We start from the raw sequence: 115,343 nt of genomic DNA on the forward strand, positions 1-115,343 counted from the left end.
ACAGAAGTGTTCAGCCTCGAGAAATAAGGCGCCATCCACGAAAATTGTTTTTCAAATTTTTGTGGATGGCGCCTTATTTCCGAAGAGGTTACTTTTGTTCCCGCCGTTTATTCGGTTATAGGTGGGTGAGGTGAACGAATGTTCCACTCCCTTTTTTTTTACATTTTTCTTTCTTTTGAAACTAAGCTACAATAGTAGAAAGTAAATAATTGGAGAATGCACATGTGGACGAGAATAACTAAACACAAAGGTTCTGCTTACCAACAGATCATGGACCAAATATTGGAAAAAATCGAAAATGGTCAATTACAACCAGGAGACAAATTACCTTCGGAAAGAATGTTTGCTGATTTTTTTGGTGTGAATCGTACGACTGTTGTTCATGCGTTAGATGAATTGCGTGGATTAGGGATATTAGAAAGTCGTCAAGGTAGCGGTCGATTTATTTCTTCGGTGACTTGGGGTGATTTTTCAGAGCCGCGGATCGATTGGCGTCAATTGATCTCTGCAAGATACGATAAAATAGTTGATAGCTATGGAGAAAAAGTCAAGGAAGCAAGTCGGAGATCCGATTTTTTAGATTTATATTCAAGTGAAATGCCGCTTGACGTGTTACCTAATGTGAAGATGCCCAATTATACATTAGAAGGTATATTAAAAGAAGAACAAGCCGTTTCCGTGTTTGGGTATCAGCCGCTGATGGAGCAGATCAGAGAACGTTTGATCAAAAATAACGGATTTTCGTTTAAAAAAAGTCAATTGCTAATCACTGGTGGGGGACAACAAGCGATTTTTCTGATTTTACAAACCATTTTGTCGGTAGGAGATGCGATCGCCGTGGAGTCTCCAACCTTTTTCTACCGTTTGCCCTTGTTTAAAGCGCTAGGCACCCGCTTGTTCGGTATCCCGCTAGATGACCAAGGGATCGATCTAGTGGAACTGGAAGAAGCCATTCATAAGCATAAGATCAAAGCGGTCTTAGTTAATCCAAATTTTCAAAATCCGACAGGTACTGTAATGGCTGCTGAACGCCGCCAACGTTTAGTCGCGCTATGTCGCAAATACCAATTGCCGATCATAGAAGATGATGTGTTTGCAGATTTAGCTTTTTCTCCAGAGAAACAAGAGGCTATCCCCCCGATCCATGTAATTGATTCGGAAAATGTGCTATATGTCGGCTCGTTATCGCGCTTGTTAGGGGAAACGACTAAAATTGGTTGGATCGTCGGTCCAGCGATTTTGATCCAACGATTGTCTGAGGCACAAAAAATGATGGATGTCTCTTTGAGTATCTTTACACAAATGGCCGCAACTGCTGTTTTTGATTCTTCTTTCGAACAAAATATGACAAATCTGCGTCAACGACTAGAAAAGAATAGTCAGCTCCTACAAGATTGGGTCGATTCGCAAGACTTCTTTCATTTAACCCCTCTTACAGGGGGATACTACGCATGGTTGACTTGGGACGGTGAAAAGTTCACGAAGCTGTTAGCAGAAAGACTATTGCGAGAGGGATTAGGGGTAGCTCCAGGCTATCTCTTTGGGGAAGATATTGGTTTAAGAATCAACTATAGCCGTTTGCGGTCTGAAGAATTGCCACGTTTCGTTGCACAAATGGACAAATTACGTACATGGCTGGAAGAAAAATAATGCGAAAGAGTAACCATAAAAAGAAAAGAAAGAGTAACTTTTGTTATTTTTTCTTTTCTTTTTTATTTTTTAGAGAAATTTCTGTAATAGGCCTATCAATCAAAAGAAATATGCGATTGCACAGGCTTATTGTTTGTAAAAAAGCCCTTATTAAGGATAAAATTAAGATAAGTGGTTTGTGTAAAGACTCACTATTTATAAAAAAATTAATACAGTGACTGGGAAAAGGTTGTAACAACTGGAATACAGAAAAGAAACAATTGTTATAAATGGGGAGAAACATCTCTGTGTTTTTTTTAGAGAAATGTAAACCGCTTACTGCCTTGTGATTAACTTCACTATATCAACAGGCATAGGGATTGTTATAATTTTTTTAAATGGTGGAAATTTGTGCTAAAAGCTTGTATTTCGGAGGAATACGTGATAATTTATTAGTGAAGCCGGAGAAATAGTGATACAGATATCGTCGCTGTTTCAACCGCGGAATGAAGAGAGTTTCTTATAGATGAGAGAGGAATGTGTGATAAATGGCAAACAAGAAAACACCTATCGACTTCCAAGCATTGCTTGAAGAAGTCAATTCAGATTTTCCGGTATACCAAGCACTTGATCAAGATGGGAAAGTAGTAAATCCTGATCTTGTTCCAGATTTAACAGATGAAGAGTTAGTAGAATTGATGACTAGCATGGTTTGGTCTCGTGTATTGGATCAACGTTCAACAGCATTGAACCGTCAAGGACGTCTTGGATTTTTTGCTCCTACAGCTGGACAAGAAGCAAGTCAATTAGCTAGTGCATTCGCTTTTGATAAAGAAGATGTACTATTACCAGGTTACCGTGATGTTCCACAATTGATCAAACACGGCTTACCTTTATCTCAAGCATTTCTATGGTCTCGTGGACATGCAGCTGGAAACTTCTACCCAGAAGAATTGAAAGCTCTACCACCACAAATCATCATTGGTGCACAATACGTCCAAGCAGCAGGTGTTGCATTAGGACTTAAAAAACGTAATAAGAAAAACGTTGTTTTCACTTATACAGGTGATGGCGGTTCTTCTCAAGGTGACTTCTATGAAGCAATCAACTTTGCTGGAGCTTATCATGCGAACGCTGTCTTCTACATCCAAAATAATGGATTTGCGATTTCAACACCTCGTGAAAAACAAACAGCAGCGAAAACATTAGCACAAAAAGCAGTAGCAGCTGGTATCCCTGGTATCCAAGTGGATGGTATGGACCCATTAGCCGTTTATACTGTTTCAAAAATGGCACGTGACTGGGCAGTTTCTGGTAACGGACCTGTATTGATCGAAACACTGACTTACCGTTACGGTCCACATACACTATCTGGTGATGACCCAACACGTTACCGTGAAAAAGACGTTGACGATGAATGGCAATTAAAAGATCCATTGATCCGTTTCCGTAAATACCTAACTGAAAAAGGCTTATGGAGCGAAGAAAAAGAAGAAGCAGTCATCGAACAAACAAAAGAAGAAATCAAAGCAGCGATTGCTGAAGCAGACAAAGTTCCAAAACAAAAAGTTTCAGATTTCTTGAAAAATATGTTTGAAGAAACACCACAAACAATTAAAGAACAAATTGCAATCTATGAAGCGAAGGAGTCGAAATAACCATGGCACAAAAAACAATGATTCAAGCAATCACAGATGCCTTAGCACTTGAACTTGAAAACGACGAAAACGTACTCGTTTTTGGTGAAGATGTCGGCAAAAACGGAGGCGTATTCCGTGCAACAGAAGGATTGCAAGAAAAATTCGGTGAAGACCGCGTATTTGACACTCCTTTAGCAGAATCAGGTATTGCCGGATTAGGTTTCGGTTTAGCTCTTGAAGGCTTCCGTCCAGTTCCTGAAATCCAATTCTTTGGTTTTATCTTCGAAGCAATGGATGAAGTTGTAGCACAAATGGCTCGTACGAGATACCGTATGGGTGGCACAAGAAATATTCCAGTAACGATCCGTTCACCATTTGGTGGTGGTGTGCATACACCTGAATTACACTCAGATAACCTAGAAGGATTGATTGCTCAATCTCCTGGTATCCGTGTAGTGATTCCATCAAATCCATATGATGCAAAAGGATTGTTGATTGCTTCTATTAGAAGTAACGACCCTGTTGTCTTCTTGGAGCATATGAAACTTTATCGTTCATTCCGTGAGGAAGTGCCAGATGAAGCTTATGAAGTGCCTTTAGACAAAGCCGCAGTGACTCGTGAAGGAACAGATGTATCGATCATCACTTACGGTGCAATGGTACGTGAAGCCATCAAAGCAGCAGATAATCTTGAAAAAGAAGGTATCTCTGTTGAGATCGTTGACCTACGAACAGTTGCTCCATTAGATGTTGAAACAATCATCAAATCTGTTGAAAAAACAGGTCGTGTCGTTGTTGTTCAAGAAGCACAACGTCAAGCAGGCGTAAGCACTCAAGTGATCTCTGAAATCTCTGAACGTGCAATTCTTTCATTAGAAGCACCAATCGGACGCGTTTCTGCACCAGATACTGTTTTCCCATTCGGTCAAGCAGAAAACATCTGGTTGCCAAATGCTTCTGACATCGAAGCAAAAGTAAAAGAAATCGCAGAATTTTAAGGAAAGAAAGGACGTTAAAAACCCATGGCTTACCAATTTAAATTACCTGATATCGGTGAAGGTATCGCAGAAGGTGAAATCGTTAAATGGTTCGTTCAACCAGGCGATACGATCAATGAAGACGATACATTATTAGAAGTACAAAATGACAAATCAGTGGAAGAAATTCCATCTCCAGTAACAGGAACAGTGAAAAGTATCGTTGTTCCAGAAGGTACAGTCGCAAATGTTGGTGATGTATTGGTCGAGATCGATGCACCAGGACATGAAGGAAACGAAGAAAGCGGAAGCGAAGGTGTAGCAGCTACTGAGCAAACACCTGAAGCACCAGCTGCTGAACCAACAACGGAAAGTTCATCTGCATCAGCAGAAGCTTCTGACGGTGGCGTATTCCAATTCAAATTACCTGATATCGGTGAAGGTATCGCAGAAGGTGAGATCGTAAAATGGTTTGTTAAAGCCGGCGACACGATCAATGAAGACGATACATTATTAGAAGTACAAAATGACAAATCAGTGGAAGAAATTCCATCTCCAGTAACAGGAACAGTGAAAACAATCGTTGTTTCTGAAGGTACAGTTGCAAATGTTGGTGACGTATTGGTTGAGATCGACGCACCAGGACACAATAGTGCACCTGCAAGTAAACCAGCGGCAGCTGCAACAACTGATACAAAAGTGGAAACTTCAGGTTCTTCAAGTATTCCTGAAGCGGCAAACCCAGATAAACGCGTATTAGCAATGCCATCTGTTCGTCAATTCGCTCGCGAAAAAGACGTGGATATCAGCCAAGTTTCTGCAACTGGAAAAGGCGGACGTGTGACAAAAGAAGATATCGAAAACTTCTTGTCAGGTGGAGGCGCTCCAGTAGCTGCAAGCAAACCTGCTGAATCAGCTGCACCTAAAGAAGCATCTGCTGAAAAACCAGCTGAAACAAAAGCTGCTCCAGCAAAAGCATTCAAATCGAACTTAGGCGATCTAGAAGAACGTGTGGCATTGACACCAACACGTAAAGCAATTGCCAAAGCAATGGTCAACAGCAAACAAACAGCACCTCATGTCACTTTACATGATGAAGTAGAAGTAACAAATCTTTGGGATAACCGTAAGAAATTCAAAGAAGTGGCAGCTGCTAACGGCACGAAATTAACGTTCTTGCCTTACGTTGTCAAAGCGTTGACTGCAACAGTCAAAAAATTCCCAATCTTGAATGCGTCAATCGATGATGCAAAACAAGAAATCGTTTATAAAAACTATTACAATATCGGTATCGCAACAGATACAGATCATGGTTTGTATGTGCCAAACGTGAAAGATGCTGACCGTAAAGGAATGTTTGCGATCGCAGACGAAATCAACGAGAAAGCAAAACTTGCACATGATGGTAAACTAGCGGCAGACGATATGCGTAATGGAACAATCACGATCAGTAACATTGGTTCAGTTGGTGGCGGTTGGTTCACACCAGTAATCAACTACCCTGAAGTAGCGATCCTAGGTGTAGGTACAATTGCACAACAACCAATCGTCAATGCTGAAGGTGAAATCGTTGTGGGCCGTGTGATGAAATTATCATTGAGTTTCGATCACCGAATCGTCGATGGTGCGACAGCACAACAAGCAATGAATAACATCAAACGTTTATTAGCTGATCCAGAGCTATTAATGATGGAAGGATGAGAAACAAATGGTAGTTGGAGATTTTGCTGTTGAATTAGATACAGTTGTAATCGGTGCGGGACCTGGCGGCTATGTCGCTGCCATCCGCGCTGCTGAAATGGGCCAAAAAGTAGCGATCATCGAAAGAGAATATATCGGCGGCGTTTGTTTGAACGTTGGTTGTATTCCTTCTAAAGCGTTGATCGCAGCAGGTCATCATTATCAAGAATCACTTGATTCATCCATGTTTGGTGTAACAAGTGAAAATGTCTCACTTGATTTTACAAAAACACAAGAGTGGAAAGACAACAAAGTAGTAAAAACATTGACTTCAGGTGTCGGCTACTTGTTGAAAAAACACAAAGTTGAAACGATTGAAGGCGAAGCATTCTTCGTGGACGATCACACATTACGCGTGATCCATCCCGATTCTGCTCAAACTTATTCATTCAACCATGCTATCGTTGCGACAGGTTCTCGTCCAATTGAAATCCCTGGCTTTAAATTTGGTGGTCGTGTCTTAGATTCTACAGGTGGATTAAGCCTGACAGAAGTTCCTAAGAAATTCGTCATCATCGGCGGCGGGGTAATCGGTGCTGAACTTGGAGCTGCTTACGCAAACTTAGGTTCTGAAGTAACGATCCTTGAAGGTTCACCACAAATTTTACCTACGTACGAAAAAGACTTGGTGAAATTAGTGGAAGATGATTTCAAGAAAAAAGGCGTAACAGTTATTACAAATGCAATGGCTAAAGAATCAATCGACAATGGCGATAGCGTAACTGTAAAATATGCGGTAGACGGAAAAGAAGAATCAGTAACAGCTGACTACGTGATGGTCACAGTTGGTCGTCGTCCAAATACTGAAGACATGGGCTTAGAACAAGCTGGTGTTGAAATCGGTGAACGTGGCTTGATCCCAGTTGACAATCAAGGACGTACAAACGTACCTAACATCTTTGCAATCGGCGATATCGTTCCAGGAGCTGCTTTAGCACATAAAGCAAGCTACGAAGCAAAAATTGCAGCAGAAGCAATCTCTGGTAAAAAAGTAGCAGTTGACTACAAAGCGATGCCAGCTGTTGCCTTTACTGATCCTGAATTAGCATCAGTAGGAATGACGATCAAAGAAGCAAAAGAAGCAGGACTAGAAGCGACAGCTTATAAATTCCCATTCTCTGGGAACGGTCGTGCATTATCATTAGGTAAAACAGAAGGATTTATCCGCTTAGTAACAACCAATGAAGACAATGTCATCATTGGGGCACAAATCGGCGGAGTTGGAGCAAGTGATATGGTTTCTGAACTTGCTTTGGCAATTGAGTCAGGTATGAACGCTGAAGATATCGCGTTGACGATCCATCCACATCCATCTTTAGGTGAGATCACAATGGACGCAGCCGAATTAGCTTTAGGTTTACCGATCCATATTTAATCATTCAACTAAATGCAACTTTCTCTGAGAAGAGAGGGTTGCGTTTTTTTATATTCTGTATATCGACTATAAAATTATTATGTAAACTAAAATAGAGTAAAACCACTTGGAAGATGCCTTCTTTCTATGATAAACTGAAAGAGATGAATAGAATAGGAGATAGTATCTATGAATGAGTATCAATATCCATTAGACTTGGACTGGACCACTGAAGAAATGGTCATCGTGATGAACATGTGGGAAGCTCTCGAAAAAGCGAATGAGCAAGGGATCAATAATCAAGAATTTTTAAAAACCTATCAACAATTCAAAACAGTGATCAAATCGATCGGAGAAGAAAAACGCTTAGGACGCGAATTTGAAAAAGCTTCAGGCTATTCCCTATACCGTACTGTCCAAGAGGCAAAGAAGAACACGAACAAAATGCTGAAAATGAATGGGTGAGACAATGGAAAAAATGATTAAGGAAATCGTGACCTGGTTAGTAGCAGCAAAAGAAAAGATCGTCCATGCGCAAAATGATCAGCTAATGGTCACAGAAAAATCGAATCGTAAAGACCTAGTGACGAACATGGATCGGGAAATCCAAGCTTTTTTGATCAACAAAATCCATTCCGTCTATCCGCAAGCAAAAATCTTGGCAGAAGAAGAAGGATACAATGAATTATCTGATTTGAGTGGTCAAGTCTTTATCATTGATCCCATTGACGGTACGTTGAACTTCGTGGTTCAAGGAGAAAACTTTTGTATCATGCTTGCTTATTACGAAGATGGAGTGGGGCAGCTAGGATTCATCTATGATGTCATGCGTGAGGAATTATACTGGGGTGGTAAAACGATTGGTGTTTACAAAAACGATGTAAAACTACCTCAACCCCAAGATCTTCCTTTAGAGAAAGGATTAGTAGCAATCAATAGCTATCTCTTCGGTCATGATCGATTCAATATCCATGCCATCGGTGAACAAAGTATCGGCGTTCGGATGTGTGGCTGTGCAGGCTTAGAGTTGATTGCAATGTTAAAAGGAAACCACATAGGTTATATCTCCAATCTAAGCCCTTGGGATTATGCAGCTGGTAATGTCTTGTTGGAAGAGTTCGGTATGCGATATAGTGGGTTTTCCGGTGCGCCGTTGACTTTCAGTGGCAGAGAATATTATTTAGCCGCAACGCCAACAGCCTATGCGACCATACTTGACATGCTTCAATTGGATTGATTAATTTTCTAGCTTTGAGATACATCCATCAAAAAAGCTCTTATAAAATAAGTGGAGGATGATAAGATTGTTTTTTTTCGCAATGTAGTCCTTCGCTTATTTTTTTGAGCGAGTATAGTATCGGAGCATTCATTTATAGAATATGCTAATGGAAAATTTTTTGTAATGGCTGTTTTTTTACATAAATTCGGTTTTTTCGGGCTGTTTTGATTAGAAAAAGGGCGAATTATTAATTTTCTCGAAAAAATGAAAACATTTCACTATATTTCATGAAAAAAGTTTGGTATAATAAACAGTCGAGTAAAATTGCCCTGTGATAAAGAATCGATAAAAAAGGAGTTACTTAAATTGAATAAAAGAAATGACATCCGTAACGTAGCGATCATCGCCCACGTCGACCACGGAAAAACAACATTAGTTGATGAACTATTAAAACAATCTGACACATTAGACGCCCACACTCAATTACAAGAACGTGCGATGGACTCAAACGCACTTGAACAAGAACGTGGAATCACAATCTTAGCGAAAAATACAGCTGTTGATTATAAAGGGATTCGCGTCAATATCATGGATACACCTGGACACGCGGACTTCGGTGGTGAAGTAGAACGTATCATGAAAATGGTAGACGGCGTGGTTTTAGTTGTAGATGCCTATGAAGGAACAATGCCTCAAACACGTTTCGTATTGAAAAAGGCTTTAGAACAACATATCACACCGATCGTTGTTGTAAACAAAATCGACAAACCATCTGCTCGTCCAGAGTTCGTGGTAGATGAAGTCTTAGAATTATTTATCGAATTAGGCGCAGACGATGATCAATTGGATTTCCCAGTGATCTACGCATCTGCTTTGAACGGAACATCAAGCTTATCCGACGATCCAGCGGACCAAGAACCAACAATGGCACCGATCTTTGATACGATTGTCGAAGCTATCCCTGCACCAGTTGACAATAGCGATGAACCTTTACAATTCCAAGTATCATTACTTGATTACAATGATTATGTTGGACGTATCGGTATCGGCCGTGTCTTCAGAGGGAAAATCAAAGTTGGTGACCAAGTATCACTGATCAAACTTGATGGCACAGTGAAGAAATTCCGTGTGACAAAATTATTTGGTTTCTTTGGCTTGCAACGTTTAGAGATCCAAGAAGCAAAAGCTGGCGATTTGATCGCTGTCTCAGGAATGGAAGATATCTTCGTTGGGGAAACAGTTACACCAGTCGATCATCAAGAAGCATTACCGATCTTGCATATCGACGAACCAACATTACAAATGACTTTCTTAGTCAATAACTCTCCATTTGCTGGACGCGAAGGTAAATACGTGACATCACGTAAAATCGAAGAACGTTTGATGGCAGAATTACAAACAGACGTATCGCTTCGTGTTGAACCAACGAATTCACCAGATGCTTGGACAGTTTCAGGTCGTGGTGAACTTCATTTATCGATCTTGATCGAGAACATGCGTCGTGAAGGTTATGAATTACAAGTATCACGTCCAGAAGTCATCGAAAGAGAAATTGACGGCGTGAAATGTGAACCATTTGAACGTGTTCAAATCGACACACCAGAAGAATACATGGGTAGTGTCATCGAATCATTGAGCCAACGTAAAGGTGAAATGCAAGACATGGTCCATACAGGAAATGGTCAAATTCGTTTGACATTCTTGACACCTGCTCGTGGATTGATCGGTTACTCAACAGAATTCTTATCTATGACTCGTGGTTACGGAATCATGAACCATACATTTGATCAATATTTGCCAATGCTTCCTGGCCAAATCGGCGGACGTCACCAAGGTGCGTTAGTATCCATCGATACAGGTAAAGCAACAACGTATTCAATCATGAGTATCGAAGAACGTGGTACGGTGTTTGTGGAACCAGGAACAGAAGTATACGAAGGTATGATCATCGGTGAAAACAGCCGTGAGAATGACTTGACAGTCAATATCACAAAAGCAAAACAAATGACCAACGTTCGTTCTGCTAACAAAGACCAAACATCAGTCATCAAAAAACCAAAACAATTAACACTTGAAGAATCATTAGAATTCTTGAACGACGATGAATACTGTGAAGTAACACCAGAAAACATCCGTCTAAGAAAACAAATCTTAGAAAAAAATGCACGTGAAAAAGCATCTAAAAAGAAAAAATAATTATTTTGACCGAATCTTAGAGAAAAATCTCTGGGGTTCGGTTTTTTTTGTTATCTATGATCAATCATCATCCAAACATAGTTATCCAATAAAAAATTAGTTAAAAGTAGTTTGTGGATTGCTATTCTTCTATATGATGTTTTTTTTGTACATTCAAAAGCAATCACAAAAGTGTAACATTTCTTGATAGATAAAAGTAAATAACACTATTCTTTCAATTTATACCAATTAACATAAAAAAAATGGCGTTATCAAAAAGTGTATTTAGGTTTAGAGTTGAAGAGGGAAAGTTCTAACAAAATAGTATCGATGATGGGGGATGAAAAAAATGTAAAAAAGGAAAAGCAAATGACTTTATAACAAAATGAATACTTGCTTTTGAATGATCATTAAAAAAGGAGGAGTATAGAAGACTAAAGATGAGAATGATTGCTTATTCAACTGAATATTTTCTAAGACTTCTCCGAACATTTGTAGAATAAATGGAGGTAAATCTTAGAAAAATGAAAAAGACAAAAATTCTGAACGGCTTGATGATCGTTGGTTTAATGTTAGGGAATATGAATGGTGCTATTGTTCAAGCGGTCTCGCATTTAGAGTCAAAGACTGACAAGGCATCACTTGTGGAAAAAAAACAGGCCACAGCAGAATCAAGTCAAGAAGAGAGCAAAACAACAAACAAAAAAAGTTTAGCTACTAATGAGTCAGAAAAAAAAGAAAGTCTTGAACAATCAATTGAGAAAAATAAAAAGACGAGTACCAAGAACAATAATCCAAGTGACAATCTCAACAGTGCTCAAGGGAACGATGGAGATTACTTTAAACCAACTACTGATTCCACTTTACTAAAAATTGGTCAGGAGCAGATGGCTCGAGTACAATCAGATCTATCGAAAGTAACGTTTAATATTTCCAACTTGCAGCATGAGAAAGACGATAGCTTTGAAGTTTTAAAATTTTCGGACGGTATATTTCCAGAAAATAAAGGGATTGTTATGTCTCCAGTTGGTGCAGGACTTTCTGATGTCTATTGGACTCAGGTAGATTCCGATAGTGGGAATTGGCGAATGCGTTTTTACTCTACAATGCAGTCTTATTCCAAAATCGATTTAAACGTAAAATTTACTCGTCTAAAATATGGTTCCATTAGTGGGAATGAAGTATTTGCATTTCCAAGAGTAGGTTTTGTATATAGTCCTACCTCTAACATAGATAGCTTTAGATCATTTCTTATGGCAGCTAAGTTAGAAGTACGGTTACCGACTGCTGAAGAGGAAATCGGTAAAATTGAAGCAACTGCAAAAGAAGGCACACATAAACTCATGCAAAATACTCAATCGATCCCTAATCCAGAAACTTATCTAGATGTAAAAAATACACGTGGAAAAGTTGAGTATAGTTGGAAAACAGCTCCTGATACAACGAAAGTAGGGAAGCAAGATACGAAGATCTTGGTAAAAGACGAGTCGGGTAGAGAAATAGAAGCGATAGTCCCAATCACTGTGGAACCTTTAGCTGTAGAAATCAAAGGGAAACCAGGGCCATTTGACATTTATCAATATGATAAATTGCCAGATGTGACTAAATACTTTGAAGTGACCAATCATTATAGTACCTATACGCTAAAATGGCTCGATGATGTGAACACTGATTCACCAGGAGTACAAATGTGGCGAGCAAAGGTAACGACCTCTGATGGACGTGAAGCAACTGCTTCGATCCAGATGGATGTGAAGCCACATGAAGGCTTAAAGGTTAATTTAAAACCAATTGAGGATCGAAGACTCGGTTATACTTATCCAACATTTGCAACAAATTTCAGAGATTACATTGATTCAGTCACCATGCATGGTGAACCAGTTGAATTAAGAGATCTTGAATTTATTCCAGAAGAAAGTATTGAAGCGGATTATCGTTTAGGTGGCGCTCAAACGCTCAAATTAACAGTTCAAACCAAGCATCCAAATAGTGGTGTAATGATAAAAGGAACTGGTGAGGTAACACTCAATGTTCTTTGGGACCATTAGATTTTGATGAAATCAATCAGTGGTGGATCAGCAGGATCCTTTTCTCTAAGAACGGATAACTCAGGAAAAGAAACGGCAAAAATTGTATTTGGTATGGGATTACCGACTCAAATAAATACACCAGTTGGTCCTCAAAATTCCCCATTTTCATTGTATTATTCGTTTGAAGTTTTACGAGGTGAAACAGTTGTTTATAGCCAAGAAGTAACAAATCGAGCAACTTGGCAACAAATCTTAGATAAATTTGGAGATTCTACTGGAACGATCGATGTCCGTTACGATGATGTCATTAAAATCTATCATCCAGAACGAACCCCGAATAGTTCAGTCTTAATGATTGATGAAAAGGAACAGGATTATACATATGATACGGCGTACGCCTACTATAAGATTACTCCTTATGGATTTGATCCATTCCCCTTACTAGAAGCAGAAGCTTCACAAAAGAGTTTTGTTTTAGGAGAGAGCACAAAGACGATTGATCCAGCTTCCTTAATAAAAAATGTGACGATCAATGGTCGGGTAGTTGATAGTAGCTTATACGAAGTAGAATCATTGATCGACTTTGATACTAGTACCATCGGAACTAGAAAAATGAAATTGAAAGTGACAATGAATGATGGTCTTTCAGCAGAGGAATTCGAAGTCGATTATCAAGTCAAATGGGGCAGCACATTCGTATTGAAAGGCTTGGATGATGCAACAGTTGGCGCATTTAGTCTACTGAAAGAAAACGATCAATGGGCATTACATGCTAGTCAAGGTGTAAGTGGAACGGACTTGAGTCAACCGGTCAATAATCATTTTGGCCGAGACATTTACTATGGTATTGAAGTGATCGAAAATATTACTACTAAGTACCAATATAACGTGCTAGGAAATCAATCGATCAGAGAAGGGATCGAAGGGTTCAATCAAGGGAAACCATTAGACGTCAAACAAGGCGATGTCATCAAAGTGTATCATGCTGAACCAACAGGTAATAGTTTATTGATGCAAGATGAATTGGCAAAAGACTTTACGATGGGCTCAAATAATGCCTATTACGAAGTCACCGAGCATGGATTAGAACCGATCCTTGCGATTTCTACGGATACTAAACCACAAGAATTTAGCTTAGGTGATGATGCCGCGGGAATTGATGGAACGCAACTGATCAATCAGGTAACGATCAACGGTACCGAGCTAACACCGGATCTATATACAGTGAAACAATTAGGAAACTTCGATACAACCACAGTCGGTCAAAAAGAACTTGCTATCCAATTTGACACGAAAGATGGGGTAGTATCAAAAGTCATCACAGTGCCTTATGAAGTGAAATGGGGCAGAACGATCGTGATGAAATCAAGTACTGGCGGTTCAGCAGGGGTTTTCTCACTGCAAACTACTAACACGACCAGACAATTGAAAATCCATCATGGCTTTGACTCGCCATTAGATGAGCGCTTAGGAAACGATCAAGACCTCTATTATTCAATTGAAGTCTTACGTGGCGAAAGAGTCCAGTATAGTCAAGAAGTCCCAGGTCGTGTCACGCTACAAGACGTCATCAACAGTTTTGGAACTAATGGTACTCAAGCTGTCACTGTCCAGTTAGATGATGTGATCAAAATTTATCACCCGCAAAAATCTCCTGGTAGCTCGGTACTGATGGTCGATGAACTAGAAGAAGACTTCACTTATGGTTCAGATTATGCGTATTACAAAGTAACGACATATGGCTTTGAAGCAATGCCAGTCATGGAAGTCCATACAGCTAATAAAGCCTTTTATCTCGCACAAGATGTGACTACTGTAGCTGATGCTGAATTAATTGATCGTGTGACGATCAACGGCAAAACAGTCGATCCAGAGGAATACACGATCGAAAGACGTTCAGAAATCGATACGACAACGGTAGGAAATAAAAACGTCGCTATGCGTGTGAAAATGAACGATGGTTTATCTAGTGTACAACTTGAACTTCCTTATCAAGTCAAATGGGGAAGTACATTTGTTCTGAAAGGCGAAGAGAAAGAAGGGAAAAGAGGGATCGTCGGCTCTTTTAGCCTGCTTGATCAAAATGATGAGTTGGCTATCTATGCCACGAAAGGCGAAGATGAAACAGAACTTAATGCGCCAGTCAACTCTGCCTATGGTCGGAATGCCTATTATCGAATCGACATCTTAGCAGATCCTAAAAATAAAGCAAATAGTTTATTTCCCGATAACATCAAATATACTTATGAAGTGGCAGGTAATCAAACGGTTCGTCAAGCAATCGAAGGGTTCAATAATGGAGAATCACTACCTGTGGAAGAAGGAGACATTTTCCGTGTCTACCATGCAGAAACAGATAATCAGAACTTACTGATGTGGGATAATATCGTCAAAAACTATACAGCTGGGTTGAATTACGCTTATTACGAAGTCAAGAATGGAGAGTTTGAGCCAATTACGATGATCCACGCAGATGTTGCTAGTCAAGAACTCGTCTTAGGTGAAGATACCAGTGAAGTAGACGTGACAACGTTGGTTGAGAATGTTGCATTCAACGGACAGAGTTTGAACACAGAGCTTTATAAAGTAGAACAAACGGGAGCGTTTGATACACATACGACAGGAGAAAAAACAGTAACGGTAAAAGTATCAACCGCAGATGGTGTTTCTTCGACCGACATCGAAGTGCCTTATGAAGTGAAATGGGGTAGCACGATCCACTTGAAAAATCGTAAAGGTGAAACGGTGGGATCGTTTGGACTACTTAAAAACAGCAAACAAATCGAGATCCAATCTGTCCAAGGAACCGATCAAACAGTTTTAAAAAATAGAGTGAATGAATACGATGACACCGAAGTATATTACGGGATCGAGATCCTCAATGAACGCAAGCAAAGCAAATACCAATACGAAGTTCGTGGCACACAAACGATCGAACAAGCGATTTCACGCTTTAACACTGGTAAATCGCTGGCGGTGACCACAGGGGATATCGTAAAGGTTTATCATGTAGATACTAGTAACAATTTATTGATGGCAGAAGAGAACGAACGAAACTACACCTATGGCAGTAATTACGCTTATTATAAGGTAACAGATTATGGTTTTGAGCCTACAGGTGAGTTGACCGTTGAACCTGCTCAGCCTTCTTTTGCACAAGGGACAGAAAGAGTTGACCTGAAATCGTTAGTAAAAGAAGTTAAAGTGAATGGACGTGTAATACCTAAAAACGTCTATACTGTTTCTTTAGATGGGACATCTGAAATCGATACAGAAACTATGGGAAGTCGCTTTGTTTCCCTCGATGTCAAAGTGGATCGGAGTTACGGAAGTTTATCTACTCGTACAGAATCTTCATATGAAATCGTTGAACCTGGTCAAGAAACAACACCAGGAGAGGAGGATGCTACTGCAGGAGAAGGAGCAGAAGGTACTGACACATCAAACGACCCAGATGCAGAAGGGATTTCTGCAGAAACAGGTTTAGGAGAGGCTTCTGGTGCAGATGGCAATGGAAGTAACTTGCCACAAACAAATCAAACGATCAACCGGGTACTGCCATATATTGGTGTATGCTTGTTACTAGCGGTCGGCTTTGTTTTATGGAAGAGAAAAACAGCTAAAAACTAGTTTGATAGACAGTATTCAACAGTTAAAATGACAACGATGCAGTCGAAAGAGCGAAAGTGATATATACTTTGGCATTCTTTCGACTGTTTTTTTATGGTCACTAAAGAAGTCATGTGTAAGAAATGAAAAACTAAATCTGATGAGTAAAAAACAAAAATCTTAAAATTGATAGTCGCGTATTAGCTGTGGAGAACTTAAAGAAACTAAAAATGAAAGCAAGAATGGCAAGATGAATTTTTTAAAGGACTTTTAAAAAACTCAAAATACCTGATTTTTAGTTTCACAACAGCTATATTGTTTCACAGGGCGAGACTTGCTCTTATGAGCAGACAGAAGTAGAATAGATAGTACATGTTTGATGAATCATCCGGGAAAATGCGTAATTAATAGTTGGATGAGGTATTCAAAAGTTGAAAGAGTAAAAATAATCAGAGATTGAGGAGGGCGCATATGGAGCAGTTATTAAAAAAGTATTTTGGATATGAGCTTTTCCGCCCAGGTCAAAAAGAAATCATTGAAAAAATCATGGCTCAAGAAGATGTGTTGGGCATCATGCCGACTGGAAGCGGAAAGTCAATATGCTATCAGCTACCTGCGCTAGCCTTGGAAGGATTGACGATCGTTGTTTCTCCCTTGATCTCCTTGATGAAAGATCAAGTGGATGCTGCGAATCAATTGGGGATCGCAGCTACATTTATCAATAGTTCATTAGATGGATATGAAGTGGCACAACGTTTTCGTTCATTAGATGAGGGAAACTATCAATTGTTATATGTTGCACCAGAACGTTTTATCATGCCTGATTTTATCCAAGCGATGAATCGCTGGTCCGTTCGCTTGATCGCCATTGACGAAGCCCATTGTATCTCTCAATGGGGGCATGATTTCAGACCAAGTTATTTGCAGATGGCGAATATTTTGGAAGGTATCCCTCAGCGTCCGCCCATCGTTGCTTTGACAGCAACTGCCACTGTTCCTGTAGCAACAGATATCAAAAGACTTTTAAAAATTCCTGAAAAGAATCATATTCAAACTGGATTTGCACGAGAAAATCTACGGTTGCAAGTCATCAAAGATCAAAAAAAAGAACAGTATTTGGTCGAGTATTTGAAAGTGAATCAAAACCAATCAGGCATCATTTATGCTGCGACTAGAAAAGAAGTGGATCGACTATATCAGTTGTTGACAAAATTTGGTTTTTCCGTCGGCAGATACCATGGCGGTATTTCAGAAAGGGAACGAACGGAAATGCAAGAAGCCTTCCTCTATGATCGGATCCAGCTATTAGTAGCAACGAATGCTTTTGGGATGGGAATCAATAAAAGTAATATTCGTTTTGTCATTCACTATCAAATCCCAGGTTCATTAGAAGCTTATTATCAAGAAGCTGGTCGTGCAGGAAGAGATGGCTTACCTAGTGAAGCCATTTTGCTATTTGCGCCACAAGATGTGCAAGTCCAAAAGTTTTTTGTTCAACAATCGCAACGTGAGGAAGCACAAAAGCATAAGGAATACGACAAGATCCGAGCGATGACTGAATACGTCCATATCGAATCCTGTCTTCAACGATATATTCTTTCTTACTTTGGAGAAGCAAGCGAGCCTTGTCAGCGTTGTGGTAACTGCCTTGATGATCGTGAACTGGTCGATGTGACTACAGAAACGCAAATGGTCTTGTCTTGTTTGAAACGAATGGGTGAGAACTACGGAAAACAACTACTGATGAAAGTTCTTGCCGGATCAAAAGATCAGAAAATCAAACAGTTTCACTTTGATCGATTGTCTACGTATGGGTTACTAAAGAAACAGTCACAAAAAAATATATTACAGTTGATCGACTATCTGATCTCAAGTGGCTACTTACTTGCAGCTAGTGGAGAATACCCTGTATTGAAAGTCAGTGACCTAGGGGTACAGGTACTTATGGGAAAAGTAACAGTCCATAAAAAGGAACCTAAAAAAGTGCAGCAATTGTCGAATGAAGAAACAGATGGTCTATTTGAAGTATTACGCCAGTTGCGGACCGACTTAGCTGCTGATGCGGGCGTTCCACCATACGTTGTTTTTTCAGATGCAACACTCAAAGAAATGAGTCGGAATCGTCCAAATGACCGATTAGCACTTCTGCAAATCAAAGGGGTAGGACAAAGTAAGCTTGATAAGTATGGCGAGATGTTCTTGCAAGCGATCCAAAATTTCCAAGAAAGCGCTACGCAAAGTGATAGTTAAAAAACATAAAAAAAAGCCTAGATAAATCTAGGTTCTTGCTCAGTTATCGCGTAAAATATGCTATAATGAATGAACTTAGAAATGGAGGGAAAGGCAAATGGATTCTCTTTCAAAAGAGACGGCACTCAATGTGTTGATTGATGAGGCAGATCGCATCAAGCGTTTGATCCAAAATCAAACAAATAGTCTTTGTATCTCACAATGTAAAGCCTTTGAAGAGGTAGTCGATACACAAATGTATGGATTTTCTCAGCAAGTGAGCTTTGCGATACGTGTAGGGATCATTGAAAAAAAAGAAGGGCAACTGATGCTCAGCGAGTTAGAACGTCAATTGAATCACTTATACAATGAAGTTTACCGAGAAAATTATGATAAAAAAGAAAGTGGCAAGGGGGAATAAGCTTGCCGAATAAAGTAAAAAAAAGGCATCTGTTGGATTACAGTATTTTAATCCCATATTTGATTTTATGTATCATCGGACTGATCATGGTATACAGCTCCACATCCTATTTACTATTAGCAAACGGGAGCAATCCAGCGTCATCAGTCATCAATCAGAGTATTTTTTGGGTGCTTAGCTTGATCGTTATTGCACTCCTATACAAAATGAAAATCGGTGTATTGAAAAATCAGCGATTGATCATGGCGGCTATCGCAGTCTTGACGATTTTATTATTGATCGTCTTATTTTTTGGGGAAGAACGAAATGGGGCAAAAGGTTGGCTTGAGATCGCCGGATTTTCTATCCAGCCTGCCGAATACCTAAAAATCATTGCCATTTGGTATCTTTCTTTTACTTTGTCACAAAGACAAATGAGTGTGCAAAAAAACTTCATTGCCACGGTCAAACGTCCATTATTGTTAGTTCTTGCCTTGACAGTGTTAGTGGCAAGTCTACCCGATTTCGGGAATGCAACGGTTATTTTTTTGATCATCATCGTGTTACTCTTAGCTAGCGGCGTCAATTATTTTTACACTTTGATCGTTGGTGTCGGAGGGATCATTTTTAGTGTTGCAGCAATTTGGTTGATCAATGTGACCCAAGGAAAACTTTTCCCAGGTCGATTACAATATATTTATCATCGTTTTGAGATTTTTCAAAATCCTTTTTCTGATGAGTTGAATAACGGACACCAAATGGTCAATGGCTATTATGCGATGTTCAATGGTGGTCTATTCGGTCGCGGATTAGGGAATAGTATCCAGAAAAAAGGATTTCTACAAGAAGCGCAAACCGACTTTATTTATGCCATCGTAGTAGAAGAATTAGGTGTGATCATGGGTATCTTGATCTTAGCTTTATTGATGTTTATGATCGCCCGTATCATCTTAGTGGGTATCCGCTCAAAAGATCCATTCAATTCTTTGCTATGTATCGGGATCGGTTCGATGTTTCTGATCCAAGTATTTGTCAACCTTGGCGGGATCACTGGGATCATCCCATTGACAGGGATCACATTCCCGTTCTTGAGTCAAGGTGGTTCGAGTTTACTGATGCTTTCGATCTGCGTAGGTTTCGTCCTGAATATCAGCGCAGATGAGAAACGTAAGAGTTTAGGTATTTACTAAAATTGACGTAGGAGTGATTCGATGAGAAAAGTTTTGGTAGCTAACAGAGGAGAGATTGCTGTACGGGTATTTCGTGCGTGTACAGAATTAGGGATCCAAACTGTAGGTGTCTATGCAGAAGAAGATGAATATTCCGTGCATCGCTTTAAAGCGGATGAAGCATATCTAGTAGGTAAAGGAAAAAGACCGATAGATGCGTATCTTGATATTGAAGGGATACTTGAGATCGCTAAAGCTAGTGGAGCAGACGCGATCCATCCAGGTTACGGATTATTATCTGAGAACTTACACTTTGCTACACGTTGCAAAGAAGAAGGCATCACTTTTGTTGGGCCAGAACTTCATCATCTTGATATTTTTGGCGATAAAATCAAAGCGAAAACAGCGGCAATCGAAGCTGGCATCGCATCGATTCCTGGGACAGATGGACCAGTAGAGTCAATTGAAGAAGTCTTGACGTTTGCTGAACGTTATGGTTATCCAGTAATGATCAAAGCAGCACTGGGCGGTGGCGGTCGTGGGATGCGTGTGGCGCATGACGAAAAAGGCGCTCGCGAAGGATATGAACGTGCAAAAAGTGAAGCGAAAGCTGCTTTTGGTAGTGATGAAGTCTATGTTGAAAAGTATATCTCAGATCCAAAACACATCGAGGTCCAGATCTTAGGTGATACCCATGGCAATATCATCCATTTATTCGAACGTGATTGTTCAGTTCAACGCCGTCATCAAAAAGTCGTAGAAGTCGCTCCTTGTGTTTCGATGAATGAGCAACAGCGTCAACGTATTTGCGATGCCGCTGTCCAGTTGATGAAGCATGTGGGGTACGTCAATGCAGGGACAGTCGAATTTTTAGTGGAAAATGACGAATTTTACTTTATCGAAGTCAACCCACGTGTCCAAGTGGAGCATACGATCACTGAGATGATCACTGATGTCGATATCGTGACGACCCAATTATTGATCGCACAAGGAAAAGATCTGCATAAAGAAATCGGATTGCCACAGCAAAGCGAAATAAAGATCAAAGGTTCAGCCATTCAATGTCGGATCACAACGGAAGACCCATTGAGTAACTTTCTACCAGATACTGGCAAGATCGATACGTATCGCTCGCCAGGTGGAATGGGCGTACGCTTGGATGTAGGGAATGCCTACGCAGGCTACATCGTTACCCCGTATTTTGATTCGCTTCTAGTGAAAGTTTGTACCCATGCGGCTGATTTTGCAACAGCGATCCAAAAAATGGAACGTTGTTTGAGAGAATTCCGTATCCGTGGAGTGAAAACGAATATTCCTTTTATGTTGAACGTCATCTTGCATCCGGAATTCCAATCAGGACAAGCCAAAACGACGTTCATCGATAGTACCAATGAATTATTTGATTTCCCACGCTTACGTGACCGTGGAAATAAAACGATGAAATATATCGGAGAAATCACGGTAAATGGTTTCCCTGGCATCGAACGTGGGGAAAAACCATATTACGATGCACCACGCATGCCAAAAGAGCTGATCACTCGTCCGGATTACATCACAGCTAAAAATGTCTTGGACAAAGATGGCTCTTCTGCGTTAGTGGATTGGGTCAAACAACAAGAAAATGTGTTATTGACAGATACCACGTTTAGAGATGCCCATCAAAGTTTATTGGCTACCCGTGTGCGTACAAAAGATTTCAAAGAAATCGCACGTTTGACTGGTGAAGGGCTTCCAGAGCTGTTTTCAAGTGAAATGTGGGGTGGCGCGACGTTTGACGTTGCCTATCGGTTCTTGAACGAGGACCCATGGAAACGCCTGAGAAAGATTCGCTCATTGATGCCGAATACTTTATTGCAAATGCTCTTTAGAGGATCGAATGCTGTTGGTTACTCCAACTACCCAGATAACGTGATCGCTGAATTTATCAAAGAAGCAGCCGCCCAAGGCATCGATGTCTTCCGCATCTTTGACAGTTTGAACTGGGTTCCGCAAATGGAAAAGAGTATCCAAGCCGTTCGTGATACAGGAAAAATTGCAGAAGCGACGATCTGCTACACAGGTGACATCAATGATCCAAGTCGTGCGAAATATAATGTGCAATATTATAAGGACATGGCAAAAGAGCTGGAACGTTTAGGCGCTCATATGATCGCGATCAAAGATATGGCAGGATTGTTGAAACCACAAGCTGCTTATCGCTTGATCAGTGAATTGAAGGCGACAACGGATCTACCAATCCATTTACACACACATGATACGAGTGGCAATGGGATCATCACTTACTCAGCAGCAACCAAAGCGGGTGTCGATATCGTCGACGTAGCGATGAGTGCGATGAGTGGAAATACTAGCCAACCAAGTATGAGCAGTTTGTATTACGCTTTGGTCAACGGTCCACGTGTACCAGAAATCAATGTCGAAAATGCGCAACAGTTGAATCACTATTGGGAAGATGTCCGCATGTATTACAAACCATTTGAGAATGGCTTGAATGCACCTGAAACTGAAGTCTACATGCACGAGATGCCAGGTGGACAATACTCGAACTTGCAACAACAAGCCAAAGCAGTTGGCTTAGGTCATCGTTGGGATGACATCAAAAAAATGTACCACACAGTGAACCTGATGTTTGGCGATATCGTCAAAGTCACGCCTTCTTCTAAAGTTGTAGGAGATATGGCTTTGTTCATGGTCCAAAATGAGTTGAGTGAAGAAGATATTTATGAAAAAGGCGAGACATTGAGTTTCCCAGAATCAGTCGTTACCTTCTTCCAAGGAGAATTAGGTCAACCAGTAGGCGGATTTCCAGAAAAACTCCAAAAGATCATTTTGAAAGGTCGTCCAGCCATCACCGAACGTCCAGGACTATTCGCTGAAACCGTGGACTTTGAAAAAGTCAAAGCTGAATTAGCCAAAAAGATCGGCTATGAACCAAAACAAGAAGAAGTTTTGAGTTACTTGATGTATCCGCAAGTGTTCTTGGATTATCAAACAGCTTATAATCAATTTGGTGATGTCACATTACTGGATACACCAACCTTCTTCCAAGGGATTCGTTTAGGTGAAACGGTCAACGTTCAAATCGAAAAAGGGAAGATCCTGATCATTCGCTTGGATGAAATCGGCGAACCGGATATTGAAGGGAATCGTGTGTTATTCTTTAATTTAAACGGTCAACGAAGAGAAATCACTGTCAAAGATACGTCGATCGTCAGTGCTGTAAAAACAAGACGCAAAGCAGAACCAACCAATCGCGAACAGATTGGTGCGACGATGTCTGGTTCAGTCTTAGACGTCTTAGTGAAAAAAGGCGATACGGTCAAAAGAGGCGATACATTGATGGTCACTGAAGCAATGAAGATGGAAACTGCTATCGAAGCGCCATTCGATGGAGAAATTGCACATCTCTATGTTGTTGCTGGCGACCCGATTTCCTCAGGTGATCTATTGATCGAAGTTACAGAAAAATAAGAAAGGGGAGGGAACAGTTGAAACGATTAGGTTTATTTATGGCAACACTACTATTCGTCACGTCGGTTTTATATTTGGAGCCCGTAGTGTTCCCTCCTAAACTTGAAACATCCACGCAAGACCAACAACTGATAGGAAACCAAAATCAGGTAACGTCTTGGAAATACCAGGAGCTAAATGCGACTGGCTTTTCTACATATATTGGTCGATCAGTCACCGAATTAGAAGCAGAGATTGGTTCGCCCAAAGATCGTTTGACAAGCGGATTCGGTTTTGAGATCAGATATTATCAAGATCCAATAAAACAAATCGTACTTGAAGCAAATATACAAAATGATCGAGTTGAGGCCATCAAAGTTTTAAATGCAAACGCAACTAGCTTGACCCCTTTTTCCGTGGGCATGACTATGCAGGATCTGACAGAGATTACAACAATATTCCCAAACTTCACATTTGAGTATGAAGAAACCGAAGTCGGAATCGAGTTGACAGAAGAAGACATGAATTATCGTCCCTTGATTGCTTTTGATAATGGTACATTTGCAATGCTTTTCTTTGATCAAGATACAGGTGGGTTATTTTCAACAGTGTATTTAAACAAGAAAAGCTTATTGAAGTTAATGCCCTACCAAGTTTTTGGTGAAGGATTGCCCCACTACGAAATGGAGAGCTCAGCAGACTGGGAAAGTATCAATCAGTCAAGAGAGCGTGTCATCACCAGATTATTGACGAGATTACGCCAAGAAGCTGAATTGCCTGATTATCATTACTCTCCAGATTTTATGATCCAAACGAATGTACTATTAACAGATTTTATCGAACAACCAGAAGAATGGTTGGCAGATAATCGTTTGGCAGAGTGGCAAATGGCAACGCAGACTTCCCAAACTACAGTTAAATTTACGTTATCAAATGATGAAATCAATCGCTTAGTGGAAAAACGACAATTAGATCAAACAACTGGAATTTTCATGCATCCAATCATTGATCCGACTTTTTCAGTTTTATTGTTATATACTGATCCTTATTATCATGACCGATTCTTGGAAAAAGAACCAACACAGTTAGGCGTTGCGTTTTCGAAAGAAAACATGTTAGTCTTAATGAAGGAAAAAGAGGAGACTAGTGAAAGCAGTGATAATCAATGAGGAGTTGTTTGAACTGGAGGACCAGTGTCATCAGCTTGTTCAAACGATTGTAACAAGTGAAATGATGGAACAATATCTCAAAACAAAAAAAGAGATGGAAGCTTCTATCAAAGTCAACCAGTTAAAAAATGATTTTATTGCAAGCAGACAAGCATTTGAAGAAATTTCGCTTTATGGAAAATACGTACCAGAGTTTCGTGAAAAGCAACGAACCGTAAGACAAGCCAAACGGCAGTTGGATCTAAATGAAGAAGTAGCTGCCTTTCGAATAAGTGAAACAGAATTACAAAAGATACTAGATTCCATTGGAAAACAACTTGCACATACGATTTCGACGGAGATCAAGATCAGTGCAGGTAGTCCATTTTTTGAAAAAAGTGAAGGGTGCGGAGGAAACTGCTATGGACATAGAAAATAAAGAATTTGAACAAACACATCGGCGAGGGTTGGTCGTGTGGGTATATAGCTTAAAACAATTGAAAAATCTTCGCAAATTTGGTTTGGTGCATTATGTCTCTCGTAAAATGAAGTATGTGATCATGTATTTAAATGAAGACAATTATGAACAAACCGAAGAAAGAATCAAGAAATTACATTTCGTACGGAATGTCGAACGTTCTTATCGACCAGATGTCGAAATGAATTTTGCTGAAAAAATCGGTAAAAAAGCAGATGCAAAAGAAGAAGGCTTTGAGATCGAAGAATTAAATACCAAGATCCGCTTAGCAGATCACGTATTTTAGTGAAAAGAGTCTAGCTTTTAGCTAATGTGATCAGCGAAGATGAAGAAAATGTGATAAAAAGATTTTGAATAGTTATAAAAAGTTAAATTAAGAAAAAATAGACTTGAGAATTGACGATTTTAGTCGGAATCAAGTCTATTTTTTTGGTATACTAATAACAGTATGTTTCAAGGAGTGAGTAGATGCGAGTAATTTCAGGAGATTACGGCGGTCGCCGTTTAAAAAGTTTAGCAGGACCAAATACTCGACCGACTTCCGATAAAGTCAAAGAGTCGATATTCAACATGATCGGTCCTTATTTTAATGGAGAGGTCGTTTTGGATCTATACTCAGGAAGCGGAGGTCTAGCGATCGAAGCAGTTTCTAGAGGCTGTAGCTACGCAATCTGCGTGGAGAAAAACTATCAAGCACTAAAAATAATCAAAGAAAATATTGAAATCACAAAAGAACCGAACAAATTCAATACAATGAAATTAGATGCTGATAAAGCGATTGAGTCACTGGCGAAAGAAGATCAAAAGATTGATCTCCTATTTTTAGATCCACCTTATGCCAAACAAAAAATCGTCGATCAAATTGAACGTATGGAAGAATTGGCTCTTTTTCAGGACGCTGCCTTGATCGTATGCGAAACAGATAAGTCAGTTGAGCTTCCTGAGACAATAGGAAATTTTCAACAAATCAAACAGCAGACCTATGGCATCTCTGCTGTGACCATTTATAGAAAAGAGGAAATATGAATGAGAAGAGCTTTATTTCCAGGGAGTTTCGACCCATTGACTATGGGTCATTTAGACACGATCGAACGAGCTGCGAAGTTGTTCGATGAAGTGATCATCGGTATCTTTATCAATACATCAAAAAAAACATTGTTCACGGCTGAGGAACGCTTGGAACTGATCACACAAGCAGTCGCACACTTAGAAAATGTTCGAGTGATCCACCAAGAAACACAGTTGACAGTGACGACGGCAAAAGAACTAGATGTTCAAGCGTTGGTTCGAGGTGTTCGTAGCTTCAAAGATTTTGAATATGAACGTGACATTGCGCAAATGAATCATCACTTGAGTCATGAATTGGAGACAGTGCTTTTTATGGCAAAACCAGAGTATAGCCATATCAGCTCAAGTATGCTTAAAGAGGTTCTTTATTTCGGTGGAGATGTGAGTACCTACTTACCTCCAGTTATCAACGAAGCATTAGCTAGAAAGCGTGAAAGTCATGCAGAATAAGAAATGGTTGAAAACATTATCCGTGATCCTTTTAGGCACGTTATTAGCAGGCTTTGTTATTGTTCCTTTACCTTATTATGTGGAAGCTCCAGGTGCCACGATCGATCTTAAAGATATGATCACAGTCGATGATCAAAAAGATAAAGAATCAGGCTCTTTCTCTCTCACTTCTGTAGGAATCAGAAGAGCAACAGGATTTGGTGTCGTCTCCGCACTTCTCTCGGATTTCCAAGATGTTATCAGTGAAGAAGAGTTGACTGGTGGAGCGACAAATGAAGAATATAACCAGATGCAAAAATACTATATGGAATCCTCGCAGAATGCCGCCATCGAGCAAGCATTAAAACTAGCGAATATTCCTTACACCATGGAATTCAAAGGCGTCTATGTCATGGGCGTCGAAAAAAATTCGAGCTTTTACAAGAAACTATCTGTTGGCGATACAGTCACAAAAGTAGATGGGATGAGTTTCAAGAGTGCGGAAGAATTTATGGAGTACGTGAAAGGACAAGAAGTAGGACAGGTTGTCACGATTACTTTCATCCATGATGGCAAAGAAGAAGAAGCTTCTGGAAAACTGATCGAGTTATCAACAGATAAAAAACCAGGGATCGGAATCACTTTGACCGATCATACAGAAATCGCCACAGACACAGAAGTGGCAATCAATTCTGGTTCGATCGGCGGGCCTTCAGCTGGCTTGATGTTTACTTTGGAGATCTATGAACAGTTGACGGATCAAAATATTCGTAAAGGGAAAAAAATAGCCGGTACAGGTACGATCAACAGTGCAGGTGAAGTGGGACGTATCGGTGGGATCGACAAAAAAGTGGCGAGTGCAGATGAAGCAGGAATGGCTATCTTTTTTGCGCCAGATGATACGATTTCTGAGGAAGTAAAAAAAGAAAATCCAGATATCAAAACGAATTATGAAGAAGCCAAAGCTGCGGCAAAAAAACTCAATACTTCAATGAAAATCGTTCCTGTCAAAACGGTACAAGATGCCTTAGAGTATCTTGAGAACATGGAATAAACCTGTGTTGACTGGAATGCTATGTTCTTTATTTTAAAGTAAGGTCGGGATAGAAGTGTTTAGTCTCGAGAAATAAGGCGCCATCTACGAAAATCGTTCTTCGATTTTTTGTGGATGGCGCTTTATTTTCGAAGAGGTTACTTTTGTTTCCGTCGTCTATTCGGTTTTAGAATGCGCGAGAGGACGAATGTCTCCCGCTCTTTTTCTTTTTTTTCAGAAATAACAAAAAAACGTTTTGTTGTTTTGTAGGTTATTTTAAGTAAGTTTGCTACCATATAAAAAAGAGTTAGAAAGGAGCAATCGAGATATGGAACAACCTAGTAAGCAACAAGGATCATTCGACATCGGTCAATATTACTCCGAAAAAAAGTATAAGAAAAATTTTGGGCACTTGAAAAAAACAGCAGACTTTAAAACCGCATTAATGGATTTTAACAAACAGTTGGAAGAAACGAAAGATAAACTGCCAAAACACCGAAACGGTGTTTTGTGGACCAGACGCATTCTTGCAGATTTTAGACAGAAAAAGTTGAGCCGAACTGATAGGGTCGTCAACTTTATCCTTAGGCGTAAGAATAAAGATCCTGAAAAATACGAGAATACGCTAAAGGAATTGAACAGTGAATATTTTAAATCAGAATACATTCAATCGGTAGTTGATAGAGATGTATTGATCGATCCTAAAGAAATCATTGATGAGATCAAGCATTTGGCTTCAAGAGTAAACTCTATCCCTACGAATCGTGGGTTAGAACTAAGAGAACAGTTTCGAGAACAAACGTCAGAACAAAAAACTTGGAGGATACCTGAATCAGAAGATGAATTACACTATAGCACCCTTTCTTTCCTAGAAGAAGGTGGAGAAAGCGAGAAGTCTCGCAAGATAACTATCAATAGAAAAGCTGAGCCCGTCATTTATGCGGTGATCCGACGAGTAAACAATGGGGAGAAAGTTTCATTAAATATAGAAGTGTCCGATAATAAAGAAAAACTAGTCGAACAACCTGTAAAGAGACACCGAAGAAATCCTTCTGTTCATGGTGAGGTGGCGTTTGTTGGTCCTTCTGAACAGCTAACCAAACAACCAAGACGGCTATCACCAATTTCAGAGTTGCCAGAAAATAATGAGAGAAAAAATTCATTGAAAGATGAATTTGAACGACGCAATTTGAAACTCCGAGAAGTAAAATCCGCGACCAACCAAGAACTTATTTCGTCAAAAACTTTATCTGGAGAAGGGGCTATCCAGTCAGTGAAACAACGAATCTGGGAAATAGAGAACGGATCTGGAAAGTCCGACCGTATGGTATTTAATAGGCAGAATGCCTCGGACAAACGTTCATTTGGTATGACAAAGCAAGCAGCAATGAGTAAGTCAGGAGAAAATCGACCACCAACCCCACCTTCGCCAAGTTTGAAGCCGAAACCAAGGGTAGAACCGACGAGGTAAACAGCTTGTTGATATAAAAATAAAAGAAATAATCATTTGAGGCGTATCTAATAGTGAAGGAACATCGCAGTATAGATGTTTTTTCACTATTTTTTAGAAAGGAAAATGAAATAGCAAAGAATACTAATGAAGAAAATAGTTCAAGAAATCTTTGATTCGCCAAAACGTCTCATTCTATTTTTCATCATCAGTGCGTCCATTAGTATGGTAGTAGGAGTGGGCATGTATTTTCATCTGGTTTCAACTAATAGAAATGAGTCTAGTGAAGCACCATTGATAACTGCTACGAGCGCTGATAGCCCCCAAAAGACTGCGACAACTGACACAACGAAAAACGACCCAATCATGTATGTAGACGTGAAAGGAAATGTCAATCGACCTGGAATGTACGCTTTCACAGACGAGGAACGTGTATTTGATATTATTGAAAAAGCAGGGGGATTAACACCACAAGCTGATGAAAAACAGATCAATTTTGCCGCAAAAGTTTCGGATCAACAAGTGCTTTATATTCCCCAAGTTGGGGAAGAGATGCCTCAGTTCGCAGAGGAAGTAAAGGAAAAAGAACAGACAGAGGAAAAGAAAGTCAATCTTAATACTGCCAGCCTTGCTGAATTACAGGAGCTTCCGGGAATCGGCGCAATGAAAGCACAAGAAATCATCAACTATCGAGAAGCCAATGGTTCCTTCCAAACAATTGAAAGTTTGAAAGAAATATCGGGATTTGGCGAAAAGACAGTTGAAAAACTGAAAAACTTCGTTACAATTACAATAGAATAAACCAATGAGGTGACAAATAATGAGCAATGAACGAATTCCTTGGGATCAGTATTTTATGGCGCAAGCCGTATTATTATCATTAAGAAGTACATGTACACGATTAGAAGTAGGTGCCACATTAGTTAGAGAGAAACGAATCATTGCGGGCGGTTATAATGGCGCAGTGAGTGGAGATGTTCATTGTATCGACGAAGGTTGCTATGTCGTGAACGGGCACTGTTTACGAACGATCCATGCCGAAATGAATGCATTACTCCAATGTGCAAAACTCGGAGTTCCTACAGAAGGGGCTGAGATCTATGTCACCCATTTTCCATGTTTGGCATGTACAAAAGCGTTGCTTCAAGCAGGGATCAGAAAAATCCACTACTTGCATGATTATCGCAATGACCCCTATGCACAGTCATTGATTACTCAATTAGGGGCATCCGCTCATCAAGTCAATTTAGATATGAAATATTTTGCTAAACTTCAACAAGAAGCAACAGGAGAACTTGATTAAACAATTTGGCGAACAAGTTCGTAATTACTTGATTTTACCAGCAATGTCTTCGATCACTTTATGTTTCGTTTATTATCAGGAGCATGATCTGCCTCGCTTGATCGTTGCTGGTCTTTTTCTTCTTATTCTATTCAAACAAAAGCAAGCGGTGATCTATCTTAGTTGTTTTTGTAGTTTGACTGTCTGGTTTGCTTGTCTTCGTTCCGAAGTTCCCCCGATCGATCAGACAAGAACAACTGAAGAGTTTCTATTGATGACCGATACGATTCAACGTAATGGTGACTGGTTGACTGTAACAGCGCAACGAATCCCCACGAAACAAAAAATCCAGTTAAGTTATCAAGCCAAAACAAAAAAGGAAGCACAACTATGGGAGGAGTTTCGTGGGCATCCGATCGAACTTCGAGTAACTGGTAGTTATCAGACACCCGAAACTTTACGCAATCGTTATGCATTTGATACGGTCAATCATCTGAAAGGGGCACGAATCAGTGGTCAGTTCCATGGAAATGATTTTCAAGTCCTTCCTTATAAAAGGGGAGGGCTGACTCTATTTCGTGACCTTCGGGGGAAAGCAATCAATTATGTAAAAAAACGCTATCCTAAAAAAATAGGGATGTATATGAATGCGTTACTTTTCGGTTTTCGTGATGCTGCTTTTCGCGAATCTGAAACAATTTTTAAAGCAACTGGATTACTGCATCTATTCGCAGTTTCAGGCATGCATGTCCACTTTTATTTGGGCTTTTTATATTATCTTTTTCGAAGAAGTGGTTGTCTGTTGTCTATCACTATCATTCCGCTGACGTTACTTACAGGTATTTATATCCTACTAGCTGGCGGCTCATTTTCTGTTGTTAGAGCAGGCGGTTTGTTTATTTTGAAGCTCGTACTCAAATTGGCATCAATCAAACTATCTACGCTTGATTGTTTTTCTTTGAATCTATGGTTGCTTTTATTGTTCGATCCTTTGATCCTGCTTCAAACAGGTGGGCAATTAAGTATATGGCTGAGTTTATTATTTATGACACTTCCTCATTCATCCAAAGGTTGGATATCTCATTTATTCTATATATTCCAAATAAGTGTGATCCTATTACCTTTAAGTACTTGGTATTTCTATGAATGGTCGTTTTTAGGTGGCTTATTCACGACACTTAGCATTCCCTTATTCCAATACATCCTTCTTCCAGGGATGGTTATTCTCTTTTTAACAGGCAGTATCCTTCCGCAGTCCTTATTAGAAATCATCGAATCTTGTTTGTTTTTCTTTGAAGACTTCCTCTCTTATTTTGATTTTTCCATACTGGCCATCGGGCAACCCGCTTTTTATTTCGTCTTATTGAGTATTGTCGTTCTCTTATTGTTTTTTGAAAGCGTAACGATTTCTCCATGGGAAAAAATCATGTATTCATCACCAATCATTGTCAGCTTTTTCTTGATACCATTACTTGATGCCTCGACCACAATCACGTTTATCGATGTTGGACAAGGCGATAGCATTCTACTAAAAAGTCCGCTGAAACAAGAAGTGGTCTTGGTTGATACCGGTGGAAGATTACGTTTTGAAACAGAAGCGTGGCAGCAACGTATTACTCGTCCATATGCAGAAAATAATATCGTTCCATATTTAAAAGGACAAGGGATCACCACGATCACAAAATTATTTCTCACACATAATGACACTGATCATATCGGCGAATTAGAAACACTATCATCACATTTCACCATTGAAAAGATATATATTGGTTGGGGAGCTGCCACAGAGCCAAAGTTTCGCGAACGATTGGTAAAACTTAGGAAGCAGGGCATAAAAATCATAGAAGTCAAACGAGGCGATCGAATATCTGCCTACTTTGACTTGTACGTCTTGATGCCGAATAAAGAAGGACAAGGTAAAAATGAAGATTCATTGGTTCTTTGGTTGACGTATAAGAAGCAGAAATTTCTATTACTGGGTGATTTGGACCAAGAAGGGGAACTCGACATGATGAATGCTTATCCAACATTAACGGCGGATGTCGTGAAACTAGGACATCATGGAAGTCGTAGTTCGAGTCACCCTACGTTTTTAGCTGCTTTGCAACCAAAGATCAGTATCTTATCTAACGGGCTAAACAATCGCTATGGCCATCCACATCCTGAAGTCCTAGACACGTTGGAAAGCTTAGAAATTGCTGTTTATCGAACAGATAAAAATGGAGCGATCACTTTTTATTGGCATCCTATCTGGGCAAAAAATGGCCGACTTCAGAAAATGATAGACTAGTAATTTTTGTTTTCTCGTGATAGGATAAATTGGAAAGTGGTGAGAGATGTGAGTATCCAAGTTGAACTACAAAAAATACGTAAAGATAAGCTCGCACCTTGTTATCTCGTTTTAGGGACAGAGAAGTTTTTACAAGACCAAGTGCGTACAGAAATCCTCAAAAAAATACAAATATCAGGAGAAGATGATCTCAATTTTCTAAAATTTGATATGACCCAAGCAACGATCGATGACGTCATTGCAGAAGCAGAAACCTTACCGTTTTTCGGTGATCAACGTGTGGTTTTTGTCGAGAACCCTTATTTTTTGACGGGTGAAAAAAGCAGCAACAGTATCGAACAAAATACGGATCTTTTAGTAGACTATTTAAAAGAACCGCTTGAATCAACCGTACTCGTTTTTTTTGCGCCTTACGAAAAACTAGATGAACGCAAAAAAGTTACTAAACAATTGAAGAAAACAGCGGTATCGATCAATGTTCAACAGTTGAATGAAAAAGAAGTGCGACAATATTTATTGAATACATTAGAAAATACACCGCTCACTCTAGATCGTAAAGCAATCGATCTCTTTTTACGGTTGACTGATTTAGACTTATCAAAAATGATGGCAGAATTAGATAAATTGATATTGTATGGGCAGAATCAATCAGCCATCTCTGCGAGAGAAATTGAGCAATTAGTACCTAAGACATTAGAACACAATATCTTTGACATGACACAATACATGCTTTCTGGAGATACAGAGCACACCTTGCGATTATTTGAAGATTTAGTCACACAAGGGGAGGAGATCATCAAGATCAATGCGATTTTACTTTCCCAATTACGATTGTATCTTCAAACGAAGTTTCTAGTCAAAATCGGGTATCAACAAGCAAACATTGCAGAAACCTTGAAAATCCATCCATATCGCGTGAAATTGGCGATGCAAGAAGTTAGGAAATTTGACGAACAAACACTGATCCAATTGTTCGACCAATTAGTCGAGATGGACTATCAAGTGAAAAGTGGGCAAATCGAAAAGAAATTGAGTTTTCAATTATTCGTTTTTCAGGCAGCTGAAAGACTCAAAAACAAGTAAAGACAATCGCAACAAAAAACACACAGTTTTGTCGGTGATCAGAAGGATCAGCGAAGAACTGTGTGTTTGTGTATAGAAAAGCAAATAAAAAAACCGGCCGTGGCCGATTTCCTTATTTAGCGATTTTTTTGCTTAAACGAGATTTGTCGCGGCTTGCTTTGTTTTTGTGGATAAGACCTTTAGTTTCAGCCATATCGATCGCTTTAACAGCGTCTTTATATAACGCATCTACGTTGTCAGCACCTGAAGCTACAGCATCTTCAAATTTTTTGATTGCAGTACGCATAGCACTAGTTTGAGATGAATTTTTTACATTCGCGTTTTCGCTTGTGCGAACACGTTTGATTGCAGATTCAATGTTTGGCATTTGTTTCACCTCCGATAAGTAAAGTTCTTACGCGAGTTACCGCATAATTCAACATTCATTATTATACCTAATGCGAGCGCGCATTGCAATATCAACATGACAAGTTTTTTTCCTTAACACGTAATAAATATCAGAGATAGTAGATTTGTTAGAAGAAAAAGAGAAAAGAAAAAGCGCTGTTGTGGGAGACAACGAGCGCTTAACCAAACGTGGTTTAATTTATCTTGGTAAATAAATAATTGAATGGGATGTTTGGTACTGGAATAGTATATAACAAAGTCAACCGTTTGCAAAGTTTTTTTTGAAAAGGGATACGATTGCTTCAAATCAATGAATCATAACGTTAACATAGATTAGTTATTTTATAACTAATGAAAATCCATGAAAATGAGTTATTCAGGTGTTCCGATGATTTTGATGTATTCATCGATGTTTTTGATCATCATGCGTTTGATGACTAATTGATTTCGGCGATTCCATTTCCCGCTAACTTCCAATACATATTTGTTTAAAGGTAAGCGTAAAACATATTTTGCCAAGTAGCGATCTTTGATCAGACAATTGATCATTCGATCTTCAAGTTGGAGATTCAAACCAGTCAACATCATTGGTTGTTCTTGTAAAACATAGGTATCAATCAAAAGACCTTCAAAAGTTTCCACGAGCGTCTTCCTTTCTTCTAAATCAAACATTTCGCACTTCTTTTAAAATTTCCTGCATAAAAGAGGTGGACTCACACCTAGTATAACAAAAAAGAAGCACCAAGCCAAAAAAAAGCCGAAAGAACTTGAATAATACCACGATTCTTCAAGTTTTCCAGCTGTTTTTTATAGAGATTTGAAAAAATAGTTACGTATATTAAAAATTGGCATCAAAGACATTTTGGATCAAATCTGGAAATAGTAAGTAGGTCAACCCAATAATCAATAGAACAGCCAATAAAAACCATCCAACAGTCCCAAAGAAATATTTTAGTTTTTGCATATGCGATCACCTCAAAACTAGTATACCACGAACAAAAAAATTATCCTTTTCTCAACCACTAGATGCATCATTATTTATTAAACGAAAACAATTGGAGAATGCAATAGGCGATTCCAGAAGCAATCACAGGTCCTGCTGCAATCCCTTTTAAAAAGACAACACCTAAGATCGTTCCAAAAACTAAAGCCACAGTGATCTGAGGATCTGTCGCAATCAAGCCAACACCTTTAGACGACAATACAGCAACTAAGCCACCACAGAAGATCGCTACCCAACCCATAGGTGATTTGAACGCATCAAGCAAATCTTTTAGACCAATGTCACCTGTAGCTATAGGCACTAAGATCGCCGCAGTAATGATCGTCACACCAATATTGATCCCTTTGCCTTGGAGCCATGTCAAAAAATCTTTTGATGCAGGAATAAACTTAACAAGTAAAATAAAACCAGTCGCTAACATCAGACTTTGATTTTTAGCAAGGACGGCAACCAGCATGATCAACCCAAGAAATAACCAACTTTCCATCAAAAAACCTCACTTTCTAATTATTCATCATACCATTTTTTCAATACGATGCAAAAGAGCCTCCAACGAAATATTTTTAGAACACGGAAAAAAATACTATTCAAATAAATAGGTCAGAATACAAAAATGAGAAAAATACCTACGTTGATGATGTCAAAACATGTTTTTATGAGGTAAAGAATAGAGTGTCTGATTTATCCTGTATACTTGATGTGAAAAAAGTAACAGATCAACAATATATAAAAGTGAAAGAGTGAATGTTTGTGAGAGTCAGCTGAAATGGCGTAATTACATAAGAGGGAATGAAAAAAAAGGATAAGATTATGTGGCAGGTCATTCCATACATTGCTTGATCAATTAAACATACATAAAAACTGTGACATACTGCTGTCGACAAAACAATGATAGACATAATAAAAAAGGAGGTCATTTATGAAGCGAAAGCCGATCAAGAAGCGCCAAATCGTACTGATCATCACTGGCATATGCCTTTTATGGATTGGAGGAACAATGTATATGGACCATTTGAAGTTAGAAGAAGAAATGATCAAAGTTGTGAATAGTGAAGAAGCAAAAAATGTTTTGGAAACAGGGCTAAAAAACATAGATCCTAATGCGTTGACATCAGAAGGAGTAATAAAAAATTATAAAATTGATTATGAAAATATCAAGAGAAATCCAATGGGTGGGATTAGTGTACCCCTAATTATTAATGATAATGATAAGCTACTTATTTCCAACCTCCTAAGTCGCAATTTGGCAAATGGCAAGCTAGGTGAGCTAAAAATTGGTAGCTCAGATACTACCTATGAACTACATGAATTATTGAAAAAAGGAGTGGAAGATAGTGAAGAATAGTGAAGAAGAAAAGGTTGAAATAGCCAAGCAACAATACGAAGCTTTACATCTAAAAGGAGAAATCTTTATAAATACTAATAAAGAGTTCATCGGTTACGTCTCCCACATCAACAGCAAAATCACCGGCGAACAATCCTTTATAGACAGAATATGTGTACATAGAAATAAGTATAGCCTGAAAAAAACTCTTAAAAGAAGAGATAATATAAAAACATAAAGAAAAAGGAGGTCATTTATGAAGCGAAAACCGATTAATAAGCGCCAAATCGTACTGATCATCACTGGCATATGCCTTTTATGGATTGGAGGAACAATGTATATGGACCATTTGAAGTTAGAAGAAGAAATGATCAAAGTTGTGAATAGTGAAGAAGCAAAAAATGTTTTGGAAACAGGGCTAAAAAACATAGATCCTAATGCGTTGACATCAGAAGGAGTAATAAAAAATTATAAAATTGATTATGAAAATATCAAGAGAAATCCAATGGGTGGGATTAGTGTACCTCTAATTATAAATGATAATGATAAGTTACTTGTTTTTAATCTACTAGATCGAAATCAGATAAATGGGGAGCTAAGTAAGCTAAAAAATGATATTGTGCGTACTACTTCTGACCTATATGAATTACTAAAAGAAGGAGGGGAAGATAGTGAAGAATACTGAAAAAGAAAAGGTTGGAATAGCCAAGCAACAATATGAAACTTTGCGCTTAAAAGAGCCTTTCTTTAAAAATGAGGATAAAGAGTTCATCGGCTACGTCTCCCACATCAACAGCAAAATCACCGGCGAACAATCCTTTATAGACAGAATATGTGTACATAGAAATAAGTATAGCCTGAAAAAAACTCTTAAAAGAAGAGATAATATAAAAACATAAAGAAAAAGGAGGTCATTTATGAAGCGAAAACCGATTAATAAGCGCCAAATCGTACTGATCATCACTGGCATATGCTTCTTATGGATTGGAGGAACAATGTATATGGACCATTTGAAGTTAGAAGAAGAAATGAATAAGGTAGTCAAAAGTGAAGAAGCAAAAGAAATTTTTGAGGAAACTTTAAAAACATTTGACCAAAAAGCATTTACTGAGGAAGCTGAGATCAAGCTGTATGAAATAGAAGAATCTTCTATAAGGCGAAATCCAATGGGCGGGATAAATGTAACTATCCATGTAAACGGTAGTGAAGAACTATACATCAATTTCACGTTAACTAAAAAAAATGATGTATTAAAAAATGGTGCATTTAGTTACGCTTCGGAATTATTAAATTTTAATGAAGGGGTGTTGTTGAATGAATATAGCAATTAGTGATGAATTTCAAGTTGAGCTTGCGAAAAAACAATACGATAATTTAAAGTTAACAAATTCCACTGCCTTAAATAAAGATAAAATGATTATCGGCTACGTCTCCCACATCAACAGTAAAATTACCGGCGAACAATCCTTTATCATCATCGACAACTATGTTCCCTTATCAGCACCTCTCAGCGAAGGGGAAAGCGTAAAAGAAGTCACGGTTTTATATCGTGGTTCGTCGTTTGATTCTTCATTAGATGCTGAATTGGGTTGGCGGTAATCAATCTTTTGAAAAATGATTTTTGTCTCCTTTATAGACAGAATATGTGTACATAGAATAAGTATAGCCTGAAAAAAACTCTTAAAAAAAGAGATAACATAAAAATATTAAAGAAAAAGGAGGTCATTTATGAAGCGAAAACCGATCAAAAAGCGCCAAATATTGTTGATCATCACTGGTATATGCCTATTATGGATTGGAGGAACAATGTATATGGACCATTTGAAGTTAGAAGAAGAAATGGTCAAAGTTGTAAATAGTGAAGAAGCAAAAATCGTTTTGGAAACAGGGCTAAAAAACATAGATCCAAATGCGTTAACATCTGAAGGAGTCATACAAAGTTATCAAATTGATTATGAAAGTATCAAGAGAAATCCAATGGGGGGTATTGATATAGATCTAATCATTAATGAAAATAATAGGTTGATTGTTTTTAATAACTTAGACCGCTATCGAATAAATGGGGAATTGGAAAACAGCGGTGGAGGTTGGTCTCGTGAACTTGATAAATTATTAAAAGAAAGGATGGATGATGATGAATTATACTGAACAGGATAAGGTTGAAATAGCAAAAAAGCAATATAAAAGTATAGAATTGTACAGTCCTTTTTCAATTAATAATAATAAATTAAACATCGGTTACGTCTCCCACATCAACAGCAAAATCACCGGCGAACAATCCTTTATCATCACCGACAACTATGTTCCCTTATCAGCACCTCTCAGCGAAAGGGAAAGCATAAAAGAAGTCACGGTTTTATATCGTGGTTCGTCGTTTGATTCTTCATTAGATGCCAAATTAGATTGGCAGTACAATAATATTTTTACAGCTTTTCAGGTGATCAATGGTGGTGGGGCAGCAGCGATGCCTCAGCTTCAATCTTCTGCGACAACACTACAACAAACATTGGAAGCTTATCCAAATGCTGAATTTAATGTATATGGTCATTCTTTAGGATCAATGAATGCGCAATATGCGTTAGCGAGTATTTCTTCAAGTGATGCGGATCGTGTTTATGGCTATGTGTATCAGGGACCGAATATCTATGAGGTATTAACGCCTGAGCAAAAACGGCAAGCGGATTATTTGACCGAAGAGTATCGTCTTTTGAATTACATTGACTCAAAAGACTTAGTTGCGATTGGTTATGGGGGAGGCAAAAAGGCAGTTGGGCAGATCGTTTATCCACTATCTGAACAGCTGGGCTTGAGACGCACGATCGATCAACATATGTGGGGAGGTTACCAATTTGAGGAAGATGGTGCTTTATTAACAACGAATGGCAGTGGTACTGTATTAGCAGAGTATCAAAGACGATTGAAAAAAAGATCGATTGCTAGTATTAAAAGTGAATGGAGCGGACAAACAGGTGGAATGTCGGCAGCTAAAGAAGTATACCTGGATGCAGTTCAAGCGAAAAGCATTGTTTCAGGAATGAAGACAGCGATTGATGAAAAAATCACTGAACTGATGACGGTCTATCAAACAGGCATCGATCAGGCGAATCAACTGTGGCAAGATACAATCGCTAATGCGCGTTCATATGGAAGCAATCTTACAGAGATGGAACAAATAGAAGCGTTAGAGCGAGGAGGGGTGACTCGACAACACGTACTAATCGAACCAGTCACTGACTATGAAGCGGCGTTGAATCAACTTCGCTCGATCAAATCAAGTTACGAAGATCTGATCTACCAAATCAATCGGACGATCGATCAGCAAATACAATTGGATAGTGAATTAGCGAGCCAATTCAAGAAAGGAACATTTTAGTGATGGCTAATAATGAGTCGAAAGAAATGAAAAAAATCGAAGAAGATTATTGGCACAAGAAAGATGAATTAGAGAATAAAATAGCGGATCTTGAAGCAGAAAAACGTTCATTTGGACGTTACTTAGATCAGCTAGGAGAAAAAATCCCTTTGACACAACGAACATTTTCAGATGGAAGAAATATCGATCCTCGTATCGCGTATCGTTTAATCAATAATGCAAACGAAGAAGGACAATATCTAGTACGTAAAGCATTACATAGGATTGAAGACGAATTAGCAGAAAATCAGCAAAACTATCAGTCAGCTAAATTAAATCATAAAAATCAATAAATGGAAGGGGAAGATAGCAATGTTTGATGAGCAAATAAGGGGACTAGAAAAAGCATTGATTACTTGGTTTATTGCTAGTCATAGCCGTGCCAGTTCAGATACAAAAAAGAATACGATCCAAGTCACGCGAGATCTCACAAACCAAGAATTAAAAGATAGGACAAAACAGTATACCGATCGTTTAGCTGATGCGGCAAAAGGAGAATGGGTCGATAAGGCAACGAACGTGGTCAAAGACATAACAAAAGCTTTTAGTTAGAAAACAGAAAAGTCTCTGGGACATCCGTTCTCTCGCATTACCTAAACTGAGTAAACGGTGGGAACAAAAGTAACCTCTTCGAAAAACAAGGCGCCATCCACAAAAATTTTAAGAACGATTTTCGTGGATGGCGCCTTATTTCTTGAGGCTAGACACTTCTATCCCGACCTCAATAGAGAAGCTATTTACGTTTTAATCTTTCAAGGAAGTAATCTTCTAATACGCCACCTAACACAAAGATAAGCCAAGAGTAGCCCCAGCTTCGAGTTAAAAAGGACCAAACCATGTAAATGATGAAGATACCTGGCCAGTAGAGACGTTCAAATAAACGAATCGCTTCTGCTGAGTCTCCGTACATGTGTTGAGATGCTCGGGGTCCTGGCTCATCTTCATCTGAGATAAAGAACGTGCCTTCTGCCACTTTTGAAAACCAAGTGTAGATGATGCTGACATAGACGATAAAGAAGACGCCGAGTGCCACGGCAGCGAAGAAAAGTAGCAAAGCCAATCCAATCGGTAAGCCAAAGGCTCTATTTGCAAAGATAGGTGTGACTGAAAGGATACATAAAATAATGCCAAAAACTAACCCTACGCGGAAACTTTTCGCATAATCTTCTGTTTGTTGTCTTGCTTCGACTTTTACTTGCTGTGAATAGGGACGATCATTCAGTTTCTTCTTACTAGCTGAATAGCTCAAACTTGTAGTAATAATCAAACCAACGCCTAAAGCAACCAGAAGAAACATTGCCAGAAAACCGATGATCTCACTGATACCATTAGCAAAAAATACGAGCATTCCTACAGCTAAGATACAACTAGCAATTCCTGTTGAAAGAAAAAGAGAGAAACGACGAACTTGGTTCCAAAATGAAATCACTTCATCGATTTCAATCTCGTTTTCCCAAACTTCGTCATCAAGTGATGAACGAGAAAGTTCCAATTCTTGGAGGATCTCATCAATAGAGCCAAATTCACTGATGACTGCACCAATGGCTTCATGCTCTGATTTTCCTTCTTCTAATAATCCATGATACTGATCTTCCATGATTGCCAATAGATCTTCTTTGGCTTTTTTTGTTTCAGGAGTGATCGGCACATTTAAAAATAAACTATCTAAGTAATCCTGAATGGTTTTCATAGTTCTCCTCCTTGTAGAAAACGGTCAACAACGATTTTCGTTTGTTGCCATTCCTCTTTTTTTTCTTTCAAAATATTCTCCCCGGCATCGCTGATTCGATAGTACGTCCGTTTCTTTCCATGAGTGACTTCCCCAGGATACGAAAGGATCAGTCCTTGCTTTTCTAAGCGCGTAAAAGCGGAGTATAAAGTGGTTTCCTTAATCGCATATAGCGCATCGGTTCCTTCCCGGATCTGCTTCGAGATCTCGTAACCATAGGAATCTTCCTTGGAAAGAATGGATAAAATGATGGCATCATTGTATCCACGAATTGCATCACTTGATATCACTTGATCGCCTCCTTTTTCAATTACTCCATCTGTCGTAATAATTATAAAACAATTACTACGACAGGTAAAGTAAATTAAATAAATTAGTTAGAATTCAGTCTTAGGTCTGAGTCTGTTTGTTAGAAATCTATTTGCGAGACAATATCTGGGGAAATGTCACAATATTTAGACAAGATTTTATTGTTTTCGTTTTCATTTGAGCTTTGATAAGTGATTTGGTACAATTGATATAAATATAGAGTGAAAAGGAGGGACATATGTAATGGGCAGCTTGACTAAAATAACAGAAGCAGATAATTATTCTAGATATCATATTAACTTTAGTCATGCAATTATTTTTGTATTTTCTATCCAAGGCATCAGTGCGCTTAAAAATAGAAATATCAATCAAAAATAAATGACCATTCAATATGTTTATTCCATTTTTAGCTAAGTACCAAATAAATGAAATAACAACAGGTCATGAATTTTTTCATGGCTTTTTTGATTGGTCTCAAGGAGCGAGAAAATGTATATTCAAGCGAATAAGATCAATAAAAATTATAGTGGAGTACCACTTTTTGAACATTTGAGTTGCACACTCAATAAACAAGATAAAATCGGATTGATCGTACAAAATGGAACCGGGAAAACAACCCTTCTTCAAATTTTGATGGGGGCGGAAGGCATTGATGAAGGGACAGTTAGTAGGAAAAAAGGATTGTCGATTGGTTACATTCCACAGAAAATGGAAAATGGATCGATCGCTACATTTGACTATGTGCATCAAAGCTTCAAGGACATCCAAGAATTGCAAACACAACTCAATTACTATGAAGAAAAAATGTGTATCGCAACGGAAGATCTGGACCATATCATGAAAGTCTATGGCGACTTACAGCAACGATTTGAGACGATGGGCGGATATGGCTTAGAAGATCGGATCACGAGTGTTTTGAAAGGATTAGGCCTTGATGAACAAATTGAAACACCACTTGATCAATTAAGCGGAGGCGAACGTATTCGAGTAGAATTAGCCAAAGTATTATTACAAGAAAACGATGTCCTTCTATTAGATGAGCCAACCAACCATCTTGATCTAGACTCCGTACAATGGTTAGAAGAATATCTGAGGTTGACAACTTGTGCGTTCCTCGTGATTTCCCATGATCGAGCTTTCCTTGACAATGTAGTTAAAAAAATCATGGAGATCGAGGACGGTCAGATAATCGAATATTCGGGAAATTATAGTCGTTACATGACGTTGAAGAAACAACGGATACAGGAACTTCAAAAAAATCATGAACTTCAGCAAAAAGAAATCAAACGACTGAAAGTAATGATTCGCCGCTATCGTCAATGGGGAAATGAAGGGGACAACGAAGCATTCTTCAAAAAAGCAAAAGAAATCGAACGCAGATTAGAAAAAATGACACTGATCAATGCGCCAAAGGTCCCTCGCAAAAAGCTGACTACGATCAGTCAAGATAATCTATCGGGGAAAGAAGTGTTGATTGCCAAAAAAATAAAGAAAACGGTAGGGAATAAATGTTTGTTTTCAGATAGCTCTTTTATGGTTTATCGTGGTGAGCGGATCGCTATATTAGGGAAGAATGGTTCTGGTAAATCAACTCTATTAAAAGTAGTGATGGGAGAAATGGATGTAGAGGAAGGATCAATCAAAACTGGTGCTAGTCTGGCAATTGGTTATTTGCCTCAACGATTGACATTTGACCGACCAGAACAACGAATATTGAATTATGCTAAGTATCTGATACCTGATGAACAGAAAGCGCGACAAGTATTAGCGAGTTTTGGATTCTTCAGTGGGGATGTCGCCAAAAGGATCAAAGATCTTTCTGGAGGGGAACAAGTAAGGTTGTATCTTTTGAAACTGTTCCAGAAGAAAATCAATGTATTGATCTTAGATGAACCGACCAATCACTTGGACATCTATGTAAGAGAAGAAATCGAAGAATTATTGTCTACATTTACCGGTACCATTTTAGCAGTCACTCATGATCGCTATTTCTTACGAAAGAATTTCGAGCAGATATTGTTAGTGAAAAATGAAAAAATCGAAAAGTTGTTGTATGAGGATCATTTGTTTTAGACCAAAGAAGTATATAAAATAAAAAATAGTAGTAAGCTCAAGGGTGCGTGAGCTTACTACTATTTTGTTTTGATTAAGCTGATATCTGTTGTGCCTACCAATCATTTAGCTGGTCAGCGATGGATATATAGAGTCATTACATGGCGATAAACCAGTAACCGATCAAGATGATCCCTAAAATGATACGATACCAACCAAAAACAGTAAAGTCATTACGTTTCAAGTAGTTGATCAGGAACTTGATCGCAAAAATCGAAACAATAAATGAAACGACAGTACCTACTAAAAGAATAACTGTTTCTTCCATTTGGAAGCTGTTGCCATCAGCAAGGTATTTCACGATCTTTAATCCACTGGCACCAAACATCACTGGAATACCAAGGAAAAATGAGAACTCAGTTGCAACGAAGCGAGAAGCACCGATAAGGATTGCCCCTAGGATCGTAGCCCCAGAACGAGAAGTCCCAGGTATCAACGCTAAGACTTGAAAAGCGCCGATCAAGATCGCTGCTTGGAAAGTCAAATCGTTCAGATTCGACCAACGAGGTGTTTTATTTTTGTTTCGTTTTTCGACGATGATAAAGCCGATACCATAAACGATCAAGGCGATCGCTACTGGTAAAAATTTATAGAAATGGGCATCTAACCAATCGTCCAATAATAAACCAATAATAGCTGCTGGAACACAAGCAACAAGTACTTTTGACCATAAAACCCATGTATCTTTTTTCTCGATCGAGGATTTACTTGGCGCAAAAGGGTTCAACTTGTGGAAATACAAAACAACGACGGCTAAGATCGCTCCTAATTGGATCACGACATTGAACATCGACATGAATTGCGAACTCGCATCAAGCTTGATGAATTCATCTGCTAAGATCAAATGTCCTGTACTACTGATTGGCAGCCATTCTGTGATTCCTTCAATGATTCCGAGAATCGCTGCTTTTATGATATTTGCAAAAAACATAAATTCCTTCCTTCCCAATTAAAATACAACATTTAGTATACCGTTCTTTGTTTCCAAAGCCAAATTGTTTCTTTGAGATTAAAACAAAAATAAAGGAGTTCAAAAAAAGTACATTGAAATCAAAAGACTTCAATGTACTTATTCAACGAGTCATCACATAAAGGATTCTCTTGTTTGTTGCTTTCCTTGTTCGATATAGCTTGTGTCATTGACACTTTCAATTGAAAAACGACCATTTTTATAGGTTACTTTTGTGACACTACCATTCAACAAGCCAGCACGAACTGGTTGAGAAGGATCGATCAAGCTAAGAAGGAAGGCAATCGTCAACCCGTGGGAGACGACTAAAACATTGCCACCATTGTTCTTCTCACACTGATGGGCGATATCTTCAAAACCTGACCAAACACGTTCTTTTAATTCTGCATAAGGTTGCGCCCAACCCGCAGTATCCGTTTCATAGATGGCATCAGCGATTTGTTCAAAGGTGACATCTGTGGTGAACATCTCATCGTACGTTTGAAAGTTCAATACGCGAGGAATGACACCCCACATCTCCATATCGTAGCCACCTTCTAGCGAACCAAAGCACCACTCACGAATCCGTTTATCAATGAAGTAAGGAATTTCTTTCCCTTTCGTATGTTCGCTCAAAACGATCCGTGCCGTTTCGATTGCTCGGCCACTGTCGCTTGAATAGGCGTAAGAAAAATCAATATCTTTTAGACCTTTACCTAAAAAATGGATACCTTCTTGTCCTTGTTTCGTCAATGGTGTGTCACACCAGCCTTGCACACGTTCAATCGTATTGAACATTGTTTTACCATGACGGACGATATACAGGGTTGTTTCACTCATGTTGAACGACCTCCTAAGTTTGATTAAGCGTTAAAAAATGGGTTTGTTTTCTTCTCGTGTTCAATCGTTGTTGGTTCTCCATGGCCAGGATAGACCACAAATTCATTTGGTAGAACAAAAAGTTGTGTCGTGATGCTATAGAGTAATTGCTCTAAATTACCGGTGTAGAGATCGGTGCGACCGATACTCCCTTTAAAGAGTGCGTCTCCAGATATCACGAAGTCATCGAAAATAAAGCTAACACTACCGGCTGAATGACCAGGTGTTGGAACGACCTCAAATGACATGTTGCCGAGACGGTATTGTTTCATTTCAAATTCATATTCCGCGGGAGAAACAATGATATTATCCATATCATCATGGCGACCAAGTCCTGAGAGGTTCAAGATTGGATCTCCAAGCCATTCTTGTTCTAATGGACTGACATAAACAGGGATGTCATAGGTATTTCTCAATGCTTCGACAGCGCCAATGTGGTCGTAATGGGTATGCGTCAATAAGATAGCGACGGGTTGTTGCTGGGTCTTCTTGATTTGTTCTTGGATCATTTCAGCGTCAGCTCCTGGATCGATGATCAGAAGCGCTTCGTCATTGTAGACAAGGTAACAGTTTTCCTCGATTGTTCCAGTTTTCAATTGTAAAACGTGCATAAAAGGAAACCTCCAACTTTTAAAAATTTCTTTCTTCTATCGTTCGATATAAGTATAACGCAAATAGAGATCAGAAACAAAAGTGTCTACTTTTATAACGGTAGTTATCTGAATTGTCAGATTATATGAAAAGTGTTTAAAAATTTTAAACGGAAGAATAGAAAATTTTCATTGTTTTTTCATTTAGTCTTGTTACATTGAGTGTATCCAAAAATCCAAATTCTATATCCTATATCCCTGCTTATCCGAGCAGGGTGTTTTTGTTTTTTGCGAAACAGTCTATTTTGCGGTACTCTAGTACAAGAAGGAGGCGACCATGGTGAAAAAATCTAAAATCTCCGTCCGTCATTTAGTCGAGTTCATCTTGCGTCGCGGGAGTATCGATAATCGAAAGAAAAGTAATCATACCGCCTTAGAAGGTGCAAAAATCCACCGCAAGCTCCAAAAAGAAGCAGGCGAAGAGTATCAAAAAGAAGTGTTTTTACAAACTAGTGTACAGCTTGATTCCTATGAACTGGTCGTTGAAGGACGAGCAGATGGTATCTTCAAAAAAAATGATGTGTACTATATCGACGAAATCAAAACGTCGGAACCACGCTTTGAAGATTTAGAACCCGAACAAGTCGAATTGTTTTTTCATCAAGCAAGAGTATATGCCTATATTTATAGCCAGGAAAACAACTTAGAGGAGATCAACCTCCAGCTAACCTATTATCAAACCACAGAAGAAGTGATCACACGAAAAGTTGAACACCAGACAAGAGAACAATTAGAACTGTTTTTTAAAAAACTGACTGAAGATTACCAAGAGTGGCTGATTTTTCAGGAAAATTGGCGTACAGTACGTAATGCTTCATTGATGGCGCTAAAGTTTCCATACGAAGAGTATCGTAAAGGACAAAGAGAACTGGCAGTCGCAGCGTATAAAACGATCCGGACAAAACAAAAACTGTTCGCGGAAGCCCCCACTGGTACTGGCAAAACGATCTCGACATTATTCCCAGCCTTAAAGGCGATCGGAGAAGATGAAGGAGAACGTATTTTTTACTTAACCGCGAAAACCATTACAAGACAGGTGGCTGAGGATGCGTTAGAAGCGTTGAAAGATGTCGGGGCTGAAACAAAAAGTGTGACCTTGACAGCGAAAGACAAGATTTGTTTCTTAGATGAAACGACGTGTAACCCTGACCAATGCCCTTATGCAAATGGCTATTATAATCGAATCAATGAGGGGCTATGGGATTTATTGAACCACGAAAACCAGATCACTCGTGAGGTGATTGAGAAATATGCGAAGAAACATACATTATGTCCATTCGAGCTCTCTTTAGATGTCAGCTTATGGTGTGACGTGATCATCGGAGATTACAACTATCTTTTCGACCCAACGGTTTATTTGAGACGATTTTTTGAAGAAGAGAAAAATGAAGGTCATCTTTTCTTGATCGATGAAGCACACAATTTAGTCAACCGTTCAAGAGAGATGTATTCTGCTGAATTATCTTATGGCAAAGCGCGTAAGCTCTATGGAGAGATCCCGAAGGAATTTAAAAAACTACGTCGTCGATGGAATCGTCTTTTAAAAGCTTTTGATCAGATCCAAGAAATTGCCCTTGAAGAAGGGTGGAATTACCATCATCAAAAAGCCCCAGCGGATACATTGATCAACGCAGGGTTTCAACTCGGTGAGTTCATTCAAGAATGGTTGGCTGAATATCCTGAGCATCCGATGCAAGAGCAAATTTTAGGATTTTATTTTGACTTGAATCATTTTTTAAAAATCAGTGAATTCTATGACGATCATTATGAAACGACTGTAGAGAAAAGTTATCATGATTTGATCGTGAAGCAATTTTGTATCGATCCTAGTTTATTTTTAGAACAATCGCTGAATAAAGGGCGGAGTAGTCTTTTGTTTTCTGCGAGTTTTTCACCACTTTCTTATTATCAAGAAACACTAGGAGGCAAAGAGAGTTTAGCGTATCGCTTACCTAGTCCATTCCCAATTGAGAATCAACAAGTACTTATAGCAAGTTATCTTGAAACCACTTATCGCAAAAGAGAGCAGAGTATGCCACGTCTAGTAGAAACGATTCAACGTTTCATTGAAGGGAAGACGGGTAACTATATGATTTTCTTTCCTTCCTATCAGTATTTGGATCAAGTTGCAGAAGCTTTTAAAGAAACTTACCCTTCGACTCGAACACTTATCCAAGGAACCAAGTTGAATGAGCAAGAACGAGAAGATTTCTTAGCAGAATTTATAGTCGAACCGCAAGAAACATTAGTAGGCTTTTGTGTACTTGGCGGAATCTTTTCAGAAGGAATCGATCTACGTGGCTCACGCTTGATTGGTAGTATGATCGTTGGTGTCGGTTTGCCCCAGATGAATCATGAACAAGAGTTGATCAAATCTTACTATGATGAAAAAGAACAGCTAGGTTTTGCTTATGCTTACCAGTTACCAGGAATGAATAAAGTATTGCAAGCAGCTGGGCGAGTGATCAGAGATATGGAGGATCAAGGCATTGTGCTTTTAGCCGATCAGCGCTTTTCCTCATCGAATTACCGCAAACTGTTCCCGCCACATTGGCATCAAGCAAAAGAAGTTCGGACAGTTGAAGCGTTATCACAAACTATCCGTCAGTTTTGGCAAGACCACTAAAAAAGGACGAAGCATAATGCTTGTCCTTTTTTATGACAGAAAGTCAAAAGTTATTCATTACTTAACGATAATTCGTAAATTGCAATTCGATCGGCAAGTCTAGTTTTCTTAAAAGTGCGATCACTGCTTGGAGGTCATCACGATTTTTACCAGTTACTCGGATCTGGTCTTCTTGGATCTGTGTTTTCACTTTTAGTTTTTCATTTTTGATCGCTGTCGTGATCTTCTTACCATTATCTCGGTCGATCCCATTGACTAGATCAGCAGATTGGCGCGCTTTACCACCTAAAGCGTGTTCCGTCTCAGAAAAGTGGATATTTTTGATTGGCACATTGCGTTTATTCAATTTTCCAAACAAAACATCTTTGATTTGTTCGATTTTAAATTCATCGTCACTTAGAACAACTAGTTTATTTGTATTCTCTAACTTGATCTCAACCGTTGAATCTTTGAAATCGAAACGGTTAGTTAATTCTTTTGTGGTTTGTTGGATTGCATTTTTTACTTCTTCAACAGATACTTCTGAAATGATATCAAAACTTGCATCTTTTGCCATAATGTCCTCCTCGTTCATTCGGTTTTCTTTTATTGTAGCATAGGCTTATTTTTTTTGTGACATCTTTACTAAAATTCTTCTCATTTAAGTAGTCGCTATTTTATTTTCTGGAAGAAACTGTTATTCTTACATTTGGAATAAACTTGAAAAGGAGAGGTGCTTGTGAGCAGATTCATGACTGTCTATCAAAGAAACGAAAATCTTAAGAAAATAGTGGTTATCTTGATGACCGGTTTGTCTGCAGCGGTGGCATTGAATTATTTTTTGATTCCAGCCAACGTCTTTTCTGCAGGAATGAACGGGATCGCCCAAATCATTGCTTCACTATTATCTGAATGGGTCCATATAGATGTCGATACTGGAACGTTTATTTTTCTATTGAATATTCCTGTATTTATACTAGGCTTTTTAAAAGTCGGAAAACGCGCAACTGTACTTAGTTTCATCAACGTTGTTTGTGTGTCAGTCATGACGACAGTTTTACCGACAGGACAGGTAACAGATAATATACTGATGAATGCATTAGTCGGTGGTGTTTTACTTGGCGTCGGCGTCGGTATTTCTCTAAAAATGGGTTTTACGACTGGTGGAATGGACATCATTTCATTGGTTCTTTCTCAAACGACAGGGAAAACCGTAGGAAACTATATGCTGATTTTAAATGGCATTATCGTCGTAGCAGCTGGCTTCCTCTTTAATTGGGAAAGTGCTTTGTATACGATCATCTCGATCTATGCAATGACCCAAGTCATCGATGCGATCCATACGAGTCACCAAAAAGTGACCGCCATGATCGTCACAGTGAGACCAGAAGAAGTGACTGCTGAAATTGCACAACGCATGGTTCGTGGGATGACTCTCTTACCTTCAGTTGGCGGATATTCAAAGCGTGAAGGAAAAATGATCATGATGGTCATCACACGTTACGAAATGTATGATCTTGATCAAATCGTCCATGAGATCGACGAAGATGCGTTCATCAATATTTTACCAACGCATTCCGTTTTTGGTCGCTTTGCCAATGAGAACGAACAAAAAATGTATCGTTCAACAGGGGTTCTTCCTGAAATCAAACATGCATCTAAAAAGGCAAAAAGCAAATAAAAAAGTGATAGATAAACAAATCTACAACCTTGTTTGTCGCTTTTGAATCGAATAACTGGTGGAAATAGAAGTAACTTCTTCGGAACTAAGATGATCTATAAAAAAATTTGAAAAACAATTTGCGTAGCTGTTATCATAGTTCTTGAGGTGAAACACTACTGTCCAGACCTTGCTAGCCAAATGAATATTTACAACCCCCTTAAAAAAAGGTATGATAAACAAAAATTGTGAGAAGGAGAATCCGAAGAATGAGTGAACAAAAATGGTCTGCTGAAGAAGTAGATGAAATCAAAGAGCGAATTCTCACCGCGTTAGAAATGGTGATTGACCCAGAACTAGGAATCGATATCGTGAACCTAGGTTTGATCTATGAAATCGAATTTGACCCTGAAAATGGAGAAACCGTCGTTAAAATGACTTTGACAACGATGGGCTGTCCGTTAGCTGATATCTTGACTGAATCGATCCATGATGCACTAAAAGAAGTACCAGAAGTGTCAAAAGCAGAAGTCAAATTAGTGTGGTATCCCGCATGGACGACCGACAAAATGAGTCGTTATGCACGGATTGCGCTTGGGATTCGTTAGAAACAACTAATGATAAAATAAACGCTGAACTCTTTTATTAACTTTTAGGAAAAGTTAATAAAGGGGTTTTTTTGTTGGCAAAAATTTTATTCCAAGTAGATTGTGTAAATACAACGATAAATTTAATCATTTTACATGAGTGAATTTTATGAAGAAGAGTTTGGAAATTGCAAAAATATTGAATCAATAGAATAATCAGTAATCATAAATTTTGAGTATTGCTAGGTATAACGTGTGTACTTTGTGCGTAACGCATTTAAATCACTGAGATGAAATGATATAATATATCATGTAGTTAATAATAATAAGGAGTCGGTATTTATGGCAAACATAAGTTTAGAACGTCCAATTATTTTATCTAATGAAGATGTCAAAATTATTGAAAATACGCATCCTACAAAAAAATTCTATGACTTATTAGAAAAGAAATCTAGTGATCGTATTAGTAACAAGGATCAAGTACCTAATTGGATGAGAAAAAAATAATATGGACTATACTGTGATTTCATTAAGTAAACAGATCAAAATGCTGGTTGAAGTAATTAAAGAAGAGGAAATTGAGATTGGAAATAAAGCTCTTAGAAAGAAGGTAAGAGAACGCTTTTCGAACTTTGTAGAATCTTCTTTTTTTGTGGAAACAATTCAGAAATGACTGAATTTTTAAAACATGATGCCATACAAAAAGAGCTTTATCATGCGACAAGGACGTACTTGATTTTTAAAGACGAAACACAAGAACATCTCTTAGGTTTTTTTACGTTAGCAATCAAAGATTTAGATATTAGCAAGCTTGAAATAAAAGAGAAAAAGAAATTAGTATTTAACGGGAAATCGCCGAGTAAGGTAGGTGTTGCACCCTCTTATCTAATTGCTCATGTCGCAAAGAATGATTATTTTTCTAAAGAATTTTCAGGAGTAAAAATCATTGAAGAAGCTTTACTTATTGTTGACGATGCTAGAAGATCAATTGGTGGAAAATTAATAATACTTGATAGTATTTGTATTCCTAAGATAATGGATTTATATAAACAATTTGGATTTCGTGAAATTGGAGAAACATTTATATCACAAATTGGACAAGAGTTGCAGTTGATGGTGCTTTCAATGCCTAACTCATTTGATTGATAAATAAATACGTAGAAATTAATTAAGAGTACATCATTTTTTATGATAGCTTCTCTCTTCTAGACGAATTTTTTTGAGTACATATAGCTTGTTTGTTTATCGATATAAAAATAAATAAGAAATAGGATCTTAGACTCTCTTAGCGATCAATTAAAAAATTGATAAGAGAGTCTTTTATTCAATGAATAGACTTGATGCAATGTTTAATTAAATATTTTGATTATAAGTAAAAGTAACTCAATCATTTAAAATCACTTATTACGTATTCCCATCTAAGTACTTTTCTAAATACTCGATCTTTGCTAGATCCTTATGATTATTTTTATCTGCACGGTAACTATCTTTAGCGGAACGTTGATAGATTTTTAAATATTGTTCCGCTGTAGGTAAGTAAAAGGAACAGTCGTCGATCCTGATTAGAGAGAGTTCATTAAGTGGAATACCTGCAAAGGCGAGAAGACTGTCCATGCTGCCAAATTGGATGGTATAAGAATCTTTAGCAAATTCATGTTCGTGTAAATCAACTAGTTGGTAATTCAACGTTTCCATGATTTTTACGATGCTTTGCCAATTGTGCAAGCGATCTTCATCGGGTGCTTCCCAACCACGGGGATCGCCAGGAACATGGATGTCAATGTCTCTTGGTTGCCAGTCGATATCTGTTAAGTAAGACAAGCCTAATGAACCTAGTAGTAGCGGAGTGATCTGTTGCTTGTTTAATTTTTGCGTGATCAGTAAAAATTCTTTGAAATAAAGTTCCATGGATTTTCTCCTTTTCTTTGTTTGCATTTATTGTAACAAAGTGGAGGTCTAATCTTCCATTAAATCCTGAAACCAAAACTAGATTCTCTCAAAAAGTGAGTCTAGTTTTTTTATTTCTTGTATTTAAGAAATGAAGCTGGTGAGCAACTATAGATTTGACTGTAGGAGTTGTAAAAATTGAGTGTGAATGGCTTAGTCTTCCTATTTTTGGTACACTTGATTTACTATCAATCAGAAAGTTGGTGACAGATTGAACCTAGAAGCACAAGGATATTGGGAAAGCTTTTGCTCAAAAAAAAATGTGCCACAAGCGTCATTATATGAAATTTTTGCTTTTGGAAATACGAAAGAACACGCAGATGAATTAGCAGATTTGGTGTTAGAAGGAAAGAAAACTGGGACAAGTTCGGGATATGCGCTTTACCAAATGGATCACGAACCTTTACCTAAAGTTGGCGACTACTCCGTGGTTGTGAATGGCTCTGATGTACCGATTGGTATTATCCAGACTGTCGAAGTGTTGATCCTCCCTTGGAAAGAAATCACCGAAGAACAGGCAGCTGCGGAAGGTGAAGGCGACTTATCTCTTGCGTATTGGCAAAAGGGACATTACAACTATTTCAAACCTTATTATGAAGAACATGGACTATTGCTCAATGAAGAAACGAAAATCGTCTTTGAACGTTTCCAACTTGTTGATCGATATTTGCCGAAAAGTGAGGAAACCAATGCATATTGATTTAGTAGAAGAAGCAATAGAAAAGAAAAAAATCGTCCAAGAAATCTTGAATGATTTGCCAGAGTGGTTTGGCTTGCCAGATTCGACACAAGAATATGTTGAGGAATGCCAAAAGTATCCATTGTGGGTCTTACAAGAAGCTAGCGAGCCAATAGGGTTCATCAGTTTAAAAGAAACAAGTAAAGCCACCGGTGAGATCTATTGTATGGGAATCAAAAAAGCCTATCATCATCGAGGGTTAGGTAAGCGATTACTAGGAGAGCTAGAATCGTATGCAAGAGAACATTACCTATTTTTACAAGTGAAAACAGTCGCCGAAGGGCATTACGCGATCTATGATCAGACGATTGGATTCTATCGAAGGATGGGTTTTGTTGAGCTAGAAGTATTCCCAACGTTATGGGATGAGTGGAATCCGTGTTTGGTAATGCTAAAAAGTCTTAACTAAAAAGGAGACGAAGATGAAAGTTTCGCACATGACGTTTGTCGTTCGTGATCTTAAACGTTCGACAGAAGTCTTTACGGAGATTTTTGATGCAAAAGAAGTGTATTCAAGCAAGGAGAAACAATACTCCTTATTTCCAGAAACATTCTTATTGATCGGTGATCTGTGGGTGGCATTGATGGAAGATAAGCAGACAAAGCTTCCCAAAACTTACAATCATGTTGCTTTTGAAATCACTCCGGAACAAATTCCATTATATAAAGAAAAACTTCGTCTTCTTGACCTCAAAATTGAAGAAGGACGTTCTCGTGTATCAGGAGAAGGGACATCCATCTATTTTTACGATGATGATGACCATTTATTTGAACTCCATGCGGGGAATCTAAATGAGCGTTTGAAGAGGTATGAAGAATAACTATAAATTTTCAGGAGTAATGGAATGATTAAAAAATTGAAGGAACTAGACCAAGAGACAATGGACCGACTACTAGCTATTTGGTTAACGACCAATATCAGGACACATGATTTTATTGATGCGACATATTGGTATGAGAAAAAAGCGTTGTTGAAAAAAGAATTGCCAAAAGCAGAAATTTATTATTGTGAAATGAATAGTCAGATTGTTGGTTTTATGGGAATCGTGGACGAATCTTATTTAGCTGGTATTTTTGTGGAAGCAATGTTTCAAAATAAAAAAATCGGGCAAAATTTGATTGACACAGTCAAAAAAGAAAAAGAACGGATGACCTTACATGTTTATCGTAAGAATAAACGGGCGATCCGCTTCTACTATAAAAATGGCTTTAGAAAAGTGGATGAACAAATAGATGAAGCGACGAATGAAAAAGAGTATCTCATGGTCTGGGAAAGAAACAGACAGATTCAATGAGTACAAATCATGGGCAGTCTACTAACACCTAGCTGTAAAAAAACAAGATCAATCCTTGAAGGGTGATCTTGTTTTTTCTATTGAATTACTAGCGATCAAGAAGCATAAACGGAAGACTTGCGAGCAATGCGATCACTCCACAAATGAGTCCAAACAAAATGACGATCCCTAACTTTTCGATCCGATTTTTGACCTTGTTTCTTTGTTTACGTAGAGGTTCTACTTCTTTGTTTTCCATGAATGCAACGATTTCTTTGTAGGTTTTGATATTCTCTTGTTTTTTGAGTCCCTCGACTTTTATTGCGCCGTACATGCTGGCGATCCCAAAGATCAAGGGAAGAGCTAATCGCCAATTATCAGGTAAAAATAAAGATGGCCCAATTGAAATCAAAGCAAGGAGCATTGATACGAGCATGACTTTATTATATTTGTTTATTTCCAGAAGTGTCCTATTTTCTTTCATCTTTTCCACATCTCCTTTGACTAATTGATCCTAAGAAACGTCAAACAGGACACTCAGTAACAATAAATTATGAATATCGGGATAGCTGCGTTCATTCTCCCAGTTTGAAATCGTTTGTCTTGAAACAAATAATTTTTCGGCTAATTCTTCTTGGGATAAAGCTAGCTGTTTACGATATTTTTTTATTTGATGACTCAAGTCCATAGTATCCGCTCCTTCTTATCTCAGTGTGATCGAAGAAATCAAAATCGACGATCAAAGGTTTTTGTCATTGCCAGATTTAGCATGTAAAAAGTCTTTGACATGCTTTAAAATGCTGTTTTATCTGTATTTATTGGTTATTTATTATGTAAATAGCTGATCATTGGTTTATTAAAAATCATACGTTTTTTTTGAATGAACTACCGATCCCTTGAATTTATGATATCATACACTTAATCCGGAAAGGAAATTTGGATTGGAGGAATGGTTTTGGAGAAATCAACAAGTGTAGAAAAGAAGAAAGTTTATTTTTTATGTACCGGTAATTCATGCAGAAGTCAGATCGCTGAAGGGTATGGTCATGCATATCTGGAGGATCGATTTGACGTTCGCAGTGCTGGAGTGGAAACACATGGGTTGAATCCACGTGCCGTAAAAGTGATGGCAGAAGATGGCATCGACATCACGAGTCAAACGTCAGACTTGATTGACTCAGATTATTTTAATCATGCCGACTTGATCATCACTCTGTGCGGAGATGCGTTGGATAAATGTCCAGTGATTCCTGCTCATATTCGTCATGAACATTGGGATTTAGAAGATCCAGCAAAAGCTACTGGGACAGAAGAAGAAATTATTGCTGAATTTAGAAAAACTCGCGAAATCATCAAAGATAAAATCAAGAATATCGCTAACTAAGCGTAGAAAAATATGTATTGATAATATTGGTCTAAGAAAAATCAAGTGAGCATTGAATGGACGCGATAGACTAAGTTGTGAGGTGGGAGGATGAAAGAGCTGAACCGGCTGATCGATTATATCGAAGAACGTTTGACAAGTGACATCCAATTAAGCGATGTGGCCAAACAATCAGGAATCTCGGAGTATCATTTGAAGCGGACTTTCTCGTTTGTTGCAGGAATCACTTTATCTGAATATATCAAGAATCGGCGACTGGCTTGTGCCAATGTAGATCTTGTCAACGGCGCAAGTGCGACAGTGACGGCCTTTGCGTATGGATATCAAACGTTAGAAGGTTTTTCTAGAGCGTTTCGCGACTGGTCAGGTTATTTGCCTTCAGAGGTAAAAAAATCAGGGGTTTGCAAATCTTATCCTAAACTCACCTTTCACTTAGAAATCAAAGGGGGAAATTCAATGGATTATCGAATCGAAGAAAAAGGAACCTTTGCAATTGTCGGTGTATCAAAGCGGGTACCGATCCAATTTGTGGGAGTCAATTCATCAATCGTCGAATTAGCAAAAGCGATCACAGAGGAACAAAAAGAGGAAATGCATAGGTTAGGTGATCTTGCACCTAATCAAGTGGTAAATGCCTCTTTTCAATTTGATGAAGGACGCTTGGAAGAAAAGGGCGCTTTGACGCATATGATCGGTTTCTTGACATCAAAACTCGACGAATGTAAAGGGTTAGAGCAACGAATCATTCCTGGACATACTTGGGCGATTTTTCCCAATCAAGGAAGTTTTCCAGAAGTCTTACAAACGACGATGGCGAATATTTTTTCAGAGTGGCTACCGAACTCTGGGTACGAGTTGGTCGAGGCACCTGAAATCTCATTTACCAAATGGCTTGATCAAGGGGAAGCGTATAGTGAAGTGTGGATCGCTGTCACAAAGCGACATGGGTAACATTGAAACAAGTCAGTGAAGACGAGTAATATCGAAGAATGAACATTCATTCTAGGATATTGCTCGTCTTTTTTTTAGAAATCAGGCATACTAGAATTATAGTTGGATTGGAAACGATTTAAAACACATGTATTTTGAATAAGGAGAAGAATATGAGACCAAAGTCAAAAGAGGAATTATTGATACTCGCAGCTGAAAATTATGAGAAGTTAAAGCAGTTGATCGACTCAATACCTGAGGAACAAAGAGAAGCGACATTTGATTTTGAGGAAGTATTTCTTGAAAAGAAAAAAGAAGCACATTGGCGAAGGGATCAAACGATCAAAGACGTGTTGATCCATTTATACGAGTGGCATTGTTTGCTATTAAAGTGGGTGACTGATAATCAAATGGGAGAAGCGGTGCCTTTTTTGCCGGAGCCGTATAATTGGCGAACGACAGCTGAGATGAATCGTGCCTTTACAAAAAAACACCAGTCTACTACGTTGCAGCAAGCAACAGACTGGTTAAATGAAAGTCATGAAGAAGTGATGTTACTGGCGAAAAACTTTGATGACGATCAGCTGTTCCAAAAAAAACAGTATTCTTGGGTAGGGAATACGACGCTTGGCGGTTATTTTGTTTCGGCTACATCGAGTCATTATGATTGGGCGATCAAAAAAATCAAGCAAAGTCAAAGGCAGAAGCAAAAACAAAAGGGAACTAATGCGAAATAAGAACGAAAAAATAGGAATCAATAAGATTCCCATTTTTTCAAAATCGCTCTTTTTAGTACCAACCGTTAGCTAACCAGAAAGCTTTTGCAGCATCCCAAGAGCCATAACGAGAGGCAACATATTGTTCTGCTACTCTTTCTTGATTGGTAGCAGAGTAGTCACCGTTCAAGTAAGAAGAGTCTAATTGATAACGGCCGATATAGCGTCCGTTTGTTGCTGTGTAAGAACCGCTAGATTCTTTTTGTGCGATCCATTCTTTGGCATCGCTTGTGCCAGTTGAAACAGCCACTTCAGTAGCAGGAGCTTGTTCCACAACTGGCGCTTGTTCTACTACAGGAGCTTGTTCAACTACAGGTGTTTCCACAACTGGAGCTGTTTGTTGTACAGGTTCTACAGGCGCTTGAGTAGCGACAGGAGCAGCTGCTTGCTCACCAGTAGGAATAGTTAGTTCTTGACCTGAAAAGATCAGGTGAATGTTTGAGATTGAGTTCGCTTCGGCAATTGTTTGGATCAAGGAGTTGTCACCAACGTATTTTTGAGAAATCGTTGATAAAGTATCACCTGATTGAACAGTGTAGGCTTCGTCTGCGTGTGCAGAAGTACCCATAAATAATGCAGCGCCGGCAGCCAAAGTTGTTCCAAAAAGAATTGTTTTAAGTGATTTCATGAAAGATCTCCTTCGTATTTTAAAAAGTTATTTGATTAGCTCTTTTCGCTAACGAGTAATACTTTACCATGGGATTATATTTCATAGGTGAAAGATACGTGACAGTTTGTGACAAATGCTCCTTTTTTGTAACAATGATATGTTTAAATAATGTGCGTTTTAATTAGAAAAACATCATAAAAGGATATTCATGCGTTTTTGACATTTGTTTTTTATTAGAAAAATGCAAAACAAAAAAGTAGAAAATAGACAAAATAAATTTTGATTAGTCGGGAAAAAAGTGAAATTTTTATAAAAATCGATCAAAATGATACAATAGAAGAAACAAGGAGATGGTATGGATGACAAATATGTATGAAAAAATAATGGTGGCAATTGATGGTTCAGAAAAAGCAGAGAAGGCATTTACCGAAGCATTAGAATTAGCTAGAGACAATCAATCAGAATTATTGATCGTTTCAATTATCAACAAAATCGAATTGACACACAGTGCGTATGCTTTCTCGAAAATCTATGCGGAAGAAAAGCAAAAAACAGAAGTAGAACTACTGAAGAGGATCAATGATGCAAAAGAATTTGGAATCGAAACGATCCATGCAATCGTGGAAACGGGTGATCCAAGAACCTTGATCGCCACAGTATTACCGAAACAGGAGTCGATTGATTTGATCGTGATGGGGGCGACTGGTAAAGGCTCGATCGAACAAGCTTTGGTAGGATCAACGGCTTCTTATGTAGTGACACATGCGCCTTGCAATGTGTTAGTTGTAAAATAGACTACGATTCTCGAAAAGCTGCGTTGTTTATTTTCAACGTGGCTTTTTGATCGTAAAGAGTTGTAGTGCTAACTATGGATGTTTATAGAGATAATAGATCCATAAAATCAATATCGTTAATGAGATGATCAACCCAAGTTCATGAGAGAGTAATTTGGGGGTCGATTCCCAATGGCGAAAGGAAAAGATCCTGTAGGAGAAATAAGCGACAGGAAGAAGAGTAACCAAGACGGAAAATTTACGTTTCGTCCATTTTGTGTAGTAGATTGCTAAAGTTGTCATAAGAAAAAAAGGAACATAAAAAACCAATTGTCCCACAGTGTCCATACAATATACGCCTCCAAGAAAAATGAAATACCTAATTAAAAATAACACTTTGTATGTACATGCACAAGGGGAGATGTCATAAAATTTCTTGATTTCAACAAAAAAGTTGTTTTTTTGATTCTGAACGTACTTATTGTTATAATTCTTTTAAAGAAAGGGTGTAATGTTTCATGGACCAAGTTGTTTTAGAAGTTGATCTACATTTAGAAAACGATATCCGTATTTGCTATTATATCGTAAGTAATAGTGTGGAACCGCGAGTTTTAATGAATAAAATCGACGGTATTTTATCAAAAACAGATTTCCATCAATTTAATGATGGGGAAGAGAGTTACTATAGTATTCCAGTGGAAAAGGTAATTTACACGAAAGTGAATGTGCGGAAAGATTTAGATACGAAAGAAATACATGCACCGATATTCACTGATTATTGAAATAAGCTGGAGGCAATCAAAGATGAATCCCTATGAACAAATGATCCAAGAGTTGATGGATGGAAAAATCCAAAAAATAGAGGTCAAACGTGAGGAAGTCATGGCTTTTCGCGAAGCATGGTTAAAAATTGAGAATCGCAAGTTTATTGTTGGAAAGGCCGAATTGAATGGCAATGTGACGTATCACTATGATCCGACAAGATTGTACTAAAAGCAGGTTTTGATAGAAGTGTGGCTTTTGTAAATTTCCATGATGTTTTAGAGTCGCCAGAACCTTAAAAAGATCCCCGACAATCGTTGATTGTCGGGGATCTTTTGTTTCTAAATGTGATATTCTGGCTCGAACTACCCTATGAAAAGAGGCTTTTTCATTTGAACAGATTTTTTAATTTATCCGTTATTCCTTGAAAATCGACACCTTGGAGAAATTCTTGGGCTTTTTCTTTGTAAGGACCTAGTTGTTCTTTATGCTCTTCGAAAAATGTTTTGGCTTCAGTGAAATTGCCACTTTGGACCAGATCTTTGATTTTCTGAAGTATTTCTTCTTTATTCATAATGAAACACATCCTTTCTTTCCTATTATAATAGCAAAAATCTATGAAATTTTGTAAAAATAACTTCTGTGCTAAAGTCTGATAAAAAACTCGATCTACAGACGGATGAATGTGATTTTTCTACAGGCTATACTCAAAGAGTAAAGAGGAGGTAGGAAAATGAAAGTAATCAAAGTATTAGTATGTTTCGTTGTATTCAGTGGCTTGGCGTTATTTGGCTTAAAGTTTTATACGCAAGGTGCTAGTGGAGAATTGCCAGCAGTTATTGACCAATTGAATCCCTTGGTCACAAAAGGAGAAGTGTATGTCAAAACAAAACAGCCAGATGAAGTCAATTCGTATGGTACAGCAAAATATATCCAAAAAGCAGTTGATGAAAATGGCAATGAGCGCGAGATAGAGTTTAACGGGTTATCTGTTTTAAAAGAAAACCGTTACTTAAAATTAACGAATAAGGGCGCACATGTTGAAACATATGAGGAAGTTGCGAAAGAAGAAGTACCTAAAGAAGCATTAGCTATAATTGGTTGATTTTATTTTTATTATGTAAACTAAATATTGGAATAAAAAAATAAGCCTAAGAATGATCGATTAATGACTTAATCTTTCGTTCTTAGGCTTATTTTAGTTTTTTGTCATACTCAGTTTCAATTGATCGATCCGCCGTTCGAGTTTTTTGATCAATCCAGTAGGCAAGCCGATGATTTCTGCGGATGCCAAGACAGAAGAAAGCAACTGATACTCAAGTGCTTCTGCATAGATTTTACGATAAATGGTAGCTAGACGTTCGATATACTCAAAATGAGTATAGCCAGTTTGAATGATCAAAAATTTCAACAAATCAATAGCTTTCTCGTAGTCTTGCTCAGAATAATAAGCCAATGCTTGTCGATAAAGTTTGATTTCCAGTAAATCGAGGGAAGCAGGGCTGTATCGGTTCGTCCATTCATTGACTGATACTTTTTTTTGGATATTACCAGCAGTATCACGGACGAAAATGATAGGAATTTCATTTGGATCAGCCTTTTTATGAATAAATCGTTCCACAGCATCTTGCTCCTTCCATGCGTTGTTAGCTTGAGTATAAGCTATTTTTCTAGGAATTACTAGTTCTTTTCTAAAGTAAGCATTTGGCCACCCATGGCAGTAAATACTTGTTCAAAGTCAGCGATCGGTACCGCACGATTTTTTATGCCATAAGGATCGTTTACATAGATCGACTGCTCATCAAATCCGGTCACGACACACGCATGGACTAATGGTGTGACTTGTACTTCACCGTTTGTAGTTGTCCAAGTCATGAAATCATTTTCTGTCGGCACTTGAAAATCGATCGTGACAGAAGCCCAAACAGGTTTTTCTTCTTTTAAAGCAGTTTTGATATCAGTTAAGTTTGCATCCGTTTGCGGTTCGGTATGATAATCGGTTTGCACGATTTCTTGAGCTAACGTAGCGATTGGCGGAACATAGACACCCATTGCCCAGTCACCACCCCAAATTTCACCAACGAACCCTTCATTTGGATCGCCATGAGTTCCATCAGCATTGAAAACGGGGACATAATTTAATTGTTCGGCTAATTGATTTTTGGTGGTTTCGTAGCCATAGAAGCGCAGCAACATCGACAAGGCAGTAACTTCACAGCCATTCTCTAGTGCAGGTTCATCGAATTGGTTCTCAAGAGGTACATCGAGAAGCACTTGTTTTTCTTCGGCTTTGATCGTTTGCTCTACGTTTTCATTCAACATCGCTTTTTGATCTTCTGTTTGTTTATGTGTAAAGTAAAAGACGCTTGAAAACAATACTAGTGCTGCACCACCTAGCAGTAATCGTTTTTTACTTTTTTGTTTTGACATGAAATACTCCCCCAGACTGTTTTCTATTATAAGTGATTTTCTAGAAAAAACTATATGAATCTGCACTAATGAACCTAAAAAAAGAAAAAATCAGTCCAAGAACCTACTTTTTTTACTTGTTTAGCTGTTAAGATTTGTGAAAACGAAAACAGTACGCTATAATGCGGATAGATCAAATAAGAGTTTGATCAAATCACCACTAACGAAACACACAGATAAAATGAAATGATTTTCTGTGGCAAACTGTTTGAGTAGTTTAGGAGGATTTTGATGACGGAAGAAATGATTAATTTAGGAGAACAATATTCATGTAGGCCCATTGGTTTTACCAAATCAGTTGTTGGAGAAGTTGTTTCAAAAATGACGAATTGTGCCGTAGTCAAAGTTGCCCAATGCGCTATAGAAGATCAAGAATTATTAGAAGAAAAAGCTAGCATGGTAGTAGCTAAATATGATACATTTGAATAAGAAGATATGGACATGCAACATCGAATGAAAATGTTGCAGGTCCTTTTAAGGTTATGAACGGAGCGTTTAGCACTAAGGTATAAGAAAGAAAAATCGAAAATGGCTGTTTCATTTTTGAGTTCTTTGGCTTATGACCGAAGTACTGCTCCTCGAATACCTTTTGTTCAGTTAAAGGGGACAAGATTTACCCCTTGGATTTTCTAGTTCTAAGAGTTGAAAATAAAGGTGTGGATCAATAAGATGGTTTCCTTTTTTACAATAGTTCTTTTTTTATTTGTCATCGTGATGTGTTTATTTCTTTGGCTTGTACGACGCGAGATCGTTTATAAAACGGTTCGGAATCGCTGGGTCTATTTAGTTGTTCCATTTATCGCTATTCTTGTTCTATGGTATACATTGGTCAGTCAACCAACCATTGATGAATTAGTGAAAGGGGTCTTAGCTTCACTTGCCTTATTGAGTTTCTTGCTGGATAGTCGAGGACTCACAACAGAAGGCTTAGTCCTGAATAGTTTTGATCGCCGTGGAGTGCCATATTCTGAAATCAATAAAATCGTTCTTTACCAACCAAAAGACTCGAAAGAAGTCAAAATGAACTTTTTCCGAAATGGTTGGCGTGGTCCATTATTGAAATTTTCTGTTTCACTTGAAGAATTGATTCCTTTTTTAGCGAAACACTTAAATGATGATACAGAACTTGACATCATGATCGAGCATGAGGACGAATGATCACTAAGATGAAAAAAATGCAGCTCCTTCTTTAAAAGAGGGGGCTGCATTTTTTTATTAGTGAATTAGCCAAAGACGCGGAAGCGATCAGCATCGTTCATATATTCTTTTTCGCCAGCTGGAGATTCAGGTGAACCAAAGACTAGTTGTGAACGTAATTTCCAGTTTGCTGGAATTGACCATTCTTTTGCAACAGCTTCATCGATCACTGGATTATAATGTTGTAGGTTTGCACCTAAACCTTCTTCGCTTAATGCTACCCAAGTATTGGCTGTAGCAATTCCGTTTGATTGTTCTGACCAATCAGGGAAGTTATCTGCATATAATGCAAACTGTTCTTGCAAGTTTTTGATCACGTCAGTGTCTTTGAAGAACAACACTGTTCCGTAACCTTTTTTGAAACTAGCTAATTTGTTTTGAGTATTTGGGAAAGCATCAGCAGGTGTCAATGGACGTAATGCTTCTTCTGTCATTTCCCATAATTTTTCATGTGCATCGCCAAATAAAATCACTGCGCGTGTTGATTGCGCATTGAAAGCAGTAGGGCTTTCTTTGATAGCTTCTTGGATCAATGTGGTTAATTCTTCATTTGATTGTGATACGTTACGGCCTAGATCATAGATCGAACGGCGGTTTTTCAAGATGTTTGTAAATTCAGTCATAAATCAGTTCTCCTTTAAATCGCTTTTCTGCGTTTTTTTTCTTGATGACAAAATGAAGTATAACATCTTACAAAAAGTAAGTAAAATGAAACGCTCAACAAAATTTAAAATAGATGAGTAAGCGACTCTCTTTAATAAACTATAGATATAAGAACGTTTACATCTCGAATATGCCGACGTTTAAGCTGTTTATCGTAAAACGGAATATATAATTATTAAAAATAACCTATGTTTTTTCTTATCATTTTCCCATTGAAATTTTGTTGTATTTATAGAAAATAAGTATATATTTCTTAAATAAATATTTTTACAAGGATTTTCGGTAAATATGTATATTATTTTCTGAAAATTAAAAGAATTGGGGTATGGGAATATGGAAAAACAAGACAAAGGATTCTTCGGTCAGCCGAAGGGATTGTCTACACTGTTCTTCACAGAGATGTGGGAACGGTTCAGTTATTATGGTATGCGTGCCTTACTGATCTATTATATGTACGATACTGTAGCAAATGGAGGCCTTGGTTTACCTCGTGCAACAGCCTTGTCGATCATGTCGATCTACGGTTCGTTGATTTATATGTCGAGTATCGTGGGCGGTTGGTTTTCAGATCGCGTATTAGGAGCGAAAAAAACCGTCTTTATTGGTGGGATCTTCATCATGATCGGTCACATTGTTTTGGCGTTGCCGTTTGGTGTCTCCACTTTATTTATCTCGATGGCATTGATCATCATCGGTACAGCTTTCTTAAAACCAAATGTTTCGGGAATGGTCGGGCATTTGTATACGAAAACCGATTTACGAAGAGATGCAGGATTTTCGATCTTTTATATGGGTGTCAATTTAGGCGCATTGCTCGCGCCGTTGATCGTCGGTACGATCGGTCAAGAGTATAACTACCATTTAGGTTTCTCATTAGCCGCTATCGGTATGTTCTTCGGATTGTTGCAATATGTGATCCAAGGACGTAAGACATTGGATGGAGTGGGTATGACACCTCCAAATCCTTTGACACAAGGAGAACGCAAAGGCTTCATCCGTAATGTTATGATCGCTTTGGTCGTATTTGCTATTATTTTTGGTGGAGCACAACTAACTGGACATTTAACGATCGATTTCTTTGTTAATACGATCAGTGTCTTAGGAATCGTTCTACCATTATATTACTTTATTAAAATGTTGACTTCAAAAGATGTGTCGGTGGAAGAAAAACCACGAGTATGGGCATATATCCCGTTGTTTTTAGCAGCAATCATCTTTTGGTCATTGCAAGAACAAGGGTCATCGATCCTTGCGTTATTTGCGAGTGAACGAACACAATCGACCTTGATGGGTGTTCCGATCCAAGCGAGTTGGTATCAATCATTGAACCCGATCTTCATCTTTATTTTGACACCTGTGTTCGTTACTTTATGGACTCGTTTAGGCAAACGTCAACCATCAACTGTCGTGAAATTCTCTCTAGGGTTGTTATTTGCCGGATTGTCTTACCTATTACTGATGTTGCCAGGAATGTTATATGGAACAGCTGGAAAAGTCAGCCCACTTTGGCTGATCGGTAGCTTCTTCATCATCGTGATCGCTGAACTTTGTTTATCACCTGTCGGTCTTTCTGTGACGACGAAATTGGCGCCTAGAGCCTTTGAATCGCAAACGATTGCGATCTGGTTTTTAGCCGATGCTTCTTCGCAAGCCATCAATGCACAAATCGCTCGTTTTTACACACCTGGTACCGAATCAGCGTACTTTGGGATCATTGGTGTCGTAGCAATCGTTGGTGCAGTGATTTTATTTGCAATCAAAGAACCAATCAAAAAATTAATGGGCTCGATCCACTGATTGGATCAGCGTCATTTGTCGGAGAGGACAGTCGTCCATCTCCGGCTTTTTTATTTTCCAAAATTCAAACGATAATAGAACAAATGTTCAATTATCTTTGTTATAATGAAGAGGTATATCAACCAGGAAAAGGAGGCAATAAGGTGTCGTTACAATTTATCTTAGGGAATGGTCAAAAAGACCACCGCAAAGCACTGATCGATGAAGCCGCCGCTTGGCTTGAAAAAGACGAAGACAATCAAGTATTTTTCCTTGTACCTAACTATAATAAATTTGAACAAGAGCAAGAATTACTCGCTGAGATGCGCAAAAAAAGCGGAAAAAGCTCATTTAGCACAACGAATATGCAAGTATTCAGTTTCTATCGTTTGGCTTGGTACTTATTACAACAAACCACGTTGCTGACAGGTAGTGAATTGACCGAATCTGGTTCAGCAATGATCCTCCGCCAAATCCTAGAAAAAAAACAAGAAGAATTGACGATATTTCGAGGAGAAATCCGTAAAAAAGGGTTTATCCGTCAACTACAAGAGCTATATAGCGAACTGCAAGTCGGAAAAATTTCGCCTGTTGATTTGCTCACTTCTGTGACAGGAGAGTCGCCAAAAGAAGAAGACCGACAATTGAAAATGAAGGATCTACAACTGATCTTCTCGGCATTCGAAGAGGAATTAGTCCAACGTGCGCTACAATCGGAAGACGCATTGACTATACTAGCAAATTATATGGCGACACAGGATTATCACAAGATCAAGTTTTTAGTGAGTGGTTTTGCCCGGATCAATGCTCAAGAATACCAGTTGCTGCAAAAAATGATGGAAAAAGGGCATCTTGTGGTGGATTTGCTATTGGATCGCCCATACAAATCCGATCTACCAGATCCGTTGACCTTGTTTTTCAATACAGGGAAGGTCTATTTCCAACTACTTAACGCAGCAAGAGAATTGAATGTTCCTGTCTCTGTCGATCATTATGCACCGAATCGGGAATACCCAAAAGAACTTCAAACCTTACAACAAATGTGGGAAGAGACCTCTAGCCATCAGAAAAGTCAGTCTGTTGAACTTGGCGCGCAAGAGACATTACATCTGTGGGAGGCGGAGAATCCAACGGAAGAAGTTCGGCAATTAGCGGTGGAGATCCGACGTTTGGTCAGTCAAGAAGGCTTTCGGTATCGAGATATCCAAGTGTTGACGAAGGATATGACGCTTTATGGAAATCTACTGCGTCCGATTTTTCAAGAGATGGCGATCCCTTTTTATCTAGATGAAGAGCAACTGATGGAAAATCATCCATTGATTGAGTGGATCAACAGCTTATTTGCATTGGATCGTTACCAATACCGCTTAAACGATATCATGCGTTTCTTCAAGACGGAGTTGACGATCGGTGCCCCAGCGGAAGAACTGGATCTTGAGACTTGGGAAGTTACTAGAAATCAATTCCGTACGAATTTAGATATTACAGAAAATGTAGCGTTAGCTTACAACTATCAAGGCAATTATTGGCTCCGTGAGAAAGATTGGCAATTTGTTGCCTATGATTTTGAAGCAGAACAGCTAGAAGACGTCAAACAACTGGAAGAGCAATCAAATACGATCCGGAGACTTTTTCGTGACATGGTGCCGGTATTTTTGAAGAACATAAAAAAATGCCAAACAGGTCAAGAAGCCGTCACTTTGTTTTATCGCTTCTTGATCGAAAGCGGCGTGCAACAACAATTGCTTTTCTGGCGAGACCAAGAAGTGGCACGTGGTGGGTTAGCTGCGGCTAGAAATCATGAACAAACGTGGGGCGCGTTGATGGATCTTTTGGATGAGTATTCATTGATCTACGGAGAAACAGCATTCGACTGGTCATTATTCCAAGAGATCATCACGAGTGGGCTAGAAAATCTTAGCTATGGGAAAATCCCTACGGCAATCGACCAGGTGAGGATCAACCGCTTGGAACTTGTGCGACCTAATCAAGCAAAAGTAACATTTGCGGTCGGTTTGAATGACCAAGTGTTTCCAGATCGTCATGAAACCAAAGGCTTATTATCGAGCGAAGAACGTGAAGCGTTGAATCAAGGTTTAGGTGAGGATCAATTTTTATTCGATCCAGCAAAAGAAAGTATGTCTTTCGAACCTTTCCAAGCGTATTTAGTCTTTGCTTCGGGAACGGAACGCTTGTACTTGAGTTATGCGCAAAGCTATGATACCAATCGTTTGAAAATGTCTCCGTACTTGAAACGAGTCGTTGACTATCTAGGTGTTCCAGTTGAACCAAAATGTCAGTTGCAGTTGACGAGTGAACCAGATTGTTACGTGGGCACTTACCGCAGCGGGATCAATACGATCAATCGGGTCTATCGTTTAGCAAAAGAAGCCAAACAAGCAGTACCCCTTTATTGGCAACAATTGAAAGAGTTAGTTCTACGCTCTGACCAACGAAATTTTGCATTGACGATCTTTGAAAGTCAAGATCATCTGAATATACCAGTTTCCTTATCAGAAGAGATGGCAGAAGCCCTCTATGGCAAAGAAATCTACACGTCGATCTCACGCATGGAAAACTTTTATAACTGTGAGTATAAATACTTTGTCCAGTTTGGCTTGAAGCTGAAAGAACGTAATATTTATGGGCTGACACCTGCTGCTACTGGCGACTTTTATCATGAATCATTGGATCGCTTCTTCAAATTGTTATTCTCGAATCAACTGTCACTTGTGGCGATGTCGGAGAAAGAGCGACAAGAATTTACCGAAAAAGTCTTACAAGAAGTATTTGGTGAATTACGCTTTGAGATTTTAGATAGCTCTGCACGGATGAACTATATCCGTTACCAATTAGGGCAAACGATCCAAAAAGTGGCATGGGCGTTACAAAAACAAAGTAAGAATACTGGCATGAAGCCATTGCAAACAGAGATTCTATTCGGACAGATCGCTGGTGCACGAGGGATTCCAGGATTGGAAATACCTTTAGACAAGGGCGGGAAACTCCACGTTCGTGGAAAAATCGATCGCATCGATGTAGCAACTGAACAAAGTGATACGTGGCTGAGTGTGGTCGACTATAAATCAAGTGGTCGTTCTTTTGATGTGACTGAGGCTTACTATGGTATGGCGATGCAACTATTGACATATCTTGATGTGGCATTGATGGATGCTGTGCGATTGACTGGGAAAGCCGCAGTCAAACCAGCAGGCTCTTATTACTTACATGTGCATAATCCAGTTTTGACAGATACGACAGATGTCGAGAAAAATACGTTGAAGAAATTCAGCTATGATGGTGTTTTTGTCGATGATCCTGGTCTGTTAGAAGTGCTCGATCATTCATTGGAAGCAAAAGAAAGTTCATTGATCTATCCAGTGAAGAAAAATGCCAAAGACGAATTACAAAAGGGCAGTTATAGTAAAGAGAAATTCTATACAGAAGAAGAACTTCAATTATTTATGAACCATAATCGTGAGAATATGCGTTTAGCTGGTGAAGCGATCACCTCAGGGGAGATCAAACTGAATCCAGCTTACAAAGATAAACAACGGATTGCTTGTGAGCATTGTCCGTTCAGAAGTATTTGTACGTTTGACGTCATGCTTAAAGAAAATAATTATCATCGTTTAGAAAAATTGGATAAAGATGAGGCATTGCGCAGAATACTAAAAAGGAGTGAAGACGAGTGACATCAATTCCTTTAAAACCGGAAAATGAACGTTTTACCGATGAACAATGGCAAGCCATTTTTGACCAAGGCGACAACCTGCTTGTTTCGGCCTCCGCCGGCTCAGGTAAGACGACTGTGTTAGTCCGCCGTGTGATCGAAAAGTTGAAAATGGGTGTCAATATCGACGAGTTGCTGATCGTGACATTTACAGAAGCAGCAGCAAGAGAAATGAAAGAGCGGATTCAAGTAGCCTTACAAGAAGCGGTCAATAGTGAAAGTGATCCGGTCTGGCAAAAACATTTTACGAAACAGCTTGTTTTACTGCCTACCGCAAATATCTCGACACTCCATGCGTTTTGTTTAACGGTGATCCGTAAATATTACTATTTGATCGATATCGATCCAGTCTTTCGGATGTTGACGGATGAAACGGAAACGATCTTGATGAAAGAAGATGTCTGGGATGAGATCAGAGAACAACTCTATGCAGAAAATCGCGAAGGTTTTTTTCAGCTGACGATGAACTTTTCAAATGATCGTTCAGATGACGGTTTAACTAACCTCGTATTTTCTCTCTATGATTTTGCCCGAGCAAATCCTGATCCGTTGGCTTGGTTGGATCGCTTACCAGAAGCGTATCGCTTAGAAGATGGATTAGCAGCTTCTGCATTGTATCAAGAACAGATCCGGCCGCTTGTTTTAGCTGATCTACTTCATTGTACGCAGTTATACGAAGAAATGGTCGTTTTAGCACAAGAAGAAGGACTTGAAAAGATGTTTGAACAAGTCTCACAAGAACAAGCAAGCATCCAACAAATCTATGAACGTTTTCTTGGTGATGAGTTAGACGAAGCTTACCAAGCTTTAGAAAATCTGACGTTTTCGACCTTCAAAAGCAGTCGTAAAGCAGAGTTGAAAGAACGTTCGGCTGAAGTCAAAAACTTGCGAGACCGTGCCAAAAAAATCTTACAACAAATCGGCAAAAGCTACTTTCCAGTTTCGCCTGCACAAATCGAAGAGTTGAGTCAAAAAGCGTTACCCCTCGTTGAACAAATGACCGAAGTCACTAAGCTTTTCATGGAAGGCTTCAGTGCGCGCAAACGTGAAAAAGGCGTGCTAGATTTCAATGACCTGGAACACTTGGCGTTACAAATATTGACGAAACAGACTGAGGAAGAGTGGTTACCAAGCGAAGCATCAGATTATTATCGCAGAAAGTTCAAAGAAGTCATGGTCGACGAGTACCAAGACGTCAATCAATTGCAAGAAGAATTGCTCTATTGGGTCAGAGAGCCAGATGAGGAGAGAGGCAATCTCTTTATGGTGGGAGATGTCAAACAGTCGATCTACTCCTTTCGTCTAGCAGATCCAACTCTATTTATCAATAAATATGAGAAATTCTCGGAAGAAAAAGGGGGACGACGAATCGTCTTAGCTGAGAATTTCCGTTCAAGGCAGGAAGTCTTAGCGTTTACCAACTTGATTTTTGAACAGTTGATGGACCCAACAGTCGGACAAATCGCCTATGATGAAGCGGCTCGGCTGGTTCTTGGTTTTTCTGGGTTTCCAGAAAATGAACGATTTGCACCAGAAGTCTTGATCTATGAAAAGGAACAAGAAACGACAGAAATCGAGTTGCCGATGGACGATATGTTGGAAGACAAAACAGAAGGTGAACTCTTGATGACTGGTTTGAAGATCCGTGAATTGATCGATTCAAAATTCATGATCTACGACAAAAAAAGTCAAGAAGAGCGCCCGATCGAATACAAAGATATCGTGTTATTGACACCAACGAAGAAAAACAATTTGACGATTTTAGAAGTGTTCAAAACGTTCGATATTCCGTTGGAACTCAATGACGCGCAGAATTATTTCCAAGCGACAGAAATCAGGATCATGATTTCATTGCTCCAATTGATCGACAACCCTTATCAGGATATCCCCTTAGCTTCAGTGTTACGTTCACCAGTCGTTGGCTTGATCGAACCCGAGTTAGCACGTATCCGATTAGCAGATAAGGTGCATACTTACTATGATGCAGTCTTAGCTTATCAAAATAATAACCAAGATGAATTAGCGGCTAAGTTGCTTCATTTCAATGAGCAACTGCAACAATGGCGAGAGTTAGCCCGGCGTTCTTCGATCACGGACTTATTATGGGAGATCTATTACCAAACAGGGTATTTAGAATATGTCGTTGGGTTGCCAGCTGGTGCGCAACGTCAAGCGAATCTTTATGCGTTAGTGGATCGTGCCAAAGCTTATGAGCAAAGCTCGTTTCGCGGTCTCTATCAGTTTGTACGATTTATTGAGAAAATGCAGGAGAAAGACAAAGACTTGGCAGAACCAGTGATTGCTTCTAGTGACAATGCCGTTCGCGTCATGACCATCCATGCAAGTAAAGGATTAGAGTTTCCTATCGTTTTCTTATTAGATATGACGAAGCAATTCAATCTACAAGACTTGAAAAACCGTTATGCCTTCGAAGAAAAACTAGGTGCGGGCGTGCGCTACATGGAGCCAGACACGCGGGTCTTGTTTGACACATTGCCTTATCAAGCCATCAAATTAGCGAAACAAAAAAAATTGCTCTCAGAAGAAATGCGTAAATTATACGTTGGATTGACTCGGGCGGAGCAAAAACTGTTTATTGTTGGTTCGTACAAAAGCAAAGAAGACACGTTCAAAGCCTGGTCAGAAGCAAGTGAGCAAACGGATGTAGTGTTAGACCCTGTGATTCGCCTGAAAAGTTCAAGTAGCTTGATGAATTGGATCGGTTACAGCTTGATCCGTCATCCTAAAATGACCGAATATTTCCCAGAAGCCATGCCTTTGCCACAACTGAAACATTCACCGGGAGATTTTACGATCACCTGGATGGATCAACAAGCGATTTTAACACAACGCCAAGCATTGACAGTCAAAGAAGAGCAAGCAGAGGAACAAAAAGGAGATCAAACACCATTAACGGCTGAACTACAAGCTCGTTTAGCCTTCACTTATCCTTATGAAGCCTCTTCGCAAACAGCAAGTTATCAATCGGTTTCTGAGATCAAACGGCTGTTTGAAGATCCAGACGATTCCCCAGAGGCACGTTTGACTTGGGAAAGCAGTGATAAAAAAGCCTTTGCCCAGCCTTTCAGGTATACGCAAGACCAATTAGCTGAACCACGTTTTGTACAAAAAGAGCGCAAAGTTTCTGCCGCAGCTGTTGGGACAGCGACACATTTTCTATTACAAGTCTTACCATTGGAACAGTTGACGAAAGAAAGCATCGAAAAAGAACTGACAACCCTCGTCAAAAAACGTTTAGTCGATGAGCAAGTAGCAAAACGTGTGCCAGTTGATTCGATCTTATGGTTTTATGAATCTACCCTTGGTCGATCATTGATCGAACATCCAGAAAAAGTAAAACGCGAACAACCATTTTCAATGCTTCTACAAGCAGAAAGGGTATTCGATCACTATCCAAATGAAGAAGATGAATTATTAGTCCATGGGATCGTCGATGGTTATCTTGATTTTGGTGAGTATGCACAGCTTTATGATTTCAAAACTGATTTTATTCTACATCCTGAAAATCCAGAGGAGATTGCTAAAGTCATCAATAAATACCGCGGGCAATTGAACTTATACCAGCGTGCGTTGAGTGAAGCATTGGCTAAACCCGTTCAAGATGTCTTTTTAGTTTTGCTACAAGCGAAGAAAATAATAAATCTTAATAAAGAATAAGAATTGAGCAAACTGGACTTACACTTTGTAAGTAATATGCTATACTCATGAAAAGAGGTGAGTAAAATGGAGCTAACACAGACAGAATTCATTCTGTGCCCCAAATTTGAAAAAACATTCTCGATTCTAGGGAAAAAATGGAATGGGTTGATTATCGATGTATTACTCGAAAATGGTCCGCAACGCTTTGTTGATCTCTCTGCAAAAATCCCGATGGTCAGTGATCGTGTCTTGGTCGAACGATTAAAAGAGCTTGAGAAAGAAAAGATCGTTACCCGCAATTTTTCGTGTAATGAATCCAGTCGTTCAGAATACATGCTGACGGAAAAAGGGGCAGATCTACAAAAAGCGATGGTCCAGTTACAGCTTTGGAGTGAGAAATGGGTCACACCCGAAGAATGCAGTTGATTTTGCATCAAAAATCTTGTACACTAGTTTTTAGTTGAATAGATAAAAAAGAATGTTGACGAAAAAGAGTAGTTTGGCTAAACCAGTATAGGGAGATCTGTCATGGACTGAAAGCAGATCCTGTGTTTGAAAAATGAAGTTCACTTTCCGAGTTCGTCTGAGATAGTTCAGACCGGCAGTATGTCTGTCGTTATTAAAATGAGTGTACGATCTCATTGGGATCGTAAATTAGGATGGTAACGCGAAGACCTCGTTCCTTGATAGGAATGAGGTCTTTTTTGTAGTTGAATTTAAAGGAGGAAATGTCATGTCTTTACAAGCGCAACTCGAAAGCTTGAAAGAAGCAACGATCGTCAAGATCAAGCAGGCGCAGGATTTGAAAGAACTAAATCAGATCCGTGTCGAAACATTAGGGAAAAAAGGACCGATCACTGAGGTCTTACGTGGAATGAAAGATCTAAGTGCCGAAGAGCGACCTAAAGTAGGAAGCTTTGCCAATGAGATCCGTGATCTATTGACACAAGAAATCGAAGAAAGAAAAGCAGTATTGGAAACCGCTGCAATGAATGAAGCATTAGAAAAAGAAACCATCGATGTAACGCTACCAGGTAGCTCAGTCAAGCAAGGTACACGCCATATCTTGACGCAGATCATGGAAGAAATCGAAGATATTTTTGTCGGCATGGGGTATCAAATCGTTGAAGGATATGAAGTCGAGTCAGACCATTACAACTTTGAACGAATGAATTTACCAAAAGATCATCCAGCGCGTGATATGCAAGATACTTTCTATATCTCAGAAGAGATCTTGATCCGTACCCATACGTCACCTGTCCAAGCACGTACCATGGAAAAACATGACTTTTCAAAAGGTGCGCTACGCATGATCTCACCAGGGAAAGTTTTCCGACGTGATACTGATGATGCAACACACAGCCATCAATTCCATCAAATCGAAGGATTGGTGATCGACAAGAACGTGACAATGGGTGATCTGAAAGGAACGCTTGAAGTCGTGATGAAGAAAATGTTTGGTGAAGATCGTCAAATCCGTTTACGTCCAAGCTATTTCCCATTCACAGAACCATCTGTTGAAGTCGATGTCAGCTGTTTCAAATGCGGTGGTTCAGGCTGTAACGTCTGCAAACACACAGGTTGGATCGAGATCTTAGGCGCTGGTATGGTTCATCCAAATGTCTTGGAAATGTCAGGGATCGATCCTGAAGAATACTCCGGATTTGCTTTTGGACTTGGCCCAGATCGTGTCGCAATGTTACGTTACGGGGTCAACGATATTCGTAATTTCTATCAAAATGACTTGCGCTTCTTAAGTCAGTTCAAGGGGGAGTAAAAGAATGTTAGTATCATATAAATGGCTGAATCAATACGTTGATTTATCAAATGTGACACCGCAAGAACTTGCAGACAAAATGTCAGTCACAGGAATCGAAGTCGAAGGTGTGACTGTACCTGAAGAAGGGTTGAAAAAAATCGTTGTTGGAGAAGTGAAAGAATGTATTCCACATCCTGATTCGGATCATCTATCGATTTGTCAAGTCGACATCGGTGAAGAGGAATTATCACAAATCGTTTGTGGCGCACCGAACGTCAAAGCAGGAATCAAAGTCATCGTGGCTTTACCAAATTCACGGATTGCGGGCAATGTCAAAATCAAAAAAGGCAAGATGCGCGGACAAGTTTCGAATGGGATGATCTGTGCTTTGCAAGAAATCGGTTATTCTGACAGTGTCGTACCGAAAGAATATTCAGAAGGCATCTATTATTTGCCACAAGAAGCGGTCAATGGGGAACCAGTCTTTTCTTATCTAGATATGGACGATGCCATCATCGAATTATCGATCACACCTAACCGTGCCGATGCGTTATCAATGAGAGGTGTGGCGTACGAAGTTGGCGCGATCTACCGCCAAACACCGACATTCAATGATGAAAAGTTAGTAGAAGTTGAACGTAAAGCTTCAGAGAAAATTGCGGTAAAAGTAGAAGACGAAGAATTAGTACCAGCATACCAAATCCGTATCATTGAAAACGTCAAGATCCAACCGAGTCCACAATGGCTACAAAATATCTTGATGAATGAAGGAATCCGACCAATCAATAACGTCGTCGATATCACAAACTATATCTTATTATTGTTCGGTCAACCGTTACATGCATTTGACTATGATAAGTTAGGTTCAGAAGAAATCGTGGTGCGTCATGCAGCAGAAGAAGAGAACATCGTGACGTTAGATGGCGAAACGCGTACATTGACTTCAGAAGACTTGGTCATCACGAATGGACAAGTGCCAGTGGCTTTAGCTGGGGTAATGGGAGGTCTAGACTCAGAGATCACGGAAACAACGACAACCGTTGCGTTAGAATCCGCTCTATTCGACCCAATCTCAATTCGCCGCACAGCAAAACGTTTCAATTTACGTAGTGAATCATCTGCGCGCTTTGAAAAAGGCATCAATAAAGGAACCGTCGGCGAAGCAAGTGATGTTGCCGCGGCGATGATCGTTGCTTTAGCAGGAGGAGACGTGTTACAAGGAGCGGTCAAAGGTTCTGAGTATCAAGCGAAAGAAGTCGAAGTACAGATCACATTGAACCGCATCAACCATTACCTTGGCACAACCTTAAGTGTCGCTGAAGTAAGTGAGATCTTTGAAGCATTAGGATTCGGCTATCAAGTCGATGGAGAAACTTATACTGTCGTTGTGCCTCCAAGACGTTGGGATATCCAGATCGAAGCAGACATCATCGAAGAAGTGGCACGTATTTATGGGTATGATCGTTTGCCTTCAACGTTACCAAGCGGCGAAACAGTTGCAGGTAGTTTGACACAAGAACAAGCGACAACACGGAAGATCCGTACATTACTTGAAGGCAGTGGTCTAACTGAAGCCATTAGTTATGCATTGACAACGGAAGATAAATCTCGTCAATTCGCTTTGAAAGAAACAGCCATCACTCGCTTGGATTGGCCGATGAGTGAAGACCGTTCTGTCTTACGTATGAACTTGATCAGTGGTCTTTTGGATAACGTCCAATACAATACAGCACGTAAAAATGCAGATATCGCATTTTATGAAGTGGGTCGCGTCTTCTATCAAGAAAACGATCCATTGACTCATCTACCACAAGAAGTCACTCACGTAGCTCTTGCGGTGTCTGGCACATGGGAAGAAAAGAGTTGGCAAAGTAAGCCTCAAGCGGTTGATTTCTTTACAGTAAAAGGCATATTAGAGAATGTATTCGAACAACTTTCCATCAATGAGGAAATCACTTATCAAGCGTTGACAACGATCGATGAACTTCATCCAGGTCGTACAGCAGCCATTTATTTAGGTGAAACAATGATCGGGTTTGTTGGTCAAGTACATCCTATGACTGCTAAAGCTTATGATATTCCAGAAACGTATGTGGCAGAGTTTGATTTAGCGACAGTCGTAGAAGCATCGCAAAAAGGCATCACTTTCCGACCAGTCACAAAATTCCCAAGTGTGACGCGTGACATTGCCATGTTAGTAGCTGAACAAGTGACGAATCAAGAAATCGTTCGCACGATCCAATCAGCAGCTGGTCGATTCTTGACGAATGTGGAACTATTCGATGTCTATCAAGGAGCAAATATTGAATCAGGGCATAAATCAGTTGCCTATACGTTAAGCTTTGAAAATCCTGAAGCAACGTTGACGGATGAAGAAATCAACCAAGCGATGAGTAAGGTTGAAAAGGCGTTGACAGAAACAGTCGATGCAAGTATTCGTTAACCTTTAACAATAGAAGAAAAAAACTGGAACAAAAAACCATTCAATGATTTTTTGTTCCAGTTTTATTTGTGTGATTACTTATTGAAATAATTGATGCCCATTGCCGCTTTCACTTCAGAAAGTGTGGCTGCCGCAACTTTAGCGGCTTCTTCACTACCATGACGTAAGATATCGATCACGGCTTGTGGGTCTTTCGCCAACTCTTCACGACGTGCGCGGATCGGTGCAAACTCTGCTTCTAATACGTCGATCAAGTAACGCTTGATTTTCACGTCACCTAGTCCACCACGACGATAGTGGGCTTTCATCTCTTCGATTGCTTCTTTGTCTGTACCAAAAACATCTAAGTAAGTAAAGACCATATTGCCTTCGACTTGTCCTGGATCTTGGACATGGATGTGATTTGGATCAGTATACATACTCATGACTTTTTTCTGTAAAACATCCGCAGGGTCAGAAATGTAGATGCCATTTCCTAATGATTTACTCATTTTTCCGTTCCCATCGATCCCAGGTAAACGACCCATTCCTTTAGGAGGGAAGACGCCTTTCGGCTCAACTAGCACATCACCGTAGGTATGATTGAAGCTTTGGACGATCTCTTGCGTTTGTTCCAACATTGGTTTTTGGTCTTCACCAACTGGGACTAGATTCGCTTTGAACGCAGTGATGTCAGCAGCTTGTGAGACAGGGTAGATAAAGAAGCCTGTTGGGACACTTTCGCCAAATTTCTTTTGCTCGATCTCCGTTTTAACAGTCGGGTTACGACGCACACGACCAACACTCACTAAGTTTAAGTAATACATTGTCAACTCAGCTAATTCAGGGATTTGCGACTGGATAAACAATGTTGATTTGGCAGGATCTAAACCGACCGATAAGTAATCTAAAGCAACTTCTAATACATTGGAAGACACTTTTTCAGGGTCTTTCGCATTGTCAGTCAAGGCTTGCATATCTGCGATCATTACGAACAACTGATTGTTCTCATCCGCTTGCATTTCTACACGTTTTTTCAAAGACCCGACATAATGGCCTAAGTGTAGTTTGCCAGTAGGACGGTCTCCTGTTAAAATAATATTTTTCAAAAAAGAACACCTCTTTGTAATTTCTAAGACTAATACTTAATATCTTACCGTTTTTTTGCAGAATTAACAACAGGATAAACCGAAAATCATTGAAAAAATCAGTTAGGAAATCGTTATTTATACAAATGGTAAAAGAAAACGAGTAAAGGAATTTTCTTGGAAACTTTACAAGTTGCTTCGCTTTCGGATATAATGTGTTCTATTATATATCTTTAAATGAAATCTTACTAAATAATAATGGGAGTGTAATGTTATGACAATGATTAAATTTGATAGCGTGGAAAAGTATTACGGCAAATTCCATGCGTTGAAAAACATCAATCTTGAGTTTGAAAAAGGGGAAGTTGTCGTTGTCATTGGTCCATCAGGATCAGGGAAAAGTACGATGCTTCGCTGTATCAACGGCTTGGAAACAATCACTTCAGGAAAACTTTTGATCAATGATGTCGATATTCGCGATAAGAATACAAAATTGACGGAAATCAGAAAAAATGTCGGAATGGTCTTTCAACATTTTAATCTTTACCCCAATAAAACAGTTTTAGAAAACATCACATTGGCACCAATCAAAGTATTAAAACAAGATGAGGCAACTGCTGTAAAAAATGCGGAAAAGTTCTTAAAGACAGTCAACATGCTAGATAAAAAAGATTCCTATCCTTCCATGTTATCTGGTGGACAACAACAGCGTGTAGCGATTGCTCGCGGCTTAGCGATGAATCCCGAAATGCTGTTATTTGACGAGCCAACATCTGCCTTGGACCCAGAGATGATCGGCGATGTATTGGACGTAATGAAAAAATTGGCAAGAGATGGCATGTCAATGATCGTGGTCACCCACGAAATGGGCTTTGCGAAAGAAGTGGCAGATCGTGTCATTTTTATGGCGGATGGACAAGTATTAGAAGATAGTCGCGATGTACGCAATTTCTTCGATGATCCAAAAGAAGAACGTGCAAAACAATTTATCAGTAAAGTAATCAATCATTGATAGGAGGAACGATATGCGTAAGACAACATTCACTCGTTTATTATTTCTTTTTGGGCTAGTATTTCTAGTATTAAGCGGCTGTAAAGGTAGCAGTTTGGCAGAAAAAGATATTTTGACTCGTAGCAAAGAAACGAACGAGATCATTTGGGGTGTCAAATACGATACACGATTGTTTGGGATGATGGATATCGAAAGCCGCACAGTTCAAGGGTTTGATATCGATATCGCCAAAGCGATCACGAAAAAGATTTTAGGAGAGGACGGAAAAGCAGAGTTTGTCGAAGTTACTTCTAAAACAAGAATCCCTTTATTAAAAAATGGGAATATCGATGCGATCATTGCAACGATGACGATTACCGAAGAACGTAAAAAGCAAGTCGATTTCTCCTCTGTTTATTTTGACGCCGGACAATCATTGCTCGTTGAAAAGGGTAGTCCTATCAAAAGCGTAGAGGATCTAAACGCTGAAACGACTGTTTTAGCGGTAAAAGGTTCGACTTCAGCTGCCAACATCAGAGAACATGCACCTGATGCACGAATCTTAGAGTTAGAGAACTACGCAGAAGCATTTACCGCCTTACAATCGGGGCAAGGTGATGCCATGACGACAGACAATGCGATCTTACTCGGAATGGCAGCGGAAAACCCTAGCTATGAATTAGCAGGAGGAACATTTACCGAAGAGCCTTATGGTATTGCAATCAACAAAGGACAAGAAAATTTCTTGGATGCAGTCAACCAAGCATTAGCAGAAATGGTTGAAGACGGCACCTACGATAAGATTTATGAAAAATGGTTCCCAGATACGACTCAGGGAAAAATTGATTAAGGAGGGAATACAATGAGTGATTTGATACAAACTTATGGGCCAGCCTTCCTTGATGGATTCAAAGTAACGATCCTATCAAGTGTCTTGGCACTTTTATTCAGTTTGATCATCGGAACGTTGATGGCGATTTTTCAATTGTCACACAATAAATGGATTCGTGGCTTTGCGAAAGCCTATGTTGAATTTTTTAGGAATATCCCGTTATTGATCATCGTGATGTTCTTCTATGTCGTATTGCCACTTTATTGGATCAGCTTTGACGGTTTTCAAGCAGGAACGATCGGGTTGACGATCTATACTTCCGCATTTATTGCAGAAACCGTTCGTTCGGGCATCCAAACTGTGCCAAAAGGCCAAATGGAAGCTGGTCTTTCATCAGGATTTACTTACTCAGAGACGATGCGTTACATCGTATTGCCACAGGCATTTAAAATCGTTATCCCACCGTTAGGCAATCAATTTATCAATTTGGTCAAAAATTCATCGATTTTAGCAATTGTCGCTGGTTTGGATATCATGTATCAAGGAGATTTGATCGCCAGTGAAACCTTCAACACGTTTGACACCTATATCATCGTCGGTTTATTTTACTTGATCATTACCTTACCATTGTCTTATTTGATGGTTTATCTTGAGAAAAAATGGGCAGTTCGTTCATAGAAAGGAGAATCGCAATGGATTTTAGTGGTGCATTTTCATGGATGAATATTCGCTTTTTACTGGAAGGACTAAAAGTAACGATCGAAGTTTCGCTGTTCTCCATCATTTTTAGTTTTCTGATCGGTGGGCTGACAGGTGTTCTTCGTTTTGCGAGTATTCCTTATTTATCAAAAATAGTAGGTTTGATTATCGACATCATTCGTAATCTGCCATTATTGCTTATCATCTTTTTCACTTATTTTGCTTTACCGCAAATCGGTATCCAAATGAACATCTTTTGGTCAGCAGTTGCAGCATTGACGATTTTTGAATCTGCCATGTTATCAGAGATTTTCCGTGCGGGTTTGAATGCTGTGCCGAAAGGTCAGATGGAAGCAGGGCTTTCCACCGGATTAAGCTATGTGGAAACGATGCGTACGATCATCATGCCGCAAGCATTCAAGTCAATGATCCCTGCCATCGTCAGTCAGTTGATCTCGTTGATCAAAGACACTTCTTTAGCGGTGATCATCTCGTTACCAGAGTTGACTCACCAAGCGCGGATCATTTACGGCCAAAATACTAATTATGTCTTACCGATGTTCGTTATGATGACTTTTATGTATTTTGTCGTATGTTACGCACTTTCTTTACTTTCTTCTTATCTAGAAAGAAGAAAATACAGTTATTAGTAAAAAAGCGAAGCTTAAATGGTTCGTTAAGAAGGAATCCACGAAATTTGCTCTTCAAATTTTTGTGGATTCCTTCTTACGTTATCCAAAAATTCCATCGAACCACGAGTAGGATCGTCATGTTGGAAAAGAGCAGGAAAGCAGATTGTAGGACTTGATAAATCACGTCAAAAAGTCCACAATATAGAAGGTAGAATTTTTTGAAAAAAGGATGATTCGATTGACAGATAAACGTCCGATCGGTTTTATTGATTCAGGAGTTGGCGGTCTTACGGTCGTCAAAGAAGCATTGAAGCAATTGCCGAATGAAAACATATTATACGTTGGTGATACGGCGCGCTGTCCCTACGGACCAAGACCAGCAGAGCAAGTGATCGCTTATACATGGGAAATGACGAATTATTTAGTTGAAAAAGGCATAAAGATGCTTGTGATCGCCTGCAATACGGCAACTGCGGTCGCATTAGAAGAAATCAAAGCAACCCTCTCGATCCCAGTGATCGGTGTGATTTTGCCAGGAACGAGAGCGGCAGTCAAACAAACAAAAAATCAGCGAGTTGGCGTGATCGGAACGATCGGTACCGTCAAAAGCGCAGCTTATGAGACAGCCTTATTGGATAAGGCACCTGAACTGACAGTAACCAGTTTAGCCTGTCCAAAATTTGTTTCAGTTGTAGAAAGCAAAGAATACCGCTCATCAGTCGCCAAAAAAATCGTGGCTCAGACCTTGGCTCCTTTAGAGTTAAAAGGGATCGATACCTTGATTTTAGGGTGTACCCATTATCCGCTCCTTCGCCCGATCATACAGAATGTCATGGGGGATAAAGTCATGCTGATCGACTCAGGAGCAGAAACGATCGGTGAAGTTTCGATGCTGCTTGACTATTTTGAAATCAGTAATTCTCCACAAAATGGCCGAACGCTTTGTCGTTTTTATACGACAGGGTCAGCTAAAATGTTCCATGAGATTGCCCGAGATTGGTTAGGATTAAAAGAACTGATCGTTGAATCGATTGATTTAGGAGGAAAAGAGCAATGATGCGTCATGACGGAAGAAATGTCCAAGATTTACGTAAAATCACGATTGAAACAAATGTGTTGAAACATCCAGAAGGTTCAGTTTTGATCAGCTTTGGCGATACGAAAGTGATCTGCGCTGCAACGATCGAAGATTCAGTGCCTCCTTTTTTAAAAGGAAGTGGTAAGGGATGGGTGACAGCAGAATACAGTATGTTGCCCCGCGCTACGAATACGAGAAATCGTCGTGAAAGCAGCAAAGGCAAGTTAAGTGGACGGACGATGGAGATCCAACGTTTGATCGGTCGTTCGTTACGTGCGGTCGTCGATCTCGAAAAACTTGGTGAACGCAGTATCATCGTTGATTGCGACGTGATCCAAGCAGACGGTGGCACCCGAACAGCAAGTATTACCGGCGCATTTGTGGCTTTAAGATTAGCAATCGAAAAATTACTACAGGCAAAGGTGTTAGCGAATGATCCAATCAAAGAACATTTGGCTGCCATCAGTGTAGGGATTTTAGCTGATGGCACGTGCGTGACTGATTTGGATTATCACGAAGACGTTGCAGCAGAAGTCGATATGAACTTAGTGATGACGGAATCGGGCAGGTTCGTGGAGATCCAAGGGACAGGTGAAGAAGCCACCTTTGATGGCGAACAATTGAATGAAATGCTTGTTTATGGCAAAACAGCGATCGAATCACTGATTTTTGAACAAAAAAATGTTTTGTTGAGCGAATGGTCAGACACCACTCATGAACCGACAGAAAAAACGATCGTGATTGCTACTCGAAACGCAGGAAAAGCAGAAGAATTCCGTTCCTTATTTGCGAAGGAAGGCTATACAGTCAAAACACTGTTCGATTATCCTGAGATACCTGATGTCGAAGAAACAGGTACAACATTCGAAGAAAACGCCCGTTTAAAAGCAGAAACGATTGCACAAGTATTGAATCAGCCAGTATTGGCGGATGACTCTGGCTTGAAAGTCGATGCGCTTGGTGGCAGACCAGGAGTTTATTCTGCTCGTTTTGCTGGCGAACACAAGAGTGATGCGGCAAATAACGCAAAACTGCTTTTTGAATTAACCGATGTACCCGATGAAGAACGCACAGCACAATTCCATTGTACGTTGGTTTTCGCTGAACCAAATAAAGAAAGCCTAGTAGTGGAAGCAGAGTGGCCTGGACGAATCGGTCGGATACCTAAAGGTGAAAATGGCTTTGGCTATGACCCTCTATTCATTCCAGACGGTTACGCTCAAACAGCGGCAGAAATCTCAAGTGAAGAAAAAAATAACCACAGTCACCGAGGCTTGGCCATGGCAAAACTGAGCCAAGTTTGGCAGGCATGGTTGGAAGGAGTGGAGTAGATGCGCTATTTAGTCGTTAGTGACAATCATGGGGATCGAGCAATCATAGAAGAATTACTCACCCAATACCAAAATCAAGTCGATTATTTCTTTCATTGCGGCGATTCAGAACTTGACGTAACAGATGAAGTATGGGAAACCTATCTCGGTGTACAAGGCAATTGTGATTTCGGCACAGACTTTGAGACAAAACGAGTGGTAGATACTGGGCTTGATCGCGTATATATGACGCACGGCCATTTATCGAATGTCCGCTTTGGCTTGACTCAGTTAGCCCTTGAAGCAAAAGAACAACAAGCAACTATCGCTCTTTTTGGTCATACGCATCAACTAGGCTGTGAATTTGAACAAGGCATTTTGTTCTTGAATCCAGGAAGTATTTCTCAACCTCGGGGAATGATCCAAATCCCAGCTTACGCAATTATTGAGAGTACTAAAGAGACCCTTGCTGTCCAATACTATAATCGATCACATAAAAAAATCGATAACATGGCATTTGAATATAAACGCTGACAAACAAACTCTAATTTTTGCTAAAAATAGAAATGTTTGTATAGATTTTGCATCCGTTTTCGGTAAAATAGAGATATTGAAAGAATTTGAAATGGAGGGCCAATACATGATTGGACCAATTGTAAGAGAGTTATTACTGCAAAATCAAGAGACATTTTTGGTTCCGGCAGAAAACGTGGCAAATGTTATGTATCAACATCCGTTATCGCATGGACTATTAGTTTTATCGAAAGTTGGCTACACTAAAATCCCTGTGTTAGGGAAAGATGATCGCTTTGTTGGTCTAGTCAGTCTATCGAATGTCGTCAATAAGATGATGGACCTACAAACAATCAGTATGGAACCATTAGAAGGCCTAACAGTGGCTGATGTAATGGAAACCGATGTACCAACCATCGATGAAAATTGGGAACTAGAAGAAGTTCTCCATTTGCTAGTTGATGCTTCTTTCTTGCCAGTCGTCACAGAGGATAAAGTATTCAAAGGAATCATCACACGAAAAGAGTTATTGAAAGCAGTCAATTACATGGTACACGAATTAGAACGTCAAAATATCGTATCACCTAAAATAGATGTAGATGAATTAAGAGAAAGAATCGATATCGTTAGTTAAGATTTGAGCGGGAATCGTTTCAATAATAAATCAATAAAAGCTACATTAGAAAGCCAACCCTAAAGCAGGAAACAAGATCCTATCTGTGATTTTGTTTCCTGTTTTTTTGTATAAAAAAATTCTTGATATTCTAGTATATTGTGTTACTATATACTAGCACTTAGTAATAAAGAATAGTGAGATATAAATAGATGTTGGGTAAATAAACAGTTAAGAAAAATCCTATTTTTTAACCTATGTGAGGAGATTAGAAATGGAAGGAATTACAGAAATCCTAAAAGGTTCCCTTGAAGGATGTATCCTTGAAATTATTAGTCGAGGAGAAACCTATGGATATGAAATCACACAAACTTTACGTGAGCTAGGGTTCACAGAAATCGTCGAAGGCACCGTCTACACGATTCTTCTACGATTGGAGAGAAAGGGACTTGTGATAGTTGAGAAAAGAAAGTCTACGCAAGGTCCACCGCGAAAATTTTATCAGCTGAATCAATCTGGGAGAGAAGAATTAGAAATATTTTGGTCAAAATGGGAATTTGTATCGACGAAAATCGAAGAGTTAGGAAGGAAAAACAAATGAACTTTATGGATAGAATTACTGGTAATGACATGAAACGGGCAATGCAACGGATGCAAGAACAGGTCGAACAATTGCCTAAAGAGTACCAAGAAGCTTGGTTACAGATCCATACACATATTTGGTCATACGCGGATATCACTGGTCGGAATTTGATTCCTGTCCTTGAAAATATCGTGGAATTACTTGAAGTGACTGCCGCAGATCAATCAAGTGTCCAAGAAGTCTTTGGTGAAGATTATAAAGGATTTGTTCAAGCGTTAATAGGAGGAGAAGACTCCAAATTGTATCGAGACAAATGGCGTAGGCAACTGAATGAAAATGTCGAAAAAAAACTAGCAAATCTATAGGAGAAAACGAAAATGAATCTACAAGAGATGATCAATGAAAAACGAGAATGGCGTGGTCACGTAAAAAGAGTGAACAAGTTGCCGAAAGAATATCAGATCGTTTACAAAGAGATCCAAAATTATCTATTTAAAGTTGGTCCCGTCAATCTCAGAAAGAATGATTTTGGGATTTTGTATGAGTTGGTGGATCTTTTTGAACTAAGTGCGAATGAAGGAAAACACGTTTTGGCAATCACAGGTAAAGATGTCGCTAGGTTTGCTGATGAGCTAATCGGTGATACTCCAACCTATATGGATGGCGTGATGGCAGAATCCAATCAGAAAGTATCGAAATCGATTAAAAAGTGGATCAAGAAATAGTGTCAGCTAGTTAAAGGTGGAAGTAATCGATAAACATAAAAAAAGCGACTCTTAAAAGACAGATTTTTTAGTTTGTCTTTTAAGAGTCACATTAAAATCAAGGTGAGCGTAGAAACTATTTCAACACGATCGGTGTATTTGGAATGCTATAACCGGCAGCTGTCAGTTCTTTGACGTAAGAACTCAAAAATTCTTCTTTCAATTCGAACTGTTTACCATTCAAGACATAACAGATCGTCCGAATCGCAAAGTTACTATTGCCGATATCGACCAATCCAAAGATCGAGGGCTCTGTTTGTAATTCTTCTTCGTATTTCACAGCCAAGGTGTCATTGACTTTTTGAATGATCTCATAGATCTTATCATAACCTTCTTCCGGAACGATCCGAATATCAAGAACAACTTGCATATTGGAACGAGAGAGGTTGCTGATCGTTGTGATACTGCGGTTTGGAATGAAATGAACGGTACCATCAACACCTTTGAGTTGCAGAGTTCGGATACCAACTGATACCACGGTACCTTCGATGGTAAGATTCGTTAATTTGACATAGTCGCCAACGTCCATTTGTTGTTCCATGATAATAAAGAAGCCAGTGATCACATCACTCATAAAGCCTTGTGCCCCTAAACCTATGGCTACTCCGGCAATCCCTGCTCCGGCTAATAGTGAACCGATCGGCACACCGATCACGGAGAGGATGGCATAAATAAAGAAAAAACCAATCGTATAATTGAAAATGGTATTTAAAAGACTTTGTAACGTTTTTAAGCGGCTGCCGTTAAGAACGGTTTTTTTTGAATATTGTTTAAAAGACTTGTCGATCAAGTATTTACCGATTCGATTGATGAGCCCAAAAAGAATAATCAAAAAAACAAGGAATAATCCTTTTTGGATCATTGTAGAAAAAATCCCATCCCAATCAATATTATTCCAAAAACGTTGGAACGCATTGAGTTGACTGACCGCTTGATCTGTCAAATTTTCTCCGGTTGAGCTTGTTGTTTCTGCTGTAGCAATGAATGAAAACATAAAATCCCCTTTTCTAATTAGTCTCTTTTGTATTGTAACAAGAACAGCACAAAAATCAAAATAAATCATTAGATAAGTCCGCGTTGAGAGTTGCAATAACAAGTGGATAAAATAAACGATGACAAATGGGAGAGATAGTGCTAAAATATTTCAAAACTGACGATTGGTGGTATGAACATGCAAATAGATTGGGATAACTTAGGATTTTCTTACATCAAAACACCTTGGCGCTACGTTGCCAAATGGAAAGATGGAGAGTGGGAAAAAGGCGAATTGACCGAGGATAATTATCTGTCGCTTCATGAAGGATCGCCCGCACTTCACTATGGCCAACAGTGCTTTGAAGGATTAAAGGCTTATCGTAGAAAAGATGGAAAGATCAATTTATTCCGTCCAGAGCAAAACAGTCGTCGCTTGAACCAAAGTGCAAGACGTTTATTGATGCCTATGGTTCCAGAAAAAATGTTTGTCGATGCAGTGAAAGAAGTCGTAAAGGCAAATGAAGCCTTTGTGCCGCCTTATGGTTCAGGAGCAACTTTATATTTACGTCCTTTCCTGATCGGTGTCGGAGAAAATATTGGGGTTCATCCAGCGCCTGAGTATTTGTTTGTGGTTTTCTGTACGCCTGTAGGAGCCTATTTCAAAGGTGGGTTGAAACCAACGAACTTTATCGTTTCTGGTTATGACCGAGCTGCTCCAAATGGTACGGGAGCTGCCAAAGTAGGTGGGAACTACGCAGCAAGCTTGTTACCAGGGACTGAAGCGAAAGAATTGAATTATTCAGATTGTGTTTACCTAGATCCAGCGACCCATACAAAAATTGAAGAAGTCGGCGCGGCGAATTTCTTTGGTATTACTAAAGACAATCAGTTCATCACACCGCAATCGCCTTCGATTTTACCAAGTATCACGAAATATTCCTTGTTGCAGATTGCGGAAGAGCGTTTAGGACTTGAAGCAGTTGAAGGGGATATCTATATCGATCAACTTGACCAATTTGCTGAAGCAGGGGCGTGTGGAACCGCAGCGGTGATTTCACCGATCGGTGGGATCTACTATAAAAATGATTTACATGTCTTTTACAGTGAGACAGAAGTAGGACCAGTAACTAAGCGCTTGTATGAGGAATTAACGGGTATCCAGTTTGGTGATATCGACGCACCAGAAGGTTGGATCGAAGTCGTCGAATAATGACTTGCTGTAAAAATAACTACAAAAAAAATCAGCTCTCACATAGGAGGGCTGATTTTTTTTAGTGGATCAAGATAAATGAACACCTTTATCTACGTAAATGATATCACCGATGATCCCGCTAGATAAGGGACTGATCAAGAAGGCACAAGTATTTCCGACTTCTTCGATCGTCACACCTTGTTGATCAGGTGTGCGTGATTCGGATAACTCGATCAATTTTTGATAATCCTTCACACCAGTCACTGCTAATGTTTTGATTGCACCAGCTGAGATCCCATTGACACGGATTCCTTTAGGTGAAAATTCAGCAGCTAAGTAGCGAATGGCAGCTTCTAGTGATGCTTTTGCAATCCCCATCATATTATAGTTAGGGATAGCACGTTGTGAACCAAGGTAAGACATACTTACGATCCCGCTGTTAGGAGCTAAGTATTTTTGGGCATACTTCGATACAGCAATCAATGAATAGCTACTGATATCTTGTGCTAATTGGTAACCATCTCTTGAAATATCAGAAACGTTACCTGAAAGCTCTTCTTTGTTGGCATAAGCAACAGCGTGGACCAAACCATGGATCTCGCCAGCATATTCACCAATCGTAGCCATCGCTTTTTCGATGCTCTCATCGCTAGCAACATCGCATTCCACTGTGAATGCATCTTCACCGACTAATTTGACTAACGATTTCTTCATACGTTCATTTTGGTACGTATAGATGATCTCAGCGCCTTGTTGCATCATTGCTTCCGCACAACCCCAAGCAATACTACGTTTATTCGCAACACCCATGATCACGATTTTTTTTCCTTCTAAAAAAGACATATAGACACTCCTTTGATTCAATAAAAGTTTTGTTTGACGATAATATAAGTGCAAAAAAATAACTTCTTGATTTCTTATTATTCAGTAAAATGCTTTGATTGTCAAACTATTTTTTTGATGAATAAAAAATGATTGCCAAATAATCAAGAATATGATACTTTGATAATCAAAGTATTGATTACGGCAATTGCCCGAAAGAAGGAGTAAACTATGTCATACGCATTATCAGCAACGGAAGTAATGGATCTTATTCCAAACCGATACCCAATTTGTTACATCGATTACGTGGATTCGATCGATTCAGGAAAGAAGATCATTGCAACAAAAAATGTAACGATCAATGAAGATTTTTTCCAAGGTCATTTCCCTGACAATCCTGTCATGCCAGGAGCGTTGATCCTAGAAACCCTTGCACAAGCAGGTTCGATCTTGATTTTAAAATCAGAAGAGTTCCTAGGCAAACGTGCGTATATCGGCGGGATCAACAAAGCAAAATTCCGCCAAAAAGTCGTTCCTGGAGATGTGATGAAATGTCATTTTGAGATCATCAAAATGAAAGGTCCTGTAGGGACTGCGATTTCTGAAGCTTTTGTTGACGATAAAAAAGTGTGTGAATGTGAATTTACATTTATCGTTAATGAGCAAGCATAAAGATGATCTTACAGTTTAAGAACACATCGAGAAGTTCTTAAAGAGTAAAAATAGATGGAATAGGGGAGTTGAAAGTAGCTCTTCGCAAAATGAATCATCTCTAGGATAGTTTTTTCTATCCATGGATGGTTCTTTTTTGTTTTAATTAAGGCCGCTATTGAAAAGATTAAGTTTTTATAAATTTAAAAATGAAACTAACTCTTTTTTATAGAAAATAAAAAAATAGTTCTAATACCATAGGGAAAAAAGGTGAAGCAAAAAACTCCTTAAAAGCGATGTACTTTTAAGGAGTTTTTTGCTGTTTCAGCAGTAAGTTCTCAATCGTCTGCTTATTTTGCTTCCTGTAAGATGTTGATTTTTTCGATCTTCACATCTTCTGTTGGTTTATCTGAGCTATCTGTTTCAACAGCAGCGATCGCATCAACAACGTCCATACCTTCAACGACTTGACCAAAGACAGTGTATTCACCATCTAAGCTAGGGTAGCCGCCATTTTTATAAGCGTCAATGATGGCTTGTGGGTAATCATCTTTCAATAAACCATCATGCATGTCATCAGAGTTTTGTACGATGAAGAATTGGCTGCCATTACTATTCGGGTCTTGTGTACGAGCCATTGAAAGGGCGCCGCGGATGTTATACAGTTGGTTTGAGATCTCCGTTTCGAAACCTTCTCCCCAAATACTTTCTCCGCCAGTTCCGTTCCCTTCAGGATCGCCACCTTGGATCATAAAGTCTTGGATGACACGATGGAAAGTGACGCCATCGTAATAGCCATCTTTGGCATGAGTCATAAAGTTCTCCACAGCTTTTGGTGCAAGCTCTGGGAATAGTTTGATCTTGATCGTTCCTTTAGTTGTGACCATTTCAACTAGATCTTCGTTATCAGCGACTTCTGTATTCAATTGAGGTAACTCTAAAGAATTTAAATCAATGCTTTCTACAGTGCTAGTCTCTGTTGTTTTTTCTGTTGATTCTTTCGTACTTGAAGATGCGGTATCTGAACCGTTCGACGTACAACCAGCTGCAAATAATAGCGTTGCAGCCATACTCATAGTTAAAAATAATTTTTTGTGTTTCATAAGTAATTCCTTTCTTTTTTTGTTCGTTGTTATCTTTAATGATAGCAAATTATCAGATAAATACCTACTCTTTTTCGAACAATAAACGAAATTATTTAATAAATACTAAAAGGTGTAGACCATTTGAAAGCGGTTTGTTATAATGTAAGTGGATACAAAAACGCACATCCAGGAGGGTATCAACACATGGGAAAATTAGGAATTTCAATTTATCCAGAACGTTCAACGTTTGAAAAGGACAAAGAATATTTAGATTTAGCACATAAATACGGATTTAAACGTGTATTTACAAGTTTATTACAAATTGCGGATGATAAAGAAAAAGTCTTAGCAGACTTTAAAAAAGTAGTCGATTATGCCAATCAATTAGAGATGGAAGTCATGGTCGATATCAATCCAGCGTTATTTGAACAGTTAGAGATCTCATATGATGATCTATCGTTCTTCGATGAGATGGGCGCCGACGGCATTCGTTTGGACATTGGATTTACTGGAGCAGAAGAAGCAAAAATGACTCGTAATCCATACAATATCAAAATCGAGATCAATATGAGTTCAGGTACGAATTATGTTGACAATATCATGAGCTATTCACCGAACACAAATAACTTATTAGGTTCACATAACTTCTACCCTCATCGTTATTCCGGGTTAGGCTATGATCATTTTGTTGCTTGTTCGGAGAAATTCCGTAAATATAATTTGAATACGATGGCTTTCGTAAATTCACAAACAGCTGACTTTGGCCCATGGCCAACTCAAGACGGACTTTGCTCATTAGAAGACCATCGTGATCTTGAGATCGCAACACAAGTCAAACACTTGATGTTGACAGATTTGATCGATGATATCTCTGTAGGGAATGCTTATGCGAGTGAAGAGGAATTACGCGCAATGTCCGAGGCTTTCTTTGCAAGCTATCCTACATTAAAAGTTGATGTAGCAGAAGATATCACAGAAGACGAACGTATTTGTTTATTCGATAACCTTCATAGTTATCGTGGGGATCGCTCAGAGTATATCTTGCGTTCAACGATGACACGTATCTATTACAAAGACAAACCATTCCCAGCACATAACACAAAAGATATGACGCGTGGGGATGTATTGATCGATAACGTTGGTTACGGTCAATATAAAGGCGAAACACAAATTGCCTTAAAAGAAATGAAGAATGATGGACGTGTGAACGTAGTCGGACGAATCTCAGACGATGAGTTATTCTTACTTGATTTCTTAAAACCATGGTCAAACTTCAAGTTGATCGAAAGCAAATAATTGTGTAATGATAAATATTGAAAAGACCTGTAAAGCTCTGATCGCTTTATGGGTCTTTTCAATGACGATTATTATTTATTCTAGATTGCATCACACGTCCTCTTTGTTTATACTAATTTTAGATAGTACATCAATGTAAAAGCAAGGAAGGTATAAGATGAAACTTTGGATCAAAATTTTAATCGGCGTGACATTACTCGTGACAGTCGTATTAGTCTTTGCGGGTAATTATTTTTATAACTATGCCGTTGTTCCTTCAGAAAAAGACTTTTTAGAAGGCGATACTCCTGGCACAACAAAAACAAATGAAGAGTCGAGTGCACAATCTTGGTTTGCGAACCCTGACAATCGTAAAGAGTGGCAACAAACATCTGCGGATGGGTTGAAGCTATCAGCCATCTATCTACCAGCAACAGACAGTCATAAGACAGCAATTGTTGCTCATGGATATATGGGGGATGCGGAAACGATGGCAAATTACGCAAAGATGTTCCATGATCTTGGCTATAACGTATTAGTACCTGATGCCCGTGGACACGGAAAAAGCGAAGGAGATTATATCGGTTTTGGCTGGCACGAACGGAAAGATTATGTGAAATGGATCGATCAAGTGCTTGAAACAAACGGCCAATCCGAAGAAATCGTTTTATATGGTATCAGTATGGGGGCAGCTACTGTGATGATGACTAGCGGAGAATCACTGCCTACAAATGTCAAAGCGATCATCGAAGATTGTGGCTATTCCTCTGTTAACGAAGAATTGGCTTATCAGCTCAATGAATTATTTGGCTTACCACCGTTCCCACTGATCCAAGTAACTAGCTTGATGACGAAAATCAGAGCCGGTTATTTCTTCGGTGAAGCTGATGCAATCAAACAATTAGAAAAGAACAAATTACCTATGCTATTTATCCATGGAGATGCGGATACATTTGTTCCTTACGAAATGTTGGACAAAGTGTATCAAGCGACGAATGGACCAAAAGAAAAATATGTCGTCCCAGGAGCAGAACACGCCAAAGCCTACTCAGTTGATCCTGAGAAATATCAAAAGACTGTAAGTAATTTTTTAGAAAAATATGTAAACTAGCGGTTGTGACCGAAGTGTTTCTTAAAGAACTTTAAGTACTTTCTAGAAACTTTTGGTCACAACGTTTTATTTTGTCTCCATTCGTTCTTGCAGTAAAATAAAGAAAGAGTCAGGAATTTCCGTGAAACTTTCAGTTTAATGATGGACAAACGGGCCATTCACCGATAAAATAGACAGGACTTGTGTTTATTGTGGAAATTCAGGTAGTCAGTATAGTTAGAATAGATAAAAGGAAATAGGAGGACGATAATATGTCCATGTTTTTAGATCAAGTAACGATCGACGTGAAAGCTGGCAAAGGCGGCGACGGGATGGTTGCATTTCGTAGAGAAAAATATGTACCTGATGGAGGACCGGCTGGTGGCGATGGTGGTCAAGGCGGCGATGTGATCTTAGTTGTTGATGAAGGGTTACGTACGTTGATGGACTTCCGTTTCAACCGTCACTTTAAAGCTCAGCCTGGTGAAAATGGTATGAGTAAAGGGATGCACGGACGTGGTTCAGATGATACGTATGTCAAAGTCCCTCAAGGAACAACAGTACGTGATGCAGAAACAGGAGCACTTTTAGGTGATTTGATCGAAGATGGTCAGACCTTAGTAGTGGCAAAAGGTGGTCGCGGCGGTCGCGGAAATATCCGATTTGCTTCTCCAAGAAACCCTGCACCGGAAATTGCTGAAAATGGCGAACCCGGTCAAGAACGTAAAATTGAATTAGAATTAAAAGTACTAGCAGACGTGGGTCTCGTTGGCTTTCCTTCAGTTGGAAAATCGACCTTGCTTTCTGTGATCTCTTCGGCAAGACCAAAAATCGGTGCGTATCATTTTACTACCCTTGTGCCAAATCTAGGAATGGTCACTACAAGTGACGGACGTAGTTTTGCAGCGGCGGATCTACCAGGTTTGATCGAAGGAGCTTCACAAGGCGTCGGCTTAGGCACACAGTTTTTGCGTCATATCGAGCGTACTCGTGTCATTTTGCATGTCATTGATATGAGTGGAATGGAAGGGCGCGATCCTTATGAAGATTACTTGGCGATCAACCATGAGTTGTCTTCTCATAACCTGCGCTTGTTAGAGCGTCCACAGATCATTGTGGCAAATAAAATGGATATGCCAGATGCAGAAGAAAATCTAGTGAAATTCAAAGAACAATTGAATAAAAACAAAGAAGATGAATTTGCCGATGACCTGCCGGTATTTCCAATCTCCGGTGTGACTCGTAAAGGACTGGATGCGTTACTGAATGCGACAGCTGATCTATTAGAAGTAACACCAGAATTCCCATTATACGAGGAAGAGATCGAAGAAGAAACTGTGCACTATGGTTTCAATCCAGAAGGTCCTGAATTTACGATCGATCGTGAACCAGATGCGACATGGGTATTGTCAGGTGAGAAGATCGAGAAGTTATTCCAAATGACTAACTTTGACCACGATGAAACGGTTATGCGTTTTGCTCGTCAATTACGTGGGATGGGTGTCGATGAAGCGCTGCGTGCCAGAGGTGCAAAAGATGGTGACTTGGTCCGCATAGGTGAGTTTGAGTTTGAATTTGTCGAATAATTTTTTGGTACACCACATATCTAGGTGACTAGGTAGTCGTTCAGCTCCAAGCAGTAAGGCGAAATTTGAGAAAATAATCGTTCATTTTTTCAAGTTTTGGCTTACTCTCTTAGGAGTAGTTTTTTTAAAACGTTTATCAGATTTTAGGAGTTGACGAATGTCATACTCCTTTTTTTGTATGCTGCGTTATTTTTTAAAGGTTTTCCCTTTTATTTTTGTTTATTCCAAGGTACACTAAAAGAAAATGAGAAAGAGGCGATCTCCATGAGCAAACGAGTGATCATATTGAATTTTGAGTTAGAAAGTCAAGCCTACCAAGCATTTTCTGAAATCAAGAAGCTTCACATGACGAGAGCGATCAAAGGCGAACAAATGGCGGTCATCAGCCATCAGTCTAATGGTGCTCATCAATTCAAAATCGAAGACTTTTTAGATTTTACTGGCAATAATAAATCCTCTAAAGGTGGTCTGATCGGGATGCTAGTTGGCGTTTTAGGCGGCCCATTAGGGATCTTACTAGGATGGTTTGCGGGCGGAATGATCGGTGCCAGCCAAGATGCGAAGGAAATCAAAGATGCACAAACGGTGTTTGATTTTGTCGGTAATAAGATCGGTGAAGGATCAACCGGTCTGATCTTGATCGCAGAAGAAGAGGACAACCGACCATTGAACCAACTGGTGATGATGGAATTAGGTGGAGAAATCACTCGATTGGATTATGAAGAAGTAGAACAAGACGTTCATGATGCAACAGAGGTAGAAAAACATGCAAAAGAAACAGCGCAGAAAAATTGGGATGAAAAGCACAAAAAGCCAACTGATGGATCAGAGGATGTTACACCTTCTGAATAATAAATAATAACGTATGAACTATAGATAGTAGCATAGATACAATCTTTTCATTCTAAAGAGAACTTTTCTAACAAATATCCTGCGAATTTCAGTTGATTGTCGGCTGATTTTACCCTAGAATTAATAAGAATGAATAGAAAGTCAGGTAAATTATGGAACTAGAATTTTTAGGTACAGGCGCAGGGGTTCCTGCTAAACATCGAAATGTCTCAAGTATCGCATTGAAACTTTTGGACGAACGAAACGAGATTTGGTTGTTTGATTGTGGGGAAGGCACACAAATGCAGATCCTACGAACGAATATCCGCCCAAGAAAAATAGAAAAAATCTTTATCACTCATCTTCACGGTGATCATATTTTTGGTTTGCCAGGTTTGATCAGTAGTCGCTCATTTCAAGGTGGCGAAACACCTTTAGAAATCTATGGGCCCAAAGGAACGGAAGCATTCGTACGCAATGCGTTGACGATTTCTCAAACAAAACTGGGATATCCACTTGTGTTTATTGATCTATCAGAAGAGCAAGCTATCTTTGAAGACGCGCACTTTTCTGTGTATGCAAAGAAATTAAGTCATGGTATCGATAGCTATGGATATCGGATCGTTGAGCATGATCACAAAGGCGAATTACAAGTTGATAAGCTCAAAGAACTGAATATTCCGGCTGGTCCCATCTATGGCAAACTAAAAAAAGGGGAAACAGTCCAATTAGAAAATGGGCAGCTCATCAACGGACGTGATTTTGTCGGTCCAGACAAAAAAGGCCGAATCGTGACGATTTTAGGAGATACTCGAAAAACGACGAATTCTGTTTTATTAGCAAAAGATGCAGATGTCTTGGTACATGAAAGTACGTTTAATAAAAACGAGGCAAGAATGGCCCATAATTATTTCCATTCAACGACTCATCAAGCCGCAGAAGTGGCAAAAGAAGCAAATGTCAAAAGATTATTACTGACTCATATCAGTGCGAGATATCTAGGGAAAGCAACACAGGAACTTGAACAAGAAGCACAAGAAATCTTTCCAAATACAAAAATCATGAAAGATTTTGAGGTTGTGGATGTTCCGTTTCAAGAGGAGGAAAAAAGTTGAATTTAGAAAATAAAGTCGTTTTAGTCACTGGCGGTTCTGGTGGCTTAGGTGCACAGATCTGTTACGAAGCAGCAAAACAAGGCGCAATCGTTGTCACGTGTGCTAGAAGAATCCAACAAATCGGCGAAGTGAAGGCGGTTTGTCAAGAATTAAGTGGAAAACCAGCATTTGCGTTTCAACTAGACGTTAGCGATCCTGAAAGTGTAGACGAACTTTATGCGAAAGTGATGACTGAGGTCGGACATGTTGATATTTTAGTCAATAATGCTGGATTTGGTATATTTGAAGATTTCTTATCCTTTGACTTAGGCAAAGCTTACGATATGTTTGAAGTCAATGTTTTAGGGATGATGGTATTGACGCAAAAATTTGCGATCGATATGGCAGAAAGACGTCAAGGACATATCATCAATGTGGCATCCATGGCAGGAAAAATGGCGACAGCTAAATCGACCATCTATTCCGCTACTAAATTTGCTGTTTTAGGCTTTTCTAATGCATTACGTTTAGAGTTGAAGCCATTAGGCGTCGCAGTCACGACGGTAAATCCTGGACCAATCGAAACGGAATTTTTTGATAAGGCTGATCCAAGTGGAAGCTATTTGGAAAAAGTTGGGCACCTTGTTTTAGATTCAACAAAGCTCGCGCAAACGATCGTGCGTGCGATGAAACATCCGAAACGTGAGATCAATCAGCCGTTATTGCTTGAGATCGCGTCGAAATTTTATACACTTTTCCCAACCATTGGAGATTATTTTGCAGGTGGAATTTTTAATAAAAAGTAGGTGAAGTAAATGAAAAAGCAAGGTAGTGTGATCGTTGGTTTTTTACTTGTACTAGTCATCGTCGTGTTCGCTGTATTGAATAATCAAAATGTTCCTGTAAGCTTTGGATTTGCTTCTTTTAATGCGCCATTGATTTTAGTCATCATTGGTTCCGCATTGATCGGTGCATTGATTGTCTTTTTAACAGCCTTTACGACACTATGGCAACAAAAGAAACAACTGAAACAATTAACGAAAGAATTAGCAGAAAATCAAGCGGACATCCAAAAGAAAATCGAAGAGGCAACAGAAGAACAAAAAAGAGAATTCCGCAATGAGCGTGCCGAATTAGAAGCAGCGTATCAAGCGGAATTACAAGCGAAACAAATGCAGATCGAGCAAATGAAAACTCCGTCTGAGACACCTTCTCAAACACCAAAGCAAAGTGTCAATTACTTTGATTGATCATGGATAACTGATGGTTTTCTGAAAGTAAATAGAATAAAGTGGTAGAAATCACTGTATCAAAAATCAAACAGAGGATTTTTTACTCAATTTCTAAAAGGCAACCAAAGTAGGCAAACGAATCTGTTTTGTCTACTTTGGTTTATTTAAGTTGGAGATGTCAGAATCTAATCTTCTGAAATTCTTTTTTTTAGAGAAGACGTTTGCTATAATGACTAAGTTAGGGGTGAGTATGTGAGACGAGCAAATTTTGATTGGAAGGTCAATGAAACAACACCTTCTGAATCTTTTATCCAAATAATCAAACAACAAGGATTGTCTCCTCTGATCGGGCAACTGCTTTGGCAAAGAGGATACCGAGAGGAAGAAAGTATCCATCGGTTCTTACATCCAAAAGAGCAAAAGTTGCATGATCCATATTTGATGTTTGATATGGACAAGGCAATCAGCCGTATCCAAGAAGCCGTGATCAATGGTGAACAAATCTTAGTTTACGGAGATTATGATGCAGACGGCATCACCAGTGCGACCGTCATGAAGGAAACGTTAGAATTGCTTGGTGCCCAAGTGGAAGTCTTTTTACCTAATCGATTTGAACATGGGTATGGACCTAATCTAACCGTTTATCAAGAGAAAATAGCCGCAGGGACTCAATTGATCGTGACTGTCGATAATGGGGTAGCTGGGCATGAAGCAATTGCTTATGCGCAACAACAGGGAATAGATGTGATCGTGACAGATCATCATGAGTTGCCGAATGAATTACCGGCGGCTTATGCAATCATTCATCCTCGCCATCCGAAAGGCAATTATCCTTTTGGAGAATTAGCAGGTGTCGGTGTCGCATTTAAAGTAGCGACTGCTTTGTTGGAAGAACCACCGGCAGAATTTTTAGACTTAGTCGCAATTGGAACGATCGCGGACCTGGTCTCTATGACCGATGAGAATCGTACGTTAGTCGCGTTAGGTTTAGAGGCGATTCGTCATACTGAGCGTGTGGGCTTACAAGCATTATTTGCCAAAAGTAGTGTACGCACGAATGAAGCGGATGAAACGATGATTGGTTTTTCTATTGCTCCACGATTAAATGCCATTGGTCGCATGGGAGATCCTAATCCAGCGGTTGAATTATTAGCCACATTCGATGAAAGCCAAGCACAGACATTAGCCGAGCAGCTACAAACGGTCAATGAAGAACGTAAAGCCATCGTGGAGCAAATCACCTCAGAAGCATTAGCGATGATCAATGAAGAGAATCAGATCCATTTATTAGCACATCCAGGTTGGCATGAAGGTGTACTAGGGATCGTCGCAGGGAAAATCATGAACCAAACAGGGAAACCAACAATCGTTCTAGGGATCAAAGACCAAACAATCGCAAAAGGCTCAGGTAGAAGTATCGAAGCGTTGAATCTTTTCGATATGCTGAATGAGATGAGTGAATTGTTTACATTTTTTGGTGGCCATCACGCAGCAGTCGGTTTAACGATGCCAGCGGAAAATATCCCTCAATTACAAGAACGGATGAATGCCTATATAGAAGAAAAGAAAATTGACTTGTCCAAGGGTCCTGTGTTGACGATCGATGAGGTCGTCTCGCCAAAAGATGTGACGGTCGAACAAATCGCTACATTGAAATCACTTGCGCCATTCGGAACAGATAATCCTGTACCCAACTTTTTATTCAAACAGGTTGCTGTCCAAAATGTGAAACGAATCGGCTCGAACCAACAGCACTTGAAGCTTTCTTTAGTAGATGAAGAGAGTCAATTAGATGCCGTAGCGTTTGGCTTTGGTCCGCAAGAAAATGAGTTTTTAGATGATTCACTTGATATCGTCGGACAGTTATCGATCAATGAGTGGAATGGACGCAAAAAACCGCAGCTGATGGTTTCCGACTTTGCAGTAGAAGGATTGCAAGTGTTTGATTGGCGAGCAAAACGTTACCGAACGCTAGCAAATGAAATCGAACATCCGATTTATTTAGCTTTTGATGAAGCATCGATCAAAGAACTAAATGAGTCGATACAAAAGCAAATCATTCTTTGGTCAGATAAAGAAACGATCAAAACATGGATTGAGGAAAATAAACCAAATTCACTAGTTGTGATCGATTGTCCAACTGACTTGATCGACTTGAAAGAGATATTGTCTTTTGGGGCATTTAGTCGAGTTTACTTCTTAGGAATTTCTGTAGATGAAGCATACTTGAATGGTGTAGGAACTAGAGAACAATATGCTAGACTCTTCAAATTGATCCATGCACAAGAACGGATCGATATCCGACACAAGTTAGGTGCGATTGCCAACTATTTGAAAATCCCACAAAAATTATTAATTTTTATGATACAGGTGTTTTTTGAGTTGAAGTTTGTTACAATAAACAATGGTGTTTTGGAGAAAGTCGCAGATCCAGCGAGTCATCCATTGACTGCAAGTGACCGCTATCAGGAGCGATTGAAAAAAATCAAATCAGAGGAATTCTTACTGTTAAGTGACATTCCCACAATAAAAAAATGGTTAACAACCTAGGAGGAAACAATAAAGTGGACTTAAAAAATTATATTGCTAGTATTCCTGACTATCCGTCAAAAGGAATTATATTTAGAGATATCTCCCCATTGATGGCTGATGGAGATGCTTATCGTGAAGCAACGAAGCAGATCGTTGACTATGCGAAAGAAAAACGTATCGACATGGTCGTTGGACCAGAAGCACGCGGATTTATCGTAGGTTGTCCAGTTGCTTATGAATTAGGTGTGGGCTTTGCTCCTGTTCGTAAAAAAGGAAAATTACCTCGTGAAACAATCGAAGTGACTTACGGACTTGAATACGGTACAGATACCTTGACGCTGCACAAAGATGCAATCCAACCAGGGCAAAGAGTCTTGATTTGTGATGACTTATTAGCAACAGGTGGAACAATCAAAGCAACGATCGAATTGATCGAAGAGCTTGGCGGAGTCGTTGTTGGATGTGCCTTTTTGATCGAGTTGATGGACTTGCATGGCCGTGATAAAATCGAAGGCTATGACATGATCACTTTAATGGAGTATTAATCAAGTAATAGAGTATTGAATAAAAAGAATCCCTACTACAAACGCATGGACAGTTTGTGGTAGGGATTTTTGTTGATTGAGGATATGACACATTGACTGAACAAATGTGTGATAGGAACAGATAGCTAGTTTGTCGATAACAAAAAGCAAACGAGCGATCATCGTTTGCTTGGACGGAATATTTATAGAAGCGATCTTATTTTTTACGAGTGCCTGGAGCTGTAATAGGTTTCGTGATAGAAGGCGTCTTCATGTGATTGACGACGTTGTGATTGACGGTATTTTTTTTCATCCCACAACATGAACCACAATGTAAACAAAGGAACAAAAACCAACAGCGCTGTACGTAGACCAAAATTACCAATAATAATACCTAAAAACAAAACGATCAATACTAAACCAAAACGTCTCATTGATTTCATGATATTCACCTCTTTATAGAATGCGAACAAAAGTTCGTACTATTAGTATACGAACTTTTGTTCGGTTTGTAAAGAGGGAAGTTCAAAAAGAACAAAACATCTAGCAAAACAGGAAAAGAAGAGCTTGAGATCATGGTCTCAAGCTCGTAAATAAATAATTTTACTATCTTCTTGGATTAATAAATATGGCTGCGGTAAAGACCAACGACTCGACCTAAGATCGATACCTCATCTAAAATGATCGGTTCCAGTAAATCATTTTCAGGTTGTAAACGGAAATGATCTCTTTCTTTATAGAAACGTTTGCATGTTGCTTCGTCTTCTGCAGTCATCGCAATGACGATGTCACCATTTTGTGCAGTTTCTTGTTTACGGACAATGACATTATCGCCATCTAATATCCCAGCATTGATCATACTTTCTCCGCGGATCGTCAACATGAACAGACTGCCTTCTTCTGACGAAAGATTTGGTGGGACTGGAAAGAAGTCAGAAGCTTCTTCGACAGCTAGTATAGGCTCTCCGGCTGTAACAACGCCGAGAACAGGGATCGTCGATGGGCGAATCCCGATTTTTGATAATCCTTGTTGCGTCAATTCGATTGCACGTGGTTTCGTAGGGTCTCTTTGAATAAAGCCTTTTTTCTCTAATCGGGCAAGATGACCATGGACTGTTGAGGTAGAAGAAAGCTGAACAGCTTCTCCGATCTCGCGGACGGTCGGTGGATAGCCTTTTCGGGTCACTTGTTCGTGAATATATCGTAAGACTTCGATTTGTCTTGTTTCAGTTTGTCGGGCCACAAGGTACACCTTCTTTCACTTGATAAGTAAATAGTACCATAGAAAATGTACGATTTCAAACAAATGTTCGCATTAAAACCTATTGATGTAGTTGTTTTTTTTTCATTTTTTATATAAGATGTAGGAGAAGCAAAAGCGAGGAGGAATAGTTGTGTTATCGCCTGAAAAAATCGAACGTATCAATCAGTTAGCTACAAAGAAAAAAGCAGAAGGATTGACTCCAGCTGAAGTCAAAGAGCAAGCGGAATTACGGGAAGCATATCTGACAGCCTTTCGTTCTGGCATGAGACATCATATCGAAGGAATGAAAGTCGTCGATCCTGATGGAAATGATATTACACCGGATAAATTGAAAGAAATCCAGAAGAAAAAAGGCCTCCACGATCGAAATAGCAAGTTTTAGTAAAAAAAACTAAAAGTCGTTGCTTTTTTAGAGGAGATACTATAAAATTAGAAGTAGAAATATAGGTAAAAAAAACCTAAATTACAGGAGGGGTTACATTGTTTGATAAAATTGATCAGCTTGGTGTGAACACGATCCGTACATTGAGTGTCGATGCAGTACAAAAAGCAAATTCAGGACATCCGGGGTTACCAATGGGTGCCGCGCCAATGGCTTATGCCCTTTGGACGAAACACTTGAAAGTGAATCCGAAAACTTCTAAAAACTGGGCAGACCGTGACCGTTTTGTCTTATCAGCGGGACATGGTTCAGCGATGTTGTACAGCTTGTTACACTTAGCAGGGTACCAAGTGACGATCGATGACTTGAAACAATTCCGTCAATGGGATTCAAAAACGCCAGGACACCCTGAGGTCAATCATACGGACGGCGTCGAAGCAACGACTGGTCCGTTAGGTCAAGGGATCGCAATGGCTGTGGGAATGGCAATGGCAGAAGCGCATCTAGCGGCGACCTATAACAAAGACCAATTCAATGTCGTTGATCATTATACGTATGCGTTATGTGGTGATGGCGACTTGATGGAAGGCGTGTCTCAAGAAGCAAGTTCGATGGCTGGTCATATGAAACTTGGTAAATTGATCGTTTTATACGATTCAAATGATATTTCTTTAGATGGACCAACCTCAAAAGCCTTCACTGAAAATGTAGGTGCACGCTATGAAGCTTACGGTTGGCAACATATCTTGGTCAAAGACGGCAATGATTTAGAAGCCATCTCAAAAGCAATCGAAGAAGCGAAAGCCGAAACAGACAAACCGACATTGATCGAAGTAAAAACAGTCATCGGATTTGGTGCTCCAAATCAAGGAACTTCTGCGGTCCATGGCGCACCACTTGGCTTAGAAGGTATCCAAAAAGCCAAAGAGATCTATGGTTGGGAATACCCTGACTTTGCCGTACCAGAAGAAGTAGCGGAACGTTTCCGTCAAACGATGGTTGAAGAAGGCGAAAAAGCTGAAAATGCTTGGCGTGAGCTGTTCGCAGCATACAAAGCAGCGTATCCAGAATTAGCGCAACAATTCGAAGATGCGTTTGCTGGGAAACTACCAGAGAATTGGGATGCAGAGCTTCCAACATACGACGAAGGTGAAAGCCAAGCCAGTCGTGTTTCAAGTAAAGAGATGATCCAAGCATTATCAAAAGCAATCCCAAGCTTCTGGGGTGGTTCTGCCGATCTATCCGGATCAAACAACACGATGGTCACAGCAGACAAAGACTTCACGCCTGAACACTATGAAGGCCGCAACATTTGGTTCGGTGTTCGTGAGTTTGCGATGGCATCAGCGATGAACGGGATCCAATTACATGGCGGTACACGCATCTATGGAGGGACATTCTTTGTCTTTGTGGATTACTTGCGACCAGCTGTACGTTTAGCAGCGATCCAAAATACGCCAGTCATTTATGTCTTGACCCACGATTCTGTAGCAGTTGGTGAAGATGGTCCGACGCATGAGCCAGTGGAACAATTGGCTTCGGTTAGAAGTATGCCAGGTGTCCATGTCTTACGTCCAGCGGACGGGAACGAAACTCGTGCGGCATGGAAAGTAGCGATGGAATCCACAGATACACCAACGATCTTAGTCTTGAGTCGTCAAAATCTACCAGTTCTTCCAACAACGAAAGAAGTGGCAGATGACATGGTCAAAAAAGGTGCTTACGTCTTGTCTCCTGCCAAAGGGGAACAACCAGAAGGAATCTTGATCGCGACAGGTTCAGAAGTGGATCTAGCTGTTAAAGCGCAAAAAGTATTAGCGGAACAAGGAAAAGATGTTTCAGTGGTTTCAATGCCAAGTTTTGATTTGTTCGAACAACAATCCGCAGAATATCAAGAAAGTGTCTTGCCAAAAGCTGTGACGAAGCGTGTTGCGATTGAAGCAGCTTCACCATTCGGTTGGGAACGTTATGTGGGTATCGAAGGTCAAACGATCACAATTGATCATTTTGGCGCTTCTGCTCCTGGAAACAAAATACTTGAAGAATTTGGTTTTACAGTAGATAATGTAGTCAACGTCTTCAATCAATTATAAACAAATACTGAAAGCAGTTCGATTGGAGTGCTTGGAGATTTTTTCCAAGCCTCCAATTTTCTATTTTTTTGAGTACAAATAAGAAAAGAATCAATCGTTTTTTTATTACTATTGTGTTACTTTTTGATTACTTGGAGATTACAAAAAGTAAATAATTGAAGATTCGTTTGAGTTTCAATAAAATAAAACGTATAATTTAAATGATTAAGTTTCGTTTAAGAGGAAGTTTTATTTACTGTTTCATTTGAGGAGGAATTTGAATGCAAGAGCTGAGAACCCGTAGCGCTCGACACCATAGGCCCAAAAGGAAAATGACCATTAATAAAAAAGCCATTGCACCTTTAGTGGGTACAAGCCTATTAGTTGGGCCAATGTTGGTCACAGCAACACCACAAACTGTACGCGCGGATGAACTAGATGTCGCATCTTCTGCCGATCCGCAAGCATTTATCAATCAAATCGGATGGGCTGCTTCTGAAGTCGCAGCAAGCAATGACTTATATGCATCTGTCATGATTGCACAAGCATTACTTGAAAGTGCATATGGTACATCTGGATTATCAAGTGCACCGTATTACAACTTATTTGGAGTCAAAGGTAGCGCAGGTCAATCTGTGGTGTATATGAATACTCAAGAATATTTGAATGGCCAATGGGTAACGATGAACGAACCGTTCCGTCGCTATTCATCTTATTGGGAGTCATTCCAAGACCATGCAAATGTTTTACGTTCAACAAGTTTTTCTACAGGCGATTATCATTATTCAGGTGTATGGAAAAGTAATACAACCAGCTATTATGATGCAACAGCTTATTTAACTGGACGATATGCTACAGATCCTAATTATGCATACAAATTAAATGAATTGATCAGCACGTATAATCTGACTCGCTTTGATACACCATCGACTGGTTCGACGACAACTAGTACGACAAGTACCACAACAACTAGTACAACAACCTCTACAACGACTACGACAAGTAGTAACCAAACGTATACAGTCGTCTCTGGAGATACACTTTGGGATATTGCTCAAAAATTCGGTATGTCCGTCGATGATCTTATGGCGAAAAATGGCATGACAATGTCAAATTATTCATTATTGGTTGGTCAAGAAATCAATGTTTAACTTTATAGTATGTTAAAAACAGAGGCACATCTTTTGATGTTCCTTTGTTTTTTTGCTTATCCAGTAAGAATCACTCGCAGAAGTACCATTTTTGTATTATGATTAATAGAGAAGTAAATGAAGGGGGAAACAACATGACACAGATTTATCAGTCCATCACAGAATTGATCGGTAAAACACCTATCGTTCGATTAAATAAAATGGTTCCAGAAGGAGCTGCAGATGTTTTTGTTAAATTGGAATTCTTCAATCCAGGTGGAAGCGTGAAAGACCGTATTGCCTTGAATATGATTGAAAAAGCAGAACATGATGGGATATTGAAACCGGGTGATACGATCATTGAACCAACTTCAGGAAACACTGGTATTGGTTTAGCGATGGTCGGTGTAGCAAAAGGGTATCATGTGAAACTTGTCATGCCTGAAACGATGAGTATCGAGCGTCGTTTATTGATGAAGGGCTACGGAGCAGAACTTGTTTTGACTCCAGGAACGGAAGGAATCAGTGGCTCAATTAAAGAAGCAAAACGTTTAGCTGAAGAAAATGGCTATTTCTTACCTTTACAATTTGAAAACCCAGCTAATCCATTAGTTCATGAAAAAACAACTGGCCCGGAAATCCAAGCAGCATTTGGTGTGAACGGTTTAGATGCATTTGTCGCTGGAATCGGTACCGGTGGGACTATCACTGGTGCGGGTCACGAATTGAAACGTATCAATCCAGCCCTGAAAATCGTTGGAGTTGAACCAGCGGAATCTGCTATTTTGGAAGGAAAAGAACCTGGTCCACACAAAATCCAAGGAATCGGAACGGGTTTTGTACCGGATACGTTAGATACGAATGTGTATGATCAAGTCTTATCTGTATCTAGTGAGCAAGCAATGGTAACAGCACGCCGGATGGGTCAGGAAGAAGGAATCTTAGTTGGTGTTTCAGGCGGTGCCGCAGTTGAAGCAGCGCTTAATGTAGCAAAAGAACTAGGTGCTGGAAAGAAAGTTCTAGCTATTATTCCTGATAATGGCGAACGTTATTTGTCTACTCCTTTGTATCAGGACATGTAAGTCTAAGTGAAAATCTGAATAAAAAGTGTAAAATAATGGTGAAACATCCGTTATTTTACACTTTTTTTGCATAAATCAGGCAAAATTATAAAATTCTTTCCTTTTTCTTTCCATAATATGTAGATTTAAAAAAATAAAAATAGTATGATAATAAAAGAACAATAAGGTGGGGTTTTGTTTATATGGAAAATAAAAAAGTAGAAGCGGCGATCGAGCAGCTGAAAAAAGAAAATATTCGGATTACGCCGCAAAGATACGCAGTTTTAGAGTATCTGATCGAGCATCGTTCACATCCAACTGCAGATGAAATCTACAAAGCGCTTGAGCATCGCTTTCCTAATATGAGTGTTGCAACAGTTTACAATAATTTACGGTTATTCACATCGATCGGGTTTGTTCAAGAAATGAAATATGGTGACGCTTCAAGCCGATTTGATTTTAGTTCACAAAGACATTATCATGTGATTTGCCAAAATTGCGAGACGATCGTTGATTTTCACTATCCTGGATTGGAAGATATTGAAATGGCGGCGGGACGCTTAACTGATTTTGAAATCCATGATCATCGTTTAGAATTATATGGGTTATGTCCGAATTGTAAAAAATAAATCATGCGACGATTGGAATCGTCGACAAGGTCAAATGACTTTGTCGACGGTTTTTGTTTTTAGTGTTCTTCTTATGATGTACAGGAGCATAAGGGATTTCAACACCTGTAAAAGTAAGAAGAAAAAATCCCATCGGTTTTTGAAGATGTATAGATATTTGTTAGATTTTTTTTTGCTATTTCGTATTCATTCACAAGCGTATATGGTTTAGTTAAATAAATCACAAAAGGAACGTTTATTTGTCGCTGTTTTAAATCGAAAATGCGCAAAATATGATAAGTAAGCACTTGTGAATTCACAAGCATAAAACTGTTGGATACGTTTTAATTTTGCTATAGTAAAAACTGTCAAAGAACAAATCGTTTATCGGAGGGACACACATGAAAGTAGTAGTAATCGGCTGTACCCATGCAGGAACAGCAGCAGTAAAAAGCATCTTAAAAAATAACCCAGAAGCAGATGTTACAGTTTATGAACGTAACGACAATGTTTCATTTTTATCTTGTGGGATCGCATTGTATGTTGGAGGCGTCGTGAAAGACCCAGCTGGCTTATTTTATTCAAATCCTGAAGAGTTAGCTTCATTAGGTGCGAAAGTAAAAATGGAGCATGATGTCACTGATGTTGACACAGAAAACAAACAAGTTACAGCGAAAGATCTAAAAACTGGCGAAACTGAAACAGTTTCTTATGACAAATTAGTAATGACTACTGGTTCATGGCCAATCATTCCGCCAATCAAAGGGATCGAATCTGAAAATATTCTATTATGTAAAAACTATAACCAAGCAAACGAAATCATTGCAAAAGCAGAAGAAGCGAAGAAAGTAGTGATCGTTGGTGGTGGTTACATCGGGATCGAATTAGTCGAAGCGTTTGTCGAATCTGGCAAAGAAGTGACATTGATCGATGGTTTGGATCGTATCTTGAATAAATATCTTGATAAACCATTTACCGATGTGTTAGAAAAAGAATTGGTTGATCGTGGAGTAACTTTAGCTTTAGGTGAAAACGTTTCTGAGTTCATTCCAGATGAAAATGGCAAAGTGAAACAAGTAACTACAGCTAGCCAAACATTTGATGCGGATATGGTTATTTTGTGTGTTGGTTTTAGACCAAATACAAAATTAGTTGAAGGTAAAGTAGAAACATTACCAAACGGCGCGATCAAAGTAAATGAGTACATGCAAACAAGCAATCCGGATATTTTTGCAGCTGGGGATTCAGCTGTTGTCAATTACAACCCAAGTGGCACTCAAAACTACATTCCTTTAGCGACAAATGCTGTCCGTCAAGGGTTATTAGTAGGAAATAATTTAACAGAGCAAAAAATGGCTTACCGTGGTACACAAGGAACTTCTGGTTTGTACTTGTTCGGTTGGACGATCGGTTCAACAGGTGTGACAACAGAAAGTGCACCAATGAATAACTTGGATGTCCAAGCAACATTATTCGAAGATAACTACCGTCCAGAATTCATGCCAACGACTGAAAAAGTCATGATGGAATTAGTCTATGAAAAAGGAACAAATCGTATTGTAGGGGCGCAATTCATGTCTAAATACGATATCACTCAATCTGCTAATACGATGTCATTAGCGGTTCAAAATAAAATGACTGTTGAAGACTTAGCTCTATCTGACTTCTTCTTCCAACCTCATTTTGACCGCCCTTGGAACTACTTGAATCTTCTTGCACAAGCAGCGCTAGGAGAAATCGAGACAGCTCAATAATTGGTTAAAGCGTGATAGATGAACCATCTGGAAGCAATATTGTTTCTAGATGGTTCTATTTTTTTCGAACATTATTGGCTATTGAAAGGTCAAAACTGATCATTGACACTTTTTGTTTTATTTCTCACGAGATAGGAACGGTTTGTTGCAGACTTCACCAGTTGCAATTAGTTGTTTTCCTTTGTTTTTTTTGTCAAAATAATAGATGTAATTAATTTCCGACTAAGCAGATACAGCGAGTTGGATCAGAGGAGGATCATTATGGAAAAAGAATACTTTGTACAACAAGATAATTTTATTGAAGACTACAAAAAAGTGACAGGAACTGAAAGCATCGATATCGATGCCTTGGCGGAAAAAGTGATCAATCAGCTAAACGAAACTCAAGCAGAAGAATTCGTTTTATCTGGAGATGAAACGAAAGACGGTGAGGACCATCAATTTCCATTTAGTCGACGGATCTATACTGATGAAAATGATGGAACATTGAATACAGAGTACACGTATGAAGGACAACCTTATGAGCTGCGAACGGATGACGAGGTACAATAGGAAACGTTCTATAGCGCGTATGAGTGATTGACTAAGCTACTTGTGGATGTAGGACTTCTGGATACAGAAGAGCATATCTTCGCGCAAGCAGCTTTTTCTACTGATATACATATATTCCGAAAAGTGAAAAGAAGAATAAAAACCATCAAAATGATTTAAAAATTCAACGAATCCTTTCTTGCTTCAATTCTTATTTTTACGTATACTAATTTTAAAGCGAGGGATATTAATGTTGAATTTAGAAAACTATTTAAAAGCTGGTCAAACGATCGTTTCCAATCTTTTGCTGAAAAATTATCATCGTATCGGCTTACAAGCAGATGAATTTTTATTTATTTTACAGTTGCATATGGCACAGTCAGAAGGGGATTCTTTTCCAGATCTGATGATCATTTCCCAGAATATGGGCGTCAAGCAAGAAAAAGTTTTTCAAATCTTGAATCGATTGGTCAGTGGTCATTTCATAGCAATTGAAACTACACTTATCGATGGACGTAAAGCAGATCGTTATGATTTGACGCCTACTTATGCGCATCTAGAAAGACTATTAGAAAAAGACTCTCTAAAGCAAGAAGAAGAAGTGCATGAAAAAACGACACGCTCAGTCTATCAATTATTTGAACAAGAATTTGGACGTCCGCTATCCTCTATCGAATTCCAGCGAATTGGACAATGGTTGGAAGAGGACCATTATCATCCTGAAATTTTGAAACTAGCTTTACGAGAGGCAGTATTGAATCAAGCGTATAGTTTCAATTATATCGACCGTATCTTATTGTCTTGGGAACGGAAAAATCTAAAAACCAAACAACAAGTAGAAGAAGATCAAAAACGCAGAAAGCAGCAACTGCTTCAAAAAGAAATCGATCAGCCAGCCCAACAAGAAGAGCTGCCAAAAGTATCATTGAAGAATTGGCTGGAAGAATGGGAGTAATATGTTAGGTAAACAACGTACGATGGAAGCTTTTGAGAAAATGTATGAGATGTTTCCAGAAGCGCATGGAGAATTACAGCATAAGAATCCATATGAATTATTGATTGCCGTCATTTTAAGCGCACAAGCAACAGACGTTTCGGTCAATAAGGCGACACCTGCTTTATTTGAAGCTTTTCCAACCCCAGAAGACTTAGCTCAAGCCCCACTTGAAGAGATCATACCAAAAATCAAAACAATTGGATTGTATCGGAATAAAGCAAAAAACATCAAAGCATGTGCGCAGCAGCTGATTGATCAGTTTGGAGGACAGGTCCCTCAAACTAGAGAAGAGCTTGTCTCATTACCTGGTGTAGGTAGAAAAACAGCGAATGTGGTGCTTGGAGATGCGTTTGGGGTGCCAGCTATAGCAGTTGATACTCACGTAGAACGTGTGACGAAACGACTAAGGATCTGTAAATTGGATGCGTCAGTTCAAGAAGTTGAACAAACACTGATGAAAAAGGTACCAGAAGATCTGTGGGTAAAAACGCATCATACATTGATTTTCTTCGGACGGTATCATTGTACTGCTAGAAGTCCACGTTGTGAAGTATGTCCTTTATTGGATATGTGCCAAGATGGAAAAATGCGTATGAAAAATCCTGCCAATAAAAATATAAAATAAGCAAACAGCGTTGAAATCAATCGCGATGTGTAGTGACCTCAAAAAGTTACGCTTTTATAGAGTGGAGAAATCCACTCTTTTTTTATGCAATAAAATAAGGATTAAGCACCATCTTGAAAAGGGAGTTATGGAAGGGAAAGGCTTGCCAATTGTTTATAACATTACAAGAAATTATCCTTGATCAGATAGATAATAATATTGTTGACTAAAAAAATAAGCAAGTGCCTTATTAATATAAAAATAAGTTAGTTATTTTATTATGATGTTTTTTGTATATTTTATTAAATGTTTATTTTAAAATCAAGTAATTATAACAGAGTAAATTTATTTATTTTATTTTAAGTGTGTTATATTTGTTGTTTTAAAAAACTGAGGCTTGTGTTAGAATTTAATTATAGAGGAGGAATTATATGATTAAAAAAACATTACTTTTATCAACTTTAGTTTTAACAATGGCTGGATGTGCTGCATCTGCCCAAGGAGAAGATACAACTAGTACAACAAATGAATCACAGGTGGAAACACCAGTCATTACTCTTTCAGATGTGGAAGAAGCGCAACAAGAATGGGCAGAAAATATTATCGCTATTGGTGAAGCTAGCTTAGAAAGTGACGAAAAAGCCGAAGAAAAGGCGCTTGAGACACTTGAAAACCTTTATGCTTACGATGATGGTCAAGTACTCTTCAAACCAACTAAAGCTGCGGAAGTACCATTTCGTGGAACAAAAGATGAAGCCTTATCTTATTTTGTTGGTGGAGACATCGCAGAAGATGGTGGATTTGCCTTAGAACCTTGGACAGATATCCGCTTTGATAATCACGACACGATCTTAAACGGCGATACAGCGATTTCTTCAGGTGTATATTATTTTACTTCTGGGGAAACCAACGAAGAAGTCAAAGTTGAATACACATTTGGCTATATCATGGATGAAGACGGTGACTTGAAAATCCAGTTACATCACTCAAGCGTACCATTCGGATAAGAGAGATATGTGTTGCTGTATCATCTAAATGATTGACTATCCTACTTGATCTTTTAACACTTCCACCATTTAAGATTGATACATAATGTAGGATAGTCAAACGAATCCCCGGAATAAATTATAGGTATTAACTGAAATGATTTTAAGAAATATTTGCAAAGCGACTGGAGGATCAAACGAGTCAACTCGTTGGTTCTTCAGTTTTTTTTGCTAGGAGCCGTGTGCAAATGAATCAATAAATTTCTCTTAAATTTATTGGATTAAAATAAATTAAAAAATATAATTATTGGAATTTTAGCGCGAAATATTTTAATATTAAATTGTACTTGTTTTTTTATAATAGTTATTTTAGGTTATTCTTAAAAAGAGAACGAAGGTTTACTCCGTTTTTATGTTAAATAATTACTATAAATCAACAAGTATATTTTGTTTCCTGAATAGTAAGAATATTTTTACTATTTAAGAATAAAAAGTAGAATTTGAGGTGATGTTATAATATTAGAACTTTACATTTCAACTATAGATTGAGGAGAAAATAAATATGCTGCCAGATAAACTAATATTATTATTCATTACAAAAACACAATTTTTACAAATGAAGGTATTAAAAGAAATGAAACATGGAGCAGTCTCAATAAAAAAGCTGGAAGATGAAATGGATCTAACAAAAAGACAAGCAAGGAAGATACTTCAAAATTTGATGACAGAATATGAAGAAAGTGGATTCTCAAAGAAAACGCACACTTCTTTGATTCTAGATAAAGATGAATTGCGCTGTGTGCCACAACTAATAGATACGGAATATCTCGAGTTGATCAATATTTTTCAAGAAAGATATTTTGCAGAGTCAAATTTGTATCAGACATTGTTATATGTGTTGGAAAAAAGGAAATTCAGTGTTTCAGATATCGCAAAATATCTAATCTATAGTGAATCACATGTATACAAACTTTTAGGAAAGTTGAAAGAATTGTTTCAATTATTAAAAATCGATATTCGATTGATGAAGATCAATGAAACATTGATTGAGTTAACAGGTAGTGAATCTACTATACGTATGTTGCATTATCTGGGAATTGCAGTCATTTCAAAAGGAAACTATTGGTTGTTCAAAACGATTACACAAGAAGAAGTAATCAACTTACGCTTATCCATCAACTTTGATCATTACCAAAATTTATCTCCGCTTGGAAAAAAGCGTATCAACTATCTATTAGCGGTCAGTTTGATATCATTGAAAAACGGGTATCAAATCCAGGATCTACCCTCAGAACTCGTGGAGCTGGGAGAAACAGTCTATAAGGAGGAGATGGATGCATGTTTAGAAAAGCTGACTATCAAAAAGATGATAGATGGAACAAATGCACGAAATGAATGTATTCATTTCGCCTTTCTATCCAACTATTTTGCACAAGATTTAAATAAGAAAGAAGAAAAAGAAGAACTAGGAAGAAAGCTAGGGGAGCTAAAGAAGAATTCAATCGTCACCAAGTGTAAAAAATTACTCACGTGCATGATTGATTACTTTCATATACCAGAAACGATTTTTTACCAACTACTCTATTATTTGACAAACAAA

At 39.0% G+C, this 115,343-nt stretch carries 119 protein-coding genes (1 of these 119 running past the window's edge); 94 read left to right on the top strand and 25 right to left on the bottom strand.

What is annotated here, in order from left to right:
- Positions 1-222 precede the first annotated feature (222 nt).
- The 25 genes from CUS89_RS12885 (at position 223) to holA (ending at position 33,882) form a co-directional block, all read left to right on the top strand.
- Entirely contained in the window at positions 223-1,650 is a 1,428-nt protein-coding gene (locus CUS89_RS12885; protein WP_104872416.1) for an aminotransferase-like domain-containing protein, read from the top strand.
- Positions 1,651-2,177: 527 nt separating this feature from the next.
- Positions 2,178-3,287 (top strand): pyruvate dehydrogenase (acetyl-transferring) E1 component subunit alpha, encoded by a 1,110-nt coding sequence (pdhA, locus tag CUS89_RS12895; protein WP_010735671.1) that lies wholly within the window; start codon positions 2,178-2,180, stop codon positions 3,285-3,287.
- Between the two features lie 2 nt (positions 3,288-3,289).
- Positions 3,290-4,267, top strand: a complete 978-nt coding sequence (locus CUS89_RS12900; protein WP_010735670.1) for an alpha-ketoacid dehydrogenase subunit beta — start codon at positions 3,290-3,292, stop codon at positions 4,265-4,267.
- A gap of 24 nt (positions 4,268-4,291) precedes the next feature.
- Complete coding sequence (locus tag CUS89_RS12905; protein WP_104872418.1) at positions 4,292-5,947, top strand: dihydrolipoyllysine-residue acetyltransferase; 1,656 nt, start codon at positions 4,292-4,294, stop codon at positions 5,945-5,947.
- Positions 5,948-5,954: 7 nt separating this feature from the next.
- The gene (lpdA, locus tag CUS89_RS12910; RefSeq protein ID WP_010735668.1) at positions 5,955-7,361 is read left to right on the top strand and encodes a dihydrolipoyl dehydrogenase; all 1,407 of its coding nucleotides are present in this window, start codon (positions 5,955-5,957) and stop codon (positions 7,359-7,361) included.
- Between the two features lie 168 nt (positions 7,362-7,529).
- Positions 7,530-7,805 (top strand): UPF0223 family protein, encoded by a 276-nt coding sequence (locus CUS89_RS12915; protein WP_104872419.1) that lies wholly within the window; start codon positions 7,530-7,532, stop codon positions 7,803-7,805.
- A 4-nt stretch (positions 7,806-7,809) separates the two neighbouring features.
- On the top strand, positions 7,810-8,577 hold the full coding sequence (locus CUS89_RS12920) for an inositol monophosphatase family protein (RefSeq protein ID WP_104872514.1): 768 nt from the start codon (positions 7,810-7,812) through the stop codon (positions 8,575-8,577).
- Between the two features lie 348 nt (positions 8,578-8,925).
- Positions 8,926-10,755, top strand: coding sequence for a translational GTPase TypA (gene typA / locus CUS89_RS12925; RefSeq protein WP_065096760.1), 1,830 nt, complete (start codon positions 8,926-8,928; stop codon positions 10,753-10,755).
- Positions 10,756-11,258: 503 nt separating this feature from the next.
- Positions 11,259-12,782 (top strand): hypothetical protein, encoded by a 1,524-nt coding sequence (locus CUS89_RS12930; RefSeq protein WP_104872420.1) that lies wholly within the window; start codon positions 11,259-11,261, stop codon positions 12,780-12,782.
- A 6-nt stretch (positions 12,783-12,788) separates the two neighbouring features.
- A complete protein-coding gene (locus CUS89_RS12935) occupies positions 12,789-16,394 on the top strand; it encodes an LPXTG cell wall anchor domain-containing protein (RefSeq protein WP_104872421.1) in 3,606 nt (1,201 codons plus the stop codon).
- A 450-nt stretch (positions 16,395-16,844) separates the two neighbouring features.
- Positions 16,845-18,623: a DNA helicase RecQ gene (recQ, locus tag CUS89_RS12940; protein ID WP_104872422.1), complete on the top strand. Its 1,779-nt coding sequence runs from the start codon at positions 16,845-16,847 to the stop codon at positions 18,621-18,623.
- A 97-nt stretch (positions 18,624-18,720) separates the two neighbouring features.
- The gene (locus CUS89_RS12945) at positions 18,721-19,023 is read left to right on the top strand and encodes a YlaN family protein (RefSeq protein WP_010735661.1); all 303 of its coding nucleotides are present in this window, start codon (positions 18,721-18,723) and stop codon (positions 19,021-19,023) included.
- 2 nt (positions 19,024-19,025) lie between these two features.
- The gene (locus tag CUS89_RS12950; RefSeq protein WP_104872423.1) at positions 19,026-20,192 is read left to right on the top strand and encodes an FtsW/RodA/SpoVE family cell cycle protein; all 1,167 of its coding nucleotides are present in this window, start codon (positions 19,026-19,028) and stop codon (positions 20,190-20,192) included.
- A 21-nt stretch (positions 20,193-20,213) separates the two neighbouring features.
- Positions 20,214-23,642 carry a pyruvate carboxylase gene (locus tag CUS89_RS12955; protein ID WP_104872424.1) on the top strand — a complete coding sequence of 1,143 codons (3,429 nt, stop codon included), beginning with the start codon at positions 20,214-20,216 and terminating at the stop codon, positions 23,640-23,642.
- Positions 23,643-23,659: 17 nt separating this feature from the next.
- On the top strand, positions 23,660-24,790 hold the full coding sequence (locus tag CUS89_RS12960; protein WP_104872425.1) for a CAP-associated domain-containing protein: 1,131 nt from the start codon (positions 23,660-23,662) through the stop codon (positions 24,788-24,790).
- On the top strand, positions 24,777-25,208 hold the full coding sequence (locus CUS89_RS12965) for a YlbF family regulator (protein ID WP_104872515.1): 432 nt from the start codon (positions 24,777-24,779) through the stop codon (positions 25,206-25,208). Before CUS89_RS12960 ends, CUS89_RS12965 begins: the two co-directional genes overlap by 14 nt.
- Positions 25,192-25,533, top strand: a complete 342-nt coding sequence (locus tag CUS89_RS12970) for a YlbG family protein (protein ID WP_104872426.1) — start codon at positions 25,192-25,194, stop codon at positions 25,531-25,533. The genes CUS89_RS12965 and CUS89_RS12970 overlap by 17 nt, the downstream gene beginning before the upstream one ends.
- A gap of 182 nt (positions 25,534-25,715) precedes the next feature.
- Positions 25,716-26,273: a 16S rRNA (guanine(966)-N(2))-methyltransferase RsmD gene (gene rsmD, locus CUS89_RS12975; RefSeq protein ID WP_104872427.1), complete on the top strand. Its 558-nt coding sequence runs from the start codon at positions 25,716-25,718 to the stop codon at positions 26,271-26,273.
- Positions 26,274-26,765, top strand: coding sequence for a pantetheine-phosphate adenylyltransferase (gene coaD / locus CUS89_RS12980; RefSeq protein ID WP_104872428.1), 492 nt, complete (start codon positions 26,274-26,276; stop codon positions 26,763-26,765).
- Positions 26,755-27,798, top strand: coding sequence for a SepM family pheromone-processing serine protease (locus CUS89_RS12985; protein ID WP_104872429.1), 1,044 nt, complete (start codon positions 26,755-26,757; stop codon positions 27,796-27,798). Before coaD ends, CUS89_RS12985 begins: the two co-directional genes overlap by 11 nt.
- Positions 27,799-28,105: 307 nt before the next feature.
- Positions 28,106-29,248: a hypothetical protein gene (locus tag CUS89_RS12990; protein ID WP_258082432.1), complete on the top strand. Its 1,143-nt coding sequence runs from the start codon at positions 28,106-28,108 to the stop codon at positions 29,246-29,248.
- A 126-nt stretch (positions 29,249-29,374) separates the two neighbouring features.
- A complete protein-coding gene (locus tag CUS89_RS12995) occupies positions 29,375-30,028 on the top strand; it encodes a helix-hairpin-helix domain-containing protein (protein WP_104872430.1) in 654 nt (217 codons plus the stop codon).
- A 19-nt stretch (positions 30,029-30,047) separates the two neighbouring features.
- The gene (locus tag CUS89_RS13000) at positions 30,048-30,530 is read left to right on the top strand and encodes a ComE operon protein 2 (protein ID WP_104872431.1); all 483 of its coding nucleotides are present in this window, start codon (positions 30,048-30,050) and stop codon (positions 30,528-30,530) included.
- A complete protein-coding gene (locus tag CUS89_RS13005; RefSeq protein ID WP_104872432.1) occupies positions 30,523-32,799 on the top strand; it encodes a DNA internalization-related competence protein ComEC/Rec2 in 2,277 nt (758 codons plus the stop codon). Before CUS89_RS13000 ends, CUS89_RS13005 begins: the two co-directional genes overlap by 8 nt.
- A gap of 36 nt (positions 32,800-32,835) precedes the next feature.
- The gene (holA, locus tag CUS89_RS13010; protein ID WP_104872433.1) at positions 32,836-33,882 is read left to right on the top strand and encodes a DNA polymerase III subunit delta; all 1,047 of its coding nucleotides are present in this window, start codon (positions 32,836-32,838) and stop codon (positions 33,880-33,882) included.
- A 112-nt stretch (positions 33,883-33,994) separates the two neighbouring features.
- Here the strand turns inward: holA and rpsT are convergent, their stop codons facing one another.
- From rpsT to CUS89_RS13025, 4 genes are all read right to left on the bottom strand, one after another.
- Positions 33,995-34,249: a 30S ribosomal protein S20 gene (gene rpsT, locus CUS89_RS13015; RefSeq protein WP_104872434.1), complete on the bottom strand. Its 255-nt coding sequence runs from the start codon at positions 34,247-34,249 to the stop codon at positions 33,995-33,997.
- 392 nt (positions 34,250-34,641) lie between these two features.
- Positions 34,642-34,911 (bottom strand): hypothetical protein, encoded by a 270-nt coding sequence (locus CUS89_RS13020; protein ID WP_065096764.1) that lies wholly within the window; start codon positions 34,909-34,911, stop codon positions 34,642-34,644.
- A gap of 196 nt (positions 34,912-35,107) precedes the next feature.
- Positions 35,108-35,233 (bottom strand): hypothetical protein, encoded by a 126-nt coding sequence (locus CUS89_RS16435; RefSeq protein WP_010735645.1) that lies wholly within the window; start codon positions 35,231-35,233, stop codon positions 35,108-35,110.
- 70 nt (positions 35,234-35,303) lie between these two features.
- Positions 35,304-35,759 carry a DUF441 domain-containing protein gene (locus CUS89_RS13025; protein WP_010735644.1) on the bottom strand — a complete coding sequence of 152 codons (456 nt, stop codon included), beginning with the start codon at positions 35,757-35,759 and terminating at the stop codon, positions 35,304-35,306.
- Between the two features lie 432 nt (positions 35,760-36,191).
- Between CUS89_RS13025 and CUS89_RS13030 the strand changes: the two genes are divergently transcribed.
- The 10 genes from CUS89_RS13030 to CUS89_RS13075 all read left to right on the top strand — a co-directional run bounded on the left by CUS89_RS13030 (position 36,192) and on the right by CUS89_RS13075 (position 40,560).
- Positions 36,192-36,617 (top strand): DUF1310 family protein, encoded by a 426-nt coding sequence (locus tag CUS89_RS13030; RefSeq protein ID WP_104872435.1) that lies wholly within the window; start codon positions 36,192-36,194, stop codon positions 36,615-36,617.
- Positions 36,607-36,834, top strand: a complete 228-nt coding sequence (locus CUS89_RS13035; protein ID WP_104872436.1) for a hypothetical protein — start codon at positions 36,607-36,609, stop codon at positions 36,832-36,834. The genes CUS89_RS13030 and CUS89_RS13035 overlap by 11 nt, the downstream gene beginning before the upstream one ends.
- Before the next feature lie 18 nt (positions 36,835-36,852).
- A complete protein-coding gene (locus CUS89_RS13040; RefSeq protein ID WP_104872437.1) occupies positions 36,853-37,281 on the top strand; it encodes a DUF1310 family protein in 429 nt (142 codons plus the stop codon).
- A complete protein-coding gene (locus CUS89_RS13045; protein WP_104872438.1) occupies positions 37,268-37,495 on the top strand; it encodes a hypothetical protein in 228 nt (75 codons plus the stop codon). The genes CUS89_RS13040 and CUS89_RS13045 overlap by 14 nt, the downstream gene beginning before the upstream one ends.
- A gap of 18 nt (positions 37,496-37,513) precedes the next feature.
- Complete coding sequence (locus tag CUS89_RS13050; RefSeq protein WP_104872439.1) at positions 37,514-37,927, top strand: DUF1310 family protein; 414 nt, start codon at positions 37,514-37,516, stop codon at positions 37,925-37,927.
- On the top strand, positions 37,911-38,195 hold the full coding sequence (locus CUS89_RS13055) for a hypothetical protein (RefSeq protein ID WP_104872440.1): 285 nt from the start codon (positions 37,911-37,913) through the stop codon (positions 38,193-38,195). Before CUS89_RS13050 ends, CUS89_RS13055 begins: the two co-directional genes overlap by 17 nt.
- Positions 38,196-38,324: 129 nt before the next feature.
- Complete coding sequence (locus tag CUS89_RS13060; protein WP_104872441.1) at positions 38,325-38,744, top strand: DUF1310 family protein; 420 nt, start codon at positions 38,325-38,327, stop codon at positions 38,742-38,744.
- Complete coding sequence (locus tag CUS89_RS16440; protein ID WP_104872442.1) at positions 38,731-39,969, top strand: hypothetical protein; 1,239 nt, start codon at positions 38,731-38,733, stop codon at positions 39,967-39,969. Before CUS89_RS13060 ends, CUS89_RS16440 begins: the two co-directional genes overlap by 14 nt.
- 2 nt (positions 39,970-39,971) lie before the next feature.
- Complete coding sequence (locus tag CUS89_RS13070) at positions 39,972-40,301, top strand: hypothetical protein (protein ID WP_104872443.1); 330 nt, start codon at positions 39,972-39,974, stop codon at positions 40,299-40,301.
- A gap of 19 nt (positions 40,302-40,320) precedes the next feature.
- On the top strand, positions 40,321-40,560 hold the full coding sequence (locus tag CUS89_RS13075) for a hypothetical protein (RefSeq protein ID WP_104872444.1): 240 nt from the start codon (positions 40,321-40,323) through the stop codon (positions 40,558-40,560).
- 181 nt (positions 40,561-40,741) lie between these two features.
- Here CUS89_RS13075 and CUS89_RS13080 read toward each other — a convergent pair whose 3' ends face one another.
- Both CUS89_RS13080 and CUS89_RS13085 read right to left on the bottom strand, forming a co-directional pair.
- Entirely contained in the window at positions 40,742-41,698 is a 957-nt protein-coding gene (locus tag CUS89_RS13080; RefSeq protein ID WP_104872445.1) for a permease prefix domain 1-containing protein, read from the bottom strand.
- A complete protein-coding gene (locus tag CUS89_RS13085; protein ID WP_104872446.1) occupies positions 41,695-42,027 on the bottom strand; it encodes a PadR family transcriptional regulator in 333 nt (110 codons plus the stop codon). The genes CUS89_RS13080 and CUS89_RS13085 overlap by 4 nt, the downstream gene beginning before the upstream one ends.
- Before the next feature lie 262 nt (positions 42,028-42,289).
- Between CUS89_RS13085 and CUS89_RS16445 the strand changes: the two genes are divergently transcribed.
- On the top strand, positions 42,290-42,424 hold the full coding sequence (locus CUS89_RS16445; RefSeq protein WP_258082433.1) for a hypothetical protein: 135 nt from the start codon (positions 42,290-42,292) through the stop codon (positions 42,422-42,424).
- 111 nt (positions 42,425-42,535) lie between these two features.
- Positions 42,536-44,119 (top strand): ribosomal protection-like ABC-F family protein, encoded by a 1,584-nt coding sequence (gene abc-f / locus CUS89_RS13090; RefSeq protein WP_104872447.1) that lies wholly within the window; start codon positions 42,536-42,538, stop codon positions 44,117-44,119.
- A 136-nt stretch (positions 44,120-44,255) separates the two neighbouring features.
- Here the strand turns inward: abc-f and CUS89_RS13095 are convergent, their stop codons facing one another.
- The 3 genes from CUS89_RS13095 to CUS89_RS13105 all read right to left on the bottom strand — a co-directional run bounded on the left by CUS89_RS13095 (position 44,256) and on the right by CUS89_RS13105 (position 46,597).
- Entirely contained in the window at positions 44,256-45,089 is an 834-nt protein-coding gene (locus CUS89_RS13095) for an undecaprenyl-diphosphate phosphatase (protein WP_066025946.1), read from the bottom strand.
- A gap of 153 nt (positions 45,090-45,242) precedes the next feature.
- Positions 45,243-45,947, bottom strand: a complete 705-nt coding sequence (locus tag CUS89_RS13100; protein WP_104872448.1) for a histidine phosphatase family protein — start codon at positions 45,945-45,947, stop codon at positions 45,243-45,245.
- A 23-nt stretch (positions 45,948-45,970) separates the two neighbouring features.
- On the bottom strand, positions 45,971-46,597 hold the full coding sequence (locus tag CUS89_RS13105; RefSeq protein WP_010735633.1) for an MBL fold metallo-hydrolase: 627 nt from the start codon (positions 46,595-46,597) through the stop codon (positions 45,971-45,973).
- A gap of 316 nt (positions 46,598-46,913) precedes the next feature.
- Between CUS89_RS13105 and CUS89_RS13110 the strand changes: the two genes are divergently transcribed.
- Positions 46,914-49,262, top strand: a complete 2,349-nt coding sequence (locus CUS89_RS13110; RefSeq protein WP_104872449.1) for an ATP-dependent DNA helicase — start codon at positions 46,914-46,916, stop codon at positions 49,260-49,262.
- Between the two features lie 61 nt (positions 49,263-49,323).
- On the opposite strand, the gene CUS89_RS13115 is transcribed toward CUS89_RS13110, so the two are convergent.
- On the bottom strand, positions 49,324-49,818 hold the full coding sequence (locus tag CUS89_RS13115; RefSeq protein ID WP_019723741.1) for a YajQ family cyclic di-GMP-binding protein: 495 nt from the start codon (positions 49,816-49,818) through the stop codon (positions 49,324-49,326).
- Positions 49,819-49,992: 174 nt separating this feature from the next.
- Here CUS89_RS13115 and CUS89_RS13120 point away from each other — a divergent pair, with 174 nt between their 5' ends.
- The 4 genes from CUS89_RS13120 (at position 49,993) to CUS89_RS13130 (ending at position 52,634) form a co-directional block, all read left to right on the top strand.
- Positions 49,993-50,922, top strand: a complete 930-nt coding sequence (locus CUS89_RS13120; protein WP_071867157.1) for a YitT family protein — start codon at positions 49,993-49,995, stop codon at positions 50,920-50,922.
- Between the two features lie 248 nt (positions 50,923-51,170).
- Positions 51,171-51,509, top strand: a complete 339-nt coding sequence (locus tag CUS89_RS13125; protein WP_104872450.1) for a metal-sulfur cluster assembly factor — start codon at positions 51,171-51,173, stop codon at positions 51,507-51,509.
- A gap of 321 nt (positions 51,510-51,830) precedes the next feature.
- Positions 51,831-51,995 (top strand): hypothetical protein, encoded by a 165-nt coding sequence (locus CUS89_RS16150; RefSeq protein WP_019723294.1) that lies wholly within the window; start codon positions 51,831-51,833, stop codon positions 51,993-51,995.
- 162 nt (positions 51,996-52,157) lie between these two features.
- Positions 52,158-52,634 (top strand): hypothetical protein, encoded by a 477-nt coding sequence (locus tag CUS89_RS13130; RefSeq protein WP_104872451.1) that lies wholly within the window; start codon positions 52,158-52,160, stop codon positions 52,632-52,634.
- A gap of 258 nt (positions 52,635-52,892) precedes the next feature.
- Here CUS89_RS13130 and CUS89_RS13135 read toward each other — a convergent pair whose 3' ends face one another.
- Positions 52,893-53,396: a phosphoribosylanthranilate isomerase gene (locus CUS89_RS13135; RefSeq protein ID WP_104872452.1), complete on the bottom strand. Its 504-nt coding sequence runs from the start codon at positions 53,394-53,396 to the stop codon at positions 52,893-52,895.
- 250 nt (positions 53,397-53,646) lie between these two features.
- Here CUS89_RS13135 and CUS89_RS13140 point away from each other — a divergent pair, with 250 nt between their 5' ends.
- From CUS89_RS13140 to CUS89_RS13155, 4 genes are read left to right on the top strand one after another with little or no spacing between them, the layout of a single operon-like run.
- Complete coding sequence (locus CUS89_RS13140) at positions 53,647-54,135, top strand: ASCH domain-containing protein (RefSeq protein ID WP_104872453.1); 489 nt, start codon at positions 53,647-53,649, stop codon at positions 54,133-54,135.
- On the top strand, positions 54,125-54,583 hold the full coding sequence (locus tag CUS89_RS13145) for a GNAT family N-acetyltransferase (protein WP_104872454.1): 459 nt from the start codon (positions 54,125-54,127) through the stop codon (positions 54,581-54,583). The genes CUS89_RS13140 and CUS89_RS13145 overlap by 11 nt, the downstream gene beginning before the upstream one ends.
- A gap of 13 nt (positions 54,584-54,596) precedes the next feature.
- Positions 54,597-54,995, top strand: coding sequence for a FosX/FosE/FosI family fosfomycin resistance hydrolase (gene fosX / locus CUS89_RS13150; RefSeq protein WP_104872455.1), 399 nt, complete (start codon positions 54,597-54,599; stop codon positions 54,993-54,995).
- 24 nt (positions 54,996-55,019) lie between these two features.
- Complete coding sequence (locus tag CUS89_RS13155) at positions 55,020-55,469, top strand: GNAT family N-acetyltransferase (RefSeq protein ID WP_104872456.1); 450 nt, start codon at positions 55,020-55,022, stop codon at positions 55,467-55,469.
- Positions 55,470-55,557: 88 nt separating this feature from the next.
- Here CUS89_RS13155 and CUS89_RS16630 read toward each other — a convergent pair whose 3' ends face one another.
- Together CUS89_RS16630 and CUS89_RS16635 are read right to left on the bottom strand one after the other, a co-directional pair.
- On the bottom strand, positions 55,558-55,932 hold the full coding sequence (locus CUS89_RS16630) for a hypothetical protein (RefSeq protein WP_445610456.1): 375 nt from the start codon (positions 55,930-55,932) through the stop codon (positions 55,558-55,560).
- Between the two features lie 30 nt (positions 55,933-55,962).
- A complete protein-coding gene (locus CUS89_RS16635; RefSeq protein ID WP_445610457.1) occupies positions 55,963-56,136 on the bottom strand; it encodes a helix-turn-helix transcriptional regulator in 174 nt (57 codons plus the stop codon).
- Positions 56,137-56,397: 261 nt separating this feature from the next.
- Between CUS89_RS16635 and arsC the strand changes: the two genes are divergently transcribed.
- The 3 genes from arsC (at position 56,398) to CUS89_RS13175 (ending at position 58,499) form a co-directional block, all read left to right on the top strand.
- Complete coding sequence (arsC, locus tag CUS89_RS13165; protein ID WP_065096324.1) at positions 56,398-56,832, top strand: arsenate reductase (thioredoxin); 435 nt, start codon at positions 56,398-56,400, stop codon at positions 56,830-56,832.
- 90 nt (positions 56,833-56,922) lie between these two features.
- Complete coding sequence (locus CUS89_RS13170; RefSeq protein ID WP_104872457.1) at positions 56,923-57,783, top strand: AraC family transcriptional regulator; 861 nt, start codon at positions 56,923-56,925, stop codon at positions 57,781-57,783.
- Positions 57,784-57,935: 152 nt separating this feature from the next.
- The gene (locus CUS89_RS13175; RefSeq protein WP_104872458.1) at positions 57,936-58,499 is read left to right on the top strand and encodes a ClbS/DfsB family four-helix bundle protein; all 564 of its coding nucleotides are present in this window, start codon (positions 57,936-57,938) and stop codon (positions 58,497-58,499) included.
- A gap of 52 nt (positions 58,500-58,551) precedes the next feature.
- On the opposite strand, the gene CUS89_RS13180 is transcribed toward CUS89_RS13175, so the two are convergent.
- Positions 58,552-59,166, bottom strand: a complete 615-nt coding sequence (locus CUS89_RS13180; protein ID WP_104872459.1) for a LysM peptidoglycan-binding domain-containing protein — start codon at positions 59,164-59,166, stop codon at positions 58,552-58,554.
- Between the two features lie 341 nt (positions 59,167-59,507).
- On the opposite strand from CUS89_RS13180, the gene CUS89_RS13185 reads away from it, so the two are divergent.
- On the top strand, positions 59,508-59,942 hold the full coding sequence (locus CUS89_RS13185) for a universal stress protein (protein WP_104872460.1): 435 nt from the start codon (positions 59,508-59,510) through the stop codon (positions 59,940-59,942).
- A 72-nt stretch (positions 59,943-60,014) separates the two neighbouring features.
- On the opposite strand, the gene CUS89_RS13190 is transcribed toward CUS89_RS13185, so the two are convergent.
- Positions 60,015-60,269 carry a glucose uptake protein gene (locus tag CUS89_RS13190; RefSeq protein WP_104872461.1) on the bottom strand — a complete coding sequence of 85 codons (255 nt, stop codon included), beginning with the start codon at positions 60,267-60,269 and terminating at the stop codon, positions 60,015-60,017.
- Positions 60,270-60,439: 170 nt separating this feature from the next.
- On the opposite strand from CUS89_RS13190, the gene CUS89_RS13195 reads away from it, so the two are divergent.
- The gene (locus CUS89_RS13195) at positions 60,440-60,703 is read left to right on the top strand and encodes a hypothetical protein (RefSeq protein WP_071867831.1); all 264 of its coding nucleotides are present in this window, start codon (positions 60,440-60,442) and stop codon (positions 60,701-60,703) included.
- A 22-nt stretch (positions 60,704-60,725) separates the two neighbouring features.
- Positions 60,726-60,914, top strand: coding sequence for a hypothetical protein (locus tag CUS89_RS13200; protein ID WP_065095892.1), 189 nt, complete (start codon positions 60,726-60,728; stop codon positions 60,912-60,914).
- A gap of 157 nt (positions 60,915-61,071) precedes the next feature.
- On the opposite strand, the gene CUS89_RS13205 is transcribed toward CUS89_RS13200, so the two are convergent.
- Positions 61,072-61,257 (bottom strand): hypothetical protein, encoded by a 186-nt coding sequence (locus CUS89_RS13205; RefSeq protein WP_104872462.1) that lies wholly within the window; start codon positions 61,255-61,257, stop codon positions 61,072-61,074.
- 159 nt (positions 61,258-61,416) lie between these two features.
- Here CUS89_RS13205 and CUS89_RS13210 point away from each other — a divergent pair, with 159 nt between their 5' ends.
- On the top strand, positions 61,417-61,788 hold the full coding sequence (locus CUS89_RS13210; protein ID WP_104872463.1) for a YxeA family protein: 372 nt from the start codon (positions 61,417-61,419) through the stop codon (positions 61,786-61,788).
- A gap of 93 nt (positions 61,789-61,881) precedes the next feature.
- On the opposite strand, the gene CUS89_RS13215 is transcribed toward CUS89_RS13210, so the two are convergent.
- Both CUS89_RS13215 and CUS89_RS13220 read right to left on the bottom strand, forming a co-directional pair.
- Positions 61,882-62,304 (bottom strand): hypothetical protein, encoded by a 423-nt coding sequence (locus CUS89_RS13215; protein WP_104872464.1) that lies wholly within the window; start codon positions 62,302-62,304, stop codon positions 61,882-61,884.
- 59 nt (positions 62,305-62,363) lie between these two features.
- Positions 62,364-63,113: a C39 family peptidase gene (locus CUS89_RS13220; protein WP_104872465.1), complete on the bottom strand. Its 750-nt coding sequence runs from the start codon at positions 63,111-63,113 to the stop codon at positions 62,364-62,366.
- 270 nt (positions 63,114-63,383) lie between these two features.
- Between CUS89_RS13220 and CUS89_RS13225 the strand changes: the two genes are divergently transcribed.
- Both CUS89_RS13225 and CUS89_RS13230 read left to right on the top strand, forming a co-directional pair.
- Positions 63,384-63,581 carry a hypothetical protein gene (locus tag CUS89_RS13225; protein ID WP_010735604.1) on the top strand — a complete coding sequence of 66 codons (198 nt, stop codon included), beginning with the start codon at positions 63,384-63,386 and terminating at the stop codon, positions 63,579-63,581.
- Between the two features lie 240 nt (positions 63,582-63,821).
- The gene (locus CUS89_RS13230) at positions 63,822-64,310 is read left to right on the top strand and encodes a hypothetical protein (RefSeq protein WP_104872466.1); all 489 of its coding nucleotides are present in this window, start codon (positions 63,822-63,824) and stop codon (positions 64,308-64,310) included.
- Positions 64,311-64,375: 65 nt separating this feature from the next.
- Here CUS89_RS13230 and CUS89_RS13235 read toward each other — a convergent pair whose 3' ends face one another.
- The gene (locus CUS89_RS13235; RefSeq protein WP_104872467.1) at positions 64,376-64,972 is read right to left on the bottom strand and encodes a nitroreductase family protein; all 597 of its coding nucleotides are present in this window, start codon (positions 64,970-64,972) and stop codon (positions 64,376-64,378) included.
- A 373-nt stretch (positions 64,973-65,345) separates the two neighbouring features.
- Here CUS89_RS13235 and CUS89_RS13240 point away from each other — a divergent pair, with 373 nt between their 5' ends.
- The 6 genes from CUS89_RS13240 to pheT all read left to right on the top strand — a co-directional run bounded on the left by CUS89_RS13240 (position 65,346) and on the right by pheT (position 78,383).
- Complete coding sequence (locus tag CUS89_RS13240) at positions 65,346-66,809, top strand: peptide MFS transporter (RefSeq protein ID WP_104872468.1); 1,464 nt, start codon at positions 65,346-65,348, stop codon at positions 66,807-66,809.
- Between the two features lie 143 nt (positions 66,810-66,952).
- Entirely contained in the window at positions 66,953-70,483 is a 3,531-nt protein-coding gene (locus CUS89_RS13245) for a PD-(D/E)XK nuclease family protein (protein WP_104872469.1), read from the top strand.
- The gene (gene addA, locus CUS89_RS13250) at positions 70,480-74,199 is read left to right on the top strand and encodes a helicase-exonuclease AddAB subunit AddA (protein WP_104872470.1); all 3,720 of its coding nucleotides are present in this window, start codon (positions 70,480-70,482) and stop codon (positions 74,197-74,199) included. Before CUS89_RS13245 ends, addA begins: the two co-directional genes overlap by 4 nt.
- Before the next feature lie 66 nt (positions 74,200-74,265).
- On the top strand, positions 74,266-74,607 hold the full coding sequence (locus CUS89_RS13255) for a winged helix-turn-helix transcriptional regulator (RefSeq protein ID WP_019724054.1): 342 nt from the start codon (positions 74,266-74,268) through the stop codon (positions 74,605-74,607).
- 307 nt (positions 74,608-74,914) lie between these two features.
- Positions 74,915-75,958, top strand: coding sequence for a phenylalanine--tRNA ligase subunit alpha (gene pheS, locus CUS89_RS13260; protein WP_104872471.1), 1,044 nt, complete (start codon positions 74,915-74,917; stop codon positions 75,956-75,958).
- 4 nt (positions 75,959-75,962) lie between these two features.
- The gene (gene pheT, locus CUS89_RS13265) at positions 75,963-78,383 is read left to right on the top strand and encodes a phenylalanine--tRNA ligase subunit beta (protein WP_104872472.1); all 2,421 of its coding nucleotides are present in this window, start codon (positions 75,963-75,965) and stop codon (positions 78,381-78,383) included.
- Between the two features lie 74 nt (positions 78,384-78,457).
- Here pheT and trpS read toward each other — a convergent pair whose 3' ends face one another.
- Entirely contained in the window at positions 78,458-79,471 is a 1,014-nt protein-coding gene (gene trpS / locus CUS89_RS13270) for a tryptophan--tRNA ligase (RefSeq protein ID WP_104872473.1), read from the bottom strand.
- 253 nt (positions 79,472-79,724) lie between these two features.
- Between trpS and CUS89_RS13275 the strand changes: the two genes are divergently transcribed.
- The 11 genes from CUS89_RS13275 to CUS89_RS13325 all read left to right on the top strand — a co-directional run bounded on the left by CUS89_RS13275 (position 79,725) and on the right by CUS89_RS13325 (position 87,426).
- Positions 79,725-80,462 carry an amino acid ABC transporter ATP-binding protein gene (locus tag CUS89_RS13275; RefSeq protein WP_010735594.1) on the top strand — a complete coding sequence of 246 codons (738 nt, stop codon included), beginning with the start codon at positions 79,725-79,727 and terminating at the stop codon, positions 80,460-80,462.
- A gap of 13 nt (positions 80,463-80,475) precedes the next feature.
- Positions 80,476-81,291, top strand: coding sequence for a transporter substrate-binding domain-containing protein (locus CUS89_RS13280; protein ID WP_019724510.1), 816 nt, complete (start codon positions 80,476-80,478; stop codon positions 81,289-81,291).
- 12 nt (positions 81,292-81,303) lie between these two features.
- Positions 81,304-81,951, top strand: coding sequence for an amino acid ABC transporter permease (locus CUS89_RS13285; RefSeq protein ID WP_104872474.1), 648 nt, complete (start codon positions 81,304-81,306; stop codon positions 81,949-81,951).
- A gap of 14 nt (positions 81,952-81,965) precedes the next feature.
- On the top strand, positions 81,966-82,622 hold the full coding sequence (locus tag CUS89_RS13290; protein WP_071867818.1) for an amino acid ABC transporter permease: 657 nt from the start codon (positions 81,966-81,968) through the stop codon (positions 82,620-82,622).
- A gap of 211 nt (positions 82,623-82,833) precedes the next feature.
- Positions 82,834-83,661: a glutamate racemase gene (racE, locus tag CUS89_RS13295; RefSeq protein ID WP_104872475.1), complete on the top strand. Its 828-nt coding sequence runs from the start codon at positions 82,834-82,836 to the stop codon at positions 83,659-83,661.
- Entirely contained in the window at positions 83,661-85,013 is a 1,353-nt protein-coding gene (gene rph / locus CUS89_RS13300) for a ribonuclease PH (protein ID WP_104872517.1), read from the top strand. Before racE ends, rph begins: the two co-directional genes overlap by 1 nt.
- Positions 85,014-85,526, top strand: coding sequence for a metallophosphoesterase (locus CUS89_RS13305; RefSeq protein ID WP_104872476.1), 513 nt, complete (start codon positions 85,014-85,016; stop codon positions 85,524-85,526). It begins immediately after the preceding gene.
- Between the two features lie 106 nt (positions 85,527-85,632).
- Positions 85,633-86,139: a cyclic-di-AMP-binding protein CbpB gene (cbpB, locus tag CUS89_RS13310; RefSeq protein WP_071867815.1), complete on the top strand. Its 507-nt coding sequence runs from the start codon at positions 85,633-85,635 to the stop codon at positions 86,137-86,139.
- A gap of 253 nt (positions 86,140-86,392) precedes the next feature.
- Positions 86,393-86,719 (top strand): PadR family transcriptional regulator, encoded by a 327-nt coding sequence (locus tag CUS89_RS13315; RefSeq protein ID WP_104872477.1) that lies wholly within the window; start codon positions 86,393-86,395, stop codon positions 86,717-86,719.
- Positions 86,716-87,066 (top strand): DUF1048 domain-containing protein, encoded by a 351-nt coding sequence (locus CUS89_RS13320; protein ID WP_104872478.1) that lies wholly within the window; start codon positions 86,716-86,718, stop codon positions 87,064-87,066. The genes CUS89_RS13315 and CUS89_RS13320 overlap by 4 nt, the downstream gene beginning before the upstream one ends.
- Positions 87,067-87,078: 12 nt before the next feature.
- On the top strand, positions 87,079-87,426 hold the full coding sequence (locus tag CUS89_RS13325) for a DUF1048 domain-containing protein (RefSeq protein ID WP_104872479.1): 348 nt from the start codon (positions 87,079-87,081) through the stop codon (positions 87,424-87,426).
- 115 nt (positions 87,427-87,541) lie between these two features.
- On the opposite strand, the gene CUS89_RS13330 is transcribed toward CUS89_RS13325, so the two are convergent.
- Positions 87,542-88,459: a mechanosensitive ion channel family protein gene (locus CUS89_RS13330; RefSeq protein WP_104872480.1), complete on the bottom strand. Its 918-nt coding sequence runs from the start codon at positions 88,457-88,459 to the stop codon at positions 87,542-87,544.
- A 177-nt stretch (positions 88,460-88,636) separates the two neighbouring features.
- Here CUS89_RS13330 and CUS89_RS13335 point away from each other — a divergent pair, with 177 nt between their 5' ends.
- Positions 88,637-89,650, top strand: a complete 1,014-nt coding sequence (locus tag CUS89_RS13335; RefSeq protein ID WP_104872481.1) for a branched-chain amino acid aminotransferase — start codon at positions 88,637-88,639, stop codon at positions 89,648-89,650.
- Between the two features lie 69 nt (positions 89,651-89,719).
- On the opposite strand, the gene fabI is transcribed toward CUS89_RS13335, so the two are convergent.
- Positions 89,720-90,475, bottom strand: a complete 756-nt coding sequence (gene fabI / locus CUS89_RS13340) for an enoyl-ACP reductase FabI (protein ID WP_104776853.1) — start codon at positions 90,473-90,475, stop codon at positions 89,720-89,722.
- 210 nt (positions 90,476-90,685) lie between these two features.
- On the opposite strand from fabI, the gene fabZ reads away from it, so the two are divergent.
- Positions 90,686-91,126: a 3-hydroxyacyl-ACP dehydratase FabZ gene (gene fabZ / locus CUS89_RS13345; RefSeq protein WP_010735583.1), complete on the top strand. Its 441-nt coding sequence runs from the start codon at positions 90,686-90,688 to the stop codon at positions 91,124-91,126.
- Positions 91,127-91,455: 329 nt separating this feature from the next.
- Here the strand turns inward: fabZ and CUS89_RS13350 are convergent, their stop codons facing one another.
- On the bottom strand, positions 91,456-92,208 hold the full coding sequence (locus CUS89_RS13350) for a peptidylprolyl isomerase (RefSeq protein WP_065095902.1): 753 nt from the start codon (positions 92,206-92,208) through the stop codon (positions 91,456-91,458).
- A 186-nt stretch (positions 92,209-92,394) separates the two neighbouring features.
- Here CUS89_RS13350 and CUS89_RS13355 point away from each other — a divergent pair, with 186 nt between their 5' ends.
- The 9 genes from CUS89_RS13355 to CUS89_RS13395 all read left to right on the top strand — a co-directional run bounded on the left by CUS89_RS13355 (position 92,395) and on the right by CUS89_RS13395 (position 102,375).
- Entirely contained in the window at positions 92,395-93,486 is a 1,092-nt protein-coding gene (locus tag CUS89_RS13355; RefSeq protein ID WP_104872482.1) for a DUF871 domain-containing protein, read from the top strand.
- A gap of 157 nt (positions 93,487-93,643) precedes the next feature.
- Positions 93,644-94,576 (top strand): alpha/beta hydrolase, encoded by a 933-nt coding sequence (locus CUS89_RS13360; RefSeq protein ID WP_104872483.1) that lies wholly within the window; start codon positions 93,644-93,646, stop codon positions 94,574-94,576.
- Between the two features lie 251 nt (positions 94,577-94,827).
- Entirely contained in the window at positions 94,828-96,141 is a 1,314-nt protein-coding gene (obgE, locus tag CUS89_RS13365; RefSeq protein ID WP_104776808.1) for a GTPase ObgE, read from the top strand.
- Positions 96,142-96,405: 264 nt separating this feature from the next.
- Positions 96,406-96,993 carry a DUF1269 domain-containing protein gene (locus tag CUS89_RS13370; RefSeq protein WP_104872518.1) on the top strand — a complete coding sequence of 196 codons (588 nt, stop codon included), beginning with the start codon at positions 96,406-96,408 and terminating at the stop codon, positions 96,991-96,993.
- A gap of 152 nt (positions 96,994-97,145) precedes the next feature.
- A complete protein-coding gene (gene rnz, locus CUS89_RS13375; RefSeq protein ID WP_104872484.1) occupies positions 97,146-98,087 on the top strand; it encodes a ribonuclease Z in 942 nt (313 codons plus the stop codon).
- Complete coding sequence (locus CUS89_RS13380; RefSeq protein WP_104872485.1) at positions 98,084-98,872, top strand: SDR family NAD(P)-dependent oxidoreductase; 789 nt, start codon at positions 98,084-98,086, stop codon at positions 98,870-98,872. The genes rnz and CUS89_RS13380 overlap by 4 nt, the downstream gene beginning before the upstream one ends.
- Positions 98,873-98,881: 9 nt before the next feature.
- Positions 98,882-99,316: a lipopolysaccharide assembly protein LapA domain-containing protein gene (locus CUS89_RS13385; protein ID WP_104872486.1), complete on the top strand. Its 435-nt coding sequence runs from the start codon at positions 98,882-98,884 to the stop codon at positions 99,314-99,316.
- 234 nt (positions 99,317-99,550) lie between these two features.
- Positions 99,551-101,848 carry a single-stranded-DNA-specific exonuclease RecJ gene (recJ, locus tag CUS89_RS13390; protein ID WP_104872487.1) on the top strand — a complete coding sequence of 766 codons (2,298 nt, stop codon included), beginning with the start codon at positions 99,551-99,553 and terminating at the stop codon, positions 101,846-101,848.
- Positions 101,849-101,862: 14 nt separating this feature from the next.
- Positions 101,863-102,375 (top strand): adenine phosphoribosyltransferase, encoded by a 513-nt coding sequence (locus CUS89_RS13395; RefSeq protein WP_010735573.1) that lies wholly within the window; start codon positions 101,863-101,865, stop codon positions 102,373-102,375.
- A gap of 203 nt (positions 102,376-102,578) precedes the next feature.
- Here the strand turns inward: CUS89_RS13395 and CUS89_RS13400 are convergent, their stop codons facing one another.
- Positions 102,579-102,797 (bottom strand): hypothetical protein, encoded by a 219-nt coding sequence (locus CUS89_RS13400; RefSeq protein WP_104776806.1) that lies wholly within the window; start codon positions 102,795-102,797, stop codon positions 102,579-102,581.
- Between the two features lie 176 nt (positions 102,798-102,973).
- Positions 102,974-103,597: a transcriptional repressor LexA gene (lexA, locus tag CUS89_RS13405; protein WP_181055373.1), complete on the bottom strand. Its 624-nt coding sequence runs from the start codon at positions 103,595-103,597 to the stop codon at positions 102,974-102,976.
- Between the two features lie 151 nt (positions 103,598-103,748).
- On the opposite strand from lexA, the gene CUS89_RS13410 reads away from it, so the two are divergent.
- The 11 genes from CUS89_RS13410 to CUS89_RS13460 form a co-directional block, all read left to right on the top strand.
- Positions 103,749-104,000: a DUF896 family protein gene (locus tag CUS89_RS13410; RefSeq protein WP_104776804.1), complete on the top strand. Its 252-nt coding sequence runs from the start codon at positions 103,749-103,751 to the stop codon at positions 103,998-104,000.
- A gap of 98 nt (positions 104,001-104,098) precedes the next feature.
- The gene (gene tkt, locus CUS89_RS13415; RefSeq protein WP_104872489.1) at positions 104,099-106,093 is read left to right on the top strand and encodes a transketolase; all 1,995 of its coding nucleotides are present in this window, start codon (positions 104,099-104,101) and stop codon (positions 106,091-106,093) included.
- Between the two features lie 260 nt (positions 106,094-106,353).
- Positions 106,354-107,223 carry a glucosaminidase domain-containing protein gene (locus tag CUS89_RS13420; protein WP_019724201.1) on the top strand — a complete coding sequence of 290 codons (870 nt, stop codon included), beginning with the start codon at positions 106,354-106,356 and terminating at the stop codon, positions 107,221-107,223.
- A gap of 134 nt (positions 107,224-107,357) precedes the next feature.
- On the top strand, positions 107,358-108,284 hold the full coding sequence (gene cysK / locus CUS89_RS13425) for a cysteine synthase A (protein WP_104776802.1): 927 nt from the start codon (positions 107,358-107,360) through the stop codon (positions 108,282-108,284).
- A 182-nt stretch (positions 108,285-108,466) separates the two neighbouring features.
- Positions 108,467-108,892, top strand: a complete 426-nt coding sequence (locus tag CUS89_RS13430) for a Fur family transcriptional regulator (RefSeq protein WP_019724202.1) — start codon at positions 108,467-108,469, stop codon at positions 108,890-108,892.
- A 380-nt stretch (positions 108,893-109,272) separates the two neighbouring features.
- The gene (locus CUS89_RS13435; RefSeq protein WP_010735565.1) at positions 109,273-110,625 is read left to right on the top strand and encodes an NADH oxidase; all 1,353 of its coding nucleotides are present in this window, start codon (positions 109,273-109,275) and stop codon (positions 110,623-110,625) included.
- Positions 110,626-110,886: 261 nt separating this feature from the next.
- Entirely contained in the window at positions 110,887-111,177 is a 291-nt protein-coding gene (locus tag CUS89_RS13440; RefSeq protein ID WP_104872490.1) for a DUF5960 family protein, read from the top strand.
- A gap of 229 nt (positions 111,178-111,406) precedes the next feature.
- Positions 111,407-112,111: a DnaD domain-containing protein gene (locus CUS89_RS13445; protein ID WP_104872491.1), complete on the top strand. Its 705-nt coding sequence runs from the start codon at positions 111,407-111,409 to the stop codon at positions 112,109-112,111.
- 1 nt (position 112,112) lies between these two features.
- On the top strand, positions 112,113-112,778 hold the full coding sequence (gene nth / locus CUS89_RS13450; RefSeq protein WP_104872492.1) for an endonuclease III: 666 nt from the start codon (positions 112,113-112,115) through the stop codon (positions 112,776-112,778).
- Positions 112,779-113,188: 410 nt separating this feature from the next.
- A complete protein-coding gene (locus CUS89_RS13455) occupies positions 113,189-113,764 on the top strand; it encodes a hypothetical protein (protein ID WP_104775769.1) in 576 nt (191 codons plus the stop codon).
- 541 nt (positions 113,765-114,305) lie between these two features.
- On the top strand, positions 114,306-115,343 hold the 5' portion of the coding sequence (locus CUS89_RS13460) for a helix-turn-helix domain-containing protein (protein ID WP_104872493.1). It continues 459 nt past the right edge of the window; the window shows 1,038 of its 1,497 coding nt (coding positions 1-1,038); its start codon is at positions 114,306-114,308; its stop codon lies off the right edge, out of view.

The organism is Enterococcus mundtii, assembly GCF_002947535.1.
In the GTDB taxonomy this organism is placed as follows: Bacteria; Bacillota; Bacilli; order Lactobacillales; family Enterococcaceae; genus Enterococcus_B; species Enterococcus_B mundtii_B.

Excerpts from the sequence above, each read along its gene's own strand:
- CUS89_RS12885 (WP_104872416.1), top strand. The coding sequence starts at position 223 with ATGTGGACGAGAATAACTAAACACAAAGGTTCTGCTTACCAACAGATC.
- pdhA (WP_010735671.1), top strand. The coding sequence starts at position 2,178 with ATGGCAAACAAGAAAACACCTATCGACTTCCAAGCATTGCTTGAAGAA.
- CUS89_RS12900 (WP_010735670.1), top strand. The coding sequence starts at position 3,290 with ATGGCACAAAAAACAATGATTCAAGCAATCACAGATGCCTTAGCACTT.
- CUS89_RS12905 (WP_104872418.1), top strand. The coding sequence starts at position 4,292 with ATGGCTTACCAATTTAAATTACCTGATATCGGTGAAGGTATCGCAGAA.
- lpdA (WP_010735668.1), top strand. The coding sequence starts at position 5,955 with ATGGTAGTTGGAGATTTTGCTGTTGAATTAGATACAGTTGTAATCGGT.
- CUS89_RS12915 (WP_104872419.1), top strand. The coding sequence starts at position 7,530 with ATGAATGAGTATCAATATCCATTAGACTTGGACTGGACCACTGAAGAA.
- CUS89_RS12920 (WP_104872514.1), top strand. The coding sequence starts at position 7,810 with ATGGAAAAAATGATTAAGGAAATCGTGACCTGGTTAGTAGCAGCAAAA.
- CUS89_RS12930 (WP_104872420.1), top strand. The coding sequence starts at position 11,259 with ATGAAAAAGACAAAAATTCTGAACGGCTTGATGATCGTTGGTTTAATG.
- CUS89_RS12935 (WP_104872421.1), top strand. The coding sequence starts at position 12,789 with ATGAAATCAATCAGTGGTGGATCAGCAGGATCCTTTTCTCTAAGAACG.
- recQ (WP_104872422.1), top strand. The coding sequence starts at position 16,845 with ATGGAGCAGTTATTAAAAAAGTATTTTGGATATGAGCTTTTCCGCCCA.
- CUS89_RS12945 (WP_010735661.1), top strand. The coding sequence starts at position 18,721 with ATGGATTCTCTTTCAAAAGAGACGGCACTCAATGTGTTGATTGATGAG.
- CUS89_RS12955 (WP_104872424.1), top strand. The coding sequence starts at position 20,214 with ATGAGAAAAGTTTTGGTAGCTAACAGAGGAGAGATTGCTGTACGGGTA.
- CUS89_RS12970 (WP_104872426.1), top strand. The coding sequence starts at position 25,192 with ATGGACATAGAAAATAAAGAATTTGAACAAACACATCGGCGAGGGTTG.
- rsmD (WP_104872427.1), top strand. The coding sequence starts at position 25,716 with ATGCGAGTAATTTCAGGAGATTACGGCGGTCGCCGTTTAAAAAGTTTA.
- coaD (WP_104872428.1), top strand. The coding sequence starts at position 26,274 with ATGAGAAGAGCTTTATTTCCAGGGAGTTTCGACCCATTGACTATGGGT.
- CUS89_RS12985 (WP_104872429.1), top strand. The coding sequence starts at position 26,755 with ATGCAGAATAAGAAATGGTTGAAAACATTATCCGTGATCCTTTTAGGC.
- CUS89_RS12990 (WP_258082432.1), top strand. The coding sequence starts at position 28,106 with ATGGAACAACCTAGTAAGCAACAAGGATCATTCGACATCGGTCAATAT.
- CUS89_RS12995 (WP_104872430.1), top strand. The coding sequence starts at position 29,375 with ATGAAGAAAATAGTTCAAGAAATCTTTGATTCGCCAAAACGTCTCATT.
- CUS89_RS13000 (WP_104872431.1), top strand. The coding sequence starts at position 30,048 with ATGAGCAATGAACGAATTCCTTGGGATCAGTATTTTATGGCGCAAGCC.
- rpsT (WP_104872434.1), bottom strand. The coding sequence starts at position 34,249 with ATGCCAAACATTGAATCTGCAATCAAACGTGTTCGCACAAGCGAAAAC.
- CUS89_RS16435 (WP_010735645.1), bottom strand. The coding sequence starts at position 35,233 with ATGCAAAAACTAAAATATTTCTTTGGGACTGTTGGATGGTTTTTATTG.
- CUS89_RS13025 (WP_010735644.1), bottom strand. The coding sequence starts at position 35,759 with ATGGAAAGTTGGTTATTTCTTGGGTTGATCATGCTGGTTGCCGTCCTT.
- CUS89_RS13030 (WP_104872435.1), top strand. The coding sequence starts at position 36,192 with ATGAAGCGAAAGCCGATCAAGAAGCGCCAAATCGTACTGATCATCACT.
- CUS89_RS13040 (WP_104872437.1), top strand. The coding sequence starts at position 36,853 with ATGAAGCGAAAACCGATTAATAAGCGCCAAATCGTACTGATCATCACT.
- CUS89_RS13050 (WP_104872439.1), top strand. The coding sequence starts at position 37,514 with ATGAAGCGAAAACCGATTAATAAGCGCCAAATCGTACTGATCATCACT.
- CUS89_RS13055 (WP_104872440.1), top strand. The coding sequence starts at position 37,911 with ATGAATATAGCAATTAGTGATGAATTTCAAGTTGAGCTTGCGAAAAAA.
- CUS89_RS13060 (WP_104872441.1), top strand. The coding sequence starts at position 38,325 with ATGAAGCGAAAACCGATCAAAAAGCGCCAAATATTGTTGATCATCACT.
- CUS89_RS16440 (WP_104872442.1), top strand. The coding sequence starts at position 38,731 with ATGAATTATACTGAACAGGATAAGGTTGAAATAGCAAAAAAGCAATAT.
- CUS89_RS13070 (WP_104872443.1), top strand. The coding sequence starts at position 39,972 with ATGGCTAATAATGAGTCGAAAGAAATGAAAAAAATCGAAGAAGATTAT.
- CUS89_RS13075 (WP_104872444.1), top strand. The coding sequence starts at position 40,321 with ATGTTTGATGAGCAAATAAGGGGACTAGAAAAAGCATTGATTACTTGG.
- CUS89_RS13080 (WP_104872445.1), bottom strand. The coding sequence starts at position 41,698 with ATGAAAACCATTCAGGATTACTTAGATAGTTTATTTTTAAATGTGCCG.
- CUS89_RS16445 (WP_258082433.1), top strand. The coding sequence starts at position 42,290 with ATGGGCAGCTTGACTAAAATAACAGAAGCAGATAATTATTCTAGATAT.
- abc-f (WP_104872447.1), top strand. The coding sequence starts at position 42,536 with ATGTATATTCAAGCGAATAAGATCAATAAAAATTATAGTGGAGTACCA.
- CUS89_RS13095 (WP_066025946.1), bottom strand. The coding sequence starts at position 45,089 with ATGTTTTTTGCAAATATCATAAAAGCAGCGATTCTCGGAATCATTGAA.
- CUS89_RS13100 (WP_104872448.1), bottom strand. The coding sequence starts at position 45,947 with ATGAGTGAAACAACCCTGTATATCGTCCGTCATGGTAAAACAATGTTC.
- CUS89_RS13105 (WP_010735633.1), bottom strand. The coding sequence starts at position 46,597 with ATGCACGTTTTACAATTGAAAACTGGAACAATCGAGGAAAACTGTTAC.
- CUS89_RS13110 (WP_104872449.1), top strand. The coding sequence starts at position 46,914 with ATGGTGAAAAAATCTAAAATCTCCGTCCGTCATTTAGTCGAGTTCATC.
- CUS89_RS13115 (WP_019723741.1), bottom strand. The coding sequence starts at position 49,818 with ATGGCAAAAGATGCAAGTTTTGATATCATTTCAGAAGTATCTGTTGAA.
- CUS89_RS13120 (WP_071867157.1), top strand. The coding sequence starts at position 49,993 with ATGACTGTCTATCAAAGAAACGAAAATCTTAAGAAAATAGTGGTTATC.
- CUS89_RS13125 (WP_104872450.1), top strand. The coding sequence starts at position 51,171 with ATGAGTGAACAAAAATGGTCTGCTGAAGAAGTAGATGAAATCAAAGAG.
- CUS89_RS16150 (WP_019723294.1), top strand. The coding sequence starts at position 51,831 with ATGGCAAACATAAGTTTAGAACGTCCAATTATTTTATCTAATGAAGAT.
- CUS89_RS13130 (WP_104872451.1), top strand. The coding sequence starts at position 52,158 with ATGACTGAATTTTTAAAACATGATGCCATACAAAAAGAGCTTTATCAT.
- CUS89_RS13135 (WP_104872452.1), bottom strand. The coding sequence starts at position 53,396 with ATGGAACTTTATTTCAAAGAATTTTTACTGATCACGCAAAAATTAAAC.
- CUS89_RS13145 (WP_104872454.1), top strand. The coding sequence starts at position 54,125 with ATGCATATTGATTTAGTAGAAGAAGCAATAGAAAAGAAAAAAATCGTC.
- fosX (WP_104872455.1), top strand. The coding sequence starts at position 54,597 with ATGAAAGTTTCGCACATGACGTTTGTCGTTCGTGATCTTAAACGTTCG.
- CUS89_RS13155 (WP_104872456.1), top strand. The coding sequence starts at position 55,020 with ATGATTAAAAAATTGAAGGAACTAGACCAAGAGACAATGGACCGACTA.
- CUS89_RS16630 (WP_445610456.1), bottom strand. The coding sequence starts at position 55,932 with ATGAAAGAAAATAGGACACTTCTGGAAATAAACAAATATAATAAAGTC.
- CUS89_RS16635 (WP_445610457.1), bottom strand. The coding sequence starts at position 56,136 with ATGGACTTGAGTCATCAAATAAAAAAATATCGTAAACAGCTAGCTTTA.
- arsC (WP_065096324.1), top strand. The coding sequence starts at position 56,398 with ATGGTTTTGGAGAAATCAACAAGTGTAGAAAAGAAGAAAGTTTATTTT.
- CUS89_RS13170 (WP_104872457.1), top strand. The coding sequence starts at position 56,923 with ATGAAAGAGCTGAACCGGCTGATCGATTATATCGAAGAACGTTTGACA.
- CUS89_RS13175 (WP_104872458.1), top strand. The coding sequence starts at position 57,936 with ATGAGACCAAAGTCAAAAGAGGAATTATTGATACTCGCAGCTGAAAAT.
- CUS89_RS13180 (WP_104872459.1), bottom strand. The coding sequence starts at position 59,166 with ATGAAATCACTTAAAACAATTCTTTTTGGAACAACTTTGGCTGCCGGC.
- CUS89_RS13185 (WP_104872460.1), top strand. The coding sequence starts at position 59,508 with ATGACAAATATGTATGAAAAAATAATGGTGGCAATTGATGGTTCAGAA.
- CUS89_RS13190 (WP_104872461.1), bottom strand. The coding sequence starts at position 60,269 with ATGGACACTGTGGGACAATTGGTTTTTTATGTTCCTTTTTTTCTTATG.
- CUS89_RS13195 (WP_071867831.1), top strand. The coding sequence starts at position 60,440 with ATGGACCAAGTTGTTTTAGAAGTTGATCTACATTTAGAAAACGATATC.
- CUS89_RS13200 (WP_065095892.1), top strand. The coding sequence starts at position 60,726 with ATGAATCCCTATGAACAAATGATCCAAGAGTTGATGGATGGAAAAATC.
- CUS89_RS13205 (WP_104872462.1), bottom strand. The coding sequence starts at position 61,257 with ATGAATAAAGAAGAAATACTTCAGAAAATCAAAGATCTGGTCCAAAGT.
- CUS89_RS13210 (WP_104872463.1), top strand. The coding sequence starts at position 61,417 with ATGAAAGTAATCAAAGTATTAGTATGTTTCGTTGTATTCAGTGGCTTG.
- CUS89_RS13220 (WP_104872465.1), bottom strand. The coding sequence starts at position 63,113 with ATGTCAAAACAAAAAAGTAAAAAACGATTACTGCTAGGTGGTGCAGCA.
- CUS89_RS13225 (WP_010735604.1), top strand. The coding sequence starts at position 63,384 with ATGACGGAAGAAATGATTAATTTAGGAGAACAATATTCATGTAGGCCC.
- CUS89_RS13230 (WP_104872466.1), top strand. The coding sequence starts at position 63,822 with ATGGTTTCCTTTTTTACAATAGTTCTTTTTTTATTTGTCATCGTGATG.
- CUS89_RS13235 (WP_104872467.1), bottom strand. The coding sequence starts at position 64,972 with ATGACTGAATTTACAAACATCTTGAAAAACCGCCGTTCGATCTATGAT.
- CUS89_RS13240 (WP_104872468.1), top strand. The coding sequence starts at position 65,346 with ATGGAAAAACAAGACAAAGGATTCTTCGGTCAGCCGAAGGGATTGTCT.
- CUS89_RS13255 (WP_019724054.1), top strand. The coding sequence starts at position 74,266 with ATGGAGCTAACACAGACAGAATTCATTCTGTGCCCCAAATTTGAAAAA.
- pheS (WP_104872471.1), top strand. The coding sequence starts at position 74,915 with ATGTCTTTACAAGCGCAACTCGAAAGCTTGAAAGAAGCAACGATCGTC.
- pheT (WP_104872472.1), top strand. The coding sequence starts at position 75,963 with ATGTTAGTATCATATAAATGGCTGAATCAATACGTTGATTTATCAAAT.
- CUS89_RS13275 (WP_010735594.1), top strand. The coding sequence starts at position 79,725 with ATGACAATGATTAAATTTGATAGCGTGGAAAAGTATTACGGCAAATTC.
- CUS89_RS13280 (WP_019724510.1), top strand. The coding sequence starts at position 80,476 with ATGCGTAAGACAACATTCACTCGTTTATTATTTCTTTTTGGGCTAGTA.
- CUS89_RS13285 (WP_104872474.1), top strand. The coding sequence starts at position 81,304 with ATGAGTGATTTGATACAAACTTATGGGCCAGCCTTCCTTGATGGATTC.
- CUS89_RS13290 (WP_071867818.1), top strand. The coding sequence starts at position 81,966 with ATGGATTTTAGTGGTGCATTTTCATGGATGAATATTCGCTTTTTACTG.
- racE (WP_104872475.1), top strand. The coding sequence starts at position 82,834 with ATGATTCGATTGACAGATAAACGTCCGATCGGTTTTATTGATTCAGGA.
- rph (WP_104872517.1), top strand. The coding sequence starts at position 83,661 with ATGCGTCATGACGGAAGAAATGTCCAAGATTTACGTAAAATCACGATT.
- CUS89_RS13305 (WP_104872476.1), top strand. The coding sequence starts at position 85,014 with ATGCGCTATTTAGTCGTTAGTGACAATCATGGGGATCGAGCAATCATA.
- cbpB (WP_071867815.1), top strand. The coding sequence starts at position 85,633 with ATGATTGGACCAATTGTAAGAGAGTTATTACTGCAAAATCAAGAGACA.
- CUS89_RS13315 (WP_104872477.1), top strand. The coding sequence starts at position 86,393 with ATGGAAGGAATTACAGAAATCCTAAAAGGTTCCCTTGAAGGATGTATC.
- CUS89_RS13320 (WP_104872478.1), top strand. The coding sequence starts at position 86,716 with ATGAACTTTATGGATAGAATTACTGGTAATGACATGAAACGGGCAATG.
- CUS89_RS13325 (WP_104872479.1), top strand. The coding sequence starts at position 87,079 with ATGAATCTACAAGAGATGATCAATGAAAAACGAGAATGGCGTGGTCAC.
- CUS89_RS13330 (WP_104872480.1), bottom strand. The coding sequence starts at position 88,459 with ATGTTTTCATTCATTGCTACAGCAGAAACAACAAGCTCAACCGGAGAA.
- CUS89_RS13335 (WP_104872481.1), top strand. The coding sequence starts at position 88,637 with ATGCAAATAGATTGGGATAACTTAGGATTTTCTTACATCAAAACACCT.
- fabI (WP_104776853.1), bottom strand. The coding sequence starts at position 90,475 with ATGTCTTTTTTAGAAGGAAAAAAAATCGTGATCATGGGTGTTGCGAAT.
- fabZ (WP_010735583.1), top strand. The coding sequence starts at position 90,686 with ATGTCATACGCATTATCAGCAACGGAAGTAATGGATCTTATTCCAAAC.
- CUS89_RS13350 (WP_065095902.1), bottom strand. The coding sequence starts at position 92,208 with ATGAAACACAAAAAATTATTTTTAACTATGAGTATGGCTGCAACGCTA.
- CUS89_RS13355 (WP_104872482.1), top strand. The coding sequence starts at position 92,395 with ATGGGAAAATTAGGAATTTCAATTTATCCAGAACGTTCAACGTTTGAA.
- CUS89_RS13360 (WP_104872483.1), top strand. The coding sequence starts at position 93,644 with ATGAAACTTTGGATCAAAATTTTAATCGGCGTGACATTACTCGTGACA.
- obgE (WP_104776808.1), top strand. The coding sequence starts at position 94,828 with ATGTCCATGTTTTTAGATCAAGTAACGATCGACGTGAAAGCTGGCAAA.
- CUS89_RS13370 (WP_104872518.1), top strand. The coding sequence starts at position 96,406 with ATGAGCAAACGAGTGATCATATTGAATTTTGAGTTAGAAAGTCAAGCC.
- rnz (WP_104872484.1), top strand. The coding sequence starts at position 97,146 with ATGGAACTAGAATTTTTAGGTACAGGCGCAGGGGTTCCTGCTAAACAT.
- CUS89_RS13385 (WP_104872486.1), top strand. The coding sequence starts at position 98,882 with ATGAAAAAGCAAGGTAGTGTGATCGTTGGTTTTTTACTTGTACTAGTC.
- CUS89_RS13400 (WP_104776806.1), bottom strand. The coding sequence starts at position 102,797 with ATGAAATCAATGAGACGTTTTGGTTTAGTATTGATCGTTTTGTTTTTA.
- CUS89_RS13420 (WP_019724201.1), top strand. The coding sequence starts at position 106,354 with ATGCAAGAGCTGAGAACCCGTAGCGCTCGACACCATAGGCCCAAAAGG.
- cysK (WP_104776802.1), top strand. The coding sequence starts at position 107,358 with ATGACACAGATTTATCAGTCCATCACAGAATTGATCGGTAAAACACCT.
- CUS89_RS13430 (WP_019724202.1), top strand. The coding sequence starts at position 108,467 with ATGGAAAATAAAAAAGTAGAAGCGGCGATCGAGCAGCTGAAAAAAGAA.
- CUS89_RS13435 (WP_010735565.1), top strand. The coding sequence starts at position 109,273 with ATGAAAGTAGTAGTAATCGGCTGTACCCATGCAGGAACAGCAGCAGTA.
- CUS89_RS13440 (WP_104872490.1), top strand. The coding sequence starts at position 110,887 with ATGGAAAAAGAATACTTTGTACAACAAGATAATTTTATTGAAGACTAC.
- CUS89_RS13445 (WP_104872491.1), top strand. The coding sequence starts at position 111,407 with ATGTTGAATTTAGAAAACTATTTAAAAGCTGGTCAAACGATCGTTTCC.
- nth (WP_104872492.1), top strand. The coding sequence starts at position 112,113 with ATGTTAGGTAAACAACGTACGATGGAAGCTTTTGAGAAAATGTATGAG.
- CUS89_RS13455 (WP_104775769.1), top strand. The coding sequence starts at position 113,189 with ATGATTAAAAAAACATTACTTTTATCAACTTTAGTTTTAACAATGGCT.